102 protein-coding genes (2 of these 102 only partly in view) are annotated in these 114,897 nt (G+C 64.6%); 34 read left to right on the top strand and 68 right to left on the bottom strand.

Annotated elements, in window-relative coordinates; translation table 11 throughout:
- Together AC1RWL_RS03615 and AC1RWL_RS03610 are read left to right on the top strand one after the other, a co-directional pair.
- Nucleotides 1–110: the end of a glutamine synthetase family protein gene (locus AC1RWL_RS03615; RefSeq protein WP_493093193.1), read on the top strand. The gene continues 1,270 nt to the left of window position 1, outside the view; the window shows 110 of its 1,380 coding nt (coding positions 1,271–1,380); the start codon falls outside the window, past its left edge; it ends in the stop codon at nt 108–110.
- A 36-nt stretch (nt 111–146) separates the two neighbouring features.
- The gene (locus tag AC1RWL_RS03610) at nt 147–1,592 is read left to right on the top strand and encodes an APC family permease (RefSeq protein WP_493093194.1); all 1,446 of its coding nucleotides are present in this window, start codon (nt 147–149) and stop codon (nt 1,590–1,592) included.
- Nucleotides 1,593–1,628: 36 nt separating this feature from the next.
- Here the strand turns inward: AC1RWL_RS03610 and AC1RWL_RS03605 are convergent, their stop codons facing one another.
- The 11 genes from AC1RWL_RS03605 to AC1RWL_RS03555 form a co-directional block, all read right to left on the bottom strand.
- Nucleotides 1,629–2,315, bottom strand: coding sequence for an SDR family oxidoreductase (locus AC1RWL_RS03605; protein WP_493093195.1), 687 nt, complete (start codon nt 2,313–2,315; stop codon nt 1,629–1,631).
- Between the two features lie 8 nt (nt 2,316–2,323).
- The gene (locus tag AC1RWL_RS03600) at nt 2,324–3,778 is read right to left on the bottom strand and encodes an NAD-dependent succinate-semialdehyde dehydrogenase (RefSeq protein ID WP_493093196.1); all 1,455 of its coding nucleotides are present in this window, start codon (nt 3,776–3,778) and stop codon (nt 2,324–2,326) included.
- A complete protein-coding gene (gabT, locus tag AC1RWL_RS03595) occupies nt 3,775–5,079 on the bottom strand; it encodes a 4-aminobutyrate--2-oxoglutarate transaminase (protein ID WP_493093197.1) in 1,305 nt (434 codons plus the stop codon). The genes AC1RWL_RS03600 and gabT overlap by 4 nt, the downstream gene beginning before the upstream one ends.
- A gap of 97 nt (nt 5,080–5,176) precedes the next feature.
- Nucleotides 5,177–5,368, bottom strand: a complete 192-nt coding sequence (locus AC1RWL_RS03590; RefSeq protein ID WP_493093198.1) for a hypothetical protein — start codon at nt 5,366–5,368, stop codon at nt 5,177–5,179.
- Between the two features lie 4 nt (nt 5,369–5,372).
- The gene (locus AC1RWL_RS03585; RefSeq protein WP_261002852.1) at nt 5,373–7,070 is read right to left on the bottom strand and encodes a hydantoinase B/oxoprolinase family protein; all 1,698 of its coding nucleotides are present in this window, start codon (nt 7,068–7,070) and stop codon (nt 5,373–5,375) included.
- An 11-nt stretch (nt 7,071–7,081) separates the two neighbouring features.
- The gene (locus AC1RWL_RS03580) at nt 7,082–9,112 is read right to left on the bottom strand and encodes a hydantoinase/oxoprolinase family protein (RefSeq protein WP_493093199.1); all 2,031 of its coding nucleotides are present in this window, start codon (nt 9,110–9,112) and stop codon (nt 7,082–7,084) included.
- A gap of 26 nt (nt 9,113–9,138) precedes the next feature.
- Entirely contained in the window at nt 9,139–9,843 is a 705-nt protein-coding gene (locus AC1RWL_RS03575; RefSeq protein ID WP_256114903.1) for a GntR family transcriptional regulator, read from the bottom strand.
- Nucleotides 9,836–10,894, bottom strand: a complete 1,059-nt coding sequence (locus AC1RWL_RS03570; RefSeq protein ID WP_493093200.1) for a branched-chain amino acid ABC transporter permease — start codon at nt 10,892–10,894, stop codon at nt 9,836–9,838. Before AC1RWL_RS03570 ends, AC1RWL_RS03575 begins: the two co-directional genes overlap by 8 nt.
- The gene (locus tag AC1RWL_RS03565) at nt 10,894–11,808 is read right to left on the bottom strand and encodes a branched-chain amino acid ABC transporter permease (protein ID WP_435264646.1); all 915 of its coding nucleotides are present in this window, start codon (nt 11,806–11,808) and stop codon (nt 10,894–10,896) included. Before AC1RWL_RS03565 ends, AC1RWL_RS03570 begins: the two co-directional genes overlap by 1 nt.
- A 12-nt stretch (nt 11,809–11,820) precedes the next feature.
- On the bottom strand, nt 11,821–12,576 hold the full coding sequence (locus AC1RWL_RS03560) for an ABC transporter ATP-binding protein (protein WP_493093201.1): 756 nt from the start codon (nt 12,574–12,576) through the stop codon (nt 11,821–11,823).
- Between the two features lie 95 nt (nt 12,577–12,671).
- On the bottom strand, nt 12,672–13,868 hold the full coding sequence (locus AC1RWL_RS03555) for an ABC transporter substrate-binding protein (RefSeq protein WP_493093202.1): 1,197 nt from the start codon (nt 13,866–13,868) through the stop codon (nt 12,672–12,674).
- A 164-nt stretch (nt 13,869–14,032) separates the two neighbouring features.
- Here AC1RWL_RS03555 and AC1RWL_RS03550 point away from each other — a divergent pair, with 164 nt between their 5' ends.
- The 4 genes from AC1RWL_RS03550 (at nt 14,033) to AC1RWL_RS03535 (ending at nt 17,906) form a co-directional block, all read left to right on the top strand.
- Entirely contained in the window at nt 14,033–14,761 is a 729-nt protein-coding gene (locus AC1RWL_RS03550; protein WP_439622811.1) for an ABC transporter ATP-binding protein, read from the top strand.
- Nucleotides 14,762–14,787: 26 nt separating this feature from the next.
- Entirely contained in the window at nt 14,788–15,981 is a 1,194-nt protein-coding gene (gene lhgO / locus AC1RWL_RS03545) for an L-2-hydroxyglutarate oxidase (protein ID WP_493093840.1), read from the top strand.
- A gap of 89 nt (nt 15,982–16,070) precedes the next feature.
- Complete coding sequence (locus AC1RWL_RS03540) at nt 16,071–16,955, top strand: helix-turn-helix transcriptional regulator (protein WP_493093841.1); 885 nt, start codon at nt 16,071–16,073, stop codon at nt 16,953–16,955.
- 63 nt (nt 16,956–17,018) lie between these two features.
- On the top strand, nt 17,019–17,906 hold the full coding sequence (locus AC1RWL_RS03535; protein ID WP_493093203.1) for an NAD(P)H-binding protein: 888 nt from the start codon (nt 17,019–17,021) through the stop codon (nt 17,904–17,906).
- Between the two features lie 61 nt (nt 17,907–17,967).
- Here the strand turns inward: AC1RWL_RS03535 and AC1RWL_RS03530 are convergent, their stop codons facing one another.
- The 4 genes from AC1RWL_RS03530 to AC1RWL_RS03515 form a co-directional block, all read right to left on the bottom strand.
- Nucleotides 17,968–18,339 (bottom strand): response regulator, encoded by a 372-nt coding sequence (locus AC1RWL_RS03530; RefSeq protein WP_493093205.1) that lies wholly within the window; start codon nt 18,337–18,339, stop codon nt 17,968–17,970.
- A 2-nt stretch (nt 18,340–18,341) separates the two neighbouring features.
- Nucleotides 18,342–21,062 carry a response regulator gene (locus tag AC1RWL_RS03525; RefSeq protein ID WP_493093206.1) on the bottom strand — a complete coding sequence of 907 codons (2,721 nt, stop codon included), beginning with the start codon at nt 21,060–21,062 and terminating at the stop codon, nt 18,342–18,344.
- The gene (locus AC1RWL_RS03520) at nt 21,059–21,814 is read right to left on the bottom strand and encodes a Tll0287-like domain-containing protein (protein WP_493093207.1); all 756 of its coding nucleotides are present in this window, start codon (nt 21,812–21,814) and stop codon (nt 21,059–21,061) included. The genes AC1RWL_RS03525 and AC1RWL_RS03520 overlap by 4 nt, the downstream gene beginning before the upstream one ends.
- 71 nt (nt 21,815–21,885) lie before the next feature.
- On the bottom strand, nt 21,886–22,827 hold the full coding sequence (locus AC1RWL_RS03515) for a PP2C family protein-serine/threonine phosphatase (protein ID WP_493093208.1): 942 nt from the start codon (nt 22,825–22,827) through the stop codon (nt 21,886–21,888).
- 194 nt (nt 22,828–23,021) lie between these two features.
- On the opposite strand from AC1RWL_RS03515, the gene AC1RWL_RS03510 reads away from it, so the two are divergent.
- Genes AC1RWL_RS03510 through AC1RWL_RS03490 form a run of 5 tightly spaced genes read left to right on the top strand, consistent with a single transcriptional unit; the run spans nt 23,022 to nt 27,991 of the window.
- Nucleotides 23,022–23,540: a ubiquinone biosynthesis methyltransferase UbiE gene (locus tag AC1RWL_RS03510; RefSeq protein WP_493093209.1), complete on the top strand. Its 519-nt coding sequence runs from the start codon at nt 23,022–23,024 to the stop codon at nt 23,538–23,540.
- Nucleotides 23,537–24,715 (top strand): methyltransferase domain-containing protein, encoded by a 1,179-nt coding sequence (locus AC1RWL_RS03505; protein WP_493093210.1) that lies wholly within the window; start codon nt 23,537–23,539, stop codon nt 24,713–24,715. Before AC1RWL_RS03510 ends, AC1RWL_RS03505 begins: the two co-directional genes overlap by 4 nt.
- On the top strand, nt 24,712–27,069 hold the full coding sequence (locus AC1RWL_RS03500; RefSeq protein WP_493093211.1) for a SpoIIE family protein phosphatase: 2,358 nt from the start codon (nt 24,712–24,714) through the stop codon (nt 27,067–27,069). The genes AC1RWL_RS03505 and AC1RWL_RS03500 overlap by 4 nt, the downstream gene beginning before the upstream one ends.
- Before the next feature lie 4 nt (nt 27,070–27,073).
- On the top strand, nt 27,074–27,622 hold the full coding sequence (locus AC1RWL_RS03495; protein WP_439622827.1) for a slr1658 superfamily regulator: 549 nt from the start codon (nt 27,074–27,076) through the stop codon (nt 27,620–27,622).
- A gap of 30 nt (nt 27,623–27,652) precedes the next feature.
- Nucleotides 27,653–27,991 (top strand): slr1659 superfamily regulator, encoded by a 339-nt coding sequence (locus AC1RWL_RS03490; RefSeq protein WP_367833783.1) that lies wholly within the window; start codon nt 27,653–27,655, stop codon nt 27,989–27,991.
- Here AC1RWL_RS03490 and AC1RWL_RS03485 read toward each other — a convergent pair.
- From AC1RWL_RS03485 to AC1RWL_RS03425, 13 genes are all read right to left on the bottom strand, one after another.
- Nucleotides 27,972–28,730 carry a protein kinase domain-containing protein gene (locus tag AC1RWL_RS03485; protein WP_493093212.1) on the bottom strand — a complete coding sequence of 253 codons (759 nt, stop codon included), beginning with the start codon at nt 28,728–28,730 and terminating at the stop codon, nt 27,972–27,974. The genes AC1RWL_RS03490 and AC1RWL_RS03485 overlap by 20 nt on opposite strands.
- 4 nt (nt 28,731–28,734) lie before the next feature.
- Nucleotides 28,735–30,273, bottom strand: a complete 1,539-nt coding sequence (locus tag AC1RWL_RS03480; protein WP_493093213.1) for a class I SAM-dependent methyltransferase — start codon at nt 30,271–30,273, stop codon at nt 28,735–28,737.
- Between the two features lie 8 nt (nt 30,274–30,281).
- Nucleotides 30,282–31,373 carry a type VI secretion system baseplate subunit TssG gene (tssG, locus tag AC1RWL_RS03475; RefSeq protein WP_493093214.1) on the bottom strand — a complete coding sequence of 364 codons (1,092 nt, stop codon included), beginning with the start codon at nt 31,371–31,373 and terminating at the stop codon, nt 30,282–30,284.
- Nucleotides 31,337–33,172 (bottom strand): type VI secretion system baseplate subunit TssF, encoded by a 1,836-nt coding sequence (gene tssF, locus AC1RWL_RS03470; protein ID WP_493093215.1) that lies wholly within the window; start codon nt 33,170–33,172, stop codon nt 31,337–31,339. The genes tssG and tssF overlap by 37 nt, the downstream gene beginning before the upstream one ends.
- A 111-nt stretch (nt 33,173–33,283) precedes the next feature.
- On the bottom strand, nt 33,284–36,799 hold the full coding sequence (tssM, locus tag AC1RWL_RS03465; RefSeq protein WP_493093216.1) for a type VI secretion system membrane subunit TssM: 3,516 nt from the start codon (nt 36,797–36,799) through the stop codon (nt 33,284–33,286).
- Entirely contained in the window at nt 36,796–38,574 is a 1,779-nt protein-coding gene (locus AC1RWL_RS03460) for a type VI secretion protein IcmF/TssM N-terminal domain-containing protein (protein ID WP_493093217.1), read from the bottom strand. The genes tssM and AC1RWL_RS03460 overlap by 4 nt, the downstream gene beginning before the upstream one ends.
- On the bottom strand, nt 38,571–40,016 hold the full coding sequence (gene icmH, locus AC1RWL_RS03455; protein WP_493093218.1) for a type IVB secretion system protein IcmH/DotU: 1,446 nt from the start codon (nt 40,014–40,016) through the stop codon (nt 38,571–38,573). Before icmH ends, AC1RWL_RS03460 begins: the two co-directional genes overlap by 4 nt.
- A 10-nt stretch (nt 40,017–40,026) precedes the next feature.
- On the bottom strand, nt 40,027–41,358 hold the full coding sequence (tssK, locus tag AC1RWL_RS03450; protein ID WP_439615453.1) for a type VI secretion system baseplate subunit TssK: 1,332 nt from the start codon (nt 41,356–41,358) through the stop codon (nt 40,027–40,029).
- A gap of 76 nt (nt 41,359–41,434) precedes the next feature.
- The gene (gene tssJ / locus AC1RWL_RS03445; protein WP_319312599.1) at nt 41,435–41,992 is read right to left on the bottom strand and encodes a type VI secretion system lipoprotein TssJ; all 558 of its coding nucleotides are present in this window, start codon (nt 41,990–41,992) and stop codon (nt 41,435–41,437) included.
- Entirely contained in the window at nt 41,989–42,735 is a 747-nt protein-coding gene (locus AC1RWL_RS03440) for an FHA domain-containing protein (RefSeq protein ID WP_493093219.1), read from the bottom strand. Before AC1RWL_RS03440 ends, tssJ begins: the two co-directional genes overlap by 4 nt.
- Before the next feature lie 70 nt (nt 42,736–42,805).
- The gene (locus AC1RWL_RS03435) at nt 42,806–43,885 is read right to left on the bottom strand and encodes a methyltransferase domain-containing protein (RefSeq protein WP_493093220.1); all 1,080 of its coding nucleotides are present in this window, start codon (nt 43,883–43,885) and stop codon (nt 42,806–42,808) included.
- A 1-nt stretch (nt 43,886) separates the two neighbouring features.
- Nucleotides 43,887–44,267, bottom strand: coding sequence for a PAAR domain-containing protein (locus AC1RWL_RS03430; protein ID WP_493093221.1), 381 nt, complete (start codon nt 44,265–44,267; stop codon nt 43,887–43,889).
- A complete protein-coding gene (locus tag AC1RWL_RS03425; RefSeq protein ID WP_493093222.1) occupies nt 44,264–45,271 on the bottom strand; it encodes an ATP-binding protein in 1,008 nt (335 codons plus the stop codon). Before AC1RWL_RS03425 ends, AC1RWL_RS03430 begins: the two co-directional genes overlap by 4 nt.
- On the opposite strand from AC1RWL_RS03425, the gene AC1RWL_RS03420 reads away from it, so the two are divergent.
- The 12 genes from AC1RWL_RS03420 (at nt 45,239) to AC1RWL_RS03365 (ending at nt 59,367) form a co-directional block, all read left to right on the top strand.
- Entirely contained in the window at nt 45,239–45,709 is a 471-nt protein-coding gene (locus AC1RWL_RS03420; protein WP_439622857.1) for an STAS domain-containing protein, read from the top strand. The two genes, AC1RWL_RS03425 and AC1RWL_RS03420, sit on opposite strands and share 33 nt — an antisense overlap.
- Nucleotides 45,710–45,850: 141 nt before the next feature.
- Nucleotides 45,851–48,538, top strand: a complete 2,688-nt coding sequence (gene tssH / locus AC1RWL_RS03415) for a type VI secretion system ATPase TssH (protein WP_493158264.1) — start codon at nt 45,851–45,853, stop codon at nt 48,536–48,538.
- 76 nt (nt 48,539–48,614) lie between these two features.
- Nucleotides 48,615–49,091 carry an Hcp family type VI secretion system effector gene (locus AC1RWL_RS03410; protein ID WP_439622859.1) on the top strand — a complete coding sequence of 159 codons (477 nt, stop codon included), beginning with the start codon at nt 48,615–48,617 and terminating at the stop codon, nt 49,089–49,091.
- Nucleotides 49,092–49,188: 97 nt separating this feature from the next.
- On the top strand, nt 49,189–51,225 hold the full coding sequence (locus tag AC1RWL_RS03405) for a type VI secretion system Vgr family protein (protein ID WP_493093223.1): 2,037 nt from the start codon (nt 49,189–49,191) through the stop codon (nt 51,223–51,225).
- 9 nt (nt 51,226–51,234) lie between these two features.
- Nucleotides 51,235–51,843, top strand: a complete 609-nt coding sequence (locus AC1RWL_RS03400) for a DUF6931 family protein (RefSeq protein ID WP_493158218.1) — start codon at nt 51,235–51,237, stop codon at nt 51,841–51,843.
- A gap of 143 nt (nt 51,844–51,986) precedes the next feature.
- On the top strand, nt 51,987–53,117 hold the full coding sequence (gene tssA / locus AC1RWL_RS03395) for a type VI secretion system protein TssA (RefSeq protein ID WP_493093224.1): 1,131 nt from the start codon (nt 51,987–51,989) through the stop codon (nt 53,115–53,117).
- Nucleotides 53,118–53,165: 48 nt separating this feature from the next.
- Nucleotides 53,166–53,675 carry a type VI secretion system contractile sheath small subunit gene (tssB, locus tag AC1RWL_RS03390; RefSeq protein ID WP_439622867.1) on the top strand — a complete coding sequence of 170 codons (510 nt, stop codon included), beginning with the start codon at nt 53,166–53,168 and terminating at the stop codon, nt 53,673–53,675.
- 4 nt (nt 53,676–53,679) lie between these two features.
- On the top strand, nt 53,680–55,173 hold the full coding sequence (gene tssC / locus AC1RWL_RS03385; protein ID WP_439622869.1) for a type VI secretion system contractile sheath large subunit: 1,494 nt from the start codon (nt 53,680–53,682) through the stop codon (nt 55,171–55,173).
- Between the two features lie 7 nt (nt 55,174–55,180).
- Nucleotides 55,181–56,719, top strand: a complete 1,539-nt coding sequence (gene tssC, locus AC1RWL_RS03380; protein WP_439622871.1) for a type VI secretion system contractile sheath large subunit — start codon at nt 55,181–55,183, stop codon at nt 56,717–56,719.
- A gap of 17 nt (nt 56,720–56,736) precedes the next feature.
- Nucleotides 56,737–57,216: a type VI secretion system baseplate subunit TssE gene (gene tssE, locus AC1RWL_RS03375; RefSeq protein ID WP_493093226.1), complete on the top strand. Its 480-nt coding sequence runs from the start codon at nt 56,737–56,739 to the stop codon at nt 57,214–57,216.
- Between the two features lie 84 nt (nt 57,217–57,300).
- Nucleotides 57,301–58,467: a PP2C family protein-serine/threonine phosphatase gene (locus AC1RWL_RS03370; RefSeq protein WP_493093227.1), complete on the top strand. Its 1,167-nt coding sequence runs from the start codon at nt 57,301–57,303 to the stop codon at nt 58,465–58,467.
- 96 nt (nt 58,468–58,563) lie between these two features.
- A complete protein-coding gene (locus AC1RWL_RS03365; RefSeq protein ID WP_439622877.1) occupies nt 58,564–59,367 on the top strand; it encodes a hypothetical protein in 804 nt (267 codons plus the stop codon).
- 89 nt (nt 59,368–59,456) lie between these two features.
- On the opposite strand, the gene AC1RWL_RS03360 is transcribed toward AC1RWL_RS03365, so the two are convergent.
- On the bottom strand, nt 59,457–60,266 hold the full coding sequence (locus tag AC1RWL_RS03360; RefSeq protein ID WP_493093228.1) for an SDR family oxidoreductase: 810 nt from the start codon (nt 60,264–60,266) through the stop codon (nt 59,457–59,459).
- Between the two features lie 268 nt (nt 60,267–60,534).
- Between AC1RWL_RS03360 and AC1RWL_RS03355 the strand changes: the two genes are divergently transcribed.
- Nucleotides 60,535–61,530 (top strand): sugar ABC transporter substrate-binding protein, encoded by a 996-nt coding sequence (locus tag AC1RWL_RS03355; RefSeq protein WP_493093229.1) that lies wholly within the window; start codon nt 60,535–60,537, stop codon nt 61,528–61,530.
- An 86-nt stretch (nt 61,531–61,616) separates the two neighbouring features.
- Here the strand turns inward: AC1RWL_RS03355 and AC1RWL_RS03350 are convergent, their stop codons facing one another.
- From AC1RWL_RS03350 to AC1RWL_RS03285, 14 genes are all read right to left on the bottom strand, one after another.
- The gene (locus tag AC1RWL_RS03350) at nt 61,617–63,107 is read right to left on the bottom strand and encodes a sugar ABC transporter ATP-binding protein (protein ID WP_493093230.1); all 1,491 of its coding nucleotides are present in this window, start codon (nt 63,105–63,107) and stop codon (nt 61,617–61,619) included.
- Nucleotides 63,104–64,063, bottom strand: coding sequence for an ABC transporter permease (locus AC1RWL_RS03345; RefSeq protein ID WP_493093232.1), 960 nt, complete (start codon nt 64,061–64,063; stop codon nt 63,104–63,106). The genes AC1RWL_RS03350 and AC1RWL_RS03345 overlap by 4 nt, the downstream gene beginning before the upstream one ends.
- Nucleotides 64,060–65,013 carry an ABC transporter permease gene (locus tag AC1RWL_RS03340; protein WP_493093233.1) on the bottom strand — a complete coding sequence of 318 codons (954 nt, stop codon included), beginning with the start codon at nt 65,011–65,013 and terminating at the stop codon, nt 64,060–64,062. The genes AC1RWL_RS03345 and AC1RWL_RS03340 overlap by 4 nt, the downstream gene beginning before the upstream one ends.
- Nucleotides 65,014–65,038: 25 nt before the next feature.
- Entirely contained in the window at nt 65,039–66,418 is a 1,380-nt protein-coding gene (lpdA, locus tag AC1RWL_RS03335; protein WP_493093234.1) for a dihydrolipoyl dehydrogenase, read from the bottom strand.
- A gap of 7 nt (nt 66,419–66,425) precedes the next feature.
- The gene (locus AC1RWL_RS03330; protein ID WP_493093235.1) at nt 66,426–67,304 is read right to left on the bottom strand and encodes a 2-oxo acid dehydrogenase subunit E2; all 879 of its coding nucleotides are present in this window, start codon (nt 67,302–67,304) and stop codon (nt 66,426–66,428) included.
- A gap of 7 nt (nt 67,305–67,311) precedes the next feature.
- Nucleotides 67,312–68,742, bottom strand: a complete 1,431-nt coding sequence (locus AC1RWL_RS03325) for an NAD-dependent succinate-semialdehyde dehydrogenase (protein ID WP_493093236.1) — start codon at nt 68,740–68,742, stop codon at nt 67,312–67,314.
- A gap of 11 nt (nt 68,743–68,753) precedes the next feature.
- Nucleotides 68,754–69,728, bottom strand: coding sequence for a biotin/lipoyl-containing protein (locus AC1RWL_RS03320; RefSeq protein WP_493093237.1), 975 nt, complete (start codon nt 69,726–69,728; stop codon nt 68,754–68,756).
- Nucleotides 69,729–69,730: 2 nt separating this feature from the next.
- Entirely contained in the window at nt 69,731–70,714 is a 984-nt protein-coding gene (locus tag AC1RWL_RS03315; RefSeq protein WP_439622897.1) for an alpha-ketoacid dehydrogenase subunit beta, read from the bottom strand.
- 10 nt (nt 70,715–70,724) lie between these two features.
- On the bottom strand, nt 70,725–71,714 hold the full coding sequence (locus AC1RWL_RS03310) for a thiamine pyrophosphate-dependent dehydrogenase E1 component subunit alpha (protein ID WP_493093238.1): 990 nt from the start codon (nt 71,712–71,714) through the stop codon (nt 70,725–70,727).
- Between the two features lie 57 nt (nt 71,715–71,771).
- Complete coding sequence (locus AC1RWL_RS03305) at nt 71,772–73,070, bottom strand: M24 family metallopeptidase (protein WP_439623751.1); 1,299 nt, start codon at nt 73,068–73,070, stop codon at nt 71,772–71,774.
- Between the two features lie 82 nt (nt 73,071–73,152).
- Complete coding sequence (locus tag AC1RWL_RS03300) at nt 73,153–73,959, bottom strand: SDR family NAD(P)-dependent oxidoreductase (RefSeq protein WP_493093239.1); 807 nt, start codon at nt 73,957–73,959, stop codon at nt 73,153–73,155.
- Nucleotides 73,960–73,971: 12 nt separating this feature from the next.
- Nucleotides 73,972–75,678, bottom strand: coding sequence for an extracellular solute-binding protein (locus tag AC1RWL_RS03295; RefSeq protein ID WP_493093241.1), 1,707 nt, complete (start codon nt 75,676–75,678; stop codon nt 73,972–73,974).
- Between the two features lie 281 nt (nt 75,679–75,959).
- The gene (gene iolG, locus AC1RWL_RS03290; protein WP_493093243.1) at nt 75,960–76,961 is read right to left on the bottom strand and encodes an inositol 2-dehydrogenase; all 1,002 of its coding nucleotides are present in this window, start codon (nt 76,959–76,961) and stop codon (nt 75,960–75,962) included.
- Entirely contained in the window at nt 76,958–78,556 is a 1,599-nt protein-coding gene (locus AC1RWL_RS03285) for a GMC family oxidoreductase (RefSeq protein ID WP_493093245.1), read from the bottom strand. Before AC1RWL_RS03285 ends, iolG begins: the two co-directional genes overlap by 4 nt.
- A gap of 165 nt (nt 78,557–78,721) precedes the next feature.
- On the opposite strand from AC1RWL_RS03285, the gene AC1RWL_RS03280 reads away from it, so the two are divergent.
- Nucleotides 78,722–79,843, top strand: coding sequence for a Gfo/Idh/MocA family protein (locus AC1RWL_RS03280; RefSeq protein WP_493093247.1), 1,122 nt, complete (start codon nt 78,722–78,724; stop codon nt 79,841–79,843).
- Between the two features lies 1 nt (nt 79,844).
- On the opposite strand, the gene AC1RWL_RS03275 is transcribed toward AC1RWL_RS03280, so the two are convergent.
- Nucleotides 79,845–81,554, bottom strand: a complete 1,710-nt coding sequence (locus AC1RWL_RS03275) for an ABC transporter substrate-binding protein (protein ID WP_493093248.1) — start codon at nt 81,552–81,554, stop codon at nt 79,845–79,847.
- Nucleotides 81,555–81,851: 297 nt separating this feature from the next.
- Here AC1RWL_RS03275 and AC1RWL_RS03270 point away from each other — a divergent pair, with 297 nt between their 5' ends.
- From AC1RWL_RS03270 to AC1RWL_RS03250, 5 genes are all read left to right on the top strand, one after another.
- Nucleotides 81,852–82,799, top strand: coding sequence for a sugar ABC transporter substrate-binding protein (locus tag AC1RWL_RS03270; protein WP_493093249.1), 948 nt, complete (start codon nt 81,852–81,854; stop codon nt 82,797–82,799).
- A gap of 68 nt (nt 82,800–82,867) precedes the next feature.
- Nucleotides 82,868–83,665 carry an SDR family oxidoreductase gene (locus AC1RWL_RS03265; RefSeq protein ID WP_493093251.1) on the top strand — a complete coding sequence of 266 codons (798 nt, stop codon included), beginning with the start codon at nt 82,868–82,870 and terminating at the stop codon, nt 83,663–83,665.
- 53 nt (nt 83,666–83,718) lie between these two features.
- Nucleotides 83,719–84,693: an ABC transporter permease gene (locus AC1RWL_RS03260; RefSeq protein ID WP_493093253.1), complete on the top strand. Its 975-nt coding sequence runs from the start codon at nt 83,719–83,721 to the stop codon at nt 84,691–84,693.
- Between the two features lie 2 nt (nt 84,694–84,695).
- Nucleotides 84,696–85,679 (top strand): ABC transporter permease, encoded by a 984-nt coding sequence (locus AC1RWL_RS03255; RefSeq protein WP_493093255.1) that lies wholly within the window; start codon nt 84,696–84,698, stop codon nt 85,677–85,679.
- On the top strand, nt 85,676–87,181 hold the full coding sequence (locus AC1RWL_RS03250) for a sugar ABC transporter ATP-binding protein (protein WP_493093257.1): 1,506 nt from the start codon (nt 85,676–85,678) through the stop codon (nt 87,179–87,181). Before AC1RWL_RS03255 ends, AC1RWL_RS03250 begins: the two co-directional genes overlap by 4 nt.
- A gap of 213 nt (nt 87,182–87,394) precedes the next feature.
- On the opposite strand, the gene AC1RWL_RS03245 is transcribed toward AC1RWL_RS03250, so the two are convergent.
- The 3 genes from AC1RWL_RS03245 to AC1RWL_RS03235 all read right to left on the bottom strand — a co-directional run bounded on the left by AC1RWL_RS03245 (nt 87,395) and on the right by AC1RWL_RS03235 (nt 90,316).
- The gene (locus AC1RWL_RS03245; protein ID WP_493093259.1) at nt 87,395–87,898 is read right to left on the bottom strand and encodes an HPP family protein; all 504 of its coding nucleotides are present in this window, start codon (nt 87,896–87,898) and stop codon (nt 87,395–87,397) included.
- Between the two features lie 71 nt (nt 87,899–87,969).
- Nucleotides 87,970–89,172: an NAD-dependent formate dehydrogenase gene (locus AC1RWL_RS03240; protein ID WP_493093261.1), complete on the bottom strand. Its 1,203-nt coding sequence runs from the start codon at nt 89,170–89,172 to the stop codon at nt 87,970–87,972.
- Nucleotides 89,173–89,395: 223 nt separating this feature from the next.
- Nucleotides 89,396–90,316 carry a LysR family transcriptional regulator gene (locus tag AC1RWL_RS03235; RefSeq protein WP_493093263.1) on the bottom strand — a complete coding sequence of 307 codons (921 nt, stop codon included), beginning with the start codon at nt 90,314–90,316 and terminating at the stop codon, nt 89,396–89,398.
- Nucleotides 90,317–90,445: 129 nt separating this feature from the next.
- Between AC1RWL_RS03235 and AC1RWL_RS03230 the strand changes: the two genes are divergently transcribed.
- Nucleotides 90,446–90,895, top strand: coding sequence for an NUDIX hydrolase (locus AC1RWL_RS03230; RefSeq protein ID WP_493093266.1), 450 nt, complete (start codon nt 90,446–90,448; stop codon nt 90,893–90,895).
- A 7-nt stretch (nt 90,896–90,902) separates the two neighbouring features.
- On the opposite strand, the gene msrA is transcribed toward AC1RWL_RS03230, so the two are convergent.
- The 3 genes from msrA to msrB are packed head-to-tail and all read right to left on the bottom strand — an operon-like array spanning nt 90,903 to nt 93,943.
- Complete coding sequence (msrA, locus tag AC1RWL_RS03225; RefSeq protein ID WP_493093268.1) at nt 90,903–91,625, bottom strand: peptide-methionine (S)-S-oxide reductase MsrA; 723 nt, start codon at nt 91,623–91,625, stop codon at nt 90,903–90,905.
- A 16-nt stretch (nt 91,626–91,641) separates the two neighbouring features.
- On the bottom strand, nt 91,642–93,450 hold the full coding sequence (locus AC1RWL_RS03220; RefSeq protein WP_493093843.1) for a cytochrome c biogenesis protein DipZ: 1,809 nt from the start codon (nt 93,448–93,450) through the stop codon (nt 91,642–91,644).
- Between the two features lie 10 nt (nt 93,451–93,460).
- Complete coding sequence (gene msrB / locus AC1RWL_RS03215; protein WP_493093270.1) at nt 93,461–93,943, bottom strand: peptide-methionine (R)-S-oxide reductase MsrB; 483 nt, start codon at nt 93,941–93,943, stop codon at nt 93,461–93,463.
- Nucleotides 93,944–94,085: 142 nt separating this feature from the next.
- On the opposite strand from msrB, the gene AC1RWL_RS03210 reads away from it, so the two are divergent.
- Nucleotides 94,086–95,321, top strand: a complete 1,236-nt coding sequence (locus tag AC1RWL_RS03210; protein WP_493093272.1) for a molybdopterin molybdotransferase MoeA — start codon at nt 94,086–94,088, stop codon at nt 95,319–95,321.
- A 34-nt stretch (nt 95,322–95,355) separates the two neighbouring features.
- Here the strand turns inward: AC1RWL_RS03210 and AC1RWL_RS03205 are convergent, their stop codons facing one another.
- From AC1RWL_RS03205 to AC1RWL_RS03175, 7 genes are all read right to left on the bottom strand, one after another.
- Nucleotides 95,356–96,975 (bottom strand): dihydroxyacetone kinase subunit DhaK, encoded by a 1,620-nt coding sequence (locus tag AC1RWL_RS03205; RefSeq protein ID WP_493093274.1) that lies wholly within the window; start codon nt 96,973–96,975, stop codon nt 95,356–95,358.
- Nucleotides 96,976–96,989: 14 nt separating this feature from the next.
- A complete protein-coding gene (locus tag AC1RWL_RS03200; RefSeq protein WP_493093276.1) occupies nt 96,990–97,985 on the bottom strand; it encodes an ABC transporter ATP-binding protein in 996 nt (331 codons plus the stop codon).
- Nucleotides 97,978–99,075, bottom strand: coding sequence for an ABC transporter ATP-binding protein (locus tag AC1RWL_RS03195; protein WP_493093278.1), 1,098 nt, complete (start codon nt 99,073–99,075; stop codon nt 97,978–97,980). Before AC1RWL_RS03195 ends, AC1RWL_RS03200 begins: the two co-directional genes overlap by 8 nt.
- 4 nt (nt 99,076–99,079) lie before the next feature.
- Nucleotides 99,080–99,268, bottom strand: a complete 189-nt coding sequence (locus AC1RWL_RS03190; RefSeq protein WP_493093281.1) for a hypothetical protein — start codon at nt 99,266–99,268, stop codon at nt 99,080–99,082.
- Entirely contained in the window at nt 99,265–100,203 is a 939-nt protein-coding gene (locus AC1RWL_RS03185; RefSeq protein ID WP_256114953.1) for a carbohydrate ABC transporter permease, read from the bottom strand. The genes AC1RWL_RS03190 and AC1RWL_RS03185 overlap by 4 nt, the downstream gene beginning before the upstream one ends.
- Nucleotides 100,200–101,147 (bottom strand): carbohydrate ABC transporter permease, encoded by a 948-nt coding sequence (locus AC1RWL_RS03180; protein ID WP_256114954.1) that lies wholly within the window; start codon nt 101,145–101,147, stop codon nt 100,200–100,202. The genes AC1RWL_RS03185 and AC1RWL_RS03180 overlap by 4 nt, the downstream gene beginning before the upstream one ends.
- 108 nt (nt 101,148–101,255) lie before the next feature.
- Entirely contained in the window at nt 101,256–102,590 is a 1,335-nt protein-coding gene (locus AC1RWL_RS03175; protein ID WP_256114955.1) for an ABC transporter substrate-binding protein, read from the bottom strand.
- 272 nt (nt 102,591–102,862) lie between these two features.
- Here AC1RWL_RS03175 and AC1RWL_RS03170 point away from each other — a divergent pair, with 272 nt between their 5' ends.
- Entirely contained in the window at nt 102,863–103,894 is a 1,032-nt protein-coding gene (locus AC1RWL_RS03170; protein ID WP_493093284.1) for a LacI family DNA-binding transcriptional regulator, read from the top strand.
- Nucleotide 103,895: 1 nt separating this feature from the next.
- Here AC1RWL_RS03170 and AC1RWL_RS03165 read toward each other — a convergent pair whose 3' ends face one another.
- Nucleotides 103,896–105,077, bottom strand: a complete 1,182-nt coding sequence (locus AC1RWL_RS03165; RefSeq protein ID WP_493093286.1) for a GGDEF domain-containing protein — start codon at nt 105,075–105,077, stop codon at nt 103,896–103,898.
- A 73-nt stretch (nt 105,078–105,150) separates the two neighbouring features.
- Entirely contained in the window at nt 105,151–106,059 is a 909-nt protein-coding gene (locus AC1RWL_RS03160; RefSeq protein ID WP_493093288.1) for a LysR family transcriptional regulator, read from the bottom strand.
- A 111-nt stretch (nt 106,060–106,170) separates the two neighbouring features.
- On the opposite strand from AC1RWL_RS03160, the gene AC1RWL_RS03155 reads away from it, so the two are divergent.
- Nucleotides 106,171–107,049 carry an aldo/keto reductase family oxidoreductase gene (locus tag AC1RWL_RS03155; RefSeq protein ID WP_493093290.1) on the top strand — a complete coding sequence of 293 codons (879 nt, stop codon included), beginning with the start codon at nt 106,171–106,173 and terminating at the stop codon, nt 107,047–107,049.
- Nucleotides 107,050–107,079: 30 nt separating this feature from the next.
- Here the strand turns inward: AC1RWL_RS03155 and AC1RWL_RS03150 are convergent, their stop codons facing one another.
- The 9 genes from AC1RWL_RS03150 to AC1RWL_RS03110 all read right to left on the bottom strand — a co-directional run.
- Entirely contained in the window at nt 107,080–107,820 is a 741-nt protein-coding gene (locus tag AC1RWL_RS03150; protein WP_435264608.1) for an amino acid ABC transporter ATP-binding protein, read from the bottom strand.
- Entirely contained in the window at nt 107,817–108,791 is a 975-nt protein-coding gene (locus AC1RWL_RS03145) for an amino acid ABC transporter permease (protein ID WP_493093292.1), read from the bottom strand. The genes AC1RWL_RS03150 and AC1RWL_RS03145 overlap by 4 nt, the downstream gene beginning before the upstream one ends.
- A gap of 63 nt (nt 108,792–108,854) precedes the next feature.
- The gene (locus AC1RWL_RS03140; protein WP_256114962.1) at nt 108,855–109,688 is read right to left on the bottom strand and encodes a transporter substrate-binding domain-containing protein; all 834 of its coding nucleotides are present in this window, start codon (nt 109,686–109,688) and stop codon (nt 108,855–108,857) included.
- A gap of 150 nt (nt 109,689–109,838) precedes the next feature.
- Nucleotides 109,839–110,228 (bottom strand): carboxymuconolactone decarboxylase family protein, encoded by a 390-nt coding sequence (locus AC1RWL_RS03135; RefSeq protein WP_319312522.1) that lies wholly within the window; start codon nt 110,226–110,228, stop codon nt 109,839–109,841.
- Complete coding sequence (locus tag AC1RWL_RS03130) at nt 110,221–111,033, bottom strand: alpha/beta fold hydrolase (protein ID WP_493093295.1); 813 nt, start codon at nt 111,031–111,033, stop codon at nt 110,221–110,223. Before AC1RWL_RS03130 ends, AC1RWL_RS03135 begins: the two co-directional genes overlap by 8 nt.
- Before the next feature lie 2 nt (nt 111,034–111,035).
- Nucleotides 111,036–112,112, bottom strand: coding sequence for an LLM class flavin-dependent oxidoreductase (locus AC1RWL_RS03125; protein WP_493093297.1), 1,077 nt, complete (start codon nt 112,110–112,112; stop codon nt 111,036–111,038).
- A 21-nt stretch (nt 112,113–112,133) separates the two neighbouring features.
- The gene (locus tag AC1RWL_RS03120; RefSeq protein WP_493093298.1) at nt 112,134–113,648 is read right to left on the bottom strand and encodes an aldehyde dehydrogenase; all 1,515 of its coding nucleotides are present in this window, start codon (nt 113,646–113,648) and stop codon (nt 112,134–112,136) included.
- 1 nt (nt 113,649) lies between these two features.
- On the bottom strand, nt 113,650–114,642 hold the full coding sequence (locus tag AC1RWL_RS03115) for a flavin reductase (RefSeq protein ID WP_493093300.1): 993 nt from the start codon (nt 114,640–114,642) through the stop codon (nt 113,650–113,652).
- 120 nt (nt 114,643–114,762) lie between these two features.
- Nucleotides 114,763–114,897 carry the 3' portion of a helix-turn-helix domain-containing protein gene (locus tag AC1RWL_RS03110; protein WP_493093302.1) on the bottom strand. It continues 1,671 nt past the right edge of the window, so the window shows 135 of its 1,806 coding nt (coding positions 1,672–1,806); its start codon lies beyond the right edge, outside the window — the gene reads right to left on this strand; it ends in the stop codon at nt 114,763–114,765.

Raw genomic sequence — 114,897 nt, 5'->3', positions numbered from 1 at the left:
TCCAGGCCCACTACGCGGCGAGCCGGCATTTCGAGGCAGCGGCCTTCAAGGCCTGGCTCGACCGGCACATCACCGATTTCGAATTCCAGCGTTATTTCGCCGGCCTCTAACCGGCCTTTTGCTTGACGACAAAAAAGGGGAACCAGATGTCAAAGCAAGCCTCCGCAGATACACCAGCCAACCGGCTACGGCCGGATTCTCTCGGCGTCGGCGCCATCACCTTTCTCGTGGTCTCGGCAGCAGCACCCCTCACCGCCACCGCGGGCGGCGTGCCCATGTCGATGCTGCTCGGCAACGGCGCCGGCATTCCGGCCGCCTTCCTCGTCGTGGTCGCCGTGCTGCTGCTCTTTTCCGTCGGCTACGTGACCATGACGCGCTATGTGCGCAATGCCGGCGCCTTCTATGCCTATGCCTCGCAGGGCATCGGCGGCATTGCCGGCGGGGCGGCCTCGCTGGTCGCCATCCTTGCCTATAACTCCATGCAGATCGGCGTCTATGGCCTGTTCGGCGCGGCGACGGCCGGCTTCCTCGCAACACTCGGCATCACCCTGCCCTGGTGGGCCTGCGCCTTTGCCGGCATCGTGATCGTCGCCGTCTGCGGCTACCGCCATGTCGACCTCTCGGCCAAGATCCTTGCCGTGCTCGTGCTGCTCGAATTCCTCGTCGTCATCATCGTCGATGTCGCGATTCTCGTGAGCGGCGGCGATTCCGGCTTCACCTTCACCCCGTTCACCCCCGCCGCCTTCTTCTCCGGCTCGCCGGCGATCGGCCTGCTGTTCTGCTTCGCGTCCTTCGTCGGCTTCGAGGCGACGGCGATCTATAGCGAGGAGGCGCGCGATCCGCTGAAGACCATACCCCGCGCAACCTACGTCTCCGTGCTCACCATTGGCATCTTCTACATGCTCACCTCCTGGCTGATGGTCATCGGCGCCGGCGAGGCGAAGCTGCTGCCGGAGCTGCAAAGCCTCGCAGACCCCACCACCTTCCTCTTTGCGCTGGCCGAGCGCTATGTCGGCAGCTGGATCGTGCCGATCATGAGCCTGCTCTTCATCAGCAGCCTCTTTGCCGCCGTGCTGGCACTGCACAACGCCGTCGCCCGCTACGTCTATGTCGGTGGTCGCGAGGGGCTGTTTCCGAAAATCTGCGGCACCACACACGGTGTCTTCCAGAGCCCACATGTCGGCTCGGTGGTCCAGACGGTCATCGCCATCGTGGTCATCGCCTATTTCGCGATCGCCGGGCTTGATCCGGTGCTGGCACTCTTCGCCTGGCTCACCATGCTGGCGACGCTTGCCGTCATGGTGCTGATGGCGCTGACCGCCGTGGCGATCTTCTGCTATTTCCGCAAGAATCCGCAGCTGGAGCATGGCGTCTTCGTCACGACGATCGCACCGCTCGCAGTGGCGGTCACGCTTGCGGCGATGATCTACTTCGTGACGGTGAATTTCGGCGTGCTGACCGGGGCGAGTTCGGTGCTTGCCGTGGCGCTTCCCGCCCTGATCCCGGCTGCGGCGATCATCGGCATCCTGCTCGCCACGCGCCTCAGAGGTGCAAGCCCCGACCGCTTCGCCCAGCTCGGCTTCGGCATCTGAGTTGGAGCCGGCACGCTCGTGACGTGCCGGCTCAGCCTACCAGGCGATCGTCTTGTTGCGATAATCGACGAAATGCACCCCGCCGCTGCCGGCGCGGGCAATCAGCGTGGCAACGATGCCGGCAGCGCTCGTTTCGACATCGAGCGGTGCGCCATCACCGCCCATGTCGGTGCGCACCCAGCCGGGCGAGACGGCGAGATAGGTTTTGCCGTCCGCATGCCGGGCGGCAAAACTCTTCATCAACTGGTTGAGCGCAGCCTTGCTGGCGCGATAGACGTCCCAACCGCCCCCGGCATTGCCGCTGACGCTGCCCATGTTCGAGGACATGGCGGCAACGACACCGGCGGGCGCCATCAGACCGTGCAGCGCGCCGATGACGCGCAAGGGCGCCAGCGCATTGGTGGCCATGACGTTCAGGAAATCCTGCTCCGGTACGCTCTCGATGGGGGATTCCGGATCATTGGCGATGCCGGCATTGACGAACAGCACATCCAGCGTACGCCCGGACAGGGTTTTCCGCACACGCTCGATATCCTCGGCGATCGTGATGTCCATCGTCACGATCGAGAGCGTGCCCTTCCCCGCCAGCGTTTCGAGGGCTACGCGGCCGCGCTCATTGCGCACGGTCGCGATCACCTCCCATCCGCGCGCAAGAAAGGCTTCCGCGAGGCCCAGGCCGAGGCCTCGCGATGCTCCGACGATCAACGCCACCTTTTGCGACATGCTGTCCCTTATGCTCTCTTCAGCCCGCCGAAGCAGGCATATTTCAGCTCCACATATTCCTCGATACCATATTTGGAGCCCTCGCGACCGAAACCGCTCTCCTTGATGCCGCCGAAGGGCGCGAGTTCGGTGGAAATCAGGCCCTCGTTGATGCCGACCATGCCGAATTGCAGCTCTTCGAGCACATGCCAGATCCGATTGATATCGCGCGCGTAAAAATAGGCCATCAGGCCGTAGCGCGTGTCGTTGGCGAGCCGGATGACCTCGGCTTCATCCTTGAAGCGGAAGACCGGGGCGACCGGCCCAAAAGCCTCTTCCCGCGCAAGCCGCATCGAGGCCTGCATGCCGCTCAGCACTGTCGGCGCGAACCAGGTGCCGCCAAGCGCATGCGGCTTGCCGCCGGTCTCGACGCGGGCGCCATGGCCCACGGCATCGCCGATCAACTCCGCCACCTTCGCCACGGCCTTGGCATTGATCAGCGGCCCCTGCACCACCTCCGGCGCGGCACCATCGCCGACCTTCAGCTTCGCAACCTCCTCCGTCAACTTCGCCACGAAGGCATCGTGGACACCGTCCTGCACATAGATGCGGTTGGTGCAGACGCAGGTCTGGCCGGAATTGCGGAACTTCGACGCGATGGCGCCGGCAACGGCGAGATCGAGGTCCGCGTCGTCGAACACGATGAACGGCGCGTTGCCGCCGAGTTCCAGCGAGAGCTTTTTCAGCGTGTCAGAGCACTGCCGCATCAACAACTTGCCGACGGCGGTCGAGCCGGTGAAGGAGAGTTTTCGGATGACCGGGTGCTCGCAGAGCAGGCGGCCGATGCCGGCGGCATCCTTCGACGGCACGATGTTGAGCACGCCGGCCGGGATACCGGCTTGCCGGGCAAGTTCGGCCATGGCCAGCGCCGTCAGCGGCGTTTCCTCGGACGGTTTGACGACCATGGTGCAGCCGGCGGCGAGCGCTGCGGCGGCCTTGCGGGTGATCATCGCCAGCGGAAAATTCCAGGGGGTGATGGCGGCGCAGACGCCGATCGGCTGTTTTAGCACGACAAAACGCCGATCGCGGCCGGCCGAGGGGATGACGTCGCCATAAACACGCTTGGCCTCTTCGGAAAACCAGTCGACGAAGGAGGCGCCGAACGCCACCTCGCCCCGCGCCTCGTAGAGCGGCTTGCCCTGCTCGGCGGTGATCAGCCGGGCAAGGTCTTCGGTGTGGGCGGTGATGAGGTCGAACCAGGCGCGCAGCAACTTGGCCCGCTCCTTGGCCGGGCGCTCGCGCCAGTCGATTTGCGCGCGCTCGGCGGCAAGGATGGCGCGCTCGACGTCGGCCGCCGCGAGGTCGGCGACGCGGGCGAGAACCTCGCCCGTCGCTGGATTGCGCACCTCAAAGGTCGCGCCCCCATCCGCCCCGGCCCAGGCGCCATCGATGAAGGCCTGGTCATGCAGCAGCGCGAGCGTCATTGCCCGGCCTCCACCTTTTCCAGCGCCGCCCGCAGGCTGTCCTTGAGAATGGCGATGCCCTCGTCGAGATGGTCGAAGGGGATGGTCAGCGGCGTGAGCACGCGCACGACATTGCCGTGCACGCCGCAGGAGAGCAGCAGCAGGCCTTTTTCGGCGGCGGTGTGGGTGATCGCCTTCACCAGTTCCGGCCAGGGCTGGCGCGTCTCGCGGTCACGCACGAACTCGATCGCTACCATGGCGCCGAGGCCGCGCACCTCGCCGATGCAGGCGAATTCGTTGCCCTCCTGCCAGTCCTCGAAGACCGCCTTCAGCCGGCTGCCGACTTCGTTGGCGCGGGCGATCAGCTTTTCATCCTCGATGATCTCCATCACGGCGAGCGACGCTGCGCAGGACAGCGGATTGCCGGCGAAGGTCGAGCCGACGCCGCCCATCGGGATCTTGTCCATGATATCGGCGCGGCCGGTGACGGCGGCGATCGGAAAGCCGCCGCCAAGCCCCTTCGCCATGGTGACGATATCGGCGGCGACGCCGGCATGTTCCATCGCAAACATTTTGCCGGTGCGGGCAAAGCCAGTCTGGATTTCATCGGCGATCAGCAGGATGCCGTGTTTGTCGCAGATCTCGCGCAGCGTGCGCAGGAAGGTGACGGGTGCGGGATAGAAACCACCCTCGCCCTGCACCGGCTCGACGAAGATGCCGGCGACGCGCGTCGGGTCGACCTCGGAGCGGAAGAAGCGGTCGAGCGCCGTCAGCGATTCCTGCTCGGAAATGCCGTGATAGGGGATCGGGAACGGCAGATGGAAGACATCCGGCACCAGCGGGCCGAAGCCGGCCTTGTAGGGCGCGGTCTTGCCGGTCAGCGTCATCGCCATCAGCGTGCGGCCGTGGAAGGCGCCGGAAAAGGCGACGAAAGCCGAGCGGCCGGTCGCGGCGCGGGCGATCTTGGCGGCGTTTTCGATGGCTTCCGCGCCGGTGGAGACGAGAAACGTCTTCTTCGGGAAATCGCCGGGGACCAGCGCGTTCAGCTTTTCGCAGACCGTGACATAGTCGATATAGGGCGTGGTCTGGAACGAGGTGTGGGTGACCTTGTCGAGCTGGTTGCGCACGCGCTCGACCACCTTCGGATGGCGGTGGCCGGTGTTGTTGACGGCGATGCCGGCTGCAAAATCGATGTAGCGCTTGCCTTCGACGTCCCACAGTTCGGCGTTTTCCGCCTTCTCGATATAGACGTCGAGATGTTTCGAAAGGCCAGCCGGAATAGCGGCAGCGCGCCGCGCCGTGAAGGCAGCGTTCGTGGACATGGATGTCTCCTTGGACAGTTTGTTATGGCGCGGCGCTAATCGCGGCGCTTCAAGTTGGCCGGCCCCACCCTCACAGACGGGGCCGGCACATCAATTCCTAGACGGCCGCCTTGGCGCGACGGGCGTCCCGGGCAAGCTTCCAATCGACGCATTCCTCGGAGCAATAAATGCTCCCGTCATGCAACTTCTTGCGGGCGGAATCCTCGGCCGAGGCCTCGTAGATCAGCACGCCGCAATTGGCGCATTTCGTGTAGCTTTCGATATAAAGCCCGTTCAGCGAAAACTTCATGGTCTCAGGCCTCCTGGTAGCCGTAATGTTTCTGGGCGGCCGCCTTGGAGACGTAGCCCTCGCGGACATCCTCTGCGACCGCTGCCGGGTCGCGCTTTGCCGGTTCGCCGTAACCGCCGCCGCCGGGCGTGACGAGCCGCACGCGGTCGCCGCGGCGGATCGAGACGTTGGAGTAGCGGCTGGTCGAGGCCTTGCCATAGGCCTCGCGCATCGTCTGCCAGTCCTCGCGGCCGTTCTTCATGACCAGCGTCGCGCCGACGCCGCCTTCCGTGCCGCCGTTGAGGCCCCAGGGGGCGAGCAGGTGGCGGTCGGTCATCTGCGAGCAGATGATCTCGTCGTTGAGGCACAACATCTGCTTGGAATAGCCGACCCCACCGCGGTACTCGCCGGCACCGCCGGCATCGACGTTGAAGGCGAGGCTTTCGATGCGCCAGGGGAAGCGCGTCTCGTAGACTTCGACCGGCGTGATGCGGCAATTGCCGTTGATGGAGTCTACGCCGTCATTGCCGTCCGCAAAGGCACGGCCGCCCCAGCCGACCGCTTCGAGGTCGTAGCAGGCGAAATATTCGCCCGTATCCGCATCGACGCCGCCGAAGACGAAGTTGCAGTGCGTCGCCCCTTCCGCCGCCATCACCCGGTTCGGAATGGCCGGCGCCATGGCGCCAAGGATGGTGCCGACGATGCGCGGATGCGTCTCGGTGTTGCCACCGACTTCCGGTGCCGGGAAATCGACATTGACGATGGTGCCGGGTGGCGCCATCACGCGGATCGGCCGGAAGCAGCCGGAATTGCGCGGGATCGTCGGGTCCGTCATGTGCAGCACGGCATTGTAGGCGGCCGAGGTGGCCACGCCGAGCGTCGCGTTGATCGGACCCGAAGCCTGCGGCGAGGAGCCGTGGTAGTCGACGATGATCTCGCCGCCGCGCTTGTGCACTTCCACGGCCACCGTATAGGTGCGCTCGGCATCGATGCCGTCGCTCTCGATCGTGTCGGAGAAGGCATAGATGCCGTCCGGGATCGCTTCCAGTTCGGCGCGCATGCGGCGTTCCGAATAAAGCAGCAGGTCGTTGACGGTCTCCTTGATCTTCTCCTTTCCGTATTTCTTGTAGATCTGCGTCATCTGCTTTTCGCCGAGATCGACGGCGGCGATGAGGGCGCGAAGGTCGCCATAGTTGACGCGTGGCGTGCGCACATTGGCGAGAAGCAGCTTCCAGACCTCGATATTGTCCTTCCCGCGCTTCTTGATCTTCACCGGCGGAATGCGAAGGCCTTCCTGGAAGATTTCCGTCGCCTCGCCGCAGAAGCCGCCCGGCGCCATACCGCCGACTTCGGCGATATGGCCGATCGCCACCGCAAAGCCCATGATCTCGCCGTCGACGAAGATCGGCTTGAAGAAGGTGTGCTCCGGCGTGTGCAGGCCGCCGCGATAGGGGTCGTTGTGCAGGATGACGTCGCCCTCCTCGATCTCGTCGATCGGGATTTCCTTGAGGCACGATTTCACGAGCAGCGGCATGCCGCCGATTTGCGCCGGGCAATAGTCGGCGACGGCGATCATGTCGCCGTTCATGTCCGCGAGGCCGCAGGTGAAGTCGAGCGCCTCGTTGAAGATCGTCGAATAGGACGTCTTCATCAGCACGATTCCCATCTCCTTGCAGAGAGAGACCATGCTGGATTCCAGGATGTTCATCGTAACGAAGTCCATGACGGTACTCCTCAGGCCGAAATGATCAGATTGCCGAGCCGGTCGACGCGGAGCGTCTGTTTCGGCTGCAAGATGGTGACGGAGGCGTTCTCCTCGACAATGGCGGGACCGGTGACGGTCTGGCCCTGCTTGAAGGTGCCGCGGTCGTAGGTCTTCACCTCGTGCCAGCCGTCCTCGAAGCGCACCTTGCGGCTGCCGGAGGAGCCAGGCGTGCCCTCGCCCTTTTCGAGTTCGCGCATCTGCGGCTTTTCCGAAACGGCGACGGCCACGACCTTGAGATTGACCGTCTCGATGGTTTCGCCAGGAATGGAGAAGCCGAAGCGGTTCTGGTGCTCCTCGTGGAAGCGTTCCCAAAGGCTTGCGATGGTTTCCTCGGTGAACTGGTTGGCCGGGAAGCTGAGTTCCAGCTCGTGGTTCTGGCCGAAGTAACGGGCCTCGATGGAGCGGTAGATCTCCACCTTCTGCTGGTAACCCTGCGAGACCAGCTCGGCGATCGCGCCATCCACCAGCTCCGTCATCGCCGCCGTGGCGCGGGCACCGTCGAAATATTTCGAGATCTGCTGCACCGTGCGGTGCCGGTCGACGCGGGCATCGGTCATGATGAAGCCGAAGGCGGAGAACTGGCCGGGATAGTTCGGCACGATGCCCTGCGGAATGCCGGAAATATCCATCAGGTCGCAGATATGCACCGGACCCGCCCCGCCCGAGGCGACCAGCGAGAAGTCGCGCGGATCGAGGCCGCGCTGGAGGAGCACGGCGCGCAGCGCCCCCAGCATGTTGTTGTTGGCGATCTGCACCATGGCGAAGGCCGCGGCATCGACCTCAAGGCCGAGCTGGTCGGCGATCTTCTTCACCGCGCGATGCGCCGCCTCGGCGTCGAGCTTCATCTTGCCGCCGAGGAAGTAATCGGGGTTGATGCGGCCGAGCACGACGTTGGCGTCGGTCACGGTGGCATTCTCACCGCCGCGGCCATAGCAGGCAGGACCCGGTGCGGCGCCGGCCGATTGCGGGCCCATGCGCAGCATGCCGCCCTTGTCGATCCACGCAATCGAGCCGCCGCCGGCACCGATCGTGTGGATGTCGATCATCGGGATCTGGATCGGCAGGCCCCATTCGATCTCGAAACTGGTCGTGACATGCTCCATGCCATCGACGACGGTCGAGCAATCGGTCGAGGTGCCACCCATGTCGAAGGTAACGAGGTTCTTGATGCCGGTGAGTTCGGAGAGAACGCGGGTGGCGACGACCGCGCCGGTCGGGCCGGACAGCGTCATCTGCACCGGCGCTTCGGCGGCACCTTTTAGCGTCGATTCACCGCCGTTCGACTTGATCACGCCAATGCGGTCGCCGATGCCGATGGCGTCAAGGCGCTTCTGCATGCGGTGGAAATTGTCGGAGACGATGGGCTTCAGGTAGGCATCGGCAATGGTGGTCGAGGCGCGGTCGTATTCCTTCCACTTCGGCAGGACCTCGTAGGAAATCGAGATCGGCATGCCGGGCAGTTCTTCGGCCAGGATATCGCGGATGCGCTGCTCGTGGCTCGGGTCGATATAGGAGAACAGCGTGCAGACGGCGATCGCCTCGATCGTGCCGTCGGCCTTGATGGTGGCGGCGAGTTCCCGCACGGCCGCTTCGTCGAGCGCCGTGACCTCTTCGCCCTTGGCGCTGAACCGGCCGCCGATTTCATAGGTGTCGGCGCGCTTCATCAGCGGCTTGGTCTTGATCCAGGTAATGTCGTAGTGGCTGCGGCGGTCGCCGCGCTGGATAAAGGGAACATCGCGAAAGCCGGTGGTCGTGACATAGGCCACCTTGGCGCCGCGGCGCGTCAGAAGCGCGTTGGTGGCGATCGTCGTGCCGAGACGGATCTTGTCGACGCTGGCAACATCCTCGACCTGACCGAGGCCCTGGAGCACGCCTTCGATCGGTTCGGAGGGCGTCGTCAGGTTCTTCCAGTTCTCGATGGTGCCGGTCGCCGCATCGTAGGAAACGAAGTCAGTGAACGTTCCCCCAATATCGATGCCGATGATTTTTCTGTCAGGCATTGTTCCCTCTTTTCTCATGGATAGGGTCAGGACGAGCGGGGTTTTTCCCGCTCGTAAGCTTCAAGCAGGTGGCGCCAGGAATCGCGGATGTGATCGCGGATGGCGTCCATCGCCTTTTCGGGGTTGCGGGTGCGCAGCGCCTCGACGACCGGCCAGTGGTCGACGGCCGCCGCCATCTGGCTTTCGAACTGGCGCTCGGCCATGGTGATGAGCATCTGCACTTCCGCCTGGATGTTGGTGAAGGCGTGCAGCGTCTGGCGGTTCTTCGAGAGCCGGCAGATTTCGAGGTGGAAGGCGAGGTCGTTTTCGACCAGCGCGATCTCGTCATTGGCATTGGCGGCCGCGACCATCGCATCGACGAAACCGGCAATGCGCTCGATGTCGGCGTCGGTCATCTGCGGCAGCGCCTGCTCGACAGCGAAGCGCTCGACCACGACGCGGAACGAGAAGATCTCGTCGATATCGCTGTGCAGGAAGGTGCGAACAAAGGTGCCCTTGCGGGGAACCGCGACGAGCAGGCCGCGCTCCTCCAGCCGGCGGATCGCCTCGCGGATGGGGTTGCGGCTGATGCCGAGCTGGCGCGCCAGCTCTGCCTCGTTGATGCGCTGGCCGGGCTGGAGCCGGCCGAAGATCAGTTCGCGCACGAGAAAGGTCGAAACCTGGTCGGACAACATCCGGTGGTCGATGATGCCAATCGGCTCGTCGGTATTGAAGAGTAGATTGTTAGCCATTGATGAGCCCTTTCTCGCGATGTTCCTGCTCCGGCAGGGTCATTTCTCGCCCTGCCATGATTCCGTCTTTGCGGAAGACCAGTATCAACAGCATAAAGGCCGCGATGATAAGCTCCTGCGTGCCCGCCGGCAGCGACCACTGCTCGCCGCCGATCGAAATCCCGCCTTCAAGCCGACGGAAGATATCAACCATCGCCGTGATGACGACGACGCCGACCACAGCGCCGGCAAGGCTTCCCATGCCGCCGACGATGAGCATGGCGAGCGCCAGGAAAGTGAAGCTCAGGAAGAAACTGTTGATCGACACCGTGCCGAGGTAGTGCGCCTGCAGCACCCCGCCGAGACCGACCATGAAGCCCGAGAGCGTGAAGGCGATCAGCCGCGACCAGTAGAGCGAGATGCCCGACGCGGCGGCCGCCACCTCGTCTTCGCGTGTTGCGCGGATCGCCAGGCCAAAGGCGGAGACCTGATACAGATAGGCGATGACGATGGCGACGACGGCACAGCCGAGTGCCAGCCAGGCCGTGACATAGGTCGGCAGGCCGACGATCGAGGCCGAGCCCATCGTGACGCTGTCCCAGTTGGAATAGACGACGTTCAGGATGAACAGCACGGCGAGCGTGGAAATCGAGGCCGCAAGGCCGGTGAGCCGCATGATGACGAGGCCGGTGAGGAAGGCGGCACCGCCGGCGAGTAGCACGGAGACCACGGCGGACGGCAGCAGCGGAATGCTCTGGTCGCGCAGGAACGGCGGCAGGCCGGACATGGTGATCGGCTTCAGCATCTCGCAGCAGGTCTGCCAGGCCGAGGCGTAGGCGGCGATGGCCATGAAGGTGGCATGGCCGAAGGAGATGATGCCGGAATTGCCGACGAAGACGTAGAGCCCGACAACGATGACGATGCTGATCAGCATCTCGATGACGGTGCGCTGGATGGACAGGCCGCCGAACTGGCCTGTGACCACCACGATGATCGCAAGCGGTACGACGAGAGCAAGCACCGGAAACCAGAAGCGGCCGATCGTTGCGAAGGACATGGTATCGCTCTTCATTATACGCGCTCCTTCGCGGCGCTGGTGACGATCAGGCCCTGCGGGCGCACGAGGAGGATCAGGATGACCATCATGAACACGCCGGCATCGCGGAAGGGGCGCAGGTCCGCCGGCAGATAGGTTTGCAGAAGCACGCTGGCGACACCGACGAGAAACCCGCCGAGTGCTGCGCCCGGCAGCGAACCCATGCCGCCGATGACGGTGGCGAAGAAGGCGTAGACGACGGGCATCAGGCCCATGCGCAGGTCGAGCGTGCCGGTCTGGATCGTCAGGAGCAGCGAGACCGCGCCGCCGAGCAGGCCGGAGATGGCAAAGGCGAGCGCGATCACCCGGTTTGCCGGCATTCCGAGCAGTCGGGCCATCTGGAAATTCTCGGCCGCAGCCCGCATCTGGATGCCGAGCGGCGTCTTCTTGAGGAAGAGCACCAGGGCGACGAGTAGGCCGGCGGTGACGACCATGGTGAGGAGTTGCACGCCCGGAACCCGCACGCCGCCGATCTCCACCGCATTGGCAAGGCCCTGCCCGATGCCGACCGACTTCGGCCGGCCGGTATGGATGAGCATGACGAGGTTCTGCAGGAAATAGCTGACGGCGAAGGAGGAGATGAGCAGCGTAGACGGATTGGAATTGCGCAGCGGCCGGAAGGCGACACGTTCCGTCAGAAGCGCCAGAGCCATCACGACGACGAGCACGCCGCCGATCATCAGGGCCGAGGGCAGCGCGCCGAGCAGCAGCGGGGGCGTGACGCTCGCGGTCGGCACCACCAGCGCATAGGCTCCGATGGTGATGTAGTCGGCCTGGGCAAAATTGACGAGCCGCATGACGCCGAAGACGAGGCCGATCGCCAGCGCGACGAGGGCATAGAGGCTGCCCAGCGCGATGGCATCGACGAGAACTTGAACGATGTTGGCCATGGCGTCCGGTTCCTAGATCGCGAGGGTGCTGTCGGCAGCCTTTTCGCCGAGATAGGCGCGGCGGACGGCAGGGTTTTTCTGGATGTCCTGGGGCGAGCCCTCGGCGAGGCTTTGGCCGCCATCGAGCACATGGATGCGCTGGCAGACGCCCATGATCACCTTCATATTGTGTTCGATCAGCAGCACGCCGCAGCCGAAACGCGCCGGCAGCTCGGCGATGACTTCCATCAGCGCCTCGCATTCCGCGTCGTTCATGCCGGAAGCCGGCTCGTCGAGCAGCGCGAAGGACGGCTGCAAGGCGAGTGCCCGGGCGATGCTGATACGCCGCTCGTCGCCGTAGGACAGGCTGTCGCAGCGGTGGTCGGCCTTTTTCGCGAGGCCCATCCAGTCGAGGATTTCGAGCGCCCGCTCCCGGGCCGCCTTGCGCGAAAGCCCGCTGCCGATCGCGGCGACGGAAAGGTTCTGCTCCACCGTCATCGCCCGGAAGAGACGCGCCGCCTGGAAACTGCGGCCGACACCGGCCTGGGCGATCTTGCGAGCCGTGAGCTTCGAAACGTCGATGCCGTCGAGGCTGATGCTGCCGCTGGTCGGCCGCTGGAAGCCGCTCAGCACATTGACCATGGTCGTCTTGCCGGCGCCGTTCGGGCCGATGAGGCCGAGCACCTCGCCGCGCCGGAGCTCGAGGTCGACACCGCTCAAGGCCCGGATGCCGCCAAAGGCGACGGCAACGCCGCGGGCTTCCAGCCGTTCTTTCGATGGACGTGACATATCGGGCGAGACCTATCCGTAAGCTCGGCTATGAATTTGCTTGGAGATTTGGTTCCGCCGGCTGCACCGCCATGCAGCCGACGGATCGCTGCCGGTTACTGACCGACGCGGAACAGGAGCTTCATGTCCGGCTTGAACGAGTTCCGGTACACCTCGACGGCGCGGAAGGAGTCGTTCTCGACCTTCATGATCAGCCAGGGCCGGTCGACCTGGATATGAAGCTGATCGGTGAAGGAGGTCGGGCCGGCGGTGAACGGCTGGTCCTTGAAGGTGTTCATGACGCCGACCACGGCTTCGGATTCCGTCGTCTTCGCCTGCTCGACCGCATAGGCCCACTGTTCGATGAGGCTATAGCCGAGAACCGAATAGGAGGAGACCGGCGGCTCGCCGTAACGCGCCTTGTGGCTTTCGAGGAAGGTGTTCATTTCCGGGCGCGGATCATCGCCGTAAAGCGACATGAACGCGGGCAGGTAGAAATCCTTGAGGCCCGGCACGGCGTTCAGCCAGTAATTGTCGACCATGGCCGTGTTGGCGAGGATCGGCAGGTCGATGCCGGCAGCGCGCAGCTGGCGCACGGCCGAAGCGCCACCCGGCGTGAAGGAGCAGACGAAGACCGCATCCGGCTGCGTCGCCAGACCCTTGAGGCGGGTGATCTGCGAGGCGATCGACGGGTCGTCGTTCTTGAACGTGTCGTTGCCGAGGATTGCCTCAGCGCCGGCACTTGCCGTCCAGGCGGCGCGAAAACCGGCGCAGGCCGACTTGTTGTATTCGATCGTCAGGTCTTCCAGCACGTAGACCGACTTCAGGTTCATTTTCTTGTTGCCATATTCGGCAATGGCGATGCCTTCCGACTGCGCTGCGCTGTTGGCGGTGAAGGCGAGCGGGCCGACGCCCTGCACGCCCATCTTCGGATCGGCCGCGCAGAGGCTGAAGGCGATCTTGCCCGCCTGCTTGGCGGCAAGCGCCGACGGCGCGCCGAAATCGTAGTCGCAGGAAACGACCAGCATGTCGACGCCGCTGTCGACGAGCTGTGCGCCGACCGTCGCGGCACGGGCCTGCTCCGTCTTGGTGTCCATCACGGAATATTCGATCTGGCGACCCAAGAGGCCGCCGGCCTTGTTGATTTCCTCGATCTTCATGACCGCGGCCTTGAAGGGCGCGCTGTCGTAGTTCGAAAGCCAGCCGGATTCCGCGATGGCGAAGCCGATCTTGATCGGCTCTTCGGCCTGAACGCTGGCCACCGGCAACAGGAGGGCGATTGCGGCCGAGGCGGCCACAGCAACAGATTTCATCGTCGTTCCCCTTTGGCGATGAACGATGCACCGCCATAATTTTTGCACATAGTCCTCTGTGGACAGAAGACAGAATGCGGGTTAGATTTTTTTTGTCAACGGCAAAAAACGGTGAGCCTTTCCGATTTCGATCGACGGCCTCAACCGCGCTAAAGGGGAACGACATGCTTGAAATACGCAGCCTCACCGCCGGCTACGGCCGGCTCGCTGCCTTGAAATCGGTCGATCTGGAGGTCCGCAAGGGCGAGATCGTCTTCGTCGTCGGCCCCAACGGCGCCGGCAAATCCACGCTTTTGAAGACGATTTCCGGGCTCATGGCGCCGACCGGCGGCACGATGACCTTCAATGGCGAGCCGATCGCCGGTCAGGTGCCCGAAAAGCTGTGCCGGAAGGGCCTGGCGCTGGTGCCGGAAGGGCGAAGCATTTTCCGCACGCTGACGGTGCAGGAAAACCTGCTGCTCGGCGGCATGATCCGCAAGGACAAGGCTGAAGCCGCCGCGGATCTGGAGCGCGTGCTTGCCATCTTCCCGATCCTGAAGGCCCGCTACCGCGGCGTTGCCGGCCACCTTTCCGGCGGCGAACAGCAGCAGCTCGCCATCGCCCGCGCCATCCTGCAACGCCCCTCGCTGATGATGATCGACGAACCCTCGCTCGGCCTTGCGCCGCTCGTCATCGACCAGGTCTATGCAAGCCTGCGCCAGCTCAATGCCGACGGGTTGACGCTGCTCGTCGTCGAACAGTCCACCGCCCGCATCCTCGACCTTGCCTCCCGAATCTACGTGCTGCGCAACGGCCATGTGGCGCTGGAGGGTTCAGCAAGCGAGCTTGCCGACGGCCATGCGTTGGAAGAGGCTTATTTCGGCTATGGCGAACGCCAGGCTGCGGGCGCATAATCGGCCAGGCAGGGGCAGGACAAATGATTTTCGATTATTGCGTTATCGGCGGCGGCATCGTCGGCCTGGCGACGGCCATGCGGCTTCTGGAAGGCCAGCCCGGCAGCAGCATGATCCTCATCGAAAAGGAGGATGCGCTCGGCAAGCACCAGACGGGCCACAACAGCGGCGTCATCCATGCCGGCATCTACTATCCGCCCGGCAGCCTGAAGGCCGAGCTCTGCCGCAAGGGCGCCGAGGCCACCAAGGCCTTCTGCCTGGAGAACGACATCCGCTTCGAGGTCTGCGGCAAGCTGCTCGTCGCCACATCCGATCTCGAAGTGGAGCGCATGGAAGCGCTCTACGAACGCTCGAAACAGAACACGATCGAGGTCCAGCGCATCAGCGAGGGCGAATTGAACGAGCGGGAGCCGAACATCCGCGGCCGCGGCGCGCTGTTCGTGCCCTCCACCGGCATCGTCAGCTATGCCGACGTCTGCCAGGCCATGGGACGGCGCATCAAGGCGCTCGGCGGCGACATTCGCCTTTCAACGCGCGTGACCGGCATTCGCGAATCCATCGATTCCGTCGACATCGCATCGGCTGGCGAGAACTGGCAGGCGAAGAAGCTGGTGGTCTGCGGCGGCCTCCAGTCCGACCGGCTGGCTGTGCTCGCCGGGCTTTCGATCGAGCATCGCATCGTTCCCTTCCGCGGCGAATATTATCGCCTTCCGGCAGCCAAGAACAACATCGTCCGCCACCTGATCTACCCGATCCCCGATCCCGCCCTGCCCTTCCTCGGCGTGCACCTGACGCGCATGATCGACGGCAGCGTGACGGTCGGGCCAAATGCCGTGATCGGTTTTGCCCGCGAAGGCTACCCACGCCTTTCCGTCAATTTTGCCGACATGGCCGACTACGCGCTGTTTCCCGGTTTCTGGAAAACCGTATTCGCCAACCGAAAATCCGCGGTCACCGAGCTGCGCAACTCGCTTTGGAAACCAGGCTATCTGGAAGAGTGCCGAAAATACTGCCCAAGCCTCGACCTCACCGACCTGCTCCCGCACGAAGCCGGCATCCGCGCCCAGGCCGTCCGCAAGGACGGCGCCCTGATCCACGATTTCCTCTTCGCGCAGACCGACCGCATGCTGCACGTCTGCAACGCCCCCTCCCCCGCCGCCACCTCGGCGATCCCGATTGCCGAAATGATCGTCGAGCGGATGGCAGAAAAGGGTCGGTAAAACCATACGCGCGGCGGCGGGCCGCGGGCGGTTGTTAAACGGATGATTGCCCGGTACTCTTGCCGCCAACCTTTCGAAAGCATAGCCCGATGGCGCCTCATGCAGCGCAGATCCTGTTGACAAGCGCCGGCAGGAATTGGACCGGGCTAGACGCCGATTTCCTGCATATCCCCCGCGGGCTTTCGCATGTGCCGGGCGGAAAACTGCATAGACTGGGCATGCACTTCGGTCCGCCCGTAAAGGCCGATTGTTCGATCGGCGGCCGGCACATGCGCCGGGTGCAGAAGCCGGGCGATATCGACATCGTTCCGGCCGGCATGGATGGCACATGGGAGGACGATGCCGACTGCCGGATCCTGCGACTGAGCCTCCACCCTTCGCTGCTTGATCACGTTGCCGGGGAACTCGGACGCGACGCCGGCAAGATCGAGCTGCTGCCGAGATTTCAGGTTCGCGACGCCCGCCTGGAAGGCATTGGCCTTGCCATCAAGGCGGATCTCGAGGCCGACACGCCATCCGACCCTCTCTTCATCGATCTTCTCGCCAACGCGCTCGCCGTCCGGCTGATCGAGACCGCCAGCGGCGATTTTCAGGCGCCGGATGATCGCAGCGAACCGAAGCTCTCGGCGCGCCAGCTTCGCATGTTGACGGACTTCATTGAGGCCAATCTCGATCAACGACTCCGGCTTGCCGATCTGGCAGTGGTCGCAGGCGTCAGCGTCACGCGCCTGAAGACACTGTTTCGCAACAGCACCGGCGCCCCGGTGCATCAATATGTCATCCGCCGCCGCGTTGAATATGCGCGCGCCCTGATGCTCACGACGACGATGCCCGCAAGTGAGATCGCGGTCGCCGCCGGGTTCGCGCATCAAAGCCATATGACCTCGACGATGCGCCGGCTCCTCGGCCAGACCCCTGGCGAGATCGCCCGGCAGGCGAACGAATTCCGCCCGAACCTGCAAAAATCCGCCTGAATCTGTGCGACGAATTTTGTACCGCTCCCTACTCCTTGCCCATCTTCAGCAAGGAAATGCACCATGTTTGCAATCGTCGGAGCCGCCGGTAAGGTCGGTTATTCTACATCATTGGCACTGCGCAAGGCCGGCATGCCCGTCCGGGCGATCCTGCGCGACGAGGCAAAGGCCGGCCGGCTCCGCGAAATAGGCTGCGACATCGCGCTCGCCGATCTGCAGGACCCCACCGCCCTCGGCTGGGCGATCGCGAATGCGGATGCCGTGCAGGTCATTCTTCCGCCTCCAACGCAGGCCGAGGATGCCCCCGGCGACATGCGCCGGTCCATCGAAAGCATGGCCATGGCGCTGGAGCGGGCGCGGCCGAAAAGTGTCCTGGCGATTTCCGACTATGGCGCCCATATCGGCGGTGATATTGGGATGCCCACCCTCTTTCGCATTTTCGAGGAGCGCCTTCGCAGGCTGGACATGCCGAAGATTTTCCTGCGATCGGCAGAACATATGGAAGGCTGGGGCGCGTTCGTTCCAATGGCGATCACGACCGGCATCCTGCCCAGCCTGCACCACCCGGTCGAAATGGATTTTCCCACGGCTTTAGCGGCGGATGTCGGCTTGATGGCCGCGGACCTCCTGCTTGGCCCAAGCGGCGGAACCGATGTGCAAATCGTCCATGCGGAAGGGCCGCGCCGCTACAGTGCCGCCGATGTGGCCGCGGCTCTGAGCCAATTGCGCGGCCGCACGATCACCGCGCAGGCGCTACCCCGTTCGCAATGGCAGGAAAGCCTGGAGCGGGTTGTGAGCGCAAGTGCCACCAAGCTGCTGATCGACCTTTACGACGCACATAACACAGGTGGACTCATAGACGTCGAGCCCGACGGCGAGGTTCGCTATGGCGCTACCACATTGATCGATGCGCTCCGGCCATTGGTTCCAGCGGCGGTGGACCTCGACTGAAATCGACCAGGGTTCGATGGGCGGCGAGGCGATTCGCGGCATGCTTTCCGCCTAGAGTTCCTTAACTCGCGCCGGAGAGGAGCTTCTCGATCTTGCCGATCAGCCGCGGCAGGTCGATCGGCTTGGTGTCGAAGTCGTCGCAGCCGGCTTCGCGGGCGCGGGCTTCGTCGACGCTCATGGCGTGGGCGGTGAGGGCGATGATGGGCAGGCCGGTGCCGGCGGGGCCGCTGCGGATGCGGCGTGTCGCCTCGCAGCCGTCGATGCCGGGCAGGCCGATATCCATCAGGATGAGGTCGGGGGCGTCCGCCTCTGCCCGCGCGACGGCCTCTTCGCCGTCATGGGCGAAAATGACTTCGTAGCCTCGGCGTTCCAGCCGGCGCGAGAGCATGTCGCGGTTCATTTCATTGTCTTCGACAAGCAGGATTTTCACCATCTCTATGGATTCCCGGTCCCTTTCGGCGCACCCGAGATGATGACGTCGCGAAGCGCCTGCGTGAGTTCGATATGCGCGCCCTTGCCCTTGCCGATGATCTGCGTCGTGCGGGCGCTGAGCAGATCCCGTTCCGCATTGGAGAGATGTTTCGCGGTAACGACGAGCACCGGCACGGCGTTCCATTCCTCCCGGTCGCGCAGGGCCGCGAGGAACTCGAAGCCGTTCATTTCCGGCATTTGAAGGTCTAGCAGGATGGCGATCGGCGGTTCGTTGGCGGCAAGCCAGGCCATGCCCTGGCGGCCGTTCTCCGTGAGCGCGACGGCGCGGCCGAGCCGCTCGACGGTACGCTGGATGAGGAGCCGCGTCGCCTGGTCGTCCTCGACGACGAGCACCGTTCCGCCCTGGCTGCCGCCGGTGATGCGGGCGATGAAATCGCTGAGTTCGCCGCGGTCGACGGGCTTGGTGAGCATGGCGGCGGCGCCGAGCGTGAAGCCGAGCGCCTTCTCGTTGCTGATGCTGACGATGACGACGGGGATGGCGGCGAGTTCCGGATCGGATTTCAGCGCGACGAGCACCGACCAGCCGTCCATCTGCGGCATCAGGATATCGAGCGTGATGGCGGCCGGGCGGTGTTTGCGCGCCATTTCCAGCGCCTGTTCCCCGGCACCGGCATAGAGCACGCGGTAGCCCTCGCGCTTCAGGTGCGAGCCGATGATGTTGAGCGACGCCTCGTCGTCATCGACGACAAGCACGGCGGGCCGCTCGCTCTGCTCCGGTCTCGATATCGAAGGATCGTCGCCCTCGGTGGCTTCCGTACCTGCTGCCGCCTCTTCCGGATCGGGCAGGACGAAGATGAAGCGGGACCCCTCGCCCGGCCGGCTTTCGACCGTCAGGTCGCCGCCGAGCATCTGCGCGAAACTGCGGCTGATCGCGAGACCCAGCCCGGTGCCGCCGAATTTGCGGGACGTCGAGCTGTCGGCCTGGGAAAACGCCTGGAAGAGCCGGCCGAGCTGTTCCTCGTTCATGCCGATGCCGGTATCCGTGACGGTCATCACCAGTAGGCGCTCCGCACCGTTGCCCTGTCGCGCGACGCCGAGCGAGACCGTGCCCTTTTCGGTGAACTTGCAGGCGTTGCTCAAAAGATTGAGCAGCGCCTGCTTGACCTTGGTGACGTCGGTCTCGATCGTGCCGATATCGTCGGGGCAATGGACCACGAATTCGTTGTCGTTCTTGGCGGCGAGCGGGCGGATCAGCGATGCCACGTCACTCATCAGCGCGCCGATGTCGAAGCGCTCGCGATAGACCTCCATGCGGCCGGCCTCGATCTTCGACAGGTCGAGGATGCCGTTGATGAGGCCGAGCAGGTGGTTGCCGGCGCTCTCGATCTTCTTGAGGTCGGGAAGGGATTCGGTCTGGCCGGTGTCCTCGGCATCCTCCTGGAGGATCTGCGCATAGCCGATGATGGCGTTGAGCGGCGTGCGCAGCTCGTGGCTCATATTGGCGAGGAATTCTGATTTCACCTGCGTCGCCCGCTGCGCCTCGTCGCGCGCGAGCTCCAGCTCGTGCTGGCGCTGGCGCAGCTCGGTGATGTCGACGTAGACGACGGTGAAGCCACCCTCATGGGTGCGCCGCTCGCTGACCTGCATCCAACGGCCATCCTTGAAGGGGGTAACCCGGGTGGCGCTGTGGTCGTGCAGGGAGAGCCGCGAGGCGAGCCATTCGTCGAAGGGTCGGTCGAGCTCGACGATGTGGCGTCCGGCCGCTTCAATGACGTCGCGGAAGGTCGACGTCCCGGCGACCATCTCGTTGTGGACGGGGTGCATGTCGCGGAACCGCTGGTTCATAATCAGCAGGCGCTCGTCGGGACCATAGAGCGTGAACCCTTCGGCGATGCTCTCGATGGCGTCGACGAGGGTTTTCCGCTGGTGCTCGGCTTCGCGCGTCAGGCGGTCGCGCTCGCCCTGGTTCTCCTTGAGCAGTTGCAGGGCCTCGCTGACCTTGCCGAGTTCGTCACCGCCCGCCGGAGGCACGACGACCTGGGCGTCGCCGGCGGTCAATCCCCGCACGGCCGTGACGATCTCGCCGAGCGGCCTCAGGATCGAGCCGAGGATGACGACGGTCAGCGCGGTGCCGATGATGGCGGCGATGGCAGAGAGCAGCGAGGCGACATTGGAAGCGCGCTCGAACTGCCGCAGAATGTTGGCGCGTGCGGTGCCGGACTGGCGGGCAAGATCGGCCTGGAGGGCGGCGAGGTTTTCCTCGACGCTGATGCCGTAGCGCCGCGCTTCGGCGAAGCGGGTGTTGCCGATCACGCGCTGGTCGTCGGTATAGGCCTCCACCGCCTGGTTGGCGAGCGCATCGAACCGGTCGACCCCCTCACGTATCGCCGCCGCCTCCGTCGGCCGGTGCTCGGACAGCCTGTCCAGCCGTTCGCGAAGGCGGGTGCGGGCTTCCTCGGCGCGGGTCTCGGCCAGCGTGAGGAGGCTGACGGCGAGGTCCGTCTGCCAGTAGCGCAGGCTGTTGAAGGCTTCGCGCACATCATCGGACAGCGTGCTGATCTGCGCGATACGATTGGCCTCGTCGCCCGATTCCAGCGCGCGGAACAGTTCGCCGCGGGTGAACAGGCTGCTGCCGAGCATTGCGAGAAGCAGCACCGCCGCGAGGATGATCAGCCGCAGCCGGATCGACAGGCGCCGCGGCGAGAAGAAGGCGGCGCTGCTCATTGCGGAATGAGCCCGATGCTGATCACGCCGCCAAGGTCGCCCTCATGCGCGCCTTCCTTCGGGTAGCCGGTGATGTCGAGTTCGCCGGCCGGGTCGCCATGACAGGTGAGACAGGACGGCACGTAATATTCGGGCACCATGATGCGCGCCCTCTCCTGGCCGTCCGCCGAAACGAGCGCCGAATAGATCTGGCCCTTCGGCCAGTCGGCGGCTTCCAGATAATCGCGGATCGCCGCCGCCTCGAAGGCGTCCGGGCGAGCCTTGCGGTTGCGGATCAGCACGGGCGGGGCGGTGAACTTCATGCTCGCCTCCTCGCCGACGCGGGCCTGGAAGGCCTCGGTGACCAGCCGCGTGAAGGTGGCGGGGATGAAGCCCTTGAAGCCCTCGCCCTCGGCGTTGATCGTCGCCTGGTTGGCATCCATCACCTCGACCACGGCGTCCATCTGCGCCCCGATGAGCCGCCCCTCATAGGAGGCCGGATCGATGGTGTTCGGGTCGCGGCCGGTGGCCTGCATGTAGTTGGCGATGGCTTTTTCCAAGACAGCCGCACCCGACAAGCCCTTGTCGCCGAGCGCCGGATCGTTGATCCGCTCCTGGTTGACGGAAATCACCGCGCGCGCCGATTGCAGCATGGTGGCGAGGCTGCGCGCGATCGCGAGGTCGGCCGGCGCCGCCTCAGTAGCGGCAGCGCTACCGGACAGCATCTGGAGAACCAAGAGCGCGGCCGGGCCGCATTTCATGAACGAGACCATGACCGACTCCTCCTCCAGCATGCTGCAAAGATAGCGGAATTAAGCTCCCCGGCAACCGGCAATTGATTCGATCAGAAACGGATTTCGAGCAGCGAGAAGTCGTCCGGCAGCGGGCCTTCCGCGTTGAACGACCGCACCCAGGCGAGAACGCCCTTGGGACCGCAGCCTTCCTTCTCCGCATGGTCGGCCAGCGCCTCGACGCTCAGCATCTCGTCGCCGGGACCATTCACCTCAAATGTTCCATCACTTATAACGAGCAACCGGTCGCCCGGGAAAACACGCGTGACTTCGCTGTCGTAGTCCATTTCCGAAAGCGCGCCGATCGCAACACCGCCGACGGTGATGAGCAGTTCGCGCGACGGCGTGCCTTCCGGACGGTTCTCTCCGCGCAGCAGGATCGACGGCGGATGGCCGCCCGTCGCATAGCGCAACTCGCCGGTGCTCGCCTTGTAGACGCCGTACCAGATGGTGAAGAACATGTTGTTCTGCTTTTCCATCGGGAACGTATCGTTGAGTGCCTTCAGGACCGTGGAAGGATCGCGGAAATCCGCATTCGACAGCGCGGACGCCCTCAACACATTGATAACAGTGACGGAAAGCAGCGCGGCGCCGACACCGTGGCCGCAGACGTCCAGCAGATAGATGGCGAAATGGTCATGGTCGATCTGATGGTAGCCGAAGGAATCGCCGCCGAGTTCGGTCGAGGGCACCAGCAGCCAGTCGGTCGCGGGTGCCGCGGCACGCTTGTCGGGCAGGATGGAGAAGACGTAGCGGCCGGCATCGTTCAGCTCTTCGTCGAGCCGCGCCCGTGTGCGCTCCAGCAGCAGGTTCTGTTCGGCGAGCTGGTCTTCCACGGCCTCGCCATGTTCGATCATCGCCTCGTAGAGAAGCTTCAGGTCGTCATATTCCTCTTGGAGCTGCGCGAAATCGAGGCGCACCCGGGCAAGTTCCGCGGCGTCATCGCCCGCAGGGGTTGCTGAAGAAGCAACGGTTGAGTTTGACAAATCCTTCATGATTGTATGGAAAGCTTCCTTCTTGAGTTCGGAGGGGACGGCGCAACCCGCGATATCATATCGCTTACGTCGATCTCCGCTGGCGGCCACGCGCATCGCCCGCACTTCGGACATTACATAGTTTAGGTTTTTCCCGAAAGATATGTAAGCGCGCGGCCGCAATGCCCCCTTACGAAATCACGAGGCAGGGGCGAATGGATCTGGGTGCAGGGCAGACGGAGGCAGGCGATCACGCGCTGCTTCTGGAATTCGACATGGATATGGCGGGATTCACCTCCAACTGGGCCTATTGCGACCGGCTGTCGACCTATTTCGCGCGCATGATCAGCCACAACCGCAGCGATTCGCTGCTCTATTCCAACCTTTTCTCCTCCGCGCTGAACGAGCTTCTGGAAACGGTCTACCGCCTGCACGCGCCGACCGGCAGCTTCGTCTGCTCGGTTTCGCGCAGCGGCGCCAGCGACCGGATCGCCCTCACCATCCCGGTCGACGCGGAAACGGAGCAGTTTTACCGGGACGCGGTCGTCATCCTCAACGGGGGCGATGTTTCGCCGCGTTATCACAAGGCGTTGTTTTCCGACGGACCGTTGCAGCCGAATATCGGCCTGCTCGAACTCGCCGTCGACTACGCCGCCCGTTTCTCCATAGAACCAGCCGACGGAAACGCCATCCGTCTCATCGCCGAACTCACGCTCGAGGCCAGTGCACCATGATCGCCGAAAAGCTTGTCCGGACCTACAAGGTCTCCTTCGACCAGAACAACCAGGAATTCGCGCTTGCCGGCTCGATGCGGCCGCAACGCGCCGCTGAGATGGCGGATTGCGTCAAGCTCTTGGAAACGTCGATTGCCTCGATCCGGGGCTCGTTCTACGTCAACGTGAAGCGACTTGTGCGCCTCAACAACGTGGCGTTTCATGCACTTGCCGGTGCCTTGCTGAAAGCGACAGAAGAGCGACCCGACGTCAAGATCACCATCGTCACGTCGAGCGTGATCGGTTGGTCGACCAAGAAATTCGGCACGCTGACGGCGATGAACCCGAAAATCCTCGTCGAGGAATATGACAGCGAGTTCTATCCCGGCCAGGCTTTCCTCGAAGAAGGCGGCTTCGTGCCGGTGCTGCGCACGCAGACGAAGCTCACCTGGAAGCACGAACGCGATATCCTGCCACGCCATGGGCTGGAGCCCGGCATGACCATGGCCGACATCTGCTGCGGCATCGGCGATTTCGCCATGCTGGTCGCAAAGGAGTTTTCGCCGTCGCGCATAGTGGCACTCGACCATTCCAAGTCGAGCCTCGCCTATGCCCGCCAGGTCGCCAGCGAATTCGACATCAGCGGGATCGAATATATCTACGGCGACGCCGCCGAAATGTTGCTCGAAGACGGCCAGTTCGACTTCGTCTCCTGCCGCCATGCGCTGCAGATTTTCAACAAGCCGGAAATGATCGTCAGCGAGCTGGTGCGCATCTGCAAGCCGGGCGGCCGTGTCTATGTCACCAACGAAAAGATCTCCCAGTGCCTCGGCGAGCCGCGCGGTCCCTCCATCCAGTGGACCTATGAACAGCTTTCGAAACTGTTCGCGGACTTCGACATGGACCTCGAATTCGGGCCGAAAAGCTACCAGGCCCTGCAACGCGCCGGTCTTGAGGATCTCCGCATCGAAAGCTTCATGGTGACCAATCGCGACGGGGACGCACAGGCTTTTGCCGATATGATCATGGCCTGGGAAGAAATGTTCGCAGGCGGCATGTCGGAAAAACGCGGCGACGACGGCGCCTTTGTCGAAAAATTCCGCCGCGGCTTCGAAGATCACATTGCCGCTGCCCTCCATCCCGGTGGTTATGCCGGATGGCCGGTCTGGGTGGCATCGGGACGCAAGCCGCGATGAGCGATATTGCCGAGACACCACCCTCGCGTTGGGGATTTTCATTGACGTCGTTCCGCGCGAAATTCGTGCTGGTCGTCGGCGGCGCCGTGCTGGTGGACCTTTTGGTCGCCGGCGGCATCGCGCTATGGAACGTCAACCGCCTCTCCACCAACGCGATGGACGAGGTCGGCCGCGGTCTCGAAAAAGCGAACATCGAATATCTGCAGAACTATATCGAGACGACAGTCGAGCGCACCGATCTCCTGCTCGACCGCTATCACGCGGAAGTGACCGGCCTTGCCGGGTCGATGCAGACGTTCATCGACAATCCTGCGCTGTCCGACAAGCTTGGCCAGCAGCTTCAGACCGATGGTGTGACCACGCCGCTCACCTACAACCAGGCGGGCAACTGGTGGCAGAACCAGGCAGGCGAAGCCTCGGCCGTCACCGTCTGGGGCTATCTGCTCGACGAGAACAAGCAGCCGACCCCGGAGGCTATGAAAACCGTGCGCGAAAGCGCCATTTTCAACCTCGTCGGCCCAAGCTTCCTTTCGGCCGGTCCTCCGAAATTGCAGATGTACTATATCGGCCCGCGCGCAAACCCGATCCTGCGCTCGACGCCTTATAATGACCAGGGCTCGGTCTTCGACAAGGTCTATCCCGGCCACAACCAGACGAACTGGTGGGACTTCTACTTCCCCGGCCTCTACGAGACATGGCAGTCGTGGCTCGCCACGCCAACCGAGCGCCCTGTCGACAGCCAGATCACCATGCTGTCGCCCTATCTCGACGGCATCACGGGCAAGATCATCGTCAGCTTCTTCCAGCCGCTGGCGACACCCGACCGCAAGGACCTAAACGGCATCGTCGGCGTCGACCTGACGCTCGACCAGCTCGCCGATATCGTCAAGAGCGTCAAGATCGCAGAGACGGGCTTCGCATTCCTCACCATGTCGAACGGCAACGTGCTCGCCGTCACGGAACAGGGTGAGAAAACACTCGGCGTCAAGATCAACAATGAAAGCGGCTTCGACCGGCGGCTGGCGCACAGCAATCAGGCCGCCATCGCCTCGCTCGCCATGCCGTCAACCACCGAGACCGTGCTCACCAATGTGACGCTGAAGGAGAACGGTGAGGACGTGCCTTACGTCGTGCTGCTCAAGCAGCTCGAGGCGGAGAACCTTTATACCGGCAAGGTCCCCGTCACCCGCGAAGTGATGTCGCTCGGCTTCATGGTTCCGGAACACGAAATCTATGCCTCGCTGATTGCAGCCAAGCAGGGCATTTCCGACGAGACGCGCCAGGTCGTAACCTGGCAGATCGGCACCGTCATCCTGTCGCTGCTGATCGTTCTCAGCGCCGTCTTCGCCATCTCCGGCCGCATCACCGCGGGCCTTCGCGCGCTGGCCGACGCGGCGCAGCGGCTCCAGAACAAGGACTACTCCGTCCGCGTGGCCATTCCCGCCCGCGACGAGGTGGCCGCGGTGGGCGTTGCGTTCAACCGCATGGCGGAAGAGATCAGCTACCACACGGAAAACCTTGAAAATCTGGTGGCCGTGCGCACGAAAGCGCTCGAAACCGCCGTTGGCGAGATCAACGCGTTGAACGCCAAGTTGAAGAGCGAGAACCTGCGGCTGGGCGCCGAACTCGACGTGGCGCGGCAGATCCAGATGATGGTGCTGCCGCGACGCGACGAGCTCGACGAGATCAAAGGCATCGACGTTTCCGGCTATATGGAGCCGGCCGACGAGGTGGGCGGCGACTATTTCGACGTGCTGCACGACGAGCGGCGCATGAAGGTCGGCATCGGCGACGTCACGGGCCACGGGCTTGAGAGTGGCGTATTGATGCTGATGGTGCAGTCGGTGGCGCGCGCGCTTCAGGAACAGGGCGACGAGAACCCGCGCGAATTCCTGGAAGTGCTTAACCGCGCCGTCTTCAAGAACATCCAGCGCACCAAGACCGACAAACATCTCTCGCTCGCCTTCCTCGACTACGAGGATCGCAAGATGACGCTGTCGGGCCAGCACGAGGAAGTGCTCGTGCTGCGCGACAATGACGAGGTCGAGCGCATCGACACCGTCGACCTCGGTTTCCCGATCGGCCTTGAAAGCGACATCGGCCCGTTCATATCCACGCATGAATTCCCGTTCGATACCGGCGATGTCATCGTGCTGCACACGGACGGTGTTACCGAGGCGGAAAGCCCCGGGGGCGAACTCTTCGGGTTCGACCGGCTGTGCGAGAGCGCCAAGAAACGCCGCAGGGAAACCGCCGACGAGATCAAGGATGGCATCATCGCCGATCTCATGGCGCATATCGGCACGCAGAAGATCCACGACGACATCACGCTCGTCGTCATGAAACACAGGTAAGGTCATGGAAGCCACATTCGGACAGGTGGAATTCACCAACGGCGCCGGCGCGCTGAAGAACCGCATCCGTCTTGCCGATGGTCCGCTCGACCTCGCCTGGCAGCATTGCGGCGTCACCTCGGAATTCCTGGGCGATTTCTTCGCCCTGCAACGGGTGGAAAAGGGCGGCGACTATAACGAAGCGCGTCACTCGATCGGCTACCTGACGAACGAGCTTCTGGAAAACGCGCTGAAGTTTCGTCACGGCAACGGCATAACGCTGGAAGCCTCGCTCGACGGCGCCTCCTTCGAGATCCGCATCAGCAACCTGATCACCCAGGAGACGGCCGGAAAATTCCAGGCGCTGCTCGCCGAACTGACGACGCGCGATCCGGGCGAGCTTCTCATCGAACGCATCGAAGAAAATGCGGAGAACATGAATTCGAGCGGCTCGGGCCTTGGCCTGCTCACCTTAATGAGCGACTATGGCGCGCGTCTCGGCTGGCGTTTTCAACCGGCGACAGAGCCGGACGCCATGCGCCTCGACACCTATGCCGCCCTCGACATCGTTTGAGCAGACATTACCGGGAGTTTATTGCGAAAAATGGAAATCAAAACGAACGAATATAGGGTCTGGAGCGAGGGGTCCGCGATCCATTACGAAGGCACGATGCGCCTTTCCGGCACGGAAGCCTATGCGCCCATCCTCGACCTGATGCAGCAGGTGCTGGGCGAGAAGCCCGAAACCATCACGCTCGATCTTTCCGGGCTGGAATTCCTGAACTCCTCCGGTATCAATCTGCTGGCGAAGTTCACCATCGACGTGCGCAAGCAGCCGGGCATCGGCCTGATGGTCAAGGGCAGCACGCAGATTCCGTGGCAGTCGAAATCCCTGCCGAACCTCAAGAAGCTGCATCCCGCCGTCAACCTCGTGATTGCCTGACCGCCAGCAGCCGCACGAAATCGGCGGCGGACGGACGTTTTGCCGCTTCCCCCAACCCGGCCCGCAGCAGACGCAGCAGGTCGGGCTCGTCGTGTTGCATCGCTTCCGGAACCGCGAATGCCGGCGGCTCTCCGGCGATCCGCCGGCGCAGCACCGCCTCCGCATCGCCAGAATAGGGTTTCTGCCCCGTCAGCAGGAACAGGCCGAGGGCGGCGAGCGACCATAGGTCCGCTTCCGGCCCGACGGCCCCGCCCGCAAGCTGCTCCGGCGCCATCCAGGCCGGTGTGCCGGAAAGCTCTTCGCGCTGGAGATCGTCGCCGGGCGTTCCGGCAACGCCGAAATCGATGAGCACCGGCGTTTCGCCGCGAAACAGCACATGCGCGGGCTTCACGTCGCGATGCACCACGCCGCGCGCGTGGATGTAGGCAAGCGCGTCAGCCAGGCGAAGAAGCAACGCCGTGACCATGGATGCCGCAACCGGCGGCGCGGGCAGCGTGCCTTCCAAGGCTTCGAAGGCGATCCAGTCGTCGCCCTCGGCGAGAAGCCGTGGCAACGAGGGATGCGGCAGGAGATGCGCGAATCGGCGTTCCCGTTCGAACCGGCGCTGGGCCACGCTGTCCTGCGCGTCCACCATCCGCTTGACGACGACGGGCGTGCCCTCCCTGATCCGCGAACGGTAGACAAGGACGGGACCGCGTCCGCGCAACACCTCGCCGACCGATGGCGCGCCCTCGCCCATGGCGCTAGATCGCGCCGACCCGCCGCCACATCGGCAGGGCGACGGCAAGGATCAGTTCGACATTCTCCCGGATGACGCGCAGCGCCTGCGCTTCGTCCTCGATCGGCACGCCGCCGTCGCGCAGCCGGTCGCCGCGCTCCTGCAACAGGGCGTGGATGGCCGCCGTCACCGCGCCGACCTCCGGCTCGGTGCCGTCGACCAGCACCTCATAGGCCAGCATTTCGAACAGGCGCACCGTGATGCCCGAGCCGAGCCCAGCGGCAGCCAGCGCGCAGACGGCACGGGCCTCGTCGGCGCAGATGCGTAAATGGGCGCGGTTATAGCGCCGCACCGAGGCCACACCCTCCTCGCTCACCGCGTTCGGCAGCGCCATCGCCTGGCGCGCGCCGATCAGCATGCCAAGCACCTCGCGCTCCGTGGCACTCGATCCGTCCGCTTCCGGCAGGCTCCTGAGCTCGCCGATCGTCATCGGGCGGGCAACGAGGGCGTCGAGGGCGGGGCGGTAAAAACTCTCGTTGAGCGTCGCCTCGCCGACCGGCACCTTCACCGCAAGCTTGATTTCCGACGGCGGCACGACGAGGCAGAGCCTGCGGGCCGCAAGCCGTCGTTCCAGCCGCCGCGCCGCGATCGGCCGGGCGCCGCGCATATAGATGTCGCGGCGGAAACTGCGGACGAGGAAAAAGTCCCGGGCCGTTTCCGCATAGGCGGCGGGAAACCCCTCGACGAGACTGCGCTGTTCGGCCGTCATGGAAAGGTCCGGATAGTTCTCGAAGAGATTGGCCGTGGCAACGAAGGAGAGTTTCGCCTCCGCCAGATCCCGCGCCACGTCGATCTGGTAGCAGGGCGACCAATGGGCGTTCAGATATTCGTGGCTAAGATAGGCCGTGCTTTCCGCCCGCTCCTTGTCGAGCCGGTCGAGCATGTCGACCGAGATCATATCGGCGCCGGCGGCGGAAAAGGCGCGCGCCATGTCGAGCCCGCGCAACACGCGCCGGTCGCTGCGATCATTGTCGAGCGAGGCGGTAAGGCTCACCAGCCGCTGCAACGGCGTCGACGGCGTCCAGCGCGGCAGGGCATTGTAGGTGACGTAGAGAGCCCCACCGGGCTTCAGATAACGCGCGGCGAAGCGGACGATATGGCTGCGATTTTCCGGGCTGACCCAACTCCAGACGCCGTGCAGCGCGATATAGTCGAACATCGGCAGCCCGGCATAGCCGCCATCGGCGAGGTCCTCGAAGGACGCCTCCTCCAGGCGGATATTGCCCACGCCGCCCGCCTCGGCAAGCGCGCGGCCTCTTGCGATATGGGCCGGGTTGAAATCAAAACCCCAGACGCTGCTTTGCGGATTGGCCGCGGCGATCGTTAGCGCCGTCTCGCCCACCCCGCAGCCCAGCTCGCAATAGGCGAAGGGCGCGCCCTCCTCGACCGGCGGCTCGACGCCGCGCAGCAGGCAGGCCACATCCAGATGCGCCGGCGTCTGCTCGGCATAGAACCCGGGCAGATATTCGATGTCGGAAACGTAGCCGTGGGTCCAGTCGTTCATGAAAAATCCTAACGCAAATGCGGCGGTGGGCGGAATTGGATGGAAGCGGGTTTCTGGCGCGGGCGGGCGGGCTGGAGCCAGGTGTTCCAGCCGAGCCGGCTCGCCTTCGGCTCCTCGCGATGCCCGCCGAGTTGCAGCGCCGGCACCTGGTCGGGCTTCAGCTCCAGGCGGATGTTGAACATCTTGTCGGCGCCGAGCGCTCCTGCCGCAAGGTCCGTCAGCAGGCGCGCGCGTTTTCCGTCCGGCAGCAGCGAGCGGAAGGCGGGATAGTCCAGCGCCTCCAGGCAGATCGTGACGGCGGACTGGATGTCGAAGGTCTTGGTACCGATCACCGCGTCGTCGCCGAGGCGCGCGAAGGCGCCCTTCGGCTGGGCGCGATCGGGCAGGCGCGTGCGGTCGGAAGGCGCGATCGGATACCATTCCCCGGAAAACTGCTCGACGCGCAGCCGGTGGCCGAGCGCGCCGGAAAGCGCCCGCTCGATCGCCGTGGCGGAGCGGCCCTGCCGGGCGAGCAGGCCGCCGAAGAAGACGAAAGCATGATCGCCGATATGCGTCCGGTTCGCCGTCGCCGGAAGCCCGAGCCCGACGAGGGATTTCAGCGCATGGTCAATCGTGGCGGGGGTGCCAAGCTGGGCCGCCCGCTCGCGCTCGATGACGGGGCGGTACTTTGTCCAGGCATTGTAAAGCAGCCCGGAAAGCCGGTTGTTGAAGACGTCGAAGAATTCGCGCAGCGCAAAATTGCGCTCGCGCACGCTCACCTGCACGAGTTCGCTCAGCGCATGCGGCAGAACGCCGGAAGGGCCTGTGAGACCTACCAGGGTCTGCGTCATCTCGACCGGCCCGCCACCGCGCGGCCGGCGCACGGAAAGCACCTCGGCGGACGCGAAACCGAGTGGCACCGACGAGCGGATCTTCAGCGCCGCACGTTCCGGATCGACGCCCTGCCCGACCGGATCGACCGGCCGGTGCGAAACGTCACGCCCCTCCTCGGCGCCAAGCGCCTCCAGCAGGCGAACCATCTGGAAGAGCTCGAAAGCCTGCGGCGCCTCAAAAATGCCCGCGACTAGAGAAGAATTCGATCGCCTGCCCGTGCCGGCCATGTCTTCAGCTTTCCGCTTCGCCCCCTCACCAGGGCGGTGAGCCGTGAGAATGAATTGACGCTCGCATAGAGACCCAGAAACCGCTCGATGATGCTGGCCATCAGGAAGACGCCGTTGCCGGAGAAATTGCTCTCCTCGAAGGTCATCGTCACATCGACACCCCGGCAGAAAGCGCTTTGGCCGAAACTCCTCACGCGCGCCGTACCGCTTTGCGATGACAGCGCCGTGATGCCGTCGATTAGGGCGCGCGTTTCGGCGGAATTGCGGAAATCGTAGAGCAGCAGGATTTCCTTCAACGCCTCCACACCACCATCCGACACCAGCGAGAGATGGTTGAGCGCCAGGTGCGAGATCAACCGCCAGCGCCCGCCCTGGCCATAATGCGGCCGGATCGTCGGGGTCGGCACGGTGAGGAGCCGCATGGTCTTCACCATCGGCACCGGCTCGACCATTCTGAGCTGCGGCTGGCCGCCGCCGAAGGGCAGCCGTTCCGGCCGGTTGCGGTTGAGGCAGAGCGTCTCGACCGAAAGCACGTCGTCGGCAATGGCCTTCGGGTTGAAATCCGGGTCGGAGAGCGACAGGAACACCTCGCTGCCGGGGTTCTCCTCTTCAGCCTGCCGGCGATGGGAGAGCCACCAGGCGGCCGACCGCTCCTCGCCCCGCAGCGCTTCCCCATCGGCGCCGTGGCGGATGCCGTAGAACGGCAGCAGCGCGCGCGCCTCGCCCTCGGCGGTCACGGTGGAGACGCCTTCGATGCTGTAGACTTCCAGCGCATGCAGCCGGCGGCTATCGGGCACGATGCGGTATTCGGTGACGGTCCGGTCAAGCTTGATCGGCTCGGCGGCTTGCGGAAACAGGTTGACGATCGGCGTGCAGCCGAGCGCGAAGGCCGCCGCCGTCAGCGATCGTTCGAGGCTCGGCACGGAGCGGTTGAGATAGATGAAAACGTCGAGCGTGCGGCCCTTGCCGGCAAGGCGGGCAGCCTCCGGGAAGGCGAGATCGACGAACAGGAACTTTTCCGGAAAGGCGAAATATTCGGTGAGCAGCCGGTAGGCCGGGTGCGAGGCCTGCGGATAGGGCAGCATGCTCTCGTCCTGCCCGAAGCCGCCGGGCGACAGGGCCGACGCATCGAGCATCGCCGGATTGCGGTCGTTTGCGCCCTCGGCAAAGGCCACGGCCACGGCATCGTTCAGGAGAAGCTCGTAGAGGGGATAGACCAGCTGCGGCTGGCCGCGCAGGAAGAAGCGCAGGCGGCCGGGATTGTAGCTCGAAAAATCGAGGCCCTCGCCGGCCATTTCCAGCGTGAGGCGCAGGCAGCCGGCCGCATTGTGCGCCTGCGGCGTTTCCGGCGCCGTGATGGGACGGCCGGTCAGCGTTGCCGAACGCACCACGACCGGGTGCAGCGTGACGTCGAAGCAGGTGGAGAAGCGGCAGCGCTCGCCATCGACCGGCTCAGTATCGAGCAGGGTGCCGACGGGAACGTGATGGGGTTCCTGAAGCTCGACCTTCGGGTCCAGCTGGAGGATGGACATGGAGGGGATCGGCCGGTCGAAATGCGGATAGAGGATGCCGAGCATGGCATTGGTCAGCTCGGGAAAATCATCGTCCATCTTCTGCCGCACGCGGGCGGTGAGATAGGCGAAGGCCTCGATCAGGCGGCCGACATGCGGGTCTTCGATCGCATCCTCGGACAGCCGCAACCGGCCGGCAATGCGCGGGTTTTCCGCGGCAAAGGCGGCGGCGGCCCTGCGGATGCTGAGAAGTTCGCGGTTATAGTGGACGAGCAGATCATCCGACATGGGCTGGCCGAACCCCTCTCCAACGCCTTGTCGATTCGTAACGGCATCCCGGCGGTTGCGCGGACATTGGCGTACTCCTTCTCACCCTGTCAAGGAAGCGTCGGGGCCTCGTCATAGGGTTGGGCACGTGAAATCGGACAGGGTATCCCGTGCGAACGGATTGCGGGTCGCGGGCGCCGTCAGCCGCATGAGAACCGCGCGGTTTCCGACGCGGAACTGGTAGGTCACCACGTCCGTCGGGTTCTTGTCGACCTTGCGGCCTTGGTCGAAAAGCCGGAAGAGCGCCCAGGCGCCCTGCTCCGTCAGGATGTTGCGCTGGCCGGCGACCTCGGGTGTCATCGACATGGAGGCGCCCGCCACCAGGTTTTCCGGTGGCCAGAGATATTGCGTGCCCGCCGGCGGGCCGTGGCTGTAGCTCGCGACCTTGCCGCCGATATCGAGCAGGAAGGCCCGCGCGGTCGCGTCCAGCTTGCCGACCTCAACGGTGAAATCGACATTCGGCTTCTCTTGCCCGGCGAAGAACACAGTCTCGATATCGTCCGCCTTCTCGAAGGCCGCGAGCACCGCATCAGGGAAACCGAGGCCGAATTGCTGGCCGGCCTTCCAGCGCCAGGGCTTCGTCGTCCGGTCGATATAGGGCTTCAGGTAGTCGTTGCGGAAACCGGCAATGGCGCCCTGCGGCCCAAAGAGCCGCGAAAAATCGTCCAGCGAGGCATCGTTGATGCTCTCGGTGTCGAAGGGATAGCGGCCGATCGTTGTCGCGGTGCAGAGCGGCAGCACCGTCGAGGTCCAGATTTCCGCCAGCCGCTCGCGCGAGCTTCCCCCCGTCACCGCGCCGACCTGGCTGAGGATGCGGGCGAAGAACGGCTGGACGCTCGGCGGCAGCTTGCCGTTGCGATCGGTCAGCTGGCTGAGCAGCGTCTGCGGTTCGGTGCCGAGTTCCAGCACGTCGCCGCCGGCAGCGACATGGTTGAGCTGCCGGTAGAGCGGCTCCAGCGCCGCCAGCATGTCGTTGACGGGCGTCTGCTGGCCTTCCGCCTTGGCGACGACCGCCTCGCGAAAGACCTTGAAATGATCCGTCACCGACTGCGGCACGTTGACGACGCGCCGGGGTGCCCGGACGGTCTTCGTCACCTGCGTCAACTGCTCGGCGACCATGGCTTCGATCGCGCCCGCCGCGCTCGACGTGAGGTCCGTCAGGTCCACCTCGGCAGCGATGGCGACGAAGAGTTCCTTGGCGGGCGACGGGTTGCCGGCGACGATCGCCACGGCATCGGCGAGGCGCCGTGGATCGGTCTCGCCGGCAATGCCGAGATCGGCGAGCAGGCTGTCCCAGCGGCTCATGTAGTTGACGCGGTAGAGATCGGCCAGGCCATCGCGGATGCGGCCGGCCTCGCGTTCGCGGTCCAGCGCCGTATCCGGCTTGCCCATCACCCAGAGGTCGGCGGCGAGCGCCAGCGCCGCGTCGCCCGAGGCGCGCATCATCACGCCGAAACCGTTCTTGGTGTAGATGCCCTCGATGCCGTCGAAGAAGCTCGCGCCGCTTACACGCGCCAATGCTTCGGGGCCGGCCAGCCCCATATGGTCGACCGGCCGCCACATCGCCATCCCCTTCACCGCCGGGTAAGTCTCGGCCATATCGTAGGCGAGCCGTGCGAGGCTATAGTCGGTGATGCGTGCACGCGCGTTTTCGATGAGCGCGCCATCGGCGGAGGGCGTCGGAATGGCTACCGAGGCAAGCTCGGAGAAGTGGTCGGCGATGCGCTGGTCCACCGCGTCACTGCGGTCATAGAGCATCCAGTTCGCCGCGAAATCGGGGCCGAGCAACGCTGCCGTCTCGCGGCCGGGCGGGCGCTCACCGGTCAGCATCAGGTAGAATTTCAGCTGGGTGAAGCGAAGAGCCGCGGGCGTCTGCTGGTTCGCCAGGCCCTGGCGCAGATATTGCCAGACGAAGGGGAAGAACAGGTTGGCGAGCGCCTTGTCATAGGCCTTGCGCGCCTCGCCCTGCACAGAGGCCGGGCTGTAGAGGCCGAAGGTGGCGCCGCGCGGCTCTTCCTTGGCAAGGGCCGCCAACCGGTCGAGTACGGCAAGCACCGGCTCGAAACGTGTCGAGAGGCTGCCGGCCGGCACCGCCTCGGCGATGCGCCCGCGCGCCGCCGTCGTCTGGTCCGTGACACTGGCCACATAGGCGCGCCCGTCGCTGAAGCCGAGCCACCAGAAGGCGAGCACGGTGAAGGCGGCGATGCAGAGCAATGCGTTGACCGCCAGATCCTTGAAGCGGGCGGCCACAAGGGCCGGTCGCGTCAGGCCGCCGAGATCGGCCTCCGGCAGAATGACCTTGCGCAGCAGACCGAAGAGGAAGAACGGCCGGACACGGCGCGCGCCCGGATCCGGCGCAAGCGCCAGTGTGGCCGGGCTGCGGCCGAACAGAGGGGCGAGCGAGCCCGCCAGCGCATCGACATTGTCGCCGGTCTGGCGGCAGGAGACGAAGAAGACACCGCGCATGTTCGTCGCCGCGCCAAAACGGTGCAGCGTGGCGAGCTGCTGCACGAAGGGCTGGATGCGTTCGCGCAGCAGGGCGAACTGTGCGGGGAATTCGAAGGTGCGGCGGCGGCGCAGCTCGTCCGGCTCTTCCTGCAGGCAGACGAACTGGCGTTGCGCGATGCGTTCGACGAGGCCGGCAAATCCCCGGTCGAGCGCTTCGGCGGGGCCCCGCGCATCACCACCGAGATCCGGCGCGATCGGGATGCCAAAGGCGGCCGCGCGCTCCTCGGTCGTCAGGTCCTCGAAAATCTCCTCGAAACCGACGACCCGGTCGAGCTTGGTGACGACGATATAGACCGGCGCATTGGCGCGCAGATGCTGGACGGCCTCGTCGAGCCGCTGGCGGATGGCCGTGGCATAGGCGACCGCCTGCTCCGGCAGCATGGCCAGCAGCTCATCGACGCTGACTGCCACGACGATGCCGTTGACGGGCTGGCGCGAGCGCAGGTGACGGATGTGCTGGAGCGCCTGCTGCCAGAGCTGGCGCGCCTCGGGTGCCTCGCTGCCGGTGAGACGGCCGGAAAACTCCACCAGTACGGCCTGGTCGCTGATGTGGAAACGGGCGGAGGGGGCCTCCACCGCGCCGTCGCTCTCAAAGGGCAGCGTCAGCCCGCTGGCGCGCACCAGCGAGGTCTTGCCGGCACCGTCCGCGCCGAGCAGCATGTACCAGGGCAGCGCATAACGCGCGCTGACGAAGAGATCGCCATGGCCGCGCCGAAGCAGGCTCATTGCCCGGCCTGCGGCATCGCGGAAGGCGGAAATCTCGGCGTCGACCGCCGCCCGGTTGCGGTCCGTCCGATCCGCCGCCTCTTCCTCCTGCTTGCGCAGCGCCGCGATCAGCGCCGCCTCCTCGCTGCTGCGCCTGGTGCGCATCAGGAAGCCGAGACCGCCCCAGGCGAGCGCCAGCAGCAAAAGCAGTGTGAGGCGGGCGGCGGCCGATCCGAGCGGACGCACTTCGCCAAAGGCGATCAGCGGGCCGATGAACCAGATGAGAAGCGCCAGAAGCAGGACGACGATCGTCAGGATGACGCTGGGTCGGCGCAGGGTGCGCCCGAATTTCCGCAATCTCGCCCGCACGCTCACGTCAGGCTTTCCCGGTAGGCGATGCGCCTGCGCGCCGCGTCGACATAGGCCCGATCGATGGTGAAACCGCCGGCCTCGTCGATCGCCTCCAGAGCGCGGGCGACGAATTCGCCATCACGATCACCGGCGATTGTCGGCGCACGCTTTTCGAGCCAGGTCTTGAGCTGCGGCGATGCCGGATTGTCGGCAAGGGCGATCAGGTCCTTGAGGGCGACCGTATCATTGTTGTCGTCAACAAGATCGGCCTGGAGCCAGGCGGCGATTTCCGGCAACAGCGCATTGGCCCGCACGGCGCGTTTTGCGTCCGCAATGCCGTCGCTGAGCATCGCCCGCTTGTCGAGCCAGAAAGCATAGGCGGGAACCGGGCGCTGCCCGGCGAGCATCACACCGACGGCATCGAGCCGTTGCAGGGCGGCAAGCAGCACCGGCACGTCGGCCCGGCGCAGCGGCCCTTTCAGCGGCGCGGCATCGCCGATCGCCTCCTGTACCTGCCGGCGCAGGCGGATCTCGTTGTCGAAGGTCGAAAACAGCACGTAGCCGCCGGCCGCACAGGCGATGACGGTCGCGGCGATCGGCAACCAATAGAGAGCCGACCGCGAAGCGCCCTGCCGGTCCTTCAGCACCAGGCCGGCCTCCGGCAGGATCGCCTTCTTCACGGCACCGCTGATGAAATAGCCATGGTTCAGCTCGTCATCCACGCCGAGATCGGGCGGCAGCATGCCGCTGCGCGGCATGGCGAAGCGGCGCGACAGTTCCGGCAGGAGGGCGTCGATCGACAGCATTTCCTGCCGCGCGCTCGTCATGAAGATGCCGCGCAGCAGCACACCCCGCCAGGTGCCGTTCCCCAGCGGCGTCATCGCGTCGATGAGCGGCATGACGATGCGCTGGATCGCGGCGATCTGCGCGGAAAAACCGTGGATGTGGCTGCTGCGGATCGGCTCGGATTCCTTCGACAGCAGTTCGATATGGCGCTTGCGCATGGTCTCGACCATGTCGCCGAAACCCGCGTCGATCTCCGCATGCAGCGCGTCGACGGTCTTCGGCTCCCTCGCGTCATGCGGCAGGGCGAAGCCCCAGGGCTGCGCCCGGTCGGCGGGCTCGATGCGCTCGAAGATCTCCTGGAAACCGGGAACGAGATCGGTGCGCGACAGGAGCACATAGGCGGGCAGCGTCTGGTCGAGCATCTCGTCGGCCTGGCGGAACCAGGCGGCGATCGTCTCGGCGGTCATGCGCTGTTCGAGCTGGTCGGCCAACACGAGATCGGCCGGGCTGACGACGAGCATGATGCCGTTGACGGGGAGTTTCGGCCGCACGGCGCGGAGCAGCCGGAAGAGTTCACCGGCGTCATCCGACACCTGCGCCTCGACGAAGACGGCATCCGGCCCGACCCACCAGTTGGCGGGGCCGATGGTCTTCGGCATGCCGAGGCGCATTTCCGCACTTTCGAGCAGGCAGGTCTTGCCGCTGCCGGCCGGGCCGACGATCAGGAAGAACGGCACCGAATAGCGCCCGCGACGGCCCTTCAGGCCACGATCGGCAAGGAAGGCGCCGACCTGGCGGCGCAGATCGCGCAATGCCGGCGTTTCCGGCGTCGAGCGCCGGAAGAACAGGCGCGAAAAGACGACCGGCAGCAGCGCCCAGACGACCACCGGTAGAAGCGACAGCAAAAGCCCGAGATCGGGATCGGCGACGAGAGGCTGCTTCGCCAGGAACCAGCTCGCGGCCGCCGCGGCCGCAAGCCCGAGAAGCCAGAGAATGAGCAGCCACGGCCTCATGGGGTCTTTTCCGCGGGGATCTGGAATTCGACGCGGCGGTTGCGCGCCCGGTTCTCACGGCTGTTGTTGGCGATCAGCGGGTCGTTTGCGCCGCGGCCCTCGAAGCTCACCCGCGCGGGGTCGTCGATATGGCGTTGCAGCATCTGCGCGGCGGAGCGGGCGCGGGCAAGCGAGATCGCCATATTGTCGCCGAGCGGGCTTCCCGCCCCGACGGGCGTATTGTCCGTATGACCGACAACGGCGATCTTCCCGCTTTCAGCGTTCAGCGCATCGCCGATGCGGGTGATCAGCGGCTCTTCGCCGAGCGAAAGGTCGGTGCCGCCGGAGGGGAAGGAGGCCTTCAGCATGCGGATGACCACCAGCTCGCCAACGCTTGCGACCTCGACGCGGCCATCGGCGATTTCCGGCGCCAGTGCTTCGGAAAGCCGCTCGACCTGCGTCTTGCGCACCGGCGGCACAGGGTCGGGGATGGTCGGGATGCCGGCCTGCTCCACCAGCAACGGGATAGCGGGGACCAGCGCAGCGATCTCGGCGGCGGTCTGCTCCATGCTGGAGCGCAGGCTGATCGAGGAGAATGCCCAGACGACGGCGAGAAGCGCCAGCAGCACCAGCGCCGCCAGCCACGGAGCCGCCATGCTGCGCGGCGCGCGGTGGGGTGCTGCCGCACTCTGCCAGACCTGCGAAAGGTTGCGCTCATAGGGGCCGCGCACCCGGCGGATGACGCGGTAGAGGTCCTGCCGCAGGCGGGCGAACTGTCCCTGCCCGCCATCCATAACCCGGTATTTGCCGCTGAAGCCGATCGACAGGCAGATCGCCATCAGTTCGAGCACGTCGATATTCTGTTCCGGCTGCTGCAGAAGCTGCTGGAGCAGATCATAGAAGCGCTCGCCGCCCCAGGTCTCGTTATAGAGGATGGAAACGAGGCTCTGGCTCGCCCAGCCGGTCGTCGCACCCCAGCGGGTGTTGAGGATGATGTCGTCGATGACGGCGCAGAGCGCGTAACGCGACACGCGCACCAGCCGGTCCGGCGTGTCCCGCGCCATTGCTGCCGTTTCGAAATTGCGGATCTCTTCGAGCACCCGGCGACGGAATTCGGCGATGTCATCGGGCGCCGCGCTCTCGTTGAGGCGGCCGGCCAGCCAGAGCAGCGGCGAGGCCGCGCCCACCAGCGGGTTGACCGCCGCAAGCTCGAAGGCCTTTTCGATCGCCGGATCGCCGCGATGGCGCGCGCGCTCGACCGGCAAGGCGTCGAGGCCGAAATCGAGATCGTCCTTCTCGCTGGCGGCAGGACGGCCGCCGAAAAACCCACCATCGCCGCCGCCGAAGCCGCCACGCGGCAGGCTGTCCTGCCCGAAAGTCGTCGACTGGCGCGACGGCTGCCCGCCCAGCGGCCTGCGGATCGTATCGTCGGCACTCGGAAAATCGGCAAATGGATCGTTCACGCCCGCCTCCTCAGTCCTTCACGGCCCAAAGGTCGAGCTCAAGCGCCGGGAAGTCGCCTGCGACATGGATGGCGAGGCCGTTGCCGGCCGCGACCTGCTTCCAGATCGGGCTGGAACGGTCGAGTTCGAAATAGGCCTTGCCCGTATGGTAGGGGATCTGGCGCGGCGCCACCGGCAGCGCGCGCAGCATGATGCCCGGAAGAGCGGCGTTGACCAGCTCGGTGATCTGCTCGGCCGCGCCGATCTTGAACTGCCCGACGAGCCGGCGCACCAGCGCTTCGGCCGGCATATCGGCCTTGGCGGCGAGGATGAAGGAATATTTCGAATAGATCGAGCGGTCGGAAACGTCGGCGACGCGGATACCGTAGCGATGCTCGACGAGCGGGATGGTGATGGCGCTGCGCTCCAGCACCGCGCTCAGCGCCTGGCGAACGGCCGCGGCGACCGGGGCGAAGGACAGTTGCAGGCGCTCGTGATCGTAGACCGGGAAAGGCCGCGGCCGGTGGCCGGCGGCGGTGAAGGTGGCAAGCTCGCCGGCAAGCCCGATCATCGACGTGAAGAGCCGTTCGGGATGGACGAAGGTGGCCGACGCCATATGAGTGAAGAGCGGCTGCCAGCGGTTGATGGTCTGGAGCATCATCATGTCGGTGATTTCGGCAGCCGTGCCGACATTGGTGCCGGCGAGCCGCGCGGCGATCGCCTCGCCGCGGTGGTTGAGCAGGCCGACGATCTCGGTGAGCAGGCCGGACAGGATCGGCGAGACGGCGCAATCCATCGCCGGCGGCACATAACTTTCGTCGAGCACCACCGAATTGTCGCTGCGCACCTCGACGATGCGCGCGAGCCCGATGCCGACGAGACCGCTGCGGTCGCTGGTATCGAGCGCATAGCGCAGGCGCAGCTTGCCGACATTGATGGGGGCTGCCGACACGTCACCGCTGTTGGCATCCGACACGTCGATCTCGGCGAGCGTATAGCGGGTCGTCAGTTCGGCCTCGGCATCGGCCGCCTCGCGCCCGCCCGGTTCCGTCAGCGGCAGGGTGAGGTAGAGCACGGCATTGCGGACGTTCTCGCCAAGCATCAACGGCGCGAGGCGCACGCTGTCGTCGGGCAGCGAAAACGGCGTGCCATCGGCAAAGACGCCCGCCGCCCGCTCGACGGCGAACTGGCCGATCGACAGCAGCTCGCGGTTCAGGCGCAGCTCCGTCAGGCCCCAGCCATGCGGCACGAGCGCTTTCGTCCGGGCCCTCAGCTGGCGCTCGAAATGGCGAGCCTCCTGCTGGAAATGCTGGGCACGGATAAACATCCCCTCCGACCAGATCACCTTGTCATCGAACGACATGCATACCCTTCCCTCTGCCGGCGGCGCAGGTCCATCCCCGCGTCGCGACCGACCTTGCCCCTCTCTGCGAACCGTCTCAGTCCTGTGGCCCCATCTCCACGGACAGCGTCTTCAGGTCCACCTTGAGCTTGAATTTCTTGTCGCCCGGAAGCCCGACCATGGCGCGCCACTTTGCCTCTTCGAAATTACGGAACCCGACGACCACCGCGATGATCGTCGTGCCCTCGATCATATTGGCCTTTATCCGCTGCACCTCCGCCGGTGCCAGATAGAGTTCCGTCTTGCCCAGCATGGTCGGCCCGAGCGTCTCCGCATCCGCCTCCCAGAGCTGGCGAAAGCTGGCATTGGCGAAGGCCGTCTCGGCGTTCAGCTGGTAGAGCCGCATGACGACGGGTTGCGGCAGGCCGTCCGGCCCCGGATTGACCAGCGGCGAAGCGACCGCGATGACGTCGATGCTGGCTTCCGCCGGCGCCGGCTTGATCTCGATCTCCTTCGGCGGCGGCTTCTTCGGCATGAGACCACAGCCGGGCAGCGCGAACGCAAACAGGCACAGGCACAACAGCACGAAGAGGCGCGAGACAACCGCGCGCATCCCGATCGACCACCGCCCCGCCGGAGAGTGCTCGATCGTCAACCTGACTTCTCCTTGCGAAGAAGTTCAACCAAACGCCCCTCGAACCTACGCTTTTCCTCTACGGACAAAACCAACATCGCCGTTTCAACAGCCTTAGCAAACACCGCCGCATCCAGCCCGAGGGCCTCCGCAGCGAAATTCGTCCCAGTATCGGCTATCGAGGCTACCGCCTCGCCCGCCGCATTGGTACGCGCAATCGAGGCATTCCCCATGCCCCCGGAGATATCCACAGGTTTCGGCTCGCCATGCCGGCCGTCAGCCGTGGGTATCCACCAGTCCTGTAGGACCGCAACCTTGTCCCGGGCATTCTCTGCCGCCGTATCCGGCAGGATCGCCGCCTTCACGGCCTCGGCGGCCTGCTCGTCGAAGCCGAACGGTCCCTCTGCGAAGGGATCGTCCGCGACAGGCAACGGCGCGACACCCGGCGGCGCCGTCTCGATCGCGACCGCGATGATCGCATCGCCGAGCGTCAGCACATCCTTGTCGACGAGCGTCCTGGAGGCTTCACGCCCCAGCGGCACGCCGTTGACCAGCACGCCATTGGTGGACATGTCCGTGAGCAGGAAACCGCCGGCCTGCCGCTCGATCCGGCAATGCCGCTTGGAAACGATGCGCTCGGGGTCCGCCAGCACCCAGTCGGCATCCTCCGACCGGCCGATGACGAGGGCTCCCGTCTCGACGGTTCTTTCCCGCAGGCCGGTCGCCAGGCGCTCCGGGCCTTTGAGTACGAGTCGCAATTGCATGGCCTACCCCCGCTGGCGATCCGCTTTCCCGCCTCGCAGGGAATCACGGAATCGCTGGCTCGGGCGGATGTTACCCCACCGTCTTGCGAGCGACTACCAGATATGCGGAATAATACATGCAGGATCGGTCGTGCAACCGGACATGCCAGGGTGCTTCTCCGACCGAGCCGGTGCGCCGCAGGCTGCCGGCGGCGAGCGGCCCTTCGGAGAGCAGCAGGTCGAGGATGGCCTCCGGGCTGCCGGCATGGCCGGAGCGCTGCGAATGACCGCCAAGCCATGCCTCCACCGGAGTCACCTGCCCCGCCCAGTCGAAGGGCACGGACAGCACGGCGCTGCCTTCGTCGGCCAGCACGCGGCTGATCTCGACGAGGCCCGCGCGCGGGTCGCGCATGCAATCCACCACGTTCATGCCGATGGCGAGCGCGAAGGTGCCGGCGGTAAAGGGCAGCGCCAGCGCATCGCAGAGCCAGACGTCGCCGCGCCCCTCGGCCCGGTGGCTGAGCGGATAGGTGCGCCGGTCGTAGACCAGGCCGATCCGGCGCAGGCCGTAATTGACTTGCCCACCCACCACGGCCTGCCGGCCGGTGCGCGCGAGCGGCACGGAAAGGTCGATGCCGAGGACATCACGGCCGAGCCGTTCGGCCGCGTCCACGACGGTGCGCCCGGCGGCACAGCCGATATCAAGCACCGGACCGTCCGGTAGCCCGTCGTCCAGCATATCGAGCGCCTGCGCGAGGTTGCGCGACACCGCCCCCGGCACACCGCCGCCCGGCACTGGCAGGAAAGCCACGGGGTCCTGGTCGCCCCAATGGTCCCAGGCATAGGAGGAGACGTGCTGGCGGATCGATTCGAGGCCGCTGCCCGGCCCCGCCGCATCCCCGAGCAGGCTTTCGACCGCGGGCGTGAGATCGTTGCGCGCGAGAAGGTAGAAGAGGTTGTCCTGCACGAAGCGGCGCACTTCCGGCACGATGATCGGCATGCCGTCGATGATCGGGAATTCGGAGCCGCAGGCCTGGCAGCCGAGGATGCCGCTTGCGACATCGCCGCGGGCCTCCGCCTCGACGACGCTGAGCGCCAGCGGCGCGTCCCGCCCGTTCAGGCGGCAGACGGGGCAGACCGGCCGCAATTTCTCGAAATGGGACAGGCGCACGTCAGCCGCCGATCATCACGGTCGGGCAGCCGGGCGGCAGGATTTTTCCAACGGGGCTCGGGATCGGCGCCACGCAGGCGGCGTGCAGCGTCAGGTCGTTGATTCGCGCCGCCGGCAGGTTGCCGATCAGGACCGTCGCGGAACCCTTGCTGATCATGCCCGGCCCGCCCGGCACGCAGCCCGGCAGGGAGCACAGAATGGTCATGTCCGTAACCCTTGCGGCGGGCATGTTGCCGATCATCACGGTCGGCAGGCCGCCGATGATCGCCAGCGGCAGGGCCGGATGCGGCACGGGCGTCGGAACGAGCGCGGCCGGATGGATCGGCGCATGGCAATGCGGCGCGTCCTGCTTGACCAAATCCCCCATGCGCGCGGCGTTCATGATGCCCTATCCGTCCTGCTGGCCAACTGTTTTTCCAGGCTCAGCACGTTCCAGCCATTACGACGGCAGTAGGAAACCCTGTCAAGCAGCGTGCGGACGAAATGCATGCCGAGCCCGCCGATCTGTCGGCTTTCGAGGTCCGCGTCGAGATCGGGCTCGGGGATGCCGAGCGGATCGAAGGGGCGGCCGTCGTCCTGCACCTCGATCGCCAGGCGGTCCGCGGCAATCGACAGCGATAGCAGGATCTCGTGCGCCTCGCCGTCCTCGAAGCCGTAATTGACGGCATTGGTGAGGATCTCGTCGAGCGCGACGTCGATGCGCGTGACGTCCTCCTCGCCGACGCCGTGCATTTCCAGGAAGCGGCGCACCTTTTCGGCGGCGACCTGGATGTCGCCATGGCTGTTGCCGATGGAAAAGATCGTCTCCTGCGCCAGGCGCCCCGGCGTCTTGAACAGCAGGGCGCAGGCGGCGCCGGAACGGCTGCGGTCGATGCCGTCGCGGATGAGCCCAGCAATGTCCTTCGATGGTGCGGTGGCTTTTGGCGGATCGATATCGCCGGCGGCAAGCCAGGCAACGTCGCCCGACACCATTTCACGCTGATTCGTCCGGCCGGAGATCGTCACCGCCGCCTTGCCACGCGCCGCATAGGACACCTTGCCGGACACCACGTCGAGAACGAGCAGGCCGATATCGAGGCCGGCCGTGTCGATATGTGCCGCCAGCGCCTCCAGCGCCTGCCCGGCGTTCAGCGTCGTCGCGACGACCGCGCGCAACAATTGGCGCAGGCCTGTCGCGCGCAGCGCCGCATCGATATCGCCTCCCGCAACGCGGGCGGTGCTTATGGCGAGGACCGAGCGGGCTGGCCAATGGTGATCGTAGAAGGAGATCACTTCACGCCCGTCGCCGGCGCCGCCCTCCAGCTCGGCCTCGCGCCGGACGGGGAAACGCTGCGGCGAGAGCGACGCACGCAGATGCGCGACAAGGCCTTCCTCCGACACTGCCATCACGTCGTCACCCCAAAGCGTTTCAAAAAACCTTCTGGCAAGTCGTATAACTTTCTGAAATCATCACGCCACAAAGTGATCAACAGGAAGCCCGAGGTCAATATCATCATGAACATCGCCGAGACGCGGCAGGCAAACAGCCTCGTCGTCGCGCCCACCGGGCGGATAGACAGCCAGACCTCCCCGGTTTTCGACAGGCACCTCTCCGCCATCATCGAACGGGGCGACGTGAACCTGATCATCGACCTGGCGGGCCTGGAGTATATCAGCAGCACAGGGCTTTCCGCCTTTCTCTCCGCCGCAAAGAAGGTCCGCGCGGCGGGCGGACGCATGGCGCTGACCGGACTGAACAGCCGTATCCGTCTGGTCTTCGAAATGAGTGGTTTCTTAAGGTTGTTCCCAATCTATGCCAATGTAGATGCCGCACTCTCCGGCTGAAGGCCGATAGGGTGGTAGACTTTTACGGGAACTAGGAATTAGAGTTGCCCGTCATCTTGCCTATATGAATTGATTCTAGTCATCTTTTTGCGTTGGTGCGGATTGTCGCGTCGGCGCGGCAAAAGCTGGGGGGCCGCTTTGCTGAACGTGGATCTGCAATCACTCGTGGGGCGCCTGAACGCACTTTGCCGTTCGACGCTCGAAGGCGCGGTCGGGCTGACGCTTTCGCGCACCCATTACAATGTCGAAATCGAACATTGGCTGACGAAGCTGGTGGAGACGCCCGACAGCGACGTCGCGGCCATCCTGCGGCATTTCGAGATCGATTCGAGCCGGCTTCTGGCGGACCTGACCAAGGTGCTGGACCGGTTGAAGACCGGCAACAGCCGCTCTCCGGCGCTGACGCCGAACGTCGTAAAATGGATCCGCGAGGCCTGGATCTATGGGTCGCTGCAATCCGGCGACACGTCGATCCGCAGTGGCTACCTGCTCGTCAGCCTGCTCGGCGACGATGCGCTGTCGGCGCTGGCGCGTGACGCGTCCTCGCAATTCGCACGAATCAATGCCGAGGTGCTGAAGACCGGCCTGATGAAGATCGTGTCGGGCAGCAGCGAGGCCGGCCAGTCCGCCTCGGGCGCCAAGGCGACATCCTCCTCCGGCGACGCACCTGCATCATCCGGCTCCGGCGTTGTAAGTGGTTCCGCGCTCGACCAGTACACGATCAACCTGACGGCGCGTGCGCGTGACGGCAAGATCGACCCGGTGCTCGGCCGCGATTCCGAGACGCGCCAGATCGTCGATATCCTCACCCGCCGCCGGCAGAACAACCCGATCCTCACCGGCGAAGCCGGCGTCGGCAAAACGGCCGTCGTCGAGGGTTTTGCGCTGAAGATCGCAGCCGGCGAAGTGCCCCCGGCGCTGGCAGACGTCGAACTGCTCTCGCTCGACCTCGGCCTGCTCCAGGCCGGCGCCGGCATGAAGGGCGAATTCGAGAACCGGCTGAAAAAGGTGATCGAAGAGGTCAAGGCCTCCGCGAAGCCTATCATCATGTTCATCGACGAGGCGCATACGCTGATCGGCGCCGGCGGTGCTGCCGGCCAGAACGACGCCGCGAACCTCCTGAAGCCTGCCCTTGCCCGCGGCGAGATGCGCACGATCGCCGCCACGACCTGGGCGGAATACAAGAAATATTTCGAGCGCGACCCGGCACTGACGCGCCGCTTCCAGGTGGTCAAGGTGGAGGAGCCCGGCGACGAGGCCGCCATCGCCATGATGCGCGGCCTGATCCCGACGCTCGAACGCCATCATGGCGTGCGTGTGCTCGCCGAAGCCGTGGAGGACGCAGTCCGGCTGTCCCGCCGCTACATTCCGAGCCGCCAGCTGCCCGACAAGGCGGTGAGCCTGCTCGACACAGCCTGCGGGCGCGTCGCCATTGCGAGCAACGCCGTTCCGGCCGTCGTCGAGGATCGCCGCCGCCGGGTCAACATGATCGACACCGATCTCGGCGTGCTGACGCGCGAAACCAAGATCGGCACGGACCATTCCGGGCGCATCGCTGATCTCAAGGACGAGCGGGTGCGCGTCTCCGAGGAACTCGAAAAGCTCGAAGAACAGTGGAACCGTGAAAAGGACCTGGTCGGGCAAATTCGCGCGCTGCACGATGCACTGACCGGGCCGGACGACGCACCTGCGGGCGAAAAGACCCCCGAGGAGATGAAGGCCGAACTGGCGACGCTGACGGCCGAGCTGGAAGCACTACAGGGCGAGACGCCGCTGATGCGCGTGACGGTCGACGGCCAGGCGATCGCCGAGGTGGTCGGCAACTGGACGGGCATTCCGGTCGGCCGCATGGTTTCCAACGAGATCAAGACGATCCTTGCCCTCAACGACAAGCTGCGCGAGCGCGTCATCGGTCAGTCGCATGCCCTGGAAGCGATCGCCGAGACGATCCGCACCTCGCGCGCCAAACTGCTCGATCCGCGCAAGCCCATCGGCGTCTTCCTGATGGTCGGCACGTCCGGTGTCGGCAAGACCGAGACGGCGCTGGCGCTCGCCGACCTGCTCTATGGCGGCGAGCAGAACCTCACCGTCATCAACATGTCGGAATTCAAGGAAGAGCATAAGGTCTCGATGCTGGTCGGCTCGCCGCCCGGTTATGTCGGCTATGGCGAAGGCGGCGTTCTGACGGAAGCCGTGCGCCGGCGGCCCTATTCCGTGATCCTGTTCGACGAGATGGAAAAGGCCCATCCGGGCGTGCAGGACGTGTTCTACCAGGTGTTCGACAAGGGCATGCTGCGCGACGGCGAAGGCCGCGACATCGACTTCAAGAACACCGTCATCATCATGACCTCGAATGCCGGCACCGACCTCATCCACCGCCTCTATGCCGATCCGGCCAAGCGGCCGGATGTCACGGAGTTGACGGAGGCAATCCGGCCGGAGCTGCTCAAGAGCTTCAAGCCGGCCTTCCTCGGGCGCTGCTCGGTCGTGCCCTATTTCCCGCTCGCAGACGACGTGATCCGCAAGATCGTCACGCTGCAGCTCAACCGCATCCGCAAGCGGTTCGCGGAGAATTACAACGCGACGCTCACCTGGGACGAGACGCTCGTCGAAGCGATCGCCAGCCGCTGCACCGAGGTGGAAAGCGGCGCACGAAACATCGAGTACATTCTGTCGCGTGGGCTTCTGCCGCGGCTTTCGTCGCATGTTCTCGCCGTCATGGCGGATGGCGGCCAGATCGGCGGATTGAAAGCCGTGCTCGATGAAAACGGCCAGTTCGAATTCCACGCGCAGCCGGATCAGCCGGTAGAGCGCGCGGCGGCACAATGAACGGGATGCCGGGCGGTCTTCGACGGTCCCGGCACAACGGTTATACCTCACAACCAGGACACGAAGGGAGCTGACTATGGCAATTTATCTGAAATATGAAGGCATCGACGGGGAAGCGACACACGACAGCCACAAGAAGTGGATCGAAGTGGGTTCGCTGCAGTTCGGCACCGGCCGCGGCATCTCCACGCCCGCTGGCGCGACTGCCAACCGCGAAGCGAGCGAGCCGAACATCAGCGAAGTCGTCATCACCAAGACGCTCGACGGTGCCTCGCCCAAGCTGTTCACCGAATCGGTGACCGGTACGGCCGGCAAGAAGGTGGAAATCCACCTCGTCTCCACCGGCAACCCCGGCAACACCTATGTCGAATACGTGCTCACCAACGCCCTCATCTCCGGCTACAGCGTCAGCTCCGGCGGTGACCGTCCGTCTGAATCGATCTCGATCAACTTCACCAAGGTCGAGTTCAAGTTCATCCCGTACGACGACAAGAACAAGGGCGGCACGCCGGTGACCGTCAACTACGACCTCAGCACGGCAAAGAGCGGCTGATCGGCCGGCGCCGCAAGGCGCATCGGGACCTGGCCGCCGCGACATGCGGCGGCCGGCGTCACTCTTCGACGCGCATCGACCAGACAAGTGACACGCAATGGCGACGACCATAGTTCAAGAGGACCGCTGGATCACCCTTGAGACCCCTCTCGGGGAAAACGTCTTCGTCGCAACGGAAGCGCACGGAACGGAGGGCATATCCCGCCTCTTCTCGTTCACCGTCAGCGCGCTCTCCACCCGCAAGTCCATCGAGCCGAAGGACCTGCTCGGCAAGAGCGTCACGCTTTCGCTCGCCAAGCCCGGCGGCAGCCGGCGCTATGTCAACGGCATCGTCACGTCGTTTTCGGCCGGCGCCTTCACCCGCAACGATTACCGCCTCTATACGCTGGTCATCTCGCCCAGCCTCTGGCTGTTGCAGCGCACCTCCGACCACAAGGTCTTCCAGGAAAAGACCGCCGTCGCGATCGCCGAACAATTGCTGGGCGACAGCGACGTGGCCTTCGAGAAGAAGCTCAACGGCACCTACGAGACCTCCGAATACCGCGTGCAGTTCGGCGAGACGGATTTCGCCTTCCTGCAACGCATCCTCGCCGAAGAGGGCATTTTCTACTTTTTCAAGCACCAGGACGGCGACCACAAGCTGGTTCTCGCCGACAATGCTTCCGCCTATGCCGATTGCGCGCAGGAAGACGTGCAGTATCGTCAGGCCCAGGAAGAGGCCGTGGACAGCGTGCACAGCTTCAATACGGGCGCGAGCCTGACCGACGCGACCTGGCATATCGAGGACTACGATTTCGAAAAGCCCTCGACCAATATCGAGGGCGAACGCAAGACGAACCAGCAGCCGGCTTCGGGCAAGAGCTGGGAACATTTCCGCTTTCCGGGCGCCTCCCTCAAGGCGGACAGCCTGAAGCAGTTCGCGACGGCGGCGATCGACGCCGCGGAGGCCGGCTTCGAAACCGCGACCGGCGGGGGAACCTGCGCAAGCTTTACCAGCGGCCACGCCTTCACGCTGAAGGAGCACCCGGTCGACGCGGAAAACCGCCGGCTGGTGTTGACCGAAGTGCAGCACGAGGCGGTCGACCGCGCGCATTTCACCACGCGGCCGGGCACCGAGGGTCGACCCTATTACCGCAATACATTCACCTGCATGCCGGCGACCCGGATCGCCCGCAATCCGCTGCCGGCGCCAAAGCCGGTCGTGCAGGGGCCGCAGACCGCCCTCGTCGTCGGACCGTCCGGCGAGGAAATCCATACGGACAAATACGGCCGCATCCGCATCCAGTTCTACTGGGACCGTTACGGCAAGAAGAACGAGACGAGTTCCTGCTTCGTGCGCGTGGCGCAGTCGCTGGCCGGCAACAATTGGGGCTCGGTCTTCGTGCCGCGCATCGGCATGGAGGTGGTCGTCCAGTTCCTCGACGGCGATCCGGACCGTCCGCTCGTGACGGGCGCCGTCTACAATGCCGACAACATGCCGCCCTGGGCCTTGCCCACCAACATGACGAAGAGCGGCCTGCTCACGCGCAGCAGCAAATCCGGCCAGACGGCGAATGCCAACGAACTCTCCTTCGAGGACAAGAAGGGCGAGGAGAAGATCACCTTCCACGCCGAGAAGGATTTTTTGCGCGAGGTCGAGAACGACGACACGCTGACCGTCGACCACGACCAGAAACGCACGATCAAGAACGACCGCACCACCGAGATCACCGAGGGCAACGAGACCTTCACGATCAAGAAGGGCAACCGGACGGAGAAGATCGAGACCGGCAACGAGACGCTCGACATCGACAAGGGCAACCGCACGGTGACGCTTTCCACCGGCGGCGACACGCTGACGCTCAAGAAGGGCGACCGGGCGGTGACGCTGAACGTGGGCAGCGACAGCCTGACCATCACCCAGGGCAACCAGACGACGAAGGCCAGCGCCGGCAAGATCACGCTCGAAGCGATGCAGGGCATCACGCTCAAATGCGGCAGCAGCACGGTGGAGATCACCCAGGCCGGCATCACCATGAAAGGCGTCACGGTGTCGATCGAAGGTTCCGCCAAAAGCGAGATCAAGGGTCCGATCGTCAATGTCGCGGGCGATGGCATGGCCATCGTCAAGGGCGGCATGGTCAAGATCAATTAGGGGTAGATGGTGAAAATCCAGACGGAAGCCTTCCGCAAGGTGACGGCCCAGACGGCACAGGATATCTGCAGCCGGGCGGAGCTTTCTGCCGAGGCCCTGCCCTTCCTGTTGCCCGGCCTGTCGCCGCAGGGTTTCCTTTCCCTCCTGGTCGAGGCGGAAAACATTGGGGACGCCGTGCGTTTCCTCGCCTTCGCGCTGCCGATCCGCGAGGCGATCTGGTGGTGCTACGTGGTCGCGAAAACCAGCATTCCGGCGCCGACGGAGCTGGAATTGCTGTGCCTGGAACGCACGGCCGCCTGGGTCTATGAACCGGACGATTCCCGCCGCCGCTCTTGCATGGAGTGCGCCGAATCGGCCAAGTTCACGGGGGCCGCGGCCTATGCGGCGCTCGCGGTCTTCTGGTCAGGCGGCAGCCTGGCGCCGGAAGGCATGCCGGATGCCGACGCCGACCCCCGGCTGGGGCCGATCGGGGCTGGCGCTTCTGTTCTGCTGTCGATCACGTCAGGCGATGCGAAGAACCTCGTGGAGCGCTTCGAGACGGTGGTGACACGAGCGGTGAACATCGCCAATGGCGGCAACGGCTGGTTGCCGGGCGAGCGGCCGACGGGAGGAAATTGATCCTGCGCGAATCGAGAGATTCGCTTCAAGATCGATTAAGTATTTGGGGCTAAGCATTCTTCTGCCAGCCCCGCGTGTGTTGCGGTATCCGAGTAAAAGTTTCCATGCGACTAGGCCCCGCAAGGGCAGGAGGATATCTATCCATGGCTTTGCCGCAGGTTATCGACATCGACGCTCTGCTCCAGGCGATCTCGGAAGAGGCGCCTGCCGGGACAGATCCGCGCACCGATAGCTCGCCGGCCTCGCTCTATTACCGCACCAAGGACGCCCGCAACGCCGCCCGCTCCGCCGAACGGGCCGCCGTCGAGACCGGCGGCGCATCGCCCGAGGAATGGGACACCGTCGCCGAGACCGCGATGACGATCCTGTCCTCGCATGGCAAGGATCTCGAAATCGCCGCCTGGCTGGTCGAGGCGCTGCTGCGCACCGAAGGTTTTGCCGGCCTTCGCGACGGCATGAAGGTGCTCGCCGGCATCGTCAACGGCTTCTGGGAAACCTGCTTCCCCGAACTCGACGAAGACGGCGTGGAAGGCAAGGTTTCCGCGGTCGCCGGCCTCAACGGCTCGGGCGCGGTCGGAACGCTCATCCAGCCGATCCGGCTGGTGCCAATCACCCACGGCTCGCAATGGAGCTTTTCGCTCTGGAACTACGAGCAGGCGACGGACCTCGCCAAGGTCACCGATTCCAGCCGCCGGCAGGAGCGCATCGACAACGGCGCCGTGACCATGGAGCAATTCATGGAAAGCGTGGCGGATACCTCCGCCACCTTCTTCGCCGAAACGCAGGCCGTCATCGTCGAGGCACTGGCAGCCCTTGCCGAGATGTCAGCGGCCTTCGATGCGGTGGCCGGCGTCGATGCGCCGCCCATTTCGGCGCTTCGCGAGCTGTTGGAGGAAATCTCCCGCTCGATTACCCATTTCGCCGCTGACAAGCTGGCGGTCGCGAACTATTCTGCGGCCAGCGAGGACGTGGTCGCCGACGACGCCGGCCAAACGGGCGAGAGCGGCCAGCAGGCGGCCGGCACGGTGGTCGTCCGCAAGATCGAAGGTTACCAGTCCCGTGAAGAGGCCTTGGCGGAGCTGACGCGCATTTCCGCCTATTTTCGCAAGACCGAACCGCATTCGCCCATGTCGTACACGCTTGAAGACGCCGTGCGGCGTGCGCGCATGAGCCTGCCCGATCTGCTGGTGGAACTGGTCGAAGACCCGGCCCACCTTCAGCGCATCCTGTTGGCGGCGGGCATCAAGCCGCCGTCGGCCGAACAAGGTTATTGATCCCTATCCCGTATCCGCAACAATTCACCGCTTGAAGAGGGGGCCGTCATGGCAGAAAGCGTTCAACAGAAGCTCAAGAGGGTGCGCGCACCGCGCGTCCACATCACTTATGACGTGGAGACGGAAGGCGCACAGGTCCGCAAGGAACTGCCCTTCGTCGTGGGCGTCATCGGCGACTTCTCCGGCAAGCCCTACGAGCCGCTGAAGCCGCTGCGCGACCGCAAGTTCATCCAGATCGACCGCGACAACTTCGACGACGTCATGCAGCGCATGACGCCCGGCGCGGAATTCAAGGTCGAGAACACGCTGGCCGGCGACGACACGCTGATGCCGGTCTCGCTGAAGTTCAAGTCGATCGACGATTTCGAGCCCGGCGCCGTCGTGGAACAGGTCGAGCCGCTGCGCAAGCTCCTGGCCGTGCGCAACAAGCTGCGCGACCTGATGTCGAAGGTAGACCGGTCGGAAGAACTCGAAAGCCTCCTGGAGGAGGTCCTGCAGAACACCGACAAGCTTGCATCCCTTGCCAACGAGCTTGGCGCCGAGAAAGCGAAGGAGTAGTCGAATGAGCGCCGAGACCCAAACAGCCGGCAGCGCAGCCGCCACTGAGGAAACGGGCTCCCTGAGCCTCCTCGACCAGGCCATCCAGGTCACCAAGACCGCCGAGCCGGACGAGATCCAGGACCTGTTGCGCACGCTGACGTCGGAAGCCCTTTCCGGCACGGTCACGTTCAGCAAGAACCTGACGCAGACCTTCAACAAGGCGATTGCCGCAATCGACGAGAAGATGTCGAAGCAGCTCACCGCCATCATGCACAACGAAGACTTCCAGAAACTGGAAGGCAGCTGGCGGGGCCTCAACTACCTCGTCAAGAACTCGGAAACCAGCTCGACGCTGAAGATCCGCGTTCTCAACCTGTCGAAGAAGGAACTGCACAAGGACCTGACCAAGGCGGTCGAGTTCGACCAGAGCCAGACCTTCAAGAAGCTCTACGAAACCGAGTTCGGCACGCCCGGCGGCGAGCCCTACGGCGCGCTCATCGGCGACTTCGAGTTCGGCTCCGGCACGGAAGACCTCGAAGTGCTGCAGGGCATGTCGAACGTCGCTGCCGCCTCCTTCGCGCCCTTCATCTCCGCCGCAAGCCCGAAGATGTTCGGCCTGGAAAGCTTCACCGAACTCTCCAAGCCGCGCGACCTCGAAAAGATCTTCGACAGCTCGGAATACATCAAGTGGCGCGGTTTCCGTGACAGCGAAGACAGCCGCTTCGTCACGCTGACCATGCCGCGCGTGCTGGCCCGCGTTCCCTACGGCTCGCAGGGCAAGCAGATCGAGGAGTTCTCCTTCGAGGAAGCCCCGATCGGCGCCAATGGCGTCGTCACCAAGATGAAGTCGGAAGAGTTCACCTGGATGAACGCCTCCTATGCGCTCGGCGAGCGCCTGACATCGGCCTTCTCGAAATACGGCTGGTGCGTAGCGATCCGCGGTGCGGAAGGCGGCGGCAAGGTCGAAAACCTGCCGACCTTCACCTTCACCAGCGACGACGGCGACGCCGACCAGCAATGCCCGACGGAAATCGGCATCACCGATCGCCGCGAGGCGGAGCTTTCCAAGCTCGGCTTCCTGCCGCTCTGCCACTACAAGAGCACGGACTACGCGGTGTTCTTCGGCGCGCAGACCACGCAGCGCGCGAAGAAGTACGACAAGCCCGATGCCACGGCCAACGCGGCGATCTCCGCCCGCCTGCCCTACATCATGGCGACCTCGCGCTTCTCGCACTACCTCAAGGTCATGGGCCGCGACAAGATCGGCTCCTTCCTCGAAGTGCGCGATTGCGAAACCTGGCTCAACAACTGGATCCGCAATTTCGTCAACGGCAATCCGGATGCGAGCGCCGAGATGAAGGCCCAGTATCCGCTGGCCGACGCCTCGATCACCGTGAAGGAAATCCCAGGTTCGCCGGGCGCCTACAACGCGGTCGCTTATCTCCGCCCGTGGCTGCAGATGGAAGAGCTCACCGCATCCATGCGCCTCGTCGCGCGCATCCCGCAGATGGGCTGACGCAGGCATGGAACAAGACGCAGCCATCGCCATGGAAGACGCTTCCAGCGGCGATGGCGCAAAGAGCGAAGCCGGCATCCGGCTTCGCATCATCGATGCGGTTCTCGAGCGTGGCGGAGAGGAAATCTCCGCCACGCTCGACCGTTTCATCGAAAGCGACGACCCGGCGGAATGCCTTCGCCTGTGGTTCGGCACGCGCGGCGGCGGCGATGGCTGGCGGGCAGTGCTGACCCGCGACATCGCGGCGATCGATCCGCTGCTCGGCGACCAGGTCGATGCGATCATCCACACGGCGGAGTTCAAGGCGCTCGAAGCCACTTGGCGCGGCGTGGACCTGCTGCTGTCGGAAACCGGCAATGACGACAAGGTCCGCGTCAAACTCTTCAATGCCACCTGGTCGGAACTCTCGCGCGATTTCGACCGCGCCATCGAATTCGACCAGAGCACGCTGTTCGCCAAGGTCTACAGCGAGGAATACGGCATGCCGGGCGGCGTGCCCTATGGACTGCTGCTGTGCGACCACGCGGTGCGCCATCGCGCGCCTTCGGGGGCTGCGGGCGTACAGGATGATGTCGGCACGCTTTCCGGCCTGGCGCAGGTCGCGGCGGCGGCGTTTTCCCCCTGCATCCTCGGCGCGGCACCAGAACTGTTCGGGGTCACCACCTTCGCCGACCTCTCCTATGTGCAGCGGCTCGATGCCGGCTTCCAGCTCGGCGAATACCATCGCTGGCGCCGGCTGCGCGACCTGGAGGACAGCCGCTTCCTCGGCATCGCCATGCCGCGCATCCTGCTGCGCGACCGCTATCGCGACTCCGCCTCGCGACAGGACGGTTTCCGCTACAGCGAAGGCGGCGAAGGTGTCGATTCCTGGCTCTGGGGCAATGCCGCCTTCGCCTTCGGCCTCATCGCCATCCGGGCGTTTCGCGAATGGGGCTGGTTTGCCGATATGTGCGGCACGCGCGGCCCGCAGGGCGATCTCGGCGGCGTCGTCGGCCACCTGCCCGTGGCACAGTTCTCGACGGGCGAGAGGGTCGCCTACCGGCGGCCGCTGGAAGTCGAGCTGACCGACAAGAAGCAGAAGATCCTCGAAGCGCTCGGCTTCATCGCGCTGACGCCGTGCAATTTTGATCGTTCCGTGATCTTCCTCGGCGCGCAATCGCTCTATGCAGCGCCGAGCGACAACGACCTTCCGGCCCAGGTGAACGGCCGGCTTTCCTCCATGCTGCACTACGTCATGTGCATGAGCCGGTTTGCCCACTACGTGAAGATCATGGCCCGCGACCGGGTCGGCGCCTATACGACGCCGCAGGACCTCGAACGTTACCTCGAAGACTGGCTGCGCAACTATACGATCGGCAACACCGATGCCGGCCCGGAGCTGAAGGCGCGTTATCCGCTTGCCGGCGCGCGGCTGGAGATGAGCGAGGTCAGCGGCCGCCCCGGCGTGATGAATTGCGTGCTGCACCTCCAGCCGCATTTCCAGTTCGACCAGGTCGTCTCGGGGTTCCGGATGCGGACCGAAGTGCAGTCCGTGCGTTCGCGGTGAAAGACAAAGGATAGAGCATGGCCCGGCTTCCCAACAAGGCGCCCCCGCGGCTGCCCCTCTTCGACCGGCTGTTGCAGGGCGACAGCATCGAGACGGACCGCAATGTCGACCGCGCCATGCAGGAAATGCACGAATCCGTGCGGCGCGACCTCGAAATCCTCTTCAACACCCGCCCCGGCCGCCTGCCCGAGGACGCAAAACTCCAGGAGCTGCGCCAGTCGATCCTGACCTATGGCCTGCCGGAAGTGCAGAGCCAGCACCTCGCCTCGCCCACCCAGCAGGAACAGTTCCGCAAACGCCTGGAAGACGTCATACGCCGCTTCGAGCCGCGCTTCCGCGAGCTTTCCGTCGTGCTCGTCGTGCCGGAAAACCAGGTGGAGCGGGTGCTGCGCTTCCAGATCAACGCCCTCATGGAAACGGACAGCTCCAGCGAGGCCGTCACCTTCAACACGGCGATCGATCCGGTCACCGGCATGCTCTCGATCAATGGACGCTGAGCCGCCTTTGAAACCTCCGGCGATTGGCGTAACGTGACGGCGGCCGATCGCGGGTTTCTACAGTACAGCATTCATGAGGTCTCTTTGGATTTCTCCCAGGCGCGTATCCTCATCGTCGATGATATCGAGGACAACCGGGATGTGCTGGCGCGCCGTCTCCGGCGGCTCGGCCTCGTCAACACCGAGCAGGCAGGGGACGGCCTCGAAGCGCTCGAAAAGGTGCGTGCCGAACCCTTCGACCTGATCCTGCTCGACGTGATGATGCCGCGCATGAACGGCATCGACGCGCTCCAGGCACTGAACGACGAAGGCTGGCTCAAGTCGCTGTCCGTCGTCATGATCTCCGCGGCGTCCGAAATCGAGACCGTGGTGCGCTGTATCGAGCTCGGCGCCGAGGATTATCTGCCGAAACCCTTCAACCCGGCGCTGCTTGCCGCCCGTGTCGGCGCGGTGCTGGAAAAGAAGCTCCTGCGCGATATCAACCAGCGCCAGCTCGAACGGCTCGAACGGGAGCTGGCGGAAGCCTGGCTCTGCCAGCAATCCATGCTGCCGACCACCTTCCCCGTCGATCCCGCACAGCTCGATATCTTCGCCAGCATCGACCCGGCGCTGGAAATCGGCGGCGATCTCTACGACGTTTTCGAGGTGACGCCCGGCCTGATCGCGCTGGCGATCGGCGACGTCGCCGGCAAGGGCGCCTCCGCCGCCCTTTTCATGGCGCGCACGCGCAGCCTGCTTCGCGCCGGCACCCTGCAATTCCACGCCATTTCGGGACGGGTGCCGCGCCCCTCGGAAATCGTCGCCCTCGTCAATGACGAACTCGGCAAGAACAATCCGAACTCGCGATTCGTCACGCTGTTCTATGCCCTGCTGGAGGTCGCGACCGGCCGCCTCACCTATTGCAATGCCGGTCACGTCTATCCGATCTGGACCAGCGGAAACACCGTCGCCGAAGTGGCGACCCCGCCCGATCCCGCTCTCGGCGTGATCGACGCGCTCGACTTCCACGATCACGAGCTCGTGCTCGCCGTGGGCGACCGTCTTTTCCTCACCTCGGACGGCCTTTCGGACATGCAGAATGCCGGCCAGGAGCAGTTCGGCACGGAAAACATCCTTGCCGAAATCGCCGTCCGCCCGGACGCGCCTGCAACCGATCTCGCCCGCAGCGTGCTGGCGGCGGCCTATGCCTTTGCAGGCGGCGCGCCGCAGTTCGACGACATCACGGTGCTGGTCGTCAAAAGGCTCGGGTAAAGCGCCGCAAAGGCCTGAGAAAGCAACAATCCCACTGTCAAATAAGCAGGCTTTGAAGTAGCTTTGCGCGCGAAGATCTAGACTCAGGGGGACATCGTGCCGGGCAGTTTCAATTTCAGTGCAATCGACAAGAACGACGCGGAAGACGTGTGCTGGTGCGTGGTCGAATCCGTCGCGAGCGTCGACGATACGGCGTCCAATCTCATTTCCGTCATTCACTTCCTGCGCGAGGCCTACGGCGCCGAGGAGGCCGACGAAAAGGTCATCCCGAACCCGGCTTTCCTGGCCAATGGCCATGACGGATTGTCGCCCAAGACGCGCAAATATTTCACCGGCCGCACGTTCAAGGGACTGGGCGGAAGTGCGGTCAGCCTTGCCGGCGGCCTGGCATCCGGCGTGACGGCCGTCGACGTCGGCAGCATCCTGCGCGAGGGGAGCGCCGTCGGCACGACCGCCGCGCATCTGGTCGGCATCAAGGCGGCCGGCAAGGGGTTCAAGAAGAGCGAAACGGTGACGCGCTGGGTCGATGCGATGCTCAAGGCGAAGGTCGCGAAGATCGGCGTTCGCGGCGTGGGCCTCGCAGGCGCCGCCATTCCGATCCCCGCGGTTGGTCTGGCGACCAACATCGCCACGACCGTCGCCAAGCTCGGCATCAAGGTGACGCTGAGCAAGCTCGTCGCCCGCACCGCGATGGAGGTCCACTGGCGCGCCTACCAGGAAACCGTCATCGCCGGCGCCTTCGGCGGCCGCGGCGGCCCCGTCGGCCCCGCCTCGGCGATGTTCTACGAAATCTTCACCAAGCGCAGCTTCACGCGCATCTTCGGCAAACACGACACCGCGGCCCTGATCAAGGAACCCGGCGGCTGGATGGCGCTGAACGACAAGCTCATGCTGATGTGATGACAGTCTGACCCTGCTCTTTTTGGGGCAGGGTCAGATCGTTTCCGTGTCCGGAACGGCGACCATGGCCGACCTATTCGAGACGATGCCTATAGAGGCGCCTCCGGGTTCGGCGGAACGTCATAGGCGCCCCAGATGGATTGGTCGTAGTTGATGATCGCCCCGGTCATCAGGCCGGACTCCGCACTTGCGAGAAAGGCGACGGCGCGGGCGACTTCATTCGGATCGATTAGGCGACCGTTCGGCTGGGTGGCGGCGGCCTTTTCCAGCCAGTTCTCTTCCGAGCCGTGGAAGGAGCGCTGCGTCTGGTCCTCTCCGTCGGAGGCCATCCAGCCGATATTGAGGCTGTTGACGCGGATGCGGTTTCGCAGAAGCGCGTAGGCAGTGTTTCGCGTCAACGTATCGAGCGCGCCCTTGGAGGCGCAATAGGGCGCGATGAACGGCTGGCCGCCCATCGACGACATGGAAGAGATGTTGACGATGGCGCCCTCCCTTCCCCCGCGTCGCATGACCTTGGTCGCCTCCTGCATCAGGAAGAAGGACGCACGCACGTTCACCGCGAAGATGAGATCGAACAGGGCCGGGTCCGTATCGAGGATCGTTCCGCGATTGGTGTTACCGGCGGCGTTCACCAGGATATCGACGCGTCCGAAGGCGCGGTCGGCCTCGGCAACGACGCGGCGGCAGTCTTCAACGCGACTGAGATCGGCCTGAACGAAATGCACGTCGACACCCGAAGCGTTGGCGATTTCCCTCGCGCGCGCCTCGCCTTTCTCGGCACTGCGGCCGCAGGTGACGATGCCCGCGATACCGCGCTCGGCAAACAGGGTCGCGATTGCGGCACCCAGACCCTGCGTCCCGCCCGTCACGACGGCGATTTTTCCCTTTAGCGATGTCATGCCTTTTCCTCCGTTATTCCCATCTCAAGGGACTGCCGCAAGCGCGTTGGCGGGAAGTAGAGAGCCGGGTCCGGGGTCAAACAACGCTTGATATGTTCAAAATGGACGCCGGCTTGCACCCGGTATTGCGAGCCGCACCCGCTCGTGTGGCCGAGGCAGTATCCAAAGTGGACATCTTCGCCGTTGGACGGACCGGAACGGCCCACGATGCTCCAAAAACCGCCGAGGTCCAGAGGAGGACCGCCATGCGGAACCTACGGAGGAACCAATGATAAGACATACCGCGCTTGCTGCCGCGCTCACCTTGACAGCTTTCATCGCCGGCTCGGGAGCGGCCGCGGCCCAGTCGGCGCCGGACTGGCTGGGTGGCGAGCTGAAGAAGCCGCTTGCGGACACCCGCATCGGCATCACGGTGCTCTATCCCGGCTCGAATTCCTACCAGGCGAAATATGCCGAGGCCGCCGTCTCCTATGCCAAGGAGATCGGCATCAACGCCACCGTCATGGACCCGCAGGGCGACCCGGCGACGCAGTTCAACCAGTTGCAGGACATGATCGCCCAGAAGATGGACGTCATCGTGCTGTGGCCGACCTCGCAGAACGCGCTGATCCCCGCCGTGCGCCAGGCTTCACGCGCCAACATTCCGGTCGTTACGTCGAACAGCCCGATCGGCGAGGCCGGAAGGCAGTATGTGACCGCCCATACCGGTCCGGACGATTGCAAGCTCGCTTCGCAAGCGGCCGAGATGCTCGGCGACTCGCTCGGCGGCAAGGGCAATATCGTCGTTGTCGAGGGCACGCCGGGCTATTCGGTCTCGATCCTGCGCGGCAACTGCTTCCTCGATGCAATGGAAGACAAATATCCCGACATCAAGATCCTGGCGAGCCAGCCGGCCGACTGGAACCGCGAGAAGGCGCAGACCGTGATGGAAACCTTCCTGACGCAATATGGCGGCGAGATCAACGGCGTCTATGCCTTCGACGACGGCATGGGCCTCGGCATCATCTCCACCCTTCAGGCCGCTGGCAAGAAGCCCGGCGAAATCAAGCTCGTCACCTGCAACCAGTTCGGCGAAGGTTGGGATGCGATCAAGGCGGGCTGGCAAACCGGCTCGGGCAAGCAGTCGCCGATCGACGATGCCGTTCTCGCCATCCAGACGGCGGTGAAGGTCGCCAATGGCATCGCGGTGCCGCCGGTTCAGGAGATCGCGATCGACAAGATCACCGCCGACACCATCGACAATTTCGAACGCCCGAGCTGGTAAGACAGCTTTTTATATCGGTATAAGAAAAACCCCCGCAGCCAAGCTGCGGGGGTTTTTCGTTGGGCATCGATGGATTGGGCAGCCGTTCAGGCCGCGTGATGGGCCACGGCCCTGATCAGGTTTTCCTCGGTCATCGCCGCGCCGGAGAATTTGCCGGTAAGCCGGCCATCCGCCATGGTGAGGATGCGGTGGCTGACGCCCAGTACCTCGGGCATTTCGGAAGAGATGACGATGACGGCGAGCCCGTCCTCCGCGAGTTTGGCGATCAGCGCATGGATCGCCGCCTTCGAGCCGACATCGATACCGCGTGTCGGCTCGTCCAGCACGAGCAGCTTCGGCTTGCGGCAGAGCCATTTGGCGAGCACGAACTTCTGCTGGTTGCCGCCGGAAAGCGTGCGCAGCGCCGTCGCTGGCCCCGTGGTCTTGATCTGCAAGAGATCGCGATAGGTGAGGTACACGGCCTGCTCGCGTGCGCGGCGCATGACGCCGAAGGTGGAGAAGACGCGAAGGCTCGGCAGCGCGATATTGTCCCGCCCGCCGAGACCGAGAACCAGCCCCTGCTCCTTGCGGTTTTCCGGCGCAAGGCACAGCCCCATGTCGATCGCCTGGCGCGGTGAAGGAAAGGCTGTCTCCCGTCCCTGCCACCGTAGTTTGCCGCGGTCGGGGCGGCGGATGCCGAAAAGCGTCTCGACCACCTCGGAGCGCCCTGCACCGATGAGGCCATAGAGCCCCAGCACCTCGCCTTGGCGGACGCTGAAGGAGACGTCGTGATAGTCGCCGCGCCGGCCAAGGCCCTCGACCCGCAGAACCTCCGCCCCGAATTTCTCTTCGGCGCGGCTGAAAAAGGCGTCCAGCTTGCGGCCAATCATCATCTGCGTCACGCGGTCGGCGTCGGTCTCACCGGTGGCGAGAGTGCCCTGCACGACGCCGTCGCGCAGAACGGTGACGCGGTCGGTGATGGTGAAGATCTCATCCATCTTGTGCGAGATGTAGATGATGCCGACGCCGCGCGCCTTGAGATCGCGGATCGTCGCGAAGAGCTGGTCGCGCTCGGCGTCGGTCAGCGAGGCTGTCGGTTCGTCGAGAATGACCACATTGGCCTTGAAGGCATGGATGCGGGCGATTTCCACCATCTGCTTGCGCGCAATCGAGAGGCCACCGACGCGGGTTTTCGGGCCGACATCGCAACCGAGCGCCTTCAGCGCCTCGCCCGCCCGCCGGTTCAGCTCCGATTTTCGCAAGAGCCCGATGCCGTTCGTTGGCCACGCGCCGAGATAGATGTTCTCCGCCGCCGAAAGCTCGGGCGACAGCGACAGTTCCTGGTGGATGAGGAGGATGCCCCGCTCGCGCGCATCGAGCGGGCTACGCAGCGCGATTTTCTCGCCCCGGTGAAGGATCTGCCCCTCGTCCGCCGGCTGGAGACCGGCGAGGATTTTCATCAGCGTCGATTTTCCCGCGCCGTTTTCCCCCATCAGGGCATGCACTTCGCCAGGTCTCAGATCGAAATCGACGCCGGTCAGCGCCTGCACGCCGGGAAAGCGTTTCGAGACGCCGCGAATGGTCAGAAGGTCGGTCATGCTATCCTCTCTCGTTCACGCAGCAGCGTCATCAGGCGGTCGATGCCAAGGGCGATCATCAGGATCACGCCCATGACGATGAGCTCGACATGGTTGGGCGTGTTGAGCAGGCGCAGGCCATTCTGGAGGACCGCGAGAACGAGCACGCCGCCGAGTGTCTTCCACAAGCTGCCGACACCGCCTTGCAGCCGCGTACCGCCGAGCACGACGGCGATGATGGTCCACAATTCCCAGATGCGGCCGGCCTGCGGCTCGGCCGTGCCGAGGCGGATCGACAGGAGAATGCCGCAGAGCGCCGCCAGAAAACCCGAAATGGTGAAATTGATGATCTTGTGGCGACCGACCTTCACGCCCGCATCGCGCGCAGCTTCCGGATTGTCGCCCACCGCATAGGCCTCGCGCCCATGGCGGCTGGCGGAAAGCAGCCACTGGAAGAAAGCGAGCATGCCGATGAAGATGATGGCGGTCAGCGAAACGGGGCCGACATAGACCTCCAGGAGGTCCGCATAGGTGAAATCCTCGACGAGCAGGGCATTGCCTTTGGTGTAGACGAAGACGAGGCCGCGAATGCCGATCAGCGCGCCGAGCGTGACGACGAAGGAATGCATGCCGGAGGCGACGACCACCGCGCCGTTGATGAAACCGAGCGCCGTACCGGCGGCAAGGCCCGCCGCGATCGCCGCGCCCGTCGGCCAGCCACCGTTCTGAAGGCCGATCGCCAGCGCTGCGGAAAGTGCGAGCGTCGCGCCCACCGAAAGATCGATCTCGCCGTTCAGGATCACCAGCGTCATGCCGATGGCGAGCAGGCCGATGAAGGCCGATTGCGTCAGCACGTTGCCGATGTTGAAAGCCGTCAGGAAGTGTGGCGACAGGAACGCGAAGATGATGCAGACCAGCACCAGCAGCATCCAGACATAGTGATCGGCGGCGAGCCGCCGGATGGTCATGCCGTTCATGCGAACATCCTCCCCCGCTTGGCGGCAAGGTCTATCCAGACCGCCGCGATGATGACGCCCCAGGTGACGAGCCACTGCGCATAGAAGGGAAAGCCCATGAGGATGAGCCCGTTCTGGATGAAACCCAGCATCAAGACGCCCCAGAGGGTGCGCCAGATGCTGCCGGCCCCGCCGAGCAGCGAGGTACCGCCGAGGATGATGCCAGCGAGAACGTTGAGCTCGTATCCTTGGCCGATGGTGCTCTGCGCACCCATGACGCGGCTGCCCATGATGATGGCGCCAAGCGCGGTGGCGAAACCGCTGAGAAGGTAGGCGACGAACACCGTCCGCGCGGGGGAAATACCGGAATAGAGCGCTGCCGTCTCGTTTCCGCCAACGGCGAACACCGCGCGCCCGAAGGCGGTTCGCTTCAGCAGGAAGGCGGCGAGCCCCGCGGCCAGCAGCATCAGCACGACCGGCACCGGAATGCCGAACCAGCCGCCGCGGCCGAAGACGGCAAACCAGCCGGGGCTCGCCACGCTGACATTCGAGCCGCCGGAATACCAGAGCGCAAACCCTTGCAGCACCGACAGCATGGCGAGCGTGACGATGAGCGCATTGAAGCGCAGGAAACCGACCAGGAGGCCGTTCCAGGCACCGATGGCAAGGCCGGCAAGCAGGGTCAGCGCGATCGCGCCGGCGGGGCCAGCGTGGTTATGTTGGTCAACGACGATGATCGTCAGCAGCGTCAGGCCGGAGCCGACCGAAAGATCCAGCCGGCCTGCAATGACGACGAAGGTGACGCCCAGCGCGATCGTGCCCGTTATCGACACCTGCCGCAGCACATCCAGAAGGTTGCCCGGGCTCAGAAAGGCGGGCGCATTGAGCGCCACCACCGCCATGAACAGCGCGAAGCCGAGCCATAGCCCGCCCTGGCGCAGGCCTGTGGCCGCGCCCGATTTCCAGTTCATTTCGTTCCTCCCCGTTATGTCTCCGTCAGAGATCGGTCAGCGTGCCGAGCGCGCGCTCGGCTGCAAAGGCCACCGTCTCCGACAGGGTTGGATGGGCGTGCACCGTCAGCGCGACATCCTCCAGCCGCGCCCCCATCTCGATCGCCAGCGTCAACTCCGCCAGAAGCTCGCCGGCATTGGCGCCGACCAGCGTCGCGCCAAGCAGGCGCCTGCTGTCCTCGCAATAGACAAGCCGCGTCAGCCCTGCCCCGCCGCCCGAAGCCAGATTTCGCCCGCTGGCCTGCCAGGGAAAGCTCGTCGCCCTGGCCTTGACGCCCGCGACCTTCGCCTGTTCCACGTTCTGGCCGACCCAGGCGAGTTCCGGCCGCGTATAGGCGACGGAGGGGATCAGGCTGGAGAGCGGCGCGGGGTGATGGCCGGCGGAAAGTTCCGCGACGATCTTGCCCTGGTGCGTGGCGCGATGGGCCAGCATCGGCCCACCGGTGATGTCGCCGACGGCATAGATGTGCGCCTTGCCCGTGCGGCCATAGGCATCGACCGCAAGCGTGCCGTCAGGCCGCACCTCCAGGCCCGCCTTGGCGACCTCAAGTGCCGCCGCATCCGCACGCCGGCCGACAGCCTGAATGACCGCATCGGCTTCGATATGCTCCGTCACGGCGCCCGAAAGTTCGAGGCGGACCGCCCGTACCTCCGGCGTGATCGCGGTGACGCGTGTCTCCGTGAGGATGCGGCAGCCTGACGCTTCCAGCGACGCGCGCAGGATCGCGGCCGCTTCGCCATCCGCGCCGGGAACGATCTGCGGGCCGAGCTCGACGATGGTGACCGCGGACCCAAGCGCGGCATAGACCGTCGCCATTTCCAGCCCGATGATCCCGCCGCCGACCACAACAAGGTTGGCGGGAATGCTGCGCAATTCCAGCGCGGCCGTGCTGTCCCAGATCCGCGGATCCTTCGGCCAGCCGGGCAGGTGCACAGGCGCGGAGCCGGTGGCGATGACGCAGTCCGTGAACTGCCACTCCTCCTCGTTGACAATCACGCGATCCGGCCTGGCGAAGCGGGCAAAGCCCTGCACCACCTCAACCTTGCGACGGCGTGCGAGGCCCGTAAGCCCGCCGGTCAGCGTCGAGACGATCTCGTCCTTGCGCGCCCGCATCTTTTCGAGATCGATCCGGGGGCTCTCGGGTGCGGCGATGCCCCATGCCTTCGCCTCGCTCATCTCGTGCAGGATGGCAGCAGCATGCAGCAGCGCCTTTGACGGGATGCATCCCTCGTTGAGACAGACGCCGCCGAGCGTGGCGCGGGCATCAACCAGCACCACCTTGCGGCCGAGATCGGCAGCGCGGAAGGCGGCGGCGTAACCGCCGGGCCCGGCCCCGATCACCAGAAAATCGGCTTTTCGTGTCATGCCATCCTCACAGCAGCAGGCGGCGCGGATCGGCGATCAGCCCCGCATAGTGCGACAGGAAGCGCGCGGCATCGGCGCCGTTGATCGCACGGTGGTCGTAGGAAAGGTCGAGCGGCACGGTCAGGCGCGGCAGGAAGGCCTCGCCGTCCCAATGCGAGCGGATCTGCGCGCGGGTAATGCCGAGGATCGCCACTTCCGGCGGATTGACAATCGGCGTGAAGGCACTGCCGCCGATGCCGCCGAGGCTGGATATCGACATGGACGCGCCGCCCATCTCCTCCGCCCGAATTTTTCGCGCCTGCGCACAGGCGGCAAGATCGGAAATCTCGGTCGCCACGGCAAAGAGGCCCTTGCGGTCCACATCGCGGATGACAGGCACCATCAAGCCCGCGGGCGTATCGACGGCAATACCGATATGCACATAGTCCTTGAGGACCAGCGCCGTGCCATCTGGCGTCAGCGACGCGTTGAAGCGCGGAAAGGCCTTCAGGCAGGCGGCGAGCGCCAGCACATGGAAGGCCAGCGCCGTCAGTTTCACGCCCTTCTCCGCAGCATCGGCCTTCAGCGCCGCCCGCAACGCCTCTACAGCATCCATACCGGCCTCGTCGTGGTGCGTCACGGCCGGGATGAACCGCTGCGCCGCCGAAAGATTGGCCGCGCCGACCTGCATCATCTTCGACAGCGGCTCCTGCCGGACCGGCCCCCATTGGCGATGGTCGACCGCCCAGAGATCGGCCGTATTCAAGGGCATCCCACCGGAAAGCTTGCGATCGACATCCTCGCGGGCAAGGTTCGTTCGCCCAGTCTCGGCCGCAAGGGCCGAAAGGTCGACACCCTTTTGCGCTGCATAGGCGCGGGTCGCAGGACTTGCCACGAAATCAGCCATCACGCCCTCACCAGCTTGCCGAGATATATTGCGTTTCCATGAATTCGAGCATGCCCTCATGCCCGCCCTCACGCCCGAGCCCGGACTGCTTCATGCCGCCGAAGGGAGCCGCAGGGTCGGAAACCAGCCCGCGATTGATACCGATCATGCCGAATTCGAGCTGTTCGCTGACCCGCAACCCGCGCGCCATGTCTCGGGTGAAGACATAGGCGACGAGGCCGTATTCCGTGTCGTTGGCGCGGCGGATAACCTCAGTTTCATCGCGAAACGTCTGGATGGCGGCGACGGGGCCGAAAATCTCGTCCTGCACGCATGCGGCGTTGTCGGGCACGTCGGTCAGCACCGTCGGCGGATAGAAGAAGCCCTTCCCTTCCGGCACTTGGCCACCGAGCCGCACCTTTGCGCCCTTCGCCACCGCATCGGCAACAAAGGCCGCAACCTTATCGCGCGTATCGGCGTTGACCAACGGGCCGACATCGACGCCGGCCTCGATGCCGTTGCCCATCTTCAGCCCGGCCATCCGCGCGGTGAATCGGTCTATGAACACCTCGGCGACGTCCTCATGGACGTAGAAACGGTTCGCCGCAGTGCAGGCCTCGCCGAGATTGCGCATTTTCGCCAGCATCGCGCCTTCGACCGCGACGTCGATATCGGCATCCTCGAAGACGAGGATCGGGGCATTGCCGCCGAGCTCCATCGCCGGTTTCAGCACCTGCTCGGCCGCCGAATGCAGGAGCTTTCGCCCGACGGCCGTCGAGCCGGTGAAGGAGACGACGCGCACGCGCGGATCGCGCAGCATGGTGTCGACCACCGCACCGGAGGCACGGGACGGCAGCACGTTGACGACACCCGGCGGCACGCCCGCCTCTTCGAGAAGCGGCATCAGGGCGAGCATGGTGAGCGGCGTCTCGGACGCCGGCTTTATGACGACGGAACATCCCGCCGCCAGCGCCGGCGCGATCTTGCGCGTGCCCATGGCGGCCGGATAGTTCCATGGCGTGACCAGCACCGCGACGCCGGCGGGCCGCTGTTGCACCAGGATACGCGCGCCCGAGGCGGGCGCGCGGGCAAGCAGCCCCTCGCCGCGCACCGCCTCTTCGGAAAACCAGCGGAAGAATTCCGCCGCATAGGCCGCCTCACCCATGGCATCGGCCCGCGCCTTGCCGTTTTCCAGCGTGATCAGCCGAGCGAAATCCTCAAGCCGCGCTGTCATCAGCTCAAAAGCTTTGCGCAGGATTTCGGCGCGGGCGCGCGGCGTCTTGGCCGCCCAGCCCTTCATCGCCGTGGCAGCGGCATCGACGGCCGCTTTCGCATCCTCGACGGTGCCCGAAGCAACGGAGGCAAGCACGGTCTCGTCGGCGGGATTCTGCACGTCGAAGCACGCACCATCGGACGCCGCGCGCCATTCGCCGTTGATGTAGAGGTCGGTCTGGAACATGGCGTTCCCTCCTAGAGAAGCAGGCGCATCGGGTTTTCCACCCGGGCCGCAAAGGCGTCGATCAAGGCAAAGGCGTCGTCCGCATTGAGCCGTTCGCTCGTAAAGGTGAGCGTCACGGTAAGCCGGTCCGAGACATCGCCGTCGGTGAGGGTGAGAACCGGGGCGAGATCGCAGGCTAGCCGGGCGAGGCTGATACGGCTCCTCCTCAAATCCCGCACGACAAGATCCGACGAAACCTCCGCGGCATCCAGAGCGACAAGCGCGCCAAGCGACGGCCGGCCGGTGAGGTCATAGACCCACGCCGTCCGGCGATGCTCCACCCTTATGGAAGATGGCCGGGCGAGCGCGGAGGCCGCCAGTGCTGCGAGCAACGCCGGAGCCTCGACGCCGGCCTCCTGTCCAACCCATTCGACGAAGCGCTGGAGCGCACCGGCCGAAACGTCGGCGACGATTTCGTTCAGCGCGACGCCAGGGGCCGCGGGCGCTGGGACCGGCACATAGCGATCAAGATCGGCGGCATGGAGGGGCTCTGAGACACCCTGTTCGACCAGGCGGCGCAGGTCGATGCCGCGCTCTTCCGCCAACCGACGCGTTTTGGGAGAGGCCAGCACTTTGCCGGTTTGAGCCGGCTGTGCGGGCACTTTGCGGGCCGGCTCCGGGGAAGCGGGTGCGGCGGTCACAAGCGGTGCTGTCTCCACTGTAGCGACCGGGACAGCGGCAGGAGTTACGGCCGGGACCACCGCATCCGCGCTGGTGCCGATGCGGGCGATCACCTCTCCCACCGGCACGTCGGCCCCGGCGGGGTGAAAGATCTCCACGAGGAAGCCGGAGGCAAGAGCCTGGACTTCCATAACCGCCTTGTCGGTTTCCACCTCCATCAGCGGATCGCCCTCAGCCACGGCGTCGCCCGCCGCCTTCAGCCAATTGACGATCACCCCGGAATTCTGCGCCATGCCGAGCGCCGGCATGATGACATCATGCGCCATGGTCAGATCTCCCCGCGCACGAGCGCCCGTGCCCGCGCCGCCACGCCATCCGGCGTCGGCACCGTCAGGTCTTCGAGCGCCGGCGAGAACGGCACCGGCACGTCCATCGCCCCCATGCGCTGCACCGGCGCATCAAGATGATAGAAGGCCTTGTCGGCGATACGGCTGGCGATCTCGGCGGTGACGCCGTAACTCTGGTGCCCCTCGTCAATGACGATGACCCGCCCAGTCTTGCGCGCCGAGGCGACAAGGGTTTCCTCGTCCAGTGGCACGATGGTGCGTGGATCGATGACTTCCGCCGATATGCCCTCGGCGGCCAGAATGTCGGCCGCCTTTTCGGCGACCTGCACCATGGATGAGATGGCGACGAGCGTCACATCCCGCCCCTCACGCTTCACATTGGCGACGCCGAAGGGAATGAGATATTCCTCCTCCGGCACGCCGGCCTTCTCCTGGTACATCAGCTTGTCTTCGAAGATGACGACCGGGTTGTCGTCACGGATCGCCGTCTTCATCAGGCCCTTCGCCTCGTAGGCGGAGGACGGCAGCGCGACCTTGAGGCCGGGAATATGCGCGACGAGCGCATGCAGAGACTGGCTGTGCTGGGCGGCCGAGCGGCGGGTGGCGCCGAGATTGGTGCGCAGGACCAGCGGCACTTTCAGCTTGCCGCCGGACATATAGTGCGTCTTGGCCGCCTGGTTGCAGAGCTGGTCCATGACGAGAAAGATGAAGTCGCCGAACATCAGGTCGACGATCGGCCGGCTGCCGGTCATCGCCGCACCCACGGCCATACCCATGAAACCGGGCTCGGAAATGGGCGTGTCGATGATGCGGTCCGGGCCGAACTCCTCGACGAGGCCGGACAGCACCTTGAAGGGCGTGCCTGCCTCGGCGACGTCCTCGCCGATCAGGAAGATCGCAGGATCGCGGCGCATCTCCTCGGCGATCGCCTCGTTGACGGCTTTGGAAAGGGTGATTTCACGCATTGCAATCTCCTCAGGCGACGATCATGTCGGTGAAGACATGGCGTCCCACCTGCGCGGCATCGGGGAAAGGAGCGGCCAGCGCATAGGCGACCGCCGCTTCGGCGTCGGCCTTCACGTCGGCATCGAGCGCAGCAAGTTCATCGGCCGTCGCAAGGCCTTCCGCCGTCAGCCAGCGCCCGAAATTGAGGATGGGATCGCGCTCGGTCTTCCAGAGCGCCTCCTCGTCCTTCGATCGGTAATATTCGCGGTTGATGTCGCCGACGTGGTGGCCGTGGTAACGGTAAGTATCGAGCTGCACGAAGAACGGCCCCTCGCCCTTGCGGCAGCGGGCGACCAGTTTTTGTGCCAGTTCGTTCACCGCCAGCACATCCTGGCCGTCGACTTTGAACGCCTCGATGCCGAAGGCCTCGGCCCGCGCGGTCAGCGATCCGGCGGCGATCTCGGCCGTCTTGGTATATTCGCTGTAGCCGTTGTTCTCGCAGGCATAGATGACCGGCAGGTTCCAAAGTGCTGCCATGTTCATGACCTCGTAGAGCAGCCCCTGCGCCGTCGCGCCGTCGCCGAAGAAACAGACCGCCACGTCCTTGCGCCCGAGGTGCTTGGCCGAGAGCGCCGCACCCGTGGCAATGCCCATCGAGCCGCCGACGATGGCGTTGGCGCCGAGATTGCCGTTCGACTGGTCGGCAATGTGCATGGAGCCGCCCTTGCCGCCGCAATAACCCTCGGCGCGGCCGAGAAGCTCGCAGAACATTTCCTTGAATTCCGCGCCCTTGGCCACGCAATGCCCATGGCCGCGGTGGGTCGAGGTGATCTTGTCGTCGCGCGTCAAGGCTTCGCAGATGCCGACCGCCACGGCCTCCTGGCCGGAATACATGTGGGTCAGCCCCGGCATCTTGGCCGAGAGATAGAGCGAATTCGCCTGGTCCTCAAAGGCGCGGATGCGCACCATCTGGCGATACATCCGAAGATAGGCGTCCGCATTGGTTTTCGTGGGTGTCATGGATCTCTTCCCGATGAAGGCCGCACCGGAGGAAACGCTCCGGTGCGGCGGGTCATCTCAGTAGCGGTTGGCGATCGGCAGTTCTTCGGCCGGGAAGAGGCTGATGACCTCGCAGCCCCTGTCGGTCACGACCACCTCCTCCTCGATGCGCGCGGCCGAATAGCCGTCCGCCGCCGGGCAATAAGTTTCGAGTGCGAAGACCATGCCGGTCTCGATCACCATCGGGTTTTCGAGGCTGACGGCGCGGCTGATGATCGGCCGCTCATGCAGCGCGAGGCCGAGACCGTGGCCGAATTGCAGGCCGAAGGCGGCCAGTTCGTTCGGGAAGCCGAGGCTCTGGGCGGTCGGCCAGACCTCGGCGACCTTGTCGGTCGTTACGCCGGGCTTGATCATCGCGATGGCGGCATCCAGCCATTCACGCGCCTTGACATAGGCATCCCGCTGCACCGGCGTGGCGCGGCCGATGTTGAATGTGCGGTAATAGCAGGTGCGATAGCCCTGGTAGCTTTGCAGGATGTCGAAGAAGGCCTGATCGCCCGGGCGGAAGAGCCGGTCGGTGAAGTTGTGCGGATGCGGGTTGCAGCGCTCGCCGGCAATGGCGTTGATCGCCTCGACGTCGTCGGAGCCCATTTCGTAGAGCATCTTGTTGGCCATGGCGACGATGTCGTTCTCGCGGATGCCCGGCTTCAGCTCTTCCCAGATCATGTGGTAGACGCCATCGACCATGCTGGCCGCCTGGGTCAGGAGATGAATCTCGTCGACATTCTTGATCTCGCGGGCCGAGAGCATGACCTGCTGGCCATCGACGACCTTGATGCCGGCCTCCTGAAGCGCGAAGAACATCGCCGTCTCGGCATAGTCGACACCGACCGGCATATCGAGCACGCCGGCCACCCGCAGCAGCGAGGCGATCTCCTCGGCATAATATTTCATCAGTCCGAAGGACGGCGGGATCGTGCCGCGCATGCCGACGACGCCGGCGCGGCAATGCTCCGGGTCGAGCCAGTCGCAATATTGCTTGTGGTGCACCGCCGCCGAGCCGAAATCCCAGACGAAGGGTTCCTCGTCGCCGGCCAGAAGAGCGAAGCGGCACATCTTGTCGCGCTCCCATTCCCCGATCTTCGTGCCGGTGATGTAGCGGATATTGTTGACGTCGAAGGTCAACAGCGCGCCGAGGCCGGATTTCTTCAGGGCGTCCTTGGCACGGCTAAGGCGATAGCGGCGCAGGCGATCATGGTCGACGCGGCGCTCGAAATCGACGGCGGTGTGGCCGAGCGCCGGCAGGTGCCGATCCCAGCGCCAGTTCGGATCGATGTCCCCCGGCTGCAAGATGCGGGGGTTGAGAGCGGATGTGATGGACATGGCTTTCTCCTTCGCGCAGCCGGCAAGGCGCGCGTTACACAGGGTCAGGTCGTTGAATGGGATCAGCGGCGGCGGATCACTGCATGATCATGCCGCCATCGATCATGATGAGCTGGCCGGTCATGTAGTCGCTTTCGGGCGAGCAGAGGAACGCGGCCGTGCCGCGCACGTCGTCCGGATAGCTGTAGCGCTTCATCAGGATCATGGTTTTCGCCAGGTGGTCCATCGACTGGCCCTCCTTCTCGAACATGCCGATCTTGACGAGGTCCTTGTCGAGCTGCTCCCACAGTTCCGTGCGCACGACGCCCGGGCCATAGCCGTTGACGGTGATGTTGTGCTCGACGAGCGCCTTGGCGCCGCCATTGATCAGCGCAAGCGTTGCATGCTTGGAGGCTGAATAGGGCACGACGTCGAGAAACGCCTGGCGCGAGACAATGGAACCGACATTGATGATCTTGTAGGGACCATTTTCCTTGCCCTGCTTGATGAACTGCTTTGCCGCCTCCTGCATGCCGAGCAGCTGGCCCTTGGCGTTGATGTTCATGATCATGTCCCAGTTTTCCTCGGTAATATCGAGGAACATCAGGGGCTTGTTGATGCCGGCATTCAGCAGCGTCACGTTGATCGAACCGAAGGCCTCAACCGTGGCGGCAACGGCGGCGGCATTGTCGGCGCGGCTCGTCACGTCCAGCCTGAGGGCAATCGCCCTTCCGTTGCCGGCCGCGTTGATGCGCCGCGCCACCTCGTTGACGCCTTCGACATTGATATCGCCAAGGCAGACATTGGCGCCCTGCGCGGCGAAATATTCGGCGTTGCAGGCACCCATGCCCTGGGCTGCGCCGGTGATCAGGATGTTCTTGCCCTTCAGGCGGTTCGGATCCATGTCGTGTCCTCCTCAGTTCGTCATATGTGTCTTGAGCAACGCGTCGGCGCGGGCCTGGGCGCGCTGCAAGGCGGTGCGTGCCGGCTGGATGCCGCGCAGCATGTCGTGAAATTCCTCGCCGCAGATGCGGATGATTTCCGAGATCTTCGGGATCGGCGGGCGAGCCCAGAATTGCAGCTCCTCGCGCCAGGACATGGCGTCCACCGCCTCGAAGATCGGCGAGCGACGGCGCACTTCCGGGTCGGCGCCGACCGAATAACGCGGCGCGGTGCGCGAGCCGTTGACGACGAAGAGCTTTTGCGCCTCGGCCGAGGTGAAGGCGATCAGCGCTTCGATGGCGTCGGCGCGGCGCTCGGCCGGCAGGTTGGCGGGAATGCCCAGCATATAGCCTCCGACCGTCGCGTGCGGCGCAATGCCGGGGCCGGACGGATGCGGCAAGTAGCCGGTTTGGCCATGGGCCGGAGAGCCCGGATCCAACTCGAAATAGGGTGCCAGCGCAGTATAGCCGTAGGCCATAGCGACCTTGCCGGCAGCATAGGGGCGGATTCGCTCGTACCAGGACATCGAGAGAATGTCGGGTGGCGAAAAGGCAAGCAGTGCGCGCAAGTATTCCGCCGCCTCCAGCCCCTTTTCCGTGTCGATCGTCGCGCGCAGATCCTGGCGCAGACCGACATCGGCGTCGAAACCCGTGGCGAGCGGCGCCAGGTTCAGCAGCGGCTGGCCGAAATCAGCGCAGGCCATCATGAAGGTGTGGCCGAGCGCCGTGCCCCGCGCGGCATTCCATGCAATGCCGTAGCGCCCCTGGGACGGGCGATGAAAGACCTCGGCGGCCTTCAGCACGTCGCGGGTGCTCGTCGGAGGCTCGAGCCCGGCTTCGGCAAAGAGGTCGCGCCGGTAAAACAGAAGTTCTGGCGTCGTCTGGCTCGGCACGCCATAGGGCCGGCCGGCCCAGTGCGTCGCCCGCCAGCCCGCAGGATGAAAATCGTCCGGCCTCAGCCGCGCGACATCCATCAGCGCATCAAGCGGCGCGAGAATGCCCTTTTCGGCGAACTCGCCGACCCAGGGAAGGTCGACGGCGATGATGTCGTAGCGGCTGACCGGGCGTTCGGCATTGCGGATCGCCTCCTCGCGCAGCCGGTCGATCGAGAAGGCGCGCTGGTTGATCTTCACGCCGACCATCTGCTCGAACTGGCGCTTGAGCTTGTCCATCACCATGAAGGTGGGATCGCCATGCACCAGGATGCGCAGACCGCCGGAAAGCGAGAGCGCGCGGTTCAACACCAGCGGCGGGCGGATCGTCGAGGCCTGCTGGTGCGTGCTCTGGAAATAATAGGCGCTGCCATCGTCCTGTGCCGAGCCCATGTAGCGGGCGGCGAGCTGGCGGCTGCGGGCAATGAGACTGGTCATCGCCGCAACGAGCTGCGCACTCGGATGGACGGAGAAGCTGCGGCCCGACCGGCTTCTTTCGCGATGCTCCAGCAGGCCGGCGCGTTCCATGTCCTTCAGCTTGCGCGATGCCGTGGCATAGGGCACGCCGGAGGCCGCGATCAGCGAGGTGGGCGTCACCAGCTTGCCGTCGAGATGATGTCGCAGCAGGTGGTTTGCCATATTGAGGAAGGGATTGGGCGCCTCCAGCTCGAAGGTGCTGCCGAGCTCGGTCGAGAAACTATCCAGGAAATCCAGCCCGTCGCGCAGCCCGCGATTGTTTTCCTCCACCATCGTCATCTTCCCAAGGCGAGCGACATCCCGGCCCCGCGGAGGGCGGGACGAGAGCGGAGACAGGGAAGTGGGAACATGTGTGTTCACGGCTGGCTTCACAGGTTGAAGGTGATGAAGATGGTGTGCCAGAAATCCGCGGCGTGCAGATCAGCAGATTTATCCATTTTGGATATCGAAACATCGCCTTTTGGATATTTTGCGCTTGCCCTCACGAGGGGAGCAAAGATTTGCCCACGCTCCACGCCGGAACACTGGCAGAACTGGATGTTTTCGCGCGGAATTTAGAAGCGAGGCCGCACGGCCTGCCCCGTAGAGCGCGATTGTTCGCAGGCCCGCGCGATGATCAGCGCATTGCGGCCGTCACGCTGCGTTGCGGATGGTGCCCGCCCCTCGCGCACAGCCGAAACGAACTCCTTGAGCGCCAGCGCAAAACTCGCCTCATAGCGTTCGAGGAAAAAATGCTTCAGCAGCGATTGCCGGGCAAAACCATCAGCACCGCTGCGCAGCAGGTTGTCGTTGTGCTGGTTGGCCGTCTGCACCATGCCGCCGGAGCCGAAGGCTTCGATGCGCTGGTCGAAACCGTAGACCGCGCGGCGCGAATTGTTGATGTGAACGAGCACGCCCGAGGGCATTTTCAGGATGGTCATGGCGGTGTCGCAATCGCCCTCCGCGCCGATCGCCGGATCGACGAGGCAGGAGCCCGTCGCATAGACTTCGGCGGGCAACTCGCCCGTGATCCAGCAGGCAAGGTCGATATCGTGGATCGTGCTGTCGGCGAAGTAACCGCCCGACTGGCGGACATAGGCGATCGGCGGTGGGGCGGGATCGCGCGAGGTCAGCGAGAGCATGTTGAGGTCACCGACATCCCCCGCTTCGACAGCCGAGCGCAGCGCCGCGACGCCGGGATCGAAGCGGCGGTTGAAGGAGAGCATGAAGGGCACGCCCGTCTCCTCCAACACTGCCATCGCCCGGTCGACACGCTCGATGGCGAGATCCAACGGCTTCTCGCACATGATCGCCCGGCCGGCGCGAGCAACCTGTTCGATCAGTTCAACATGGGTGGAGGTCGGCGTGCAGATGATAACGGCGTGGACTACGGGATCGGACAGCGCCTCCTGCGCGCTGGCGACGACCGGCACGCCGAGCTCTTCGGCGAGCGGCTGCGCCATTGCTCGATTGGGGTTCATGATGCTGACGAGCCGCGCGCCCGCGGCCCTCGCCACATTGCGGGCATGGATCACGCCGATCCGGCCGGACCCGAAAACCGAGATTCCGATCGTCATCTTGTCTCCTCCAGAATAAGGGCCGCGCCCTTTTCGCCGATCATGATCGCGGCGGCGTTGGTGTTTCCGGTTACGATGCGCGGCATGATCGAGGCATCGATCACCCGCAGGCCCGAAACGCCGTGCACCCTGAGGCGCGGATCGACCACCGCATCCACGCCCGTGCCCATGCGGCAGGTGCCGACGGGATGCAGCAGCGACAGGCCGTTCTGCCGGCAATAGGCCAGCATCTGGTCGTCGCTCTCGACATCGAGGCCGGGCGAAATTTCGCGGCGCACAAAGTCGCGCATCGGCGACGTCTCGGAAATCCGCCGGCCGAACCGCAGGCCAGCAAGCGCCGCGCGATGATCCGCCTCGCTTTCGAAGAAATTGAACTGGATGGCCGGCGCGGCGCCACTTTCCACTGAACGGATGCGCACATGGCCGCGGCTTTCCGGCCGCATGTGCTCGCACAGGATGGTGAAGCCGGAAAAGGGATGCGGCACCAGCGCCTCGTTGGTGCACCAGGACATGAAGGTGACCATCATGTCGGGCGTCGCGATGTCAGGTCCCGAACGGATGAAGGTATTGGAATAATTACCGTTGTCGGCAAACGGTCCCTTGCGGGTCAGGAGATAGCGCAGGAGCTGGACGCCGCCGCGCAGCCAGTTGTTGTAGAGGTCGTTCACCGTCGTGCGCGAGGTGCTCTCGAATTCCAGCCCGATGCCGAAATGGTCCTGAAGGTTCTCGCCGACACCGGGCAGGTCGTGCAGCACCGCGATGCCGCGGCTTTGCAAAAGGCTGGCCGGGCCGATGCCAGAGAGCTGGAGAAGTTGCGGCGAGGCGAAAGTGCCGCCGCACAGGATCACCTCGCATCCCGCCCGGACACTGTGGCGGCCGCTGCGATCGGAAAACGTCACGCCGACGGCGCGACGCCCCTCGAAATCGACCTTCTCGCAATGGGCATGCAGCGCCACCGTGATATTGGCCATGGCGGGGCCGCGCAGATAACCGCGCGCCGTGGACCAGCGCCGGCCTTTGCGCGTCGTCGTCTGTACATAGCCGGTGCCGAGCTGCGCGGCACCGTTGAAGTCATCGTTTCGCGGCACGCCGAGCCGTTCGGATGCGGCGTGAAACGCGTCACCCAGCAGATGCGGGCCCGGCAGGTCCGAGACCGAAACCGGGCCGCCGGTGCCATGGAAGGCGTCGGCGCCGCGCTGCTGGTCTTCGCAGGATTTGAAATAGGGCAACACGTCCGCCCAGCCCCAGCCTGCACAGCCCGCCGCCTCCCAGCCGTCAAAATCCTCCGGCTGGCCGCGCATGTAGATCATGCCGTTGATCGAGCCGGTTCCGCCCAGGACTTTGCCACGCGGCTGGAACAGCGTGCGATTGTTGAGATGCGGTTCGGGCTCGCTGGAAAAACACCAATTCACCTTGGGATTGGCGTAGAGTTTTGCATAGCCGAGCGGAATATGGATCCAGGGGCTCGAATCCCTGCCGCCAGCCTCCAACAGCAGGACCCGCTTTCCCGCCTCGCCCAGCCGGCCCGCCACCGCACAGCCGGCCGAGCCGGCTCCCACGACGATATAGTCGTATTTCACGTCCGCCAGTTCCACATTGCCCTCCGGTTTGCCTCGTGACGCCGCTCCTCGCCGGCCCATCAATTTTGGATAGGATGCGCATGGGCCGGACTCGATGGCGCAGATATCCAAAACGGACATCCGGGCAATTCGCAGCCGCCGGCCGGGCGGTTAGGAACGGGTGAGAACAGGGAGGACGACATGGACAAGCGACAGGCGCGCATCGGGCTCATTGGTGCCGGTTTCATGGGGCGCTGCCACGCCAATGCGTTCCGATCGGTCGGCGGGCTGTTCGATCTGCCGGTGGAGCCGGTGCCGCATATGCTGAGCGACATTTCCGACGCCGCGGCATCCCGCAACGCCGCCCTTCTCGGCTATGCCAAGAGCACGGGCGACTGGCGCACGCTCGTTGCCGACCCCGATGTCGACATTGTCGCCGTCACCGCGCCCAATGTGCTGCACGAGCCGATCGTGCTGGCGGCGATTGCCGCGGGAAAGGCGGTCTATTGCGAGAAGCCGCTCTCCACCACCGCCGAAAACGGTTGGCGCATGACGGAGGCGGCCGAAAAAGCCGGCACGCTGACGCTCGTCGGCTTCAATTTCCTGCGCAACCCGATGATCAAGCTGGCGCAGGAGATCGTGCAATCCGGCGAACTCGGCGACATTACCGGTTTTCGCGGCCGGCACGCGGAAAACTACATGTGCGACCCCGAAACACCGCACAGCTTTCGCACAGACCCCGAGGGCGGCGGGGCGCTTGCCGATATCGGCAGCCACATAATCTCGATGGCGCGCTTCCTGCTCGGGCCAATCACGGCCGTCGCCGGGCAGAGCCGCACGATTCACGCGACGCGCCCAATAAAGGTCGGCAGTTCGGAGCGCGCATCGGTCGTAGTTGACGACATGACCCATGCGCTGCTGCGTTTTGAAAGCGGCGCCGAGGGCGGTATCGAGGCCAACTGGGCGGCGACCGGCCGCACGATGGATCTGAGCTGGGAGATCACCGGAACGGAGGGCGCCCTTGCCTTCAGCCAAGAGCGCATGAATGAATTGTTGATCCACACTGCTGGCCGGCCGGGAAGGAGCGGTTTCACCAAAATCGAGGCCGGCCCTGCTCATCCACCCTATGGCGCCTTTTGCCCCGCTCCCGGCCATCAACTCGGTTTCAACGACCTCAAGGTGATCGAGGTGGCGGAACTGCTCACGGCATGGGCGACGGGCGAGAAATGCGTCACGGATTTCCGCGAGGCCTGGCAGGTGCAGCGTTGCGTCGAGGCGATCCAGCAATCCGCGAAAAGCGGCCGGTTCGTCGATATTCTCTGAGCTATTGCCGCCTGTCGAGCATTTCCTTCTCCGCGCGCTCCTGCGCCCGGCGCAGCGCCTGGCGGGGCGACACCGCACCGCGCAACATATCGTGGATTTCCTCGCCGCAGATGGTGATGATGCTCGATATTTCGGGAATGGGCGGGCGCGGCCAGAATTGCAGCTCGTCCCGCCAGGACATGGCATCCACCGCCTCGAAGATCGAGGAGAGCCGCCGCACGTCCGGATCGGCACCGACCGAGTAACGCGGCGCGGTGCGGCTGCCATTGGTGATGTAGAGTTTCTGCGCTTCTGGCGAGGTGAAAGCGATCAGCGCCTCCGTTGCCGCGGAAAGCCGATCCTCGGAAAGATTGCTCGGAATGCACAGCACGTAACCGCCGATGGGCGCGATCGGTGTGCCGACGGCACCGGCCGGGTGCGGCAGGAAGGCCGTATTGCCGAAGGCCGGCGAATTCGGATCCAGCTCGAAATAGGGCGCAAGCAGCGTGTAACCGTAGGCCATCGCCACTTCGCCGGCCGCATAGGGCCGGATGCGCTCGTACCACGACATGGAGAGGATGTAGGGCGGCGAATATTGCAGGAGCGCCATCAGGTATTCCGCCGCTTCAAGCGCCCGCGGCGTATCGATCGTCGGCACAAGATCGTCACGATGCAGGCTTCGCGTATCGAAACCGCCATGCACGGTGCGCAAATTGAGCACCGGCTGGCCGAAGTCTGCGCAGGCCATCATGAAGGTATGCCCGAGCGCCGTGCCCCTCGCGGCATTCCATGCGATGCCGTAGCGGCCGTGCGCCGGCATGTGCAGCGCCTTGGCCGCAGTCAATAGCGTTTCAGTCGTCGTCGGCGGTTCGAGGCCAGCCTCGGCGAAGAGGTCACGCCGATAGAACAGCAGTTCCGGCGTCGTCTGGCTCGGAACGCCATAGGGTCGGCCGCCCCAATGCGCCGCTTGCCAGCCCGCCGTGTGAAAATCACCGGGATCGAGCCGCTCGATATCCATAATGGAGTCCAGCGGCAAGATGACGTTCTTTTCCGCCAACTCGCCGATCCATGGAAGATCGACGGCGACGATGTCATAGCGGCTGACGCGCCGTTCGGCATTCTTCAGAACCTCCTCGTGCAGCCGGTCGATGGAAAAGGCCCGCTGGTGGATTTTCGTGCCGACAATCTGCTCAAACTGACGTTTCAGATTCTCCATGACCATGAAGGTCGGATCGCCATGCACCAGAACGCGGATGCCGCCGGATACGGAAAGCGGCTCGGAGAGCACTTTCGGCGGATGAATGGACCGGCTCTGGAGATAGGTGCCGCCGAAATAATAGTCGGACGCGCTCTTGTCCGTCGCCGTCGCACCGTAGCGCTGGGCAGCAATGCGTTGCAGACGCTCGCCGAGCAGGCCCCAGCTTGCAATCAGCCGCGCACTCGGATGCAGCGAAAAGCTCTTGCCCGTGCGCGTGCGGGAGCGCTGCTCGACAAGCCCCGCTTCCTGCATATCGGCGAGCTTGCGCATGCCGGTGGCATAGGCGACGCCGGATTCGGCGACGAGCGACGAGGCGGTGACCGTCTTTCCTTCCAGATGCGCCCGCATCAGGTGCAGCGCCATCGAGAGGTATGGATCGTGCGTCGTGAGGTCCAGCACGGAGCCGAGCTCTGAAACCACCGCCTCCATGAAGTCAACGGTATCGAGAAGTTCGGCCGACCTTTGCCTCGTCATCGTTGCGGACAATCCACTCTTGCTGCTCTCGAAACGGTCATGCCTGCGCTCTGCATCGTGCAGGCCGGCTTCAGGTCGTTTGGCCAAATTCCCCTCTCGTGCTATCGGACTTCCCGCGATCATGTATCACGCAAAACATCCATTTTGGATTATTTTTTATCAGATCTGGATATATCAGTCGTGGCCCCAGGCGGCCCTTTGCAGGAAGTGTTGCTGAGGCTGAACCGCTGGTCATTGTCGCATCGAGGAAATGCGAACCTGTCACCAGTAGCACGCCGCTCAACGGGAGGAACCAAGATGAACCTGAAATTCAAGAGCCTTGCAGGCGTGAGCCTTGCTGCCGGTCTGGTATGCGCCCATGGCGCTTTCGCCGATACGATCAAGATCGGCATCACCCAGAACAATGTCGGCGTCGACAGCTACCAGACGACCTATGAGAAGGCCTTCAAGGAGGCCGCAGCCGGCGAAAGCGGCGTGGAGACGGTCGTGCTCGATGCCGGCGGTGACGTCGCCCGCCAGATCGCCCAGATGCAGGACCTGATCCAGCAGAAGGTCAACGCCATCATCATCTGGCCGACGAACGGCAAGGCGGTCGTGCCCGCCGTTCGCAAGGCGCAGGCCGCCGGCATTCCCGTCATCGTGACGAATTCCAACATCGCTCCGGAAGGCGCCGAATTCATCGCCTCCTTCTCCGGCCCGAACAACATCCAGCAGGGCGCCTCGGCGGCGGAGCTGATGTGCGAGGCGCTCAACAACAAGGGCCAGATCGTGCAGATTTCCGGCCAGCCGGGCTACACCACGGCCATCGAGCGCCAGAAGGGCTTCGAAGACCGCCTCGCCGAGGCCTGCCCGGACGTCAAGATCCTGGAAACGCAACCGGGCGACTGGAACCGCGAGAAATCGCAGCGTGTCATGGAGGCCTTCCTCGTCAAGTACGACACGATCGACGGCGTCTATTCCGGCGACGACAATATGGGCGTCGGCGCGCTGAACGCCGCCAAGGCCTCTGGCCGCGCCGACAAGATCGCCTTCGTCGGTGCGACGAATTTCGCCGTTGGCTACGAGGCCATGGAGCGCGGCGAATATTACGGCTCGATCTACCAGTCGCCCGTCGACGACGCCAAGAACGCCCTCAAGACGGCCATCGCCGTCGTGAAAGGCGAAAAGGTCCCGGCGCTTGCCTACTTCGAAACGCCGAAGATCACCAAGGCAAACATGAAGGATTTTTCCAAGCCGGTCTTCTGATCCGTCCTCCCGGACCGCGCGGGTTCCGCAAGCGGAGCCCGCGCATTTTTTTGCTTCTGGAGTAACTTATGGGACGTGTCTCAGGGCTTTCCTGTCTCGTGACGGGTGCCGCGCGGGGAATTGGCCGCGCGATCGGTGAAGCGCTGCTCGATGAAGGCGCAAACGTCTGTTTTGCCGATATCAACGGCGCGCTCGCCGCCGACGTCGCCGCCGCAAACGAGGGTCGTGCAAAGGCCGCGGGCGCGCGCGTGATGGCGCATGCCGTCGACGTCACCCGGCGCGAGGACATGCGCGCGCTCGTTGAAGCCGTGGCCAGGAATTTCGGACGGCTCGACGTCTGCTTCAACAATGCCGGCGTCAACAAGCCGATGAACTTCCTCGACGTGACCGAGGAGAACTGGCAGTTCATCATGAACGTCAACGGCATGGGCGTGCTTATCGGCATCCAGGAGGCCGCGCGCCAGATGATCGCGCAGGGCGGCGGCGGCAAGATCATCAACACGGCCTCGGTCGCCAGCCGCCAGGGTTTCGACAATGTCGCGCCCTACTGCGCCTCGAAATGGGCTGTGGTCTCGCTCACCCAGTCGGCGGCGCGTGCGCTCGCCCCGCACGACATCACCGTCACCGGCTTCGCCCCCGGCGTGGTTGCGACGGAAATGTGGGAGGAAGTGGACCGCGACCTCATCAACATCGGCGCGGCAGAACGGCCCGGACAGGCCATGGCGGAGTTCTCCGCCGAGATCCTGCGCGGGCGCGTTGCGCGCCCAAGCGATATTACCGGCACGACCACCTTCCTTGCATCCCGCGAAAGCGACTACATGACGGGCCAGATCATCATGATCGACGGCGGAATGACGTTGGTGTGACCATGAGCCAGCCAGCGACCGTCATCACAGGCAAAACGGGAGAGAGACCGGCCATGGCGGAAGAACGCCTGAAGTCAGCAACCAGGATCCTGACCCAGCGGGGCATCCTCCTCGCCTTCATCCTGTTCATGGTCGTGTTTTCGATCGTCTCCGACCGCTTCATGACCGGGGACAACCTGCAAGCAGTGTTCCGGCAGGCAGCGATCATCGGCGTGATGGCGCTCGGCGTCACCATGGTCGTCATCTGCGGCAATCTCGATCTCTCCGTTGGCTCGCTCCTGTCGCTCTGCACGGTGCTGGTCGTCGACCTGCACGACAAGATCGGCCCCGTCCCGGCTATCGCGGTCACGCTTCTCGCAGCCCTTGCGGTCGGCGCGGTCAACGGCCTTCTCGTCGGCATCGCCCGGCTCAATTCCCTCATCGTCACGCTCGGCATGCTCTCGGCGATCCAGGGCCTGACGCTCATCTATACCGGCGGGCAGAATGTCGACATCCAGAACCAGGACGCCACCTGGTTCACCATCTTCGGCCGCGGTGCGGTTCTCGGCATGCCGACGCAGATCCTCATCTTCATCGTGCTTGCGCTCGTCATGCATGTCACCCTCACGCACACGCCCTTCGGACGGCGGGTCTATGCCTCCGGCGGCAACCCGACGGCGGCGGTCTTTTCCGGCATCCGCCGCGGCCGCGTGGTCCTCGCCACCTACATGATCTCCGCCTTCACGACAGGCATCGCCGCCATCATCCTCGGCAGCCGGGTCATGGGTTCGCAGAACAATGTCGGGCAGGGCTACGAATTGCTCGTGCTTTCCGCCGTCATCCTCGGCGGCACATCCCTGCTCGGCGGCTCCGGCAGCATTCCGAAGACCGTTATCGGCGTGCTCATCCTCGGCTTCATCCAGAACGGCCTGCTTCTGCTGGGCTTTGCCTATTACGTGCAGTGGCTCGTCACCTGGATCGTCATCATCCTGGCCGTATGGCTCGATATCGCTGCCAAGCGCGGCCGCATGTTCTCCCCCTTCGCGTGAGGATGCGCCCCGTGACCCGATCGCTCCGCTGGCTTGCGCGCAACCCCATCTGGGGTTTCATCCTGCTGATCTTCACCTTCTTCAGCCTCGCCAACCCATTCTTCTTCGACCTGCAGAATTTCGAGAACATCCTCGTCCAGACCTCGACGATCGGCCTCATCGCGCTCGGCATGACGCTGGTGATGATCAACGGCAATATCGATCTCAGCGTCGGCGGCATCGTGGCGCTTTCGGCAAGCCTCGTCGTCGATGTGCAGGGCTGGGAGGTTTTTGCAAGCTGGGGCGATTGGCAGCTGCTGCCCGCGGTGGCGGCAGGTCTTCTCGCCGGCGTCGCGCTCGGCGCGCTCAACGGCTTCATCGTCTGGTGGACGGGCGTCGATGCCTTCATCGTCACGCTCGGCGCAATGCTCGGCATTCGCGGCATCGTCTTCGTCTACACTGAGGAGCAATCCTTCTACGCGATGAATTTCGCCTTCTCCGATTTCGGCTCCAGTTCCATCGGCCCGCTACCGACGCTCGCCGTGATCTTCCTCGCCTGCGCCCTCGCCACCCATTGGCTGCTGTCGCAGACAGTACACGGCCGCAACAGCTACGCCGTCGGCGGAAATCGCCAGGCGGCCGTGAATGCCGGCATCCGCATCGGCCCGCACATGATGATCAACTTCATCATCCTCGGCTTCCTCGCCGCCCTTGCCGGCATGACGCTGGCGAGCCAGATGGGCGCCTCGACACCGACGCTCGGCCAGGACTACGAACTCTGGGTCATCACTGCCGTAGTGCTCGGCGGCACGAAGCTCACGGGCGGCGCCGGCAACATCATCGGCACGCTCGGCGGCGTGCTGGCGATCGGCATCCTGCGCAACGGCATGAACCTGATGCAGGTGCCTGCCTTCTACGTGCTGGTCATCCTCGGCGTCATCCTCATCGCCGTGCTCTTCCTCGACCGGCAATTGAACCGCAAGGGACAGGAGGAGTATCGCCTATGACCGCCCTAACCCTGTCCCACATCGGAAAATCTTTCCCCGGCGTGCGCGCCATCGACGATGTCTCGCTCGACATCCAGCCCGGTGAAGTGCACGCTCTCCTCGGCGAAAACGGCGCCGGAAAATCCACGCTGATGAAGATCCTCGCCGGCATGTACCAGCCGGACGAAGGCGAGATCACGGTCGACGGCAAGAGCGTGGTGATGCGCACGCCGCTCGAAGCCAAAGCCCTCGGCGTCGTGCTCGTCCACCAGGAACTCAGCCTCGTGAAGGAACTGAGCGTCGCCGAAAACATCTATCTCGGCGAACTGCCGCGGCGCTCCTTCGGCCGGGTCGACTGGAAGACGCTTTATGCGCGCGTGCAGCAGATCCTCGACCGGCTGAACTGTGGCTTTTCGCCGGAAACCCGCGTCGGCGATCTTTCCATAGCCAACCAGCAGATGGTCGAAATCGCCCGCGTGCTCACCGTGACGCCACGCGTCGTCATCTTCGACGAGCCGACCGCCTCGCTCACCGATGCCGAAAAGACCGTGCTCTTCGACATCATCCGCGACCTGAAGGCGGAAGGCGTCGCCATCATCTACATCTCGCACCGCATGGACGAGATCTTTTCGCTTTCCGACCGCATCACCGTGCTGCGCGACGGCAAGCACAGCGGCACGCTCATCACCGCCGAGACGAGCGAGGACGAGGTCACAAGGCTGATGATCGGCCGCAGCCTCGACCTCACGCGCCGGATCGAGACAAGCGGCCCCGGCGAGGTCGTGCTGGAGGTCGACGGCCTTTCCTGCGGCAAGCTCTTCCAGGACGTCTCCTTCAAGGTGCAAGCCGGCGAGGTCGTCGGCTTCTACGGCCTGATCGGCGCGGGACGGAGCGAAATCGCAGAAACCCTTTTTGGCCTGCGCGCGCCCACCGCCGGCACCATTCGGTTTCGTGGCGAGCCCGTGTCGATCGCCTCGCCGGCACACGCGATTTCGCTCGGCATCTCGCTCGTGCCGGAAAGCCGCAAGGAGCAGGGTCTGGTGCTGGAATTGAACTGCCGCGACAATATCAGCCTCGCGACGATCGATACCATGACAAAAGGCCCGTTTCTCTCGAACAGCCGCGAGGTGGCGATCTTCGACAAATACCGCGAGCGCCTGAGGATCAAGACACCCGGCTGGCGGCAGGTCGTCGGCAATCTCTCCGGCGGCAACCAGCAGAAGATCGTCATCGGCAAATGGCTGGCGACGCAGCCGAAACTGCTGATTCTGGACGAGCCGACGCGCGGCATCGACATCGGCTCGAAGGCCGAAATCCACGACCTCATCCGAGAACTTGCCCGCTCCGGCTACGCAATCATCGTGATCTCCTCGGAAATGCCCGAGATCCTGAAGGTCTCCGACCGCGTGATCGGCATGTATCACGGCCGGCTGATGCGCGAATTCACCGCCGCGGAGGTAACCGAAGACCATCTCGTCCAGGCCATATCCGGCGTCGGCCAGAAGACGCCCGCCCTCGCCTGAGCAGGCCAGAAACAATGCCCGCGGAGGCGCCAGATGACCCTGCATTCGAGAATTGCCGCCATGCATCGCCTTCTGCGGACGAAGGTGGGTCTCGTCCCCGAAATAGCGTTGTACGTCATTATCATCTGCTCAGGGTTCATTGCCGCCTGGGGAATTCCTGTCCATTGGCTGCCCTGGGCAGAATAGCGATCCGCATCCGCCATGCCTTCGCCGTCAGACCGGATAGGGCCTGCCGGATACGTAGCGATGATAGACCCGGGCGACGGCGAAGATGGCGAGCGTGCCGGCTAGTATGGGAAAGATCAGGAAGCTCCAGGGCGCGCCGCTGAGCAGGACGACGATGGGGTCCGCGCCGGCGGGCGGATGCAGCGTGTCCGTCGCCTGCATTGCGGCGATCGCCAGGCCGACGGCGATGGCGAGGGAAAGCGGGCCCGGACCGAGCAGCGCCAGCACGCAAAGGCCGATGAAGGTGGAAATCAGGTGGCCGAAAACGAGGTTCTTCGGCCGCGCCAGCGGGCTCTGCGGCAAGGCGAAGACCAGAACGCAACTGGCGCCGAAGGGTGCTACCAGCAGCGGCCAGTCGAAACGGTCCGTCAGGCCCGCGAGAAGGTAGGTGACGAGGAAGCCGCCAAACCCGGAGATCGCAGCGGGGCGAATGCGGCGCCACAACAGATTCAGGTGCGAAATATCGGCCGTTGTCGCCCTGATTTCAGTCATGATATCCCTCCCCGCTTGAGCTAAAAGGCGGGGCTGCGGCGACAAACCGGCAGCCCCGCCCGACCATTCGATCAGCCCTTCTTGAACCTGGCCGCCTCTTCCGAGCCGCCGGTGGCATTGCCCTTCGAGTAGGAATGCGCACCGGTGCCTGCCAGCGCACCGCCCTGGACGATCAGGTATTCGTCACGGATGGGACGCTCCTCGAAGAAGCATTCGAGGATTTCGCGGGTGCCGGCGGCGTAGCGCGCCTGCGCCGACAGCGAGGTGCCGGAGATGTGCGGCGTCATGCCGTGGTTGGGCATGGTGCGCCACGGATGGTCCTTCGGCGCCGGCTGCGGGAACCAGACGTCGCCGGCATAACCGGCAAGCTGGCCGCTTTCGAGCGCACGGGCGATCGCGTCGCGGTCGCAGAGTTTTCCACGCGCGGTGTTGACCAGATAGGCGCCGCGCTTGAAGAGCTTCAGCGTCTCGTCGTTGATCATGTGCTCCGTCTCGGGGTGCAGCGGGCAATTCAGCGTGACCACGTCGCAGGCGGCATAGAGCTCCTCGCGGGTGGCGTGCCAGGTGAGGCCCAGCTCCTGCTCCACCGATTCCGGCAGGCGGTGGCGGTCGGTATAGTGCAGGTGCATGTCGAAGGGTTTCAGGCGCTTCAGCACCGCCAGGCCGATGCGGCCGGCCGCGACCGTGCCGACATGCATGCCTTCGACATCGTAGGAGCGTGTGACGCAATCGGCGATGTTCCAGCCGCCCTTCACCACCCATTGATAGGAGGGGATGTAGTTGCGCACGAGGCCGAGGATCATCATCACGACGTGCTCGGAAACGCTGATCGAGTTGCAGTAGGTGACCTCGGCGACCGTGATGCCACGGTCGATGGCGGCCTGGAGGTCGACATGGTCGGAGCCGATGCCCGCGGTGAGCGCCAGCTTCAGCTTCGGCGCCTTGGCGATGCGCTCGGCCGTCAGGTAGGCCGGCCAGAATGGCTGGGAGATGACGACATCGGCATCGGCCAGTTCCCGCTCGAACTGGGAGTCCGGGCCGTCCTTGTCGGAGGTCACGACGAAGGTGTGGCCGTTGGCCTCCAGATACTGGCGCAGGCCCAGTTCGCCGGAAACGCTGCCGAGCAGGGCGCCGGGCTGGAAATCGATGGCTTTCGGCGTCGGCAGCGTCTGGCCGCCCGGATAATGCTCGATCTTCGGCAGATCGTCGCGCGGATAGGATTTCGGGTAGCCGTCGACCGGATCGTCGTAAAGAACGCAGACCACTTTCGCCATGTCGTTTCCTCCAGATTTCGGCAACAGGGGGCCGTCCCGCGAACCGGGGTCCGCAGGCTTTCGATGCGCGCTGTTGCGAAGTGTTCGCCGGCCCATGGGGACAGGGCCGCGGCGGTGTTTCCTCACATGCGCCCCGACCGGGCGCGTCTCGTTGACGGCCGGATAGTTTCACAGGCGCAAAGGCCGCGCCAATGAAAGCTTTGGAACAATCGATAGACGGAATCTATGAGGCGGCGCGCCAGCTCCGGTCGAAGTCGTCGTCCAGATTGGTGTGGCGCAGCGCGGCAAACAGCGCGCCGGCCATGGGGGACTGCGGGGCACGCGCCGACAGCACCAGCCCCACCACCTGCGTCTGGCGCGGGCTCACGAGCTCGGTCGCGATCAGGTCCTCGGCGCCGCCGAAGACATGCAGGAAGGTATGCGGAACGATGCTGCACCATTGCCCGCTTCTCAGATGCGCGCAGACGGCGAGGAAGGAATTGCTGACGATCGGTGCTGCGATCTTCAGGCCGACCGAGGCCGCGATATCGTTCAGGATGCGCCGGTTCTGCATGTCTTCGCTGAGCAGGCAGAGCGGCTGCGCCACCGCCTCCGCCCAGTCGACCGTGGCGCGATTGCCGAGCGGATGGCCGGGAGCGCACATGAACACGTAGCGCTCATTGTAGAGCGGCAGGCGTTCGACATTCTCCAGCGGCTCGTTTTCCAGATAGGTCACGCCGCCGTCGAGCTCGAACGTATCGAGGCCGTGCTGGATCGCCCGCGAGGTCAGCGAGCGGATCTCGACACTGACGTTGGGATGGGTCTTGCGGAAGCGGGAGGTGAGGAAGGAGACGCAGGGCATCGCCGCCGGAATGACGCCGAGCCTCAGCGTTCCGGCGAGCCCCGTCTTCGCGCCCTTCAATTCGTGCAGCAGGCTGCCATAGTCCGACAGGATCTGCCGGCCCCATTGCAGCGCCTTCTCCCCGTCCGGCGTCAGGCCGAGATAACGGTGCCCGCGCACGATGAGCACGGTGTTGAGGTCTTCCTCCAGCTTGCGGATCGCTGCCGACAGCGTCGGCTGCGCGACGTTGCAGATTTCCGCCGCCCGCCCGAAATGCATTTCCTCTGCCAGCGTGACGAAGAAAGAAAGGTGTCTGATCAGCACGCGCTCTTCCCAATACGTTATATTTCATGAAATATAACGCCTAGTGGATTTGACGGCGAAGGGAAAGAGCCTTTGCCGAGTGGCGTTGCGTGCCGGTTTGCGGGCGCGGGCGTCTTGCCGGAGAAAAAGATGCAACAGGAAATTCGAATCTCCGTCGCGCTGATCGTGCGGGACAATGGCGACACGCTGCTTGTTCGCAAACGCGGCGCGCCGGTCTTCATGCAAAGCGGCGGCACGATCGAGGGGGCGGAAACACCCAAGGAAACGCTTGCTCGCGAACTGCACGAGGAACTCAGCCTCAAGATTCCGCCCTCGCGCATGTTGCCCTTCGGCTGTTTCGAGGCGGAGGCGGCGGATGTGCCGGATCACCTCGTCATCGCCTATGTGTTCCGGGTCCAGCTTCACGACGAGGCGGTCACACCGGCGGCGGAAATCGACGAGGCGATCTGGATGCCGATCCATGAGGCCCCCGCCCTGCCGCTGGCACCGCTCACCCGCAATCACATCCTCACGCTCTACTGGCAGATGCAGTTCGGCGTGGACCTGAACTCCCGGCCGGACACCCAGACCGCCGCCTGAGCGGCGCTCAGTTCGACGTCTTCGCCTCGGAGACCAGCACCGGATCGTTCCGGTAGAGATCGGGGAAGAGCTTTCGCAGGTTCTCGATCTTCGGCATGTCGTTGTAGACGATGTAGGGCTGGCTCGGATTGAGCGTCAGGTAATCCTGGTGGTAGCCTTCCGCCGGGTAGAAGGACTGGCCGGGCTCGAGCTTGGTGACGATGGCCGCGTTGAACAGCCGGGCTTTGTTGAGTTCGGCGATATAGTCCTTCGCGACCTTCGCCTGCGCCTCGTCCTGCGGGAAAATCGCGGTGCGGTACTGCGTGCCGGTGTCCGGTCCTTGGCGGTTGAGCTGCGTCGGATCATGCGCGACCGAGAAGAAGACCTGCAGCAGCTTGCCGTAGCTGATCTTCGCCGGGTCATAGCTGATCTGCACGGCTTCCGCGTGCCCGGTATCGCCGAGGCCGACCATTTCATAGCGTGCCGTCTGCGCCGAGCCGCCCGCATAGCCTGAAACGGCATTACTGACGCCTTCGACATGCTGGAAGACGCCCTGGACGCCCCAGAAGCAACCGCCGGCGAAGACCGCGACGGCGGTATCCTTCGGCATCGCGATATCTTCCGCCGGCGCTGGAATGGCGATCCCCTCCTGCGCCGCTGCCGGCGCGGCCGAAGCTATGCCGGCGATCGCGAAAAGCACCAGCGCGGTAGAACGGAAGGTGGGTCTGCGGTGCATCGATGAATGGGCCATGTCTGGTCTCCGAGTTTCAGCCGAAGGTGAAGGCGTAGGCTTCCACGCCTGGGTCGAGGAAGCGGATTTCAAAGGTACGGTCGCGCGCGGCGTCCTTCTGGCGCACGAGCTGGTAGAGCCGCTGGCCGGTGATCACGCCCGTTCCGTCGGCAGCGACGTCGACGCCATGATCCTCCGTAGGCGGCGCACCGTCCAGCGTCACGCGAAAGCGGATCGGCTTGCCGTCCGCCGCCGGGCCGAGCACCAGATGCAGGTCTCGGGCATGGAAGCGGTAGACGATGGCGCCGTCCGCGGCATCGAGGGCTGCATGCTCGCGGCCGATGGTCCACGAGCCGTCGAAACCCCATTCGTTAAGGCGCGGCCCGCCATCGGTATAGGTGTGGGCCACGTCATTCACGGCGCCGCCGGGCGAGACGAAGTTCTGCGCCCGCTCGTAGCCGATATAGGTTTCCGGCGAGAGCACGTCGGCCGTGTCGGACGCAGCCTGCGCGCCCGTCGCATTCACCGCCACGATGTCGGAAGCGACCTGCTTGGCGCCAGCCTCGGCCAGAAGTTTCTGGATGACGCGCTCGGATTCGTCGTAGCCGCCCTCGCCGAACTTGTGATGCCGGATGCGGCTTTCCGCATCGATGAAATAGTGCGCGGGCCAGTAGCGATTGTTGAAGGCGCGCCAGATGGCATAGTCGTTGTCGACGGCGACGGGATAGGTAATGCCGAGATCGGCCGCCGCCTGGCGGACATTGCCAAGGTCCTTCTCGAAGGCGAATTCCGGCGTGTGCACGCCGATCACCACCAGCCCCTGGTCCTTGTACTTCTCGGCCCAGGCGCGGACATAGGGAATGGCGCGCAGGCAGTTGACGCAGGAATAGGTCCAGAAATCGACCAGCACGACCTTGCCTTTGAGTTGGTCGGTTGTCAGCGGCGGCGAGTTCAGCCATTCAACCGCACCGGTGAGCTTCGGCACGATGCCTTCGACCGGCAGGGCGCCCGTCGCGTTTGCCTGCGGGTTGGCTGCCATCATGGCCGATCCGCCGGCCATCATCGCCGAGCCACCCGCCATCATGGCGGGATCGGCCTGCATCATGCCCGAGCCATCGCTCATGGCGACCGGCTGCTCCGCGTCGAGTGCCTTGATCAACCGCTCTTCCAGCGCGACCGTGCCCGACAGCGACAGCCGCGTCAGCAGGCCCGTATCGAGCCCGAGCGCGATGGCCGCGACGGCGACGAGCACCGCCGCGCCCAGCCCACGCCGCACCCATTCGCCGGCGCCGAGCGAGCGCTTCATTGCCGAGAAGACCCGCCCGCCGACGAGGATCGCCAGCGCCAGCGAGGTCGCGGCACCCGCGGCATAGGCGAGCAACAGCACCGTCGTGCCGATATTGGCCCCCTGCAAGGCTGCACCCGTCAGGATCAGGCCGAGCACCGGGCCGGCGCAGGGCGCCCAAAGCAGGCCGGTCGCAGCGCCAAGCAGCAGCGAGCCGCCAATACCGCCATCCGCCGACCGCGACAGCCGCGCGCCAAAATCGACCAGCGGGCGCGTCACCCGTTCGGCGACGGCGGGGAAGAGCAGCATGATGCCGAAAACGGCGAGCAGGGCAATCGCTACGAAGCGCCCGTAGCGGTTCGCCTCCACCGCCCAGCCGCCCGCCACGGCGGCAAGGCTCGCAACGAGCGCGAAGGTGACCGTCATGCCGGCGAGCATGGGCAGGCCGCTCTTCAGAAAAGGCCGGTCGGCCCGCGAGAAGACGAACGGCAGCACGGGCAGGATGCAGGGGCTGACGATGGTCAGCACGCCCCCGAGATAGGCAAGCAGGAACAGCAGCATCATGCGACCTTCAGGTTTCCAGCGATTTGAAGCTGAGGGCAATTCCGTTCATGCAGTAGCGCAGGCCGGTGGGCTGCGGGCCGTCGTCGAAGACATGCCCGAGATGCCCGCCGCAACGGCTGCAATGCACCGAGGTACGGGTCATGCCGAAGGACACGTCGGTCTCGGTGCCCACGGCCTTGTCCAGCGGCGCCCAGAAGCTCGGCCAGCCCGTGCCGCTGTCATACTTGGTCGTCGAGGAGAAGAGATCAAGCTCGCACCCCGCGCAGGCGAAATTACCGCGGCGGTGCTCGTTGAGGAGCGCGCTGGTAAAGGGGCGCTCCGTGCCGCTGCGCCGCAGCACCTCATACTGTTCGGGCGTCAGGAGCGTTTTCCACTCCTCGTCCGAATGCGTGACGCCGAACGTGCCGGCCGCCACCGCCTGCCGAAACGGCGCCCCAGCCAGGATTGCCGCACAGGCGCTCTGAAGTAAAAACCACCGTCTCGAAACCATCTGAAGCCTCCGTGTCGATCCGAAAACGTCTCTCGAAGACTGATACGACTCCACGCGCTATATTGTTACAGATATAGCGTCAGTCACAGTGATGTGAACGAAACCGGCGGGTGCACGCCGCCAGCAGCAGGGATGATATGCCATGGGTCTCGACCAGTCCTTCGGGAAAAGCGCCATCAGTGTGGAGGAAGCGCGCCGGCTGATCAATTCCGGCATGCATCTCGTCGGGGAGGAGACGATCGGGCTGCATGAAGCACTCGGGCGCGTCACAGCGACGTCGTTGAAAGCGCTCACGACCTCGCCGCCCTTCGACGTCTCGGCGATGGACGGCTATGCGGTGCGGGCGGCCGAGATATCGTCGGTCGGCATGCGCCTGCCGCTTTCCGGTGCATCCAGGGCCGGCACGCCTGTCGTGCCCACCCTTTCGCCGGGAACCTGCATGCGCATCTTCACCGGCGCGCCTGTGCCGATCGGGGCCGACGCGATCGTCATCCAGGAGGATGTCGAGGCCGACGGCGGCCGCATCGTCTTCCAGGCGCAGGCCAGGCCGGGGCTGTACATTCGCCCGGCGGGGCTGAACTTCAAGGCGGGCGACGAGATCATTGAGGCGGGCCGCACGATCAGCGCCCGCGACATCGGCCTGTTGGCCGCCGCCGGTCACGGCACGGTCGCAGTCCGCCGCCGGCCAAGAATTGCCGTGCTCTCCACCGGAGACGAACTGGCAAACGACCCGGCTGGGGCAGGCGCCGGGCGGATATTCGATGCGAACCGGCCCGCCCTTCTTGCCCTCTTGGCAGCCTGGGGCGGCGAGCCGCTCGATCTCGGAATCGCCCTCGACGACGATGCCGCCATCACCACGGCGCTCCAGGGCCTGGACGCCGACCTTCTGCTCGTGACCGGCGGCGCCTCGGTCGGCGATCACGACCGCGTGCGCCCCGCCCTTCAGGCGCTCGGCCTCAGCTTCAATTTCTGGAAGATCAGGATGCGGCCCGGCAAGCCGCTGATGTTCGGCGCGCTCGGCAGCATGCCGGTCCTCGGCCTGCCCGGCAATCCCGTCTCGGCGCTGGTCTGCGCGCTGCTGTTCCTGAAGTCCGCCATCGCCGCCATGACCGGCGGCGATGCCTCCGGACCGCGCTTCGAGAATGCACGGCTGACCGCCCCCATCGGAAAGACGGGCGAGCGCGACGACTATCTGCGCGCGACCGTCACCGCCAGCGATAGCGAACTCACCGTCGAAGCCTTCGCGGAACAGGACAGCTCGATGCTCGCCCTCCTCGCGGCGTCAAACGCGCTGCTCTTCCGCTCCGCCGGTGCGCCCGCAGCTGCGGCCGGCGAGACGGTCAAGGTCGTTCGTTTCGACACCCTTGCGGGTTATTGATACTCAAAAGCCCGATCGATGACGCAGCGTCCTGTCAGCTCGCAAGATGCTCGAAGAGCCGTGCGACGGCTTCCGCACCCGGATCGACGTGACCTTCAAGCTGCTTGGCGTTGATGTAGGCGGCGCGGCCGGCTTTGGCGCGGGTGAGCGTTGCGGTGAAGTTTGCGCCCTTCCTTGCGGCAGCCGCGGCGGCGGCGATGTTTTCCCCAAGCGCGTCGAGGGCGGGGGAAAGGGCGTCAACCATGGTCCGGTCGCCGATGCTGGCGCCGCCGATCTCCTGCATGCGGGCGAGGCCTGCGCGCAGCGCCTCGCGCATCGGCAGGCCGCTCGACGCGCCGTCGCCGGCGGCGGCGAAGAATATAGCGAGCAGCACGCCGGAGGAGCCGCCCATGGTCTGGCTGAGCTCCTGGCCGATGGCGCGCAGCAGTTGGGTGTGATCGGACAAAGGCAGGCGGTCGATCGCGTTGATCAGCGCGCGGGCAGCCCCCGCCAGCGTCGAGCCGGTATCACCGTCGCCGGATTTCGCGTCCAGCGCATTGAGGTCCTGTTCGGCGGCGATCAGCACGTTGCAGCAATTGATCAGGAATTCGCGTGTCGCCCGGTGCTCCGAGCGCATGGGCGTGATCGGCGTCAGGCCGTCCGGCAGGGCCGCGATGGCGATGGGCCGCACCTCGGAAACCCCCGGCCAGGCGGCAATCGAGACCGGCGCCTTCAGGAGTTCCAGCTCGGCCGCATCGGCGGCGAAGACCGAGATCGAAAAACCCTGCATGTCGAGCGAGGTCATCAGCGGCGCCGGGCCGATCGCATGGGCGATCTTTCCGCCGATGGAGGAGCCCAGCAGGTCATGCGCCAGCACGGACATTTCCAGCTCGGACGTGCCGCCGAGATTGTTGATCAGCGCGACATGCGGCCCCTCGCCCATGACGGCGGCAAGCCGCTCCGCCATGGTCGCGACGGAGGGACGGGCACCGGCGAAATCGATCTGCTCGACGCCGGCTTCGCCATGGATGCCGAGGCCGAGTTCGGCCTTGCCTTCCGGAATGCGATCCTCCTTCGGCGAGCCCGGAACCCGGCAGGTATCGAGCGACATACCGATGGAATGCGTGCCGGCGATGACGCGCTTTGCGGCCGCCGTGACCGTTTCGAGGTCGGCGCCCTGCTCGGCGAGCGCGCCGGTGATCTTGTGCACGAACAGCGTGCCGGCGACACCGCGCGCCTGCGGCAGGTCCGGAAGCGCGATGTCGTCGCCGACGATCACCATCGAGACATTGAGCCCGAAGGCGCGGGCGCGCTCGGCGGCGAGGCCGAAATTCAACCGGTCCCCGGTATAGTTCTTGACGATGAGCAGGCAGCCGGCCGGCCCCGTCACCGCCAGGATGCCGGCGAGAACGGCGTCGACGCTCGGCGAGGCGAAGACGTCGCCGCAGACCGCCGCCGTCAGCATGCCTTTGCCGACGAAGCCGACATGGGCGGGCTCGTGGCCGGAGCCGCCGCCGGAGACGATCGCCACGCGCGACTTGTCCCAATCGCTGCGCAGCACGACGCGGATATGCGGATAACCATCGAGACGGGTGAGCGCGCTGCCGGACAAGGCCAGCAGGCCATCGATCGCCTCGGTGACGACGTCTTCGCGCTTGTTGATGAATTGCGCCATGATTTTTGTTCTCCTTAAGCTAAACGCATGCCTGCCGCGTCGAAGTAGAGCGGCCGCAACGGCTGGATTTTTATGGTTTCGCCACCCTTGAGCGGCGTGTGCGCATCCGTGACAGTGATGAGGTCGTGTTTGCGGAAGGTGAGATGCAGGCGTGTCTGGTCGCCGAGATGTTCTACGCGCTTGACCAGCGCCTCCTCGCCTTCACCCTGCGCGATATGCTCCGGCCTCAGCCCGATGCTTTTCGCGCCGGACGGCGCGCCCGCGAAAATGTCGGCCGGCAGCACGTTGATGCGCGGCTGGCCGAGGCGGGTCGCGGCATAGACGCTGACCGGCTGTTCATAGACCTCGCGCGGCGAGCCGAACTGCACGAGCCGGCCCTCGTTCAGCACGCCGACATGGGTCGCCATGGTCATCGCCTCGATCTGATCATGCGTGACATAGAGCAGGGTCGCGCCGGTTTTCGCCTGGATGCGCTTCAGCTCGATGCGCAGATCCGCCCGCAGCTTCGCGTCGAGCGAGCTCAACGGCTCGTCCATCAGAAAGATCTGCGGGTTGCGGACAAGGGCGCGGCCGATGGAGACGCGCTGCATCTCGCCGCCGGAAAGGGCCGTCGCCTTGTTGTCCAGCTTGTGGGCGATCTGGAGCGTTTCGGCGACCTCGCGCACCTTGCGCTCGATCGCGTCTTTCGGTGTCTTGAGGAGCGGGGATTTCAGCGGGAACTCCAGGTTCTGGCGAACGGTCAGATGCGGATAGAGCGAATATTGCTGAAAAACCATGGCGACGTTGCGTTCGGCCGGCGACAGGCCCTTCATCGGCCTTCCGCCGATATAGACCTCGCCGCTGTCCGGCGTATCGAGGCCGGAGACCATTCTGAGCGTCGTCGTCTTGCCCACGCCGGTTGGGCCGAGCAGCACGACGAAGGCGCCGTCGGGAACCGTCAGCGAGACATTGTCGAGCGCCAGCGTGTTGCCGAAGGACTTGCTCACGTTTTGAAGGACGACTTCAGCCATGTGCCAGAACTCCTTCATTTGCCTCGGAAATAAGCGCCTTGCCGTTCTCCGCATCGAAGACCGACAGTGTGCGCGCATCGAAATCGAGGCCGATCAACTCGTCCTCGTGCACGACATGGCCGGAGGGGATGCGCGCCTTCAGGTCGCCGTGGCCGGTGGACAGCGTCACGATCTGGGTGGTGCCGAGATATTCGACCGCGATCACGCGACCTCGGTAGGCCGCATCGCTGCTGAACCGCACATGTTCCGGGCGCACGCCGAGCGTCAATCGCCCGGCCCGGCCCTCCCGTGTGGCCGGCACTTTCACCTTCACGCCGCCAAGATCGATGCTGTCGCCGCCAATGCCGATCATGCCGTCGAACTCCAGAAAGTTCATCGGCGGCGAGCCGATGAACTGCGCCACGAACTTCGTCGCCGGCCAGTCGTAGATCTGCTGCGGCCGGCCGAACTGCTCGACGACGCCGTGGTTCATGACGACGATCTTGTCGCCCATCTGCATGGCTTCGAGCTGGTCGTGCGTGACATAGACGGTGGTGGCGCCCATGCGGTCGTGCAAGGCACGCAGTTCCTCCGCCATATGCTCTCGGAACTCGGCATCGAGCGCGCCAAGCGGCTCGTCCATGAAGAAGGCTTTCGGGCGGCGCACGATGGCGCGGCCGAGCGCCACGCGCTGGCGGTCGCCGCCGGAAAGGCCGCCGACGGGCTTGTCCAGGATATGCTCGATACGGAGGATGCGCGCGACCTCGGCGACGCGTGTCTTCAACTCCTCGCCGCGCAGGCCCTGGCTTACCAGCGGATAGGAAATGTTCTTGCGCACGTTCATGTGCGGATAGAGCGCGAACATCTGGAAGACGAAGGCGATGTCGCGCTGGCTCGCCGGCTTCATGCCGACCTCCTCGCCATCGATGAAGATCTCGCCGGATGTGGGCAGCTCCAGGCCCGCCATCATGCGAAGGGTGGTCGTCTTGCCGCAGCCGGAGGGGCCGAGCAGCATGAAGAACTCGCCGTCCTCGATGGTGAAACTGGAGGAGCGGACCGCGGTGAAGGCGCCGAATTCCTTGCGCACGTTCTGGATTCTGATTTGCGCCATCAGCCTACTCCGGGAAATGGCTGACGATGATGAACATCACCGTACCCAGCAAGGTTATGACGAAGGACCAGGAATAGAGGACGAGGGCGAAGGGCTGCATGAGCATGACGACGCCCATGGCGATCAGCACCGATGCCAGCATTTCCCAGGCGCCGCGCCGCATATGCAGCAACCCGTTGAAGAATCTTGTCATTTGCGGACTGCTCCGAATGTGATGCCGCGCAGCAAATGTTTGCGCAGAAGAATGGTGAACACCATGACCGGCACGAGGAAGAGGGTCGCGCCCGCCGCGACCGCCGGCCAGTCCTGCCCGCTGACGCCGATGATGGTGGGAATGAAGGGCGGCGCCGTCTGGGCGTTGCCGGATGTCAGCAGCACGGCGAAGGCATATTCGTTCCAGGCGAAGATCAGGCAGAAGATGGCCGTGGAGGCGATGCCCGTCGCCGCCTGGGGCAGCACGACCTTGTAGAAGGCCTGGAACCGCGTGTAGCCGTCGATCAGCGCCGCCTCCTCGTATTCGATCGGGATTTCATCGATGAAGCCCTTGAGCAGCCAGACCGAGAGCGACAGGTTCACCGCCGTATAGAGCAGGATCATGCCGGCGTGGGTATCGCTGAGGCCGAGCGAGCGGAACATCAGGAAGATCGGGATGGCCACGGCGATCGGCGGCATCATGCGCGTGGACAGGATGAAGAACAGCAGGTCATCCTTCAGCGGCACCTTGAAGCGCGAGAAGGCATAGGCCGCCGCCGTGCCGAGCACGATGCACAGCACCGTCGAGCCGAAGCCGATGATCACCGAATTGGTGAAACGCTCGGAAAAGCGCGAGGGGCCGGAGATGACGAGCCCGTCCTTGCGCACCAGCTTGTCGTACCAGGTCGTGGGCTCGCCGAGCGCCTGCAACTGTTCGGGCGAGAGGCGTGTGCGCGTGGTGAAGACGTTGACATAGCCTTCCACCGTCGGCGTGAAGAAGGTTTTCGGCGGATAGGCGATCGCATCCGCCGGTGTCTTGAAGCTCGTCGCGATGATCCAGACCAGGGGAAGGATGGTGATCAGCGCGTAGAGCACGACCAGGCTGCCGGCGAACCATTTCTGCCGCAGGGACGGCTCGGTAACGGAATAGCTCATCGCTGTTTCACCTTGTTCAGGGCTTTGACGTAGATCGAGGCAAGGCCGAAGACCGTGACGAAGAGGATGACGGCATAGGCGGACGCATAGCCCGTGCGCCACTTCTCGAAGGCCTCGCGCTTCAGGTTGATCGAGGTAAGCTCGGTGATCGAGCCCGGCCCGCCGCCGGTGAGCTGCACGACGAGGTCGAACATCTTGAAATTCTCGATGCCGCGGAAGAGCACGGCGAGCATCAGGAAGGGCAGCACGAGCGGGATGGTGATCGTCCAGAACTGCCGCCATTTGCTGGCGCGGTCGCATTCGGCGGCTTCATAGATGCTGGGCGGAATGGAGCGCAGACCCGCAAGGCAGATCAGCATGACGAAGGGCGTCCACATCCAGGTATCGACGATGACGATGGCCCAGGGTGCCAGCGACACGTCGCCGATCATGGAAAAGCTCGACGGGTCGGCGCCTGTCAGGAAGCCGACGGCATAATTGAACAGGCCGATCTGCGGCTGGTAGAGAAAGGTCCAGAAATTGCCGACCACCGCCGGGCTCAGCATCATCGGCAGCACGATGATCGTCGTCCAGAGGTCGTTGCCGCGGAACTTCTTGTTGATCAGGTAGGCGAGCGAAAAGCCGATCAGCACCTGAAGGACGATGGTCCAGATCAGGAAATGCGCGGTCGCCTGCATGGTCAGCCAGATGTCGCGGTCGGACAGGATGTTCAGGTAGTTCTTCAGGCCGACGAACTCGACCTCGGCATTCGGGCGGTTGACCCGGAAATTGGTGAAGCTCAGCCGGATCGTCCAGATGAGCGGAAAGATGTTGACCGCCAGAAGCAGCACGATCGACGGGGCAACGAAGAGCCAGGCGAGCGCGCGGTCAGACAGGCCGTGCATGCGTTTGGCAATGGCATGCGGCGTCGCTTCGGCGACCCGCTCCACGGATGATTTCAGCATTGAATGTCCCTTGGTTTTCAACTGAGCGGCGACAGAGCCGGGGGCAGATCCCCGGCTCCGGCCGCGCCTTGGTCCGCTGGGAGGCGGCGGGCACAAAGCTCGTGGCGGTCAGTACTTGCCTTCGTCGTCGAAGACCTGCGTCCAGTCCTTTGCCAGACCGTCGAGCGCTTCCTGCGCCGTCCCCTGGCCGGCGACCACATAGTCATGGAAGCGCTTCTGCGCCGCCTGCAGCAGCGAGGCGTAGGACGGTTCTGCCCAGAAGTCCTTCACGATGGCCATGGAGTCGAGGAAGGTCTGTGCATAGGGCTGGCTGGTCGCAAAACCGGGGTCTTCGACCACCTTGCGCAGTGCCGAATAGCCGCCCATCTGCCACCATTTCTGCTGGACCTCCGGCTGGGCGAACCACTTGATATAGGCAAGCGCCTCTTCCTGCTTTTCGGACGCCGCGACCACCGAAATGCCCTGGCCGCCAAGCTGCGCGAAGGCGACGCCATCGGGGCCTGCCGGGTTCGGGAAGTAGCCGGACTTGTCGCCGCCGACATTGGGATCGGCGTTGATGCCCGGCCAGGTGAAGGCGAAGTTCATGTGCAGCGCGACCTGGCCCGACTTATAGGCGTCGATGTCCTCCGACATGTAGGCGTCGGAATGACCGGGCGGCGTGCAGCAATTGTAGAGTTCCTTGTAGAACTCCAGGCCGGCCACCGCCTTGGCGGAGTTCACGTAGCCGTCCAGCTCATAGGGCTTGTCGGGGTTTTCGTACTGGAAGCCGAAGCTGTAGAGCACGTCCATGACGCCCATGGTGATGCCCTCGGAGCCGCGCTCCGTGTAGATCGCCGCGCCATAGACGGTCTTGCCGTCGATCTCGCGCTTCTGGAAGAATTCGGCGATGTCCTTCAATTCGGCGAAGGTTTTCGGCACCGCGAGATCGCGGCCGTATTTCTGCTTGAACTCCGCCTGGAGTTCGGGGCGTGCGAACCAGTCCTTGCGGTAGCTCCAGCCCACGACGTCGCCGAAGGCCGGCAGCGCCCAGTAGTTCGGCGAGTTCTTCGGCCATTCGGCATAACCGACGACGGTGGCCGGGATGAAGTCGTCCATCTTGATTCCTTCCTTGTCGAAGAAATCGTTGAGCTTGACGTATTGCCCGTTCTCCGCGGCACCGCCGATCCACTGACTGTCGCCGATCAGGAGATCGCAGAGCTTGCCGCCGGAATTCAGCTCGTTGAGCATGCGGTCGGCGAAGTTCGGCCACGGTACGAACTCGAATTTCATCGTATTGCCGCTCTTGGCCTCGAAATCCTTGCTGAGTTCGACGAGGGCGTTTGCCGGGTCCCAGGCGGCCCAGCAAAGAGTTAGTTCGGCGGCGCCGGCCTGGCCGGTGTTTGCAACGCCGGCGGCCAAAAGGGCGCCGAGAGCGGTCAATGATCTGACTTTGTGAAAATTCATGGCTGGGGCCTCCTCCCCCTCCCTTCCGACCTCCATCGAAAGGTGAAAACGCCCGTGGCGGGCAACAGGCGCAGAAGGACGCCTCCATGGGCCTGCCCTCTTCCACGCCATTTCCATGGCCACGGTGTTCCTCCTCGCGGCCATGGAGAGAGTCATATTGAGGTGCGCACCTCAATGCAAGCAATTTTTGAGGTGCGCACTTCAATTCTTGCTTTTCGCCTGCTTTTGTTAGAAAAATCCGATTCAGACTCTTGGGAGGAGAAAGCGGGCGCATGCGGCCAACCGCAAAAGACCTGGCAGAAGCCGCGGGCGTCAGCCTGGCGACCGTCGACCGCGTGCTGAACGAGCGCCCGAATGTCAGCGGGAAGGCCGCGCGCAAAGTCGCCGAGGCGATAGAGCGCATCGGCTTCGTCCGCAACCCGGCCGCAGTCGCGCTGGCGCGCAACAAGACCTATCGCTTCCGCTTCGTGCTGCCGACCTCCGGCGACCAGTATCTCAAGGAGCTCATCGGCCGCGTCACCGAGGCGAAGGAAGCGCTTCGCGCCGATTCCATCGCGGTGGAGGCCGTACAGATTCCCATGTCGGATCCGCACCATGTCGCCAAATACCTGACCGCCATCGACCCCGAAGCCATTGACGGCGTCGCCGTCATGGCGCCGGAATCGCCGCAGGTACGCGACGCGCTGATGCGGCTCGTCGAGCGCGGCGTCAAGGTCGTGCAGTTCCTCTCAGGCCAGGAACGGCTGGAGAGCGCCGACTATGTCGGCGTCGACAACTTCGCGGCCGGTGCCACCGCCGGCAAGATCGCCGGCCGCTTCATCAGCGAGAGGCCCGGCAAGATCATGGTGGTGGCGGAAACCATGATGGCGCTCGACAGCATCCAGCGCCGCCTCGGCTTCGACAGCATCATCAACACCCAGTTCCCGTATCTCGAAATCCTGCCGTCGCTGGAAACCTATGCCGACGAAAAGCGCACCGAGCTGATCATCCAGCGCACCCTGCAGCACAACCCGGATACCGTCGCCGTCTATGTGCTGAGTTCGGAGGCAAGAGTGCCGCTGTCTGCCGTCTGGAACGCGCAGGGTTCCCGCCCCCTCACCGTCGTCGCGCACGAGCGCACCCCGTTCAGCGAAAAGGCCCTGATGGACGAGCGCATCGACGCCGTGATCGCCCAGGACCCCGGCCACGCCGTCAGAAGCGCGCTGCGCATCATGCGCGCCCGCGCCGACCACCGCGAACTGCTCGCCTCCCAGGAGCGAATCCGCATCGAGGTCCTGCTCAAGGAGAACCTTCAGCTCGAATAATTCAGGCGACGCGGGCGTCGACCAACGTGTCGCCGGCGAGCGCTACGGTGTTTCGGCCCATGCGCTTCGCTTCGTAGAGCGCGCTGTCGGCATCGCACAAAAGCCGTTCGAGCGTCGTCTCGGCAGGTCCCGCCAGGGCCACCCCGAGGCTGACCGTCACGCAGCCATCGTCCAGTCCGCGATGACGCATGGCGAGGCCTTCGATGGCGACGCGGATGCGCTCCGCCATCGCCAGTGCCGCTAGGGGTTCCCGATCAGCCGAGAGGACCAGCATCTCCTCGCCCCCGAAGCGGAACACGAAAGACGCCTCGTCCACGGTGTCGCGGATGCATCGCGAGACGGCACGAAGGCAGGCGTCACCTTCGATATGGCCGTGAACGTCGTTGAACCGCTTGAAATGATCGATGTCGAGCAGGATGGCGGCCACGGTTTTATGCTTTCCGCCGCTCCATAAGCCTTCGCAGATCCGTGCGAGCGAGCGCCGGTTGAGCAGTCCCGTCAGCTCGTCCCGCTCGGCATTGCGCTCCAGCTGCCCGTAAAGCAGGCCGGCTCGCAACTGGTTGAGAAAATTCTGCCGGTCCTTCTGCTCCAGGAAATAGGCACTCACCGCCAGGAAGATCGAGAGCGTCACATAGAAGGTGACAATGCCGGAATAGGTCACGGCGTCGAAGGCGCCCGTCATCTGCGTGGTGGTGAAATGCGAAGCGCACATCAGCGCGAGCCCGACAAGGATCGCAGGAAAACGCGGCCGCAATGCGATGACGAAGAACAGGAAGGCGGCGGAGTTGCCGTTCTGGTAGACGAAAAGGTAGGGGCTGGCGCTTTGCGTAGCGGCAAGCATGGGCAGGGTGACGCCCATCACGGCAATCGCAACGGAAAGACTATCGTAAAGCAGCGCATTCCGCCAACGGCGGACGGTCAGGATACAGGCGATCACGAAGGGCGTGAACACCAGGAAACGCGCGAAGACCAGCGCGGTGAAGACATCCGCCATCATGGTGCGGTCGCCGAAATAGACGAGATCGTAGATCAGCGTTCCGATCACGCCCCAGATGACGGCGAGCCGCACCCGCTCCGCCACGTAGTCCTTGCGGAAGGCGGCCTCGATATCCGGAGAAAAACGCAAGAACCGAAAGCCCCGCGCGATCTGGCGCTCCACCTGGTCCAGCGTCACGACGCCCATTCCGAAATCCCCGCATGCCGCAAGATTACCTGACGTTACGGCAGAAAGCTGAACAACGACCTAAAGCGGAATCTTAGGGCAATACCTTCATGAAATCGATGAAGGCGCGCAGCGGGGCCGGCACCAGCCGGCGCCCGGGATAATAGAGGAACGGGCCGGAAAAGCTCAGCCACCACGGCTCCAGCACGGGAACGAGGGCACCGCTCTGGAAGTGGGGCTTCAGCCAATCCTCGAAGAGCGATATGATGCCGGCGCCGTCGATCGCGGCCATGACGCCCAGGTCCGAACCGCCGCCCGCCTGCACGATCAGCGAACTCGGCGGATCGACCCGCACGACCTCGCCGTCACGCTCGAACTCCCAGGAGCCGAGCGACCGGCCGGCGAAGCGGCTTCGAATGCAGGCATGCGACAGCAGGTCCCGTGGATGTTCGGGCCGGCCGCGCGCAGCAAGATAGGAGGGCGATGCGGCGCTGGCGAAGCGCTGAATGCGCGGGCCGATCGGCACGGCTATCATATCCAGCTCCAGCCGTTCGTCATAGCGGATCCCGGCGTCGCACCCGGCGGCGATGATATCCACGAAATTCTCGTCGGTGACGATTTCCAGCTGGATATCGGGATAGGCCGCCAGGAACTGCGGCACGATCTTCGGCAGCACCAGCCGCGCCGCGCTGACCGGGACATTGAGCTTCAACGTTCCCGCCGGTCGCCCGCGAAGGCTCCTGACATGCTCCAACGCGCCGCCGATTTCGCTGAAGGCCGGGCTGATGCGCTCCATGAGGCCGCGTCCCGCCTCGGTGGGCACGACGCTTCGCGTGGTGCGGTTGAACAGCCGGACGCCAAGCTCGGTTTCGAGGCGCCGGACGGCGTCGCTCAGGGCCGACGAGCTGCTGTTGGTCGCGCGGGCCGCCTCGCGGAAACCGCTGGCCCGCGCCACCGCCAGGAAGGCGCCCAGATCCGCCATGTTCGAGCCACCCAGCGTCATGTTGTCCTCCACCACTGTCCGGCATCACGGACAAGCTGTGCGGATTATATCCCATTTTCGCTGCGGACAAGCCGCCCTATTTCAGGATCGACCAGACAATGGAGGCACGACATGTCCAATCTCGAAAAATCCGGCACGTACAAACTCGGCGACTTCACGGTAAAGCGGCTCGGCTATGGCGCCATGCAGCTCGCAGGAAAGGGCGTATTCGGTCCGCCGAAGGATCGTGCGGAAGCGATCGCCGTGCTGCGCGAAGCCGTGGAGAGCGGGGTCGACCACATCGACACCAGCGACTTCTATGGGCCGCATGTCACCAACCAGATCATCAAGGAGGCGTTGCATCCCTACAATGACGGTATTGTTATCGTCACCAAGGTCGGCGCGACGCGCGGCGCGGATGCGTCTTGGAACCCGGCCTTCTCGAAGGAAGCGCTGACGCAGGCCGTACACGACAACCTGAAGAACCTCGGCCTCGACGCCATCGACGTCGTCAACCTGCGCGCCATGTTCGATGTGCATGGGCCTGCGGAGGGCTCGCTGGAGGAACCGCTCACGGTTCTCGCAGACCTGCAACGCCAGGGCCTGATAAAGCATATCGGGCTGTCGAACGTCACCGCCCGGCAGATCGCGGATGGCCGGAAAATTACCGATATCGTCTGCGTCCAGAACCAGTACAATCTCGCCCATCGCGGAGATGACGGACTGATCGACCAGCTGGCGACAGAAGGCACCGCCTATGTGCCCTTCTTCCCGCTCGGCGGATTTTCGCCGCTGCAATCCGCAACCCTGTCGGAGGTCGCGGCGGATCTGGAAGCGACCCCGCTTCAGGTCGCCCTCGCCTGGCTCCTCGCCCGCAAGCCGAACATCCTGCTGATCCCCGGCACCTCGTCCCGCGGCCATCTGCGCGAAAATCTCGCCGCCGCCGATATCGAGTTGCCGGCAGAAGCGATGCAGCGGCTTGACGGCATTGCCGCGGCGAAAGCCGATTGATGCTTGAACGGGCCGGCAATTGCCGGCCCTTCAATGTTTCAGGATCTGGCTGAGGAAGAGCTTCGTGCGCTCGTGCTGCGGGTTCTTGAAGAATTCTTCCGGTTTACCCTGCTCGACGATCTGGCCCGCATTCATGAAGATCACCCGGTCGGCGACGGCGCGGGCAAAGGCCATTTCGTGGGTGACGCAGACCATGGTCATGCCGTCGCGCGCCAGGCTCGTCATGGTGTCGAGCACTTCGGACACCATTTCCGGATCGAGCGCGGATGTCGGCTCGTCGAACAGCATGACGGCCGGCTGCATGCAGAGCGAACGGGCGATCGCCACGCGCTGCTGCTGGCCGCCGGAGAGCTGGACGGGATATTTGTCCGCCTGTTCGGGAATGCGCACGCGCTCCAGGAATTGCAGCGCGGTCTTGCGGGCTTCGGCCTGCGAGACGCCCTTGATCCACATCGGCCCGACCATGCAGTTCATCAGCACGGTCATATGCGGAAAGAGGTTGAAGTGCTGGAAGACCATGCCGACGTTCTTGCGCACCTCGCCGACATTGCGCATCTTGTCATGCAGGGGGATGCCGTTGACGACGATATCGCCTTCCTGATGCGCCTCCAGCCGGTTGAAGCAGCGGATCAGCGTCGACTTTCCCGAGCCGGAGGGGCCGCAGATGACGATGCGCTCGCCCTTTTCCACCGTCAGGTTCACATCGGTCAGCACCCGGAACGCGCCGTACCATTTGGAGACGTTGCGGACGTCGATGATCTTTTCGCTCATCGGACTTTGCTCCTCGCATAATGACGCTCGATGCGTGACTGGATGAGTTCGAGGCAGATCGAGACGCCCCAGTAGAGCATCGCGGCGGAAATCAGCATTTCCATGTGCTGGAACGACTTCTGGCCGAGCGTGCGCGCCAGGAACATCAGTTCCCACACGCCGATGACCGAGACGAGCGAACTGTCCTTCAGCATCGAGATGAACTGGTTGCCGGTCGGCGGGATGATGACGGGCAGCGCCTGCGGCAGGATGATCTTACGCATGGTGATGCCGAAGCCGAAGCCGATCGAGCGCGAGGCCTCCCATTGGCCGCGGTCGATGCTCTGGATGCCGGAACGAAAGATCTCCGTCATATAGGCGCCGTAACAGAGCGACAGCGCAAGGATGCCGGCCGGCACCGCATCGATGATGAAGCCGAGCTGCGGCAGGCCGAGATAGATGAGGTAGACCTGCATCAGGAGCGGCAGGCCGCGGAAGAACGAGGTGTAGAAACTCGCGATCGCATAGGCGAACCCGTTCGTCGAAAGCTTCGCCACCGCACCGAGAATGGCGATGCAGGAAGCGATGACGATGGAGATCGCCGAGACGTAGATCGTCGTGAAAAGCCCCTGCGTGACGAGGAAGGGCAATTTCTCGGCCATGAAAGGCAGGCTGAGATTGAACGTCTTGAAGAAGGCGAGGAACAGCAGCAAAAGTTCAAGCCAGACGATCGTGATCTGCACCCTCAGCGAGGCGAAGCCGATCAGGACGACGTTCAGGCAAAACAGCACCGCGATGACGAAGGCGATGGCGAAGCGGCCGTAGATGCCGCTTTCCAGCGGCTCGCCGATCACCGGGCGCATCAGCTCGCCCATCGACGTTCCCGAGAGATCGAAGGCAAGGAACAGGACGAAGATCGCCGCAAACATCACCGCGACGAACCACGGCTTGTGGACGAGCACTTCGGACTCGACGGTATCCGGATACAGCATCTCCGCTCCCTGAATGTAAGGCGCGGCCCGGTTTTCCGGGCGCGCGCGAACGGATGGGTCTTTTTACTGCGTGACCGTGTAGTCGACACCGTACCACTTGACCGACAGCTTGCTCAGCGTGCCATCGGCCCGGATCGCGTCGACGGCCTCGGCGATCTTCTCGCTCAGCTCCTTGTCGCCATGCTCGACGGCAACGGCAAGGGGCTCGAAGAAGACCGGCTTGCCGAGCTGCTTGATCGGGTAGCCGGCTTTCTCCGCATCGAGAATGCTCGGCAGCGTGGAAACGACGGCATCGAGGCGCGTTCCGTCGCCAAGACGCAGGTCATCGAAGGCGGTGGTGGAATTGGCGTAGGATTTCACCTCGCCGGCCTTGAACTCATAGGTGAAAGGCGGCGCGCCGGCAGCGTCCAGCGTCAGGTCCTGGTTGGCATAGGCCTCGAAAGTCGAGGTTGCCGTCACGCCGACGACCTTGCCTTCGAGATCGGAGAGCTTTTCCGCCTTGCTGTCCTTGTGCACGGCGACGGCGGCGGGGGTGTAATAGTAGACTGCCGGGAAATCGAAGATTTCGGCGCGTGCCTTGGTCGGCGTCATCGAGCCGACATGCATGTCCCAGCGGCCCTGCCACTTGCCGGCCGTGATGATGTCCCAGCCGGGCGTCACGAATTCGACGGAGACGCCGAGATGTTTGCCGATCTCCTTGGCGACGTCGATGTCGAAGCCGTCCATCTCGTTCTTGTCGTTGACGAAGGATTGCGGTGCCCAATTGGCATCGGTCGCGACCTTCAGGGTCTTGGCGGCGAGCACCCGGTCCAGAACGGCACCGGCCTGGGCCGGCACGGCGGCGAGCGAAAGCGAGAGAGAGGCGACGAGCGCCGCGAGTGTCGATGTCTTCATCATGTGTTTGTTCCCTCTGTCCATTGTCGTTTCTGTCGACGGCGCGGGTTCCTCTCCCTGCCGATGGTATCAATCTTGGGGCTTATCGCCCCTCCCCGTCTTCCGGCGTTCCCAAGCAGCGCGTGGCCCCTGGCTTCATCGAAATGACGGAAATCAAGTCGTGCCCTCCCCGCCCATTTCCGCCCGGATGGCACGGGCCACCCGGAACGCCTCGACGCCCGCCGGCACGCCGCAGTAGATTGCGATCTGGAGAAGCGCCGCCTGCAATTCCCTGTCCGACAGGCCGTTGCGGATGGCGCCGCGGAAATGGATGCCGAATTCATGCATGCGGTTGCTGGCGGCAAGCATGCCGAGGTTCAGAAGGCTGCGCTGCTTGAGGTCGAGGCCATCGTCCGTCCAGCCGAGGCCCCAGCAATATTCGTTGAGCAGGTCCTGCAAGGGTGCGGAGAAGGCATCCGCGCCTGCCTTGGCGCGATCGACATAGTCGTCGCCGAGCACGCGCCGCCGGACGGCTTCCCCGTCTTTGCGCAAAGTCTCATCCATGGGCGGCCTCCGTCTTCGACACAAAATTATCGATGGTTTCGGCCACGATGCCCGGCGCCTCGATGAGGATGGAATGACGCAGGCCCGGGAAAAGGGTGAGCTGCGATCCCGGGATGCGGTCGTGCATATAGCGGGCCATGCGCGGGTTGGAGCCGACATCCTCCTCGCCGGTGGCGATCAGGGTCGGGCAGCGGATCTGGTCGAGGAAGCCGCCGAAATCCGTCTCGGCCAGCACCCGATAGGCGGCCGCGTAGCAGTCCGGATCGTTCTCCGCGTCGCGCGCCCGCAGCCAGGCGATCACGTCGGGATGTTCCTCCTGAAACGCTTCCGTCAGCCAGCGGGAGAGCGACGCCGTGTGGTGATCCGCCGGCGTTCCGGCCTGAAGCGCCGCGAGGCGGGCGAGGACGCGTTCCCGCTCCTCGGGCGTGCGGCCTGCAACCGTGGACAGCAGCACGAGCCGGCGAAGGCGCGGCAGATGCGTCAGCGCGAGGCGTTGGGCGATCAGCCCGCCGAGCGAAAATCCCGCGAGATTGAAGGTCGAAAATCCCGCCTTGTCGGCAAGCGCCAGTGTCTCTGCCACGAAGTCGTCGATCTCGTAGCGGCCCTTGACGCGGCTTGACCGGCCATGGCCCCGCAGGTCGAAGGTGAGGATCGTGAACCGGTCCTTCAACCGCTCCACCACGCCCGACCAGGCCTCCAGATAGGAGCCGACGCCGTGGATGCAGACGAGTGGCTCGCCGCCATCGCCATCGATGCGACAGTTGAGCGTGACCTCGCCGACCGTGTGCTCTCGTGCCTCTGCCATGATCAGCCCCCTGCAGCCGCCCGCTTCCGGTCGTTTTCGCGCGCGGCGAAGACCGGCATGACCTCTTTCACGAAAAGCTCGATCGTGCGCTTCTGCAATTCGAAGGGCAGGTTGAAGGTGAGGCCCAGGCAATATTGATCGACGCCTGCCGCTTCGAAGACGAGCAGCTTCTCGATCACCTCGTCCGGCGTGCCGAACATCAGGTTCTTGCGGATGTTCTCCGGATTGTAGTTCTCCTTGCCCTTCACCGCCTCATAGGGCACGGCCTCGGGAAAGCCGTTCTGCACGGTGCCGGCATTCTGCATGAGGTTCTCGAAGGCGCGGCCATAATCCATGCTGTGCTGCACGGCCTTTTCCCAGCCGTCCGGCCGATCGTAGGCGCAGGTGCGCCGCTGCATCATGAAACGCGGGCGCGGCACCTCCGGATGGTCGGCCACGGCCTTGTGGAACTTGTCGGAAAGCACCTGGATTTCGGCGGCGGGTGCCGAAAGCGGCGTCGACAGGATGCTCGCACCATTCGCAATCGCCCAGTCGAAGGTGCCGGGATCACGCGCGGCGACCCAGAGGCGCGGATGCGGCTGCTGCAACGGCTTCGGCACGGAGGTGGCGAGCGGGAACTTCCAGTAGTGCCCGTCATGGGCATAATCGCCGGCCCAGAGCTTCTTCACCGCCGGCACGATCTCCTTCATGTAGGCGACGCCTTCCTGCTGCGGCATGCCGCCTGCCATCCGGTCGAACTCGTACTGGTAGGAGCCGCGCGCGATTCCGAATTCCAGTCGGCCGTTCGTGAGGTGGTCGCAAAGTGCCGATTCACCCGCCAGCCGGATCGGGTCCCAGTAGGGTGCCACCAGCGTCGAGGTGCCGAGCCGCAGCTGCTCGGTATGCTGCGCCAGCCAGACGAGCGTCTGGAACGGATTGGGCGAGATCGTGCATTCGATCGTGTGATGCTCGGCGGTCCAGAGCATCTCGAAGCCGCCCTCGTCCGCCATCCGGGCCAGCGTCAGCAGGTTGTTCTTCGCGGTCGCCATCGGCACATCCGGCGAGAAGCGTTCCATCGTGAGCGAGACTGCGAACTTCATGGTTCTGCCTTTCGATGCTTGTTACTTGAGGCGGATGACGAAGGGGTCCTGCATCGCGCCGGAATAGTCGATGATCACGTTCTTCAGCCGCGAGAATTCGTGCATCACCTCGAAACCGCCGCGCCGGCCGTAGCCGCTTTCCTTGAAGCCGCCATTGGCAGACATGAAGGAGGCGGAGCGATAGGTGTTGACCCAGACGGTGCCCGCCTCGATCTCGCTAGCGAAACGCAGCGCCCGGTCGATGTCCTTCGTCCAGATGCCGGAGGCGAGGCCGTAGCGGGTATCGTTGGCGAGCCGGATCATCTCCGCCTCGTCCCGGAACGGCATGACACCGACCACCGGGCCGAACAGTTCGTCGCGCATGAAGGTCATGTCGTTTTCGGCATCGACCATCACCGTCGGCTCGAAATACCAGCCGCCAGGCGCAAGCCCAGCCTTCTGCGGCCGCCGTCCGCCCGCAGCAACCTTCGCGCCCTCCTTCACACCGGAGGCGACATAGGATTCGACCTTGGAAAGCTGGTCGGCGAGCGCCAGCGGGCCGATATCGGTGTCATCGCCGGTCGGAAGGCCGACGCGGATACGCTGCGTGCGGGCGACGAGCGCCTCGATGAACCTGTCGTGGACGTTCGCCTCGACGAAACAGCGCGAACCGGCCACGCAGGTCTGGCCCGCCGCGGCGAAGACGCCGGAGACGACGCCGTTCACCGCATGCTCGATGTCGACATCGCCGAAGACGACATGGGGCGACTTGCCGCCGAGCTCCATCGAGCAGGGCACGAGGTTCTGCGCGGCGTTGCCGGCGATGCGGCGGCCGGTGGCGGTGCTGCCGGTGAAGACGTATTTCGCGACGCCCGGATGGCGGGTCAGCGCCTCGCCGGCGCTCTTGCCGGTGCCCGTCACCACATTGACGACGCCGGCCGGGAAGCCCGCCTCGTGGATGAGTTCGGCCAGCGCCAGCGTGGAGGCCGTCGCATGTTCAGAAGGCTTGATGACGATGGTGTTGCCGATTGCAAGGCACGGCGCCAGCGTGCCGGTCAGCAGCATCAGCGGCGAGTTCCACGGCGTGATCATGCCGATGACGCCGAGCGGCTCGCGCAGGTTGATGTTCAGCGTGTCGAGCCGGTTGATCGGGATCGTGTCGCCCTGCAATTTGTCGGCCATGCCGGCGAAGTAGTGGTAGCTGTCCGGCATGGCGCGCATCTGCGCCCGCGTTTCCTTGAGCAGCTTGCCATTGTCGCGCGTCTCGATCTCGGCGAGCGTATCGGCATTGGCCCGCACCAATTCGGCGAGCCGGCGCACCAGCGCACCGCGATCGGTCTGCGTCATGCGTCGCCATTCGGGGTTGCGGAAGGCGGCATTGGCAGCGGCGACGGCCGCCTCGACATCGTCCACATCGGCCTCGGCAAACTCATACCAGGGCGCGCCCGTCGTCGGGTCGAAGCTCTGGATGTAGTTGCCGTTCTTCGGGGCCACGAACCGGCCGTCGATGAACAGCAACTGGCGGGAGCCCTCGATGGAGCTGACTGTCGTCTTCATGTCATTGTCCTTGGTCTTGGGAGGCCTGGAGCCAAGCGCGGGCTTCGCCGTCGATCATCGCGACCCGGCCGCCGTCGTCGGAATCCATGTAGATGCCGAAGCGGCCCACCAGCCGCTCGCGCCCGTAGCGCCGCAGCATGGAGCGCAGTTCATGGGTCGCGATCGTGTCGTAGGGCAAGTCGTCGATGGGGAAGAAGCGCAGGTCGGCGGGAAGATTGCCCGTGGCACCCTCGCCCGCGAGACGCGCACGATAGACGAGATAACCGGGGTCGCTGTCGGCGACGTCGAAGACCGAATAGAGGAAGGTTTCCTCCGGCACGAGGCGCAGCGCATCGCCGCCGTCGAGCACCAGCTGGCTGTCCGCCTTGCGCCGGCGCGCTGAGGGCAACACCCAGCCGCCCTTGCCGTCCGAGCGCAGCAGCAGGCTGTCGCCTGCCTCTATGAGGTAGCCGATGATCATGCCATGCGAGGCGAGCCAGCCGGTCGGCAACGGATCCTTCACGCTGGCGTAACGGCCACGGCAGAAGCCGAGCGGCGCGGTGGGGCTGGTGCCGAAGGCGCGCACCTGGCCGATCAGGATGGCGTGGTCGCCGGCATCCACCGCGCTGTGAAGGCTGCAATCGAACCAGGTCAGGCTGTCGGTGAGAACCGGCGCACCGGTGTGCACCCGGTCGTGGTTGACCGACTGGAACTTGTCCTGCGCCTTCGAGGCGAAGGTCGCCGATACATCGACCTGTCCTTCATGCAGGATGTTGACCGCAAAACAGTCCGCCGCCTTGAACACCGCATAGCTGGACGCTGACTTGGCGACGCAGACGAGCAGCAGCGGCGGATCGAGCGATACGGAGGTGAAGGAATTCGCGGTCATGCCGCGCGGCGTTCCGTCGGCTTCGAGCGTGGTGATGACCGTCACGCCGGTGACGAAGGTGCCGAAGGCCCGGCGCAGTGCGATCGGGTCGATCGGTGCATCCTGTGCTGCCGCTTGCTCCACCATCCCGACCTCCTCTCCGGTTCATTGAGAGGAAGCTACCGCCGCCGGCCGGCTGCTTCTTCCTCCTAGGCGGAGGAGAGTGGCAAAGAGTTCTCCTGCGCTTCGAAGGAGAGCCCGAAGGCGTCAGCGTTCGCTGAAGGCGTGGTTCTCGATGACGCCGTAGAGACGCAGGGCGAGCTCGACGGAAAAGCGTCTTTCCGCCGTTTCGACATCGATGCCGAAGAGTTCCTGGATGCGCGAGAGCCGGTAACGCAACGT

This window comes from Shinella sp. GW821-FHT10F02 (assembly GCF_058809275.1).
This window is presented reverse-complemented; position numbering and strand designations above follow the sequence as displayed.

Bases quoted from the DNA above. Each gene is read 5' to 3' on its own strand.
- AC1RWL_RS03610 (WP_493093194.1), top strand. From the start codon at position 147: ATGTCAAAGCAAGCCTCCGCAGATACACCAGCCAACCGGCTACGGCCG.
- AC1RWL_RS03605 (WP_493093195.1), bottom strand. From the start codon at position 2,315: ATGTCGCAAAAGGTGGCGTTGATCGTCGGAGCATCGCGAGGCCTCGGC.
- AC1RWL_RS03600 (WP_493093196.1), bottom strand. From the start codon at position 3,778: ATGACGCTCGCGCTGCTGCATGACCAGGCCTTCATCGATGGCGCCTGG.
- gabT (WP_493093197.1), bottom strand. From the start codon at position 5,079: ATGTCCACGAACGCTGCCTTCACGGCGCGGCGCGCTGCCGCTATTCCG.
- AC1RWL_RS03590 (WP_493093198.1), bottom strand. From the start codon at position 5,368: ATGAAGTTTTCGCTGAACGGGCTTTATATCGAAAGCTACACGAAATGC.
- AC1RWL_RS03585 (WP_261002852.1), bottom strand. From the start codon at position 7,070: ATGGACTTCGTTACGATGAACATCCTGGAATCCAGCATGGTCTCTCTC.
- AC1RWL_RS03580 (WP_493093199.1), bottom strand. From the start codon at position 9,112: ATGCCTGACAGAAAAATCATCGGCATCGATATTGGGGGAACGTTCACT.
- AC1RWL_RS03575 (WP_256114903.1), bottom strand. From the start codon at position 9,843: ATGGCTAACAATCTACTCTTCAATACCGACGAGCCGATTGGCATCATC.
- AC1RWL_RS03570 (WP_493093200.1), bottom strand. From the start codon at position 10,894: ATGAAGAGCGATACCATGTCCTTCGCAACGATCGGCCGCTTCTGGTTT.
- AC1RWL_RS03565 (WP_435264646.1), bottom strand. From the start codon at position 11,808: ATGGCCAACATCGTTCAAGTTCTCGTCGATGCCATCGCGCTGGGCAGC.
- AC1RWL_RS03560 (WP_493093201.1), bottom strand. From the start codon at position 12,576: ATGTCACGTCCATCGAAAGAACGGCTGGAAGCCCGCGGCGTTGCCGTC.
- AC1RWL_RS03555 (WP_493093202.1), bottom strand. From the start codon at position 13,868: ATGAAATCTGTTGCTGTGGCCGCCTCGGCCGCAATCGCCCTCCTGTTG.
- AC1RWL_RS03550 (WP_439622811.1), top strand. From the start codon at position 14,033: ATGCTTGAAATACGCAGCCTCACCGCCGGCTACGGCCGGCTCGCTGCC.
- AC1RWL_RS03540 (WP_493093841.1), top strand. From the start codon at position 16,071: ATGGCGCCTCATGCAGCGCAGATCCTGTTGACAAGCGCCGGCAGGAAT.
- AC1RWL_RS03535 (WP_493093203.1), top strand. From the start codon at position 17,019: ATGTTTGCAATCGTCGGAGCCGCCGGTAAGGTCGGTTATTCTACATCA.
- AC1RWL_RS03530 (WP_493093205.1), bottom strand. From the start codon at position 18,339: ATGGTGAAAATCCTGCTTGTCGAAGACAATGAAATGAACCGCGACATG.
- AC1RWL_RS03525 (WP_493093206.1), bottom strand. From the start codon at position 21,062: ATGAGCAGCGCCGCCTTCTTCTCGCCGCGGCGCCTGTCGATCCGGCTG.
- AC1RWL_RS03520 (WP_493093207.1), bottom strand. From the start codon at position 21,814: ATGGTCTCGTTCATGAAATGCGGCCCGGCCGCGCTCTTGGTTCTCCAG.
- AC1RWL_RS03515 (WP_493093208.1), bottom strand. From the start codon at position 22,827: ATGAAGGATTTGTCAAACTCAACCGTTGCTTCTTCAGCAACCCCTGCG.
- AC1RWL_RS03510 (WP_493093209.1), top strand. From the start codon at position 23,022: ATGGATCTGGGTGCAGGGCAGACGGAGGCAGGCGATCACGCGCTGCTT.
- AC1RWL_RS03505 (WP_493093210.1), top strand. From the start codon at position 23,537: ATGATCGCCGAAAAGCTTGTCCGGACCTACAAGGTCTCCTTCGACCAG.
- AC1RWL_RS03500 (WP_493093211.1), top strand. From the start codon at position 24,712: ATGAGCGATATTGCCGAGACACCACCCTCGCGTTGGGGATTTTCATTG.
- AC1RWL_RS03495 (WP_439622827.1), top strand. From the start codon at position 27,074: ATGGAAGCCACATTCGGACAGGTGGAATTCACCAACGGCGCCGGCGCG.
- AC1RWL_RS03490 (WP_367833783.1), top strand. From the start codon at position 27,653: ATGGAAATCAAAACGAACGAATATAGGGTCTGGAGCGAGGGGTCCGCG.
- AC1RWL_RS03485 (WP_493093212.1), bottom strand. From the start codon at position 28,730: ATGGGCGAGGGCGCGCCATCGGTCGGCGAGGTGTTGCGCGGACGCGGT.
- AC1RWL_RS03480 (WP_493093213.1), bottom strand. From the start codon at position 30,273: ATGAACGACTGGACCCACGGCTACGTTTCCGACATCGAATATCTGCCC.
- tssG (WP_493093214.1), bottom strand. From the start codon at position 31,373: ATGGCCGGCACGGGCAGGCGATCGAATTCTTCTCTAGTCGCGGGCATT.
- tssF (WP_493093215.1), bottom strand. From the start codon at position 33,172: ATGTCGGATGATCTGCTCGTCCACTATAACCGCGAACTTCTCAGCATC.
- AC1RWL_RS03460 (WP_493093217.1), bottom strand. From the start codon at position 38,574: ATGAGGCCGTGGCTGCTCATTCTCTGGCTTCTCGGGCTTGCGGCCGCG.
- tssK (WP_439615453.1), bottom strand. From the start codon at position 41,358: ATGTCGTTCGATGACAAGGTGATCTGGTCGGAGGGGATGTTTATCCGT.
- AC1RWL_RS03440 (WP_493093219.1), bottom strand. From the start codon at position 42,735: ATGCAATTGCGACTCGTACTCAAAGGCCCGGAGCGCCTGGCGACCGGC.
- AC1RWL_RS03430 (WP_493093221.1), bottom strand. From the start codon at position 44,267: ATGAACGCCGCGCGCATGGGGGATTTGGTCAAGCAGGACGCGCCGCAT.
- AC1RWL_RS03420 (WP_439622857.1), top strand. From the start codon at position 45,239: ATGCGCGACAAGGCCTTCCTCCGACACTGCCATCACGTCGTCACCCCA.
- AC1RWL_RS03425 (WP_493093222.1), bottom strand. From the start codon at position 45,271: ATGGCAGTGTCGGAGGAAGGCCTTGTCGCGCATCTGCGTGCGTCGCTC.
- AC1RWL_RS03410 (WP_439622859.1), top strand. From the start codon at position 48,615: ATGGCAATTTATCTGAAATATGAAGGCATCGACGGGGAAGCGACACAC.
- AC1RWL_RS03405 (WP_493093223.1), top strand. From the start codon at position 49,189: ATGGCGACGACCATAGTTCAAGAGGACCGCTGGATCACCCTTGAGACC.
- tssA (WP_493093224.1), top strand. From the start codon at position 51,987: ATGGCTTTGCCGCAGGTTATCGACATCGACGCTCTGCTCCAGGCGATC.
- tssB (WP_439622867.1), top strand. From the start codon at position 53,166: ATGGCAGAAAGCGTTCAACAGAAGCTCAAGAGGGTGCGCGCACCGCGC.
- tssC (WP_439622869.1), top strand. From the start codon at position 53,680: ATGAGCGCCGAGACCCAAACAGCCGGCAGCGCAGCCGCCACTGAGGAA.
- tssC (WP_439622871.1), top strand. From the start codon at position 55,181: ATGGAACAAGACGCAGCCATCGCCATGGAAGACGCTTCCAGCGGCGAT.
- tssE (WP_493093226.1), top strand. From the start codon at position 56,737: ATGGCCCGGCTTCCCAACAAGGCGCCCCCGCGGCTGCCCCTCTTCGAC.
- AC1RWL_RS03360 (WP_493093228.1), bottom strand. From the start codon at position 60,266: ATGACATCGCTAAAGGGAAAAATCGCCGTCGTGACGGGCGGGACGCAG.
- AC1RWL_RS03355 (WP_493093229.1), top strand. From the start codon at position 60,535: ATGATAAGACATACCGCGCTTGCTGCCGCGCTCACCTTGACAGCTTTC.
- AC1RWL_RS03350 (WP_493093230.1), bottom strand. From the start codon at position 63,107: ATGACCGACCTTCTGACCATTCGCGGCGTCTCGAAACGCTTTCCCGGC.
- AC1RWL_RS03345 (WP_493093232.1), bottom strand. From the start codon at position 64,063: ATGAACGGCATGACCATCCGGCGGCTCGCCGCCGATCACTATGTCTGG.
- AC1RWL_RS03340 (WP_493093233.1), bottom strand. From the start codon at position 65,013: ATGAACTGGAAATCGGGCGCGGCCACAGGCCTGCGCCAGGGCGGGCTA.
- lpdA (WP_493093234.1), bottom strand. From the start codon at position 66,418: ATGACACGAAAAGCCGATTTTCTGGTGATCGGGGCCGGGCCCGGCGGT.
- AC1RWL_RS03330 (WP_493093235.1), bottom strand. From the start codon at position 67,304: ATGGCTGATTTCGTGGCAAGTCCTGCGACCCGCGCCTATGCAGCGCAA.
- AC1RWL_RS03325 (WP_493093236.1), bottom strand. From the start codon at position 68,742: ATGTTCCAGACCGACCTCTACATCAACGGCGAATGGCGCGCGGCGTCC.
- AC1RWL_RS03320 (WP_493093237.1), bottom strand. From the start codon at position 69,728: ATGGCGCATGATGTCATCATGCCGGCGCTCGGCATGGCGCAGAATTCC.
- AC1RWL_RS03315 (WP_439622897.1), bottom strand. From the start codon at position 70,714: ATGCGTGAAATCACCCTTTCCAAAGCCGTCAACGAGGCGATCGCCGAG.
- AC1RWL_RS03310 (WP_493093238.1), bottom strand. From the start codon at position 71,714: ATGACACCCACGAAAACCAATGCGGACGCCTATCTTCGGATGTATCGC.
- AC1RWL_RS03300 (WP_493093239.1), bottom strand. From the start codon at position 73,959: ATGGATCCGAACCGCCTGAAGGGCAAGAACATCCTGATCACCGGCGCA.
- AC1RWL_RS03295 (WP_493093241.1), bottom strand. From the start codon at position 75,678: ATGGTGGAGGAAAACAATCGCGGGCTGCGCGACGGGCTGGATTTCCTG.
- iolG (WP_493093243.1), bottom strand. From the start codon at position 76,961: ATGACGATCGGAATCTCGGTTTTCGGGTCCGGCCGGATCGGCGTGATC.
- AC1RWL_RS03280 (WP_493093247.1), top strand. From the start codon at position 78,722: ATGGACAAGCGACAGGCGCGCATCGGGCTCATTGGTGCCGGTTTCATG.
- AC1RWL_RS03275 (WP_493093248.1), bottom strand. From the start codon at position 81,554: ATGACGAGGCAAAGGTCGGCCGAACTTCTCGATACCGTTGACTTCATG.
- AC1RWL_RS03270 (WP_493093249.1), top strand. From the start codon at position 81,852: ATGAACCTGAAATTCAAGAGCCTTGCAGGCGTGAGCCTTGCTGCCGGT.
- AC1RWL_RS03265 (WP_493093251.1), top strand. From the start codon at position 82,868: ATGGGACGTGTCTCAGGGCTTTCCTGTCTCGTGACGGGTGCCGCGCGG.
- AC1RWL_RS03260 (WP_493093253.1), top strand. From the start codon at position 83,719: ATGGCGGAAGAACGCCTGAAGTCAGCAACCAGGATCCTGACCCAGCGG.
- AC1RWL_RS03255 (WP_493093255.1), top strand. From the start codon at position 84,696: ATGCGCCCCGTGACCCGATCGCTCCGCTGGCTTGCGCGCAACCCCATC.
- AC1RWL_RS03250 (WP_493093257.1), top strand. From the start codon at position 85,676: ATGACCGCCCTAACCCTGTCCCACATCGGAAAATCTTTCCCCGGCGTG.
- AC1RWL_RS03245 (WP_493093259.1), bottom strand. From the start codon at position 87,898: ATGACTGAAATCAGGGCGACAACGGCCGATATTTCGCACCTGAATCTG.
- AC1RWL_RS03240 (WP_493093261.1), bottom strand. From the start codon at position 89,172: ATGGCGAAAGTGGTCTGCGTTCTTTACGACGATCCGGTCGACGGCTAC.
- AC1RWL_RS03230 (WP_493093266.1), top strand. From the start codon at position 90,446: ATGCAACAGGAAATTCGAATCTCCGTCGCGCTGATCGTGCGGGACAAT.
- msrA (WP_493093268.1), bottom strand. From the start codon at position 91,625: ATGGCCCATTCATCGATGCACCGCAGACCCACCTTCCGTTCTACCGCG.
- AC1RWL_RS03220 (WP_493093843.1), bottom strand. From the start codon at position 93,450: ATGCTGCTGTTCCTGCTTGCCTATCTCGGGGGCGTGCTGACCATCGTC.
- msrB (WP_493093270.1), bottom strand. From the start codon at position 93,943: ATGGTTTCGAGACGGTGGTTTTTACTTCAGAGCGCCTGTGCGGCAATC.
- AC1RWL_RS03210 (WP_493093272.1), top strand. From the start codon at position 94,086: ATGGGTCTCGACCAGTCCTTCGGGAAAAGCGCCATCAGTGTGGAGGAA.
- AC1RWL_RS03205 (WP_493093274.1), bottom strand. From the start codon at position 96,975: ATGGCGCAATTCATCAACAAGCGCGAAGACGTCGTCACCGAGGCGATC.
- AC1RWL_RS03200 (WP_493093276.1), bottom strand. From the start codon at position 97,985: ATGGCTGAAGTCGTCCTTCAAAACGTGAGCAAGTCCTTCGGCAACACG.
- AC1RWL_RS03195 (WP_493093278.1), bottom strand. From the start codon at position 99,075: ATGGCGCAAATCAGAATCCAGAACGTGCGCAAGGAATTCGGCGCCTTC.
- AC1RWL_RS03190 (WP_493093281.1), bottom strand. From the start codon at position 99,268: ATGACAAGATTCTTCAACGGGTTGCTGCATATGCGGCGCGGCGCCTGG.
- AC1RWL_RS03185 (WP_256114953.1), bottom strand. From the start codon at position 100,203: ATGAGCTATTCCGTTACCGAGCCGTCCCTGCGGCAGAAATGGTTCGCC.
- AC1RWL_RS03180 (WP_256114954.1), bottom strand. From the start codon at position 101,147: ATGCTGAAATCATCCGTGGAGCGGGTCGCCGAAGCGACGCCGCATGCC.
- AC1RWL_RS03175 (WP_256114955.1), bottom strand. From the start codon at position 102,590: ATGAATTTTCACAAAGTCAGATCATTGACCGCTCTCGGCGCCCTTTTG.
- AC1RWL_RS03170 (WP_493093284.1), top strand. From the start codon at position 102,863: ATGCGGCCAACCGCAAAAGACCTGGCAGAAGCCGCGGGCGTCAGCCTG.
- AC1RWL_RS03165 (WP_493093286.1), bottom strand. From the start codon at position 105,077: ATGGGCGTCGTGACGCTGGACCAGGTGGAGCGCCAGATCGCGCGGGGC.
- AC1RWL_RS03160 (WP_493093288.1), bottom strand. From the start codon at position 106,059: ATGACGCTGGGTGGCTCGAACATGGCGGATCTGGGCGCCTTCCTGGCG.
- AC1RWL_RS03155 (WP_493093290.1), top strand. From the start codon at position 106,171: ATGTCCAATCTCGAAAAATCCGGCACGTACAAACTCGGCGACTTCACG.
- AC1RWL_RS03150 (WP_435264608.1), bottom strand. From the start codon at position 107,820: ATGAGCGAAAAGATCATCGACGTCCGCAACGTCTCCAAATGGTACGGC.
- AC1RWL_RS03145 (WP_493093292.1), bottom strand. From the start codon at position 108,791: ATGCTGTATCCGGATACCGTCGAGTCCGAAGTGCTCGTCCACAAGCCG.
- AC1RWL_RS03140 (WP_256114962.1), bottom strand. From the start codon at position 109,688: ATGATGAAGACATCGACACTCGCGGCGCTCGTCGCCTCTCTCTCGCTT.
- AC1RWL_RS03135 (WP_319312522.1), bottom strand. From the start codon at position 110,228: ATGGATGAGACTTTGCGCAAAGACGGGGAAGCCGTCCGGCGGCGCGTG.
- AC1RWL_RS03130 (WP_493093295.1), bottom strand. From the start codon at position 111,033: ATGGCAGAGGCACGAGAGCACACGGTCGGCGAGGTCACGCTCAACTGT.
- AC1RWL_RS03125 (WP_493093297.1), bottom strand. From the start codon at position 112,112: ATGAAGTTCGCAGTCTCGCTCACGATGGAACGCTTCTCGCCGGATGTG.
- AC1RWL_RS03120 (WP_493093298.1), bottom strand. From the start codon at position 113,648: ATGAAGACGACAGTCAGCTCCATCGAGGGCTCCCGCCAGTTGCTGTTC.
- AC1RWL_RS03115 (WP_493093300.1), bottom strand. From the start codon at position 114,642: ATGGTGGAGCAAGCGGCAGCACAGGATGCACCGATCGACCCGATCGCA.